Raw genomic sequence first — 111,936 nt, 5'->3', positions numbered from 1 at the left:
GATCGACGAGATGCCGAGATCGCGCAGGATTTGAGCGCCGAGGCCGATCTCGCGCCATTCGTCCTCGCGCACCATTGCCTCCTCATGCGCCTCGCGCTCGCCCATCGGCCGGTTGCGCGCATTGTGCGCCACGCCGACCGAGCCTTCGCGCAGATAGACCAGCACGCCGCGCTCGCTGCCGAATTTGGCGAGCATGTCCTTCAATTCGGACCCCGTGCCGAACACGTCGGCGACGACGTCCTCGGTGTGGAGCCGGACCGGCACGTCGCGGCCGTCGCGAATGTCGCCGAAGACGATGGCGAGGTGGTGCATCGTGTCCCATGGCAGGCGGTAGGTCAGCGCGCGCGCCTTGCCGCCGGGCGTCTCGATCTCGAAATCGGAGATGCGCTCGATCAGCGTTTCCTGGCGCTGGCGATAGGCGATCAGGTCTGCGACGGAGACTTCCTTCAGCCCATGCTGGCGGGCGAAGCCCTGGACCTGCGGGCCGCGCATCACCGTGCCGTCGTCATTGACGAGTTCGCAGATGACGCCGACCGGGGGGAGGCCGGCGAGCTTGCAAAGATCGACGGCGGCCTCGGTGTGGCCGGAGCGCATGAGCACCCCGCCCTCGCGGGCGACGAGCGGGAAGATGTGGCCGGGACGGACGAAATCGGCCGCGCCGACATTGCCGTTGGCGAGATTGCGCGCCGTCAGCGTGCGGTCCTCGGCCGAGATGCCGGTGGTCGTGCCGTGCTTGAAATCGACAGACACCGTGAAGGCCGTCGAGTGCGGTGCGTCATTGTCGGCGACCATCGGGTTCAAATTCAGCCGCTTGGCGTCCTCGCGCGTCATCGGCGTGCAGACGATGCCCGAGGTGTGGCGCACGATGAAGGCCATTTTCTCGGGCGTGCAATGAACGGCGGCGACGATCAGATCGCCCTCGTTCTCGCGGCCGTCATCGTCCATGACGACGACGATCTCGCCACGCTCGAAGGCGCGGATGGCTTCGACGGTCTTTTGCTGGTCGTAAGGCATGGACTGGATGAACCCTGACTAGATGCGGCCCGTCTGGCCGCGATGTCTCAAATAATGATCCGCGATCGCGCAGGCGACCATCGCCTCGCCGATCGGGACGGCGCGGATGCCGACGCAGGGGTCGTGGCGGCCCTTGGTGCGGATGTCGACTTCCTGGCCGTCGACATCGATCGACTGGCGCGTGTTGAGGATCGACGAGGTCGGCTTGACGGCGAAGCGGGCGACGACCGGCTGGCCGGTAGAGATGCCGCCGAGGATGCCGCCGGCCTTGTTGGACAAAAAGCGCGGGCCGTCATTGCCCATGCGCATCTCGTCGGCATTCTCCTCGCCGGTGATGCGGGCGGCGTCGAAACCGTTGCCGATCTCGACGCCCTTGACGGCGTTGATCGACATCAGGCCCGACGCGATCTCCTGGTCGAGCTTGGCGTAGATCGGCGCGCCGAGGCCGGCGGGAACATTATCGGCGACGATCTCGACGATGGCGCCGACGGAGGAGCCGGACTTGCGGATGCCGTCGAGATACTCCTCGAAGACGGGCACGGATTTCGGGTCGGGCGTGAAGAACGGGTTGTTGGCCGACTGAACGAAATCCCAATCCCAGTTGGCGCGGTCGATGTCCTTGACGCCCATCGAGACGAGCGCGCCGCGCACGACCATGCCGGGCACCACCTTTCGCGCGAGCGCGCCCGCGGCGACGCGGGCCGCCGTCTCGCGGGCCGACGAGCGCCCGCCGCCGCGATAGTCGCGCAGGCCGTATTTGACGTCATAGGTGTAGTCGGCATGGCCGGGGCGATACTGCCGGGCGATCTCGCCGTAATCCTTGGAGCGCTGGTCGACATTCTCGATCAGCATCGAGACGGGCGTGCCGGTGGTGACGAGTTCGTCGCCATCTTCCAGCACGCCGGACAGGATCTTCACCTGGTCGGGCTCCTGGCGCTGGGTGACGAAGCGCGACTTGCCGGGGCGGCGGCGGTCGAGATCGGCCTGGATGTCGGAAAGCTGGAACCTGATTCCGGGCGGACAGCCGTCGACCACGCAGCCGAGCGCCGGCCCGTGGCTTTCGCCCCAGGTCGTCACGCGAAAGAGATGCCCGAACGTGTTGTGCGACATGCTGGTCCCTGCCCCGCCGGCCCGTCGAGGGCCGTTTCGCCACCGCTTCTATTGGCGTTTTCGCGGGGGGTCAAACCGCGCGGAGTTTTGACACATTGTTTCGTTTCAAACAGCCTCAAACGAGAATCCGGAGGATTTCATCTGATGCGCAAGATCGCCCTTCTCACCGCCGCCGCCGCGCTCTTCGCCTCGGCAGCCCTCGCCGCCAATGACGAAGGTCCGATCACCGCCATCGACCGCGAGGCGATGACGATCACGCTCGAAAACGGAAACGTCTACAAGCTGCCCGGCGAGTTCGACATCGAGGCGATTTCGGAAGGCATGGACGTGCTGCTCGCCTATGAGGAAATCGAGGGAGAGAAGCAGATCACGGATATGGATGTGGGGAATTAGCTAGAGCCACTCAAGCCCCTCCCCGTCCCACCGCAGGATGCGATCCTGCGGGATGACGAGCGCCGCGGCTTCCGTTGCGCCCATGCCGCCGGCGATGCGGAAGACGGCACGGATGATGCCGCCATGGGTGACGCAGACGGTCGGGGGCGCGATTTCCTCGAAAAAGGGCCGGAAGCGGGACATCAGCCGGTCGTAGCTTTCGGCCGCGACGCCCGGCGGCACGAAATGCCATTTGTCGGCCTCGCGCTCGGCCGTCGCGCCCGGCCTGCCCGCCTCGACCTCTTCGAGGGTCTTGCCCTGCCAGTCGCCGAAATGAACCTCGATCAGGCGCGGATCGGTCAGGTAGCCGCGGCGCGGCAGGCCGGCCCCGGCGCGCACGCGCTCCATCGTCTCGCGGGTCCGTTTCAGCGGGCTGGCGACGAAGCGGAACGAGGCGATGTCGGGCTGTAGTTCGGCCAGCCGCTCGCCATTGCGGTCGGCCTGCGCGCGGCCGAGATCGTTCAGGTCCGTGTCGGCCTGCCCTTGCAGGCGCATGGTGGCGTTCCAGTCGGTCTGGCCGTGCCGGATGAAGTAAATGAGCGTTGCCATGCGTTTGGATTAGCGCGCCCCGTCGCCGGGCCGCAAGTTGCAGGCGGTCATTTGTTGGTGAGAGGCAGTCAGACCGTCGAGATGTCGGGCGCGTCCACCGCCTTCATGCCGACGACGTGATAGCCAGAATCGACGTGCAGCACCTCGCCGGTCATGCCCTTCGACATGTCGGAAAGGAGGTAGACGCCGGTCTGGCCGACTTCCTCGATGGTCACGGTGCGGCGCAGCGGAGCGTTGTACTCGTTCCATTTCAGGATGTAGCGGAAATCGCCGATGCCGGAGGCAGCCAGCGTCTTGATCGGACCGGCCGAGATCGCGTTGACGCGGATGTTCTTCGGGCCGAGATCGACCGCCAGATACTGCACGCTCGCTTCCAGCGCGGCCTTGGCGACGCCCATGACGTTGTAGTTCGGCATCACCTTCTCGGCGCCGTAATAGGTCATGGTCAGGAGCGAGCCGCCCTCGGCCATCAGCTTTTCGGCGCGCTGGGCGACGGCGGTGAGGGAGTAGACCGAGATGTCCATCGTCTTCACGAAATTGCCGTGGGTGGTGTCGACATAGCGGCCGACGAGCTCGTCCTTGTCGGAAAAGCCGATGGCGTGGACGACGAAATCGAGCTTGCCCCATTTGGCTTCGAGGTCGGCGAAGACGGCGTCGATCGTCGCCATGTCGGAGACGTCGCAATGGCCGGCCAGATGCGCGCCGAGTTCGGCGGCGAGCGGCTCGACGCGCTTCTTCAAGGCGTCGCCCTGCCAGGTGAAGGCGAGTTCGGCGCCCTGCTCTGCGCAGGCCTTCGCGATGCCCCAGGCGATCGAGCGATTGTTCGCCACGCCCATGATGAGGCCGCGCTTGCCGGCCATCAATCCATTCCCACCTGCCATGTCATTCCCTCGGCGCAATCACTTTGCCCGAGCCTATCGCATAGAGGGTGTGCGGCATCAAGCCGCGAGACCGCTGGACGGCGCCGGCGATCACGAAGCGCGGCGCGCGCGCATCAGGGCTTCGAGGTCGTCGTCACGGTCGGCCGGCAGCATGACGGAGACATGAACGTAGAGATCGCCATGGCCGCCATGCTTCGTCGGCAGGCCCTTGCCCTTGAGGCGCAGGCGCTTGTCCGAACTCGACCAGGCGGGAATCGCGACCGCGAGCCGCCCGGTCGGCGTTTCCACCGGCAGCCTGGCGCCCAGCACCGCGTCTTCCAGCGGAACGGGCAGGTCGACATGGAGGTCCCGGCCCTCGATGCGATAGAGCGGATGCGGCTTGAAGCGGATCTTGACAAGCGCGTCGCCCGGTTCACCGATGCCGAGCTGTTCGCCCTGCCCTTTCAGGCGGATCGTCTGCCCGTCCTCCAGAAAAGCCGGCAGCTTGACCGCGATCTTGCGCCCGTCGGGGAAGGCGGCAGTGACCTTGGCCGCCGTCGCGGCCTCCTCGATCGACACGTCGAGAACGACCTGAAGATCGCTGCCGCGCGGCTGGCGGCGCGGTCCGGCGCCCGGCTGCGGTCCGGCCTGCGCGCCCCCTTGCCGGAACGCCTGGCCGAAGATGTGGGAGAAGATGTCGTCGCCGGCATCGCCGAACGGATCGCGTCCTCCCGACGAGCGGAACTCGTAGCGCGCCCCGCCGGGGCCGCCAGCGGCCCGCCGGAAGCCGCCGAACGGATCACTGCCGCCGGCCGCGCCCTCGAAACCGGTGAAGCGCGGCTTGCCGGCCGCGTCGATTTCGCCACGGTCGAACTGGCCGCGCTTCTCGTCATCGCCGACGATCTCGTAAGCCTGGCTCGCCTCGGCGAAACGCTCCTGCGCCTTCGGATCGTTGGCGTTCTGGTCCGGATGGTATGTCTTCGCCAGCTTCCGGTAAGCCGCCTTGATGTCCTTGGCCGAGGCGTTCTTGGCAACGCCCAGAACCTGATAGGGATCGCGCATCTTTGCTTGCCCAGCCATTTGCCTGAATTGATGGATGATTCAGGCACAATATGCGCATGGCCGGACAGGAATTCCAGTGCCATTCAGTTCCGCGACAGGGCGGCGACCGGATCGAGGCGGGCGGCCTTGCGGGCCGGGGCAAGGCCGAAGACGAGGCCGGTCGCGAGCGCGCAGGCAAGCGCTATCAACACCGGTTGCGGCTCCAGGATCGCACGCCAGCCATCATCGAGCATCGGCAGACCGACGCTGATGCCAACGCCCAGCGCCGCGCCCAGAAGCCCGCCGGCCATGCAGACCATCACCGCCTCGACGAGGAATTGCGCGGTGATGTCGGCCCGGCGCGCGCCGACCGCCATGCGAATGCCGATCTCGCCGATGCGCTCGGTGACCGAGACCAGCATGATGTTCATGACGCCGATGCCGCCGACGAGAAGCGAAATCGCCGCGATGGTGCCGAGAAGCACGGTGAAGGTGCCTTGCGCCGCCTCGGCCTGTGCGATCGCCGCGCTCATGTTGCGCAGATGAAAATCCTCGCGGCCGTGACGGGCGAGCATCAGGTCGAAGATCTCGTCTTCGGCGGCCTCCAGCGAATGGCCCGGCGCGATCTTGACGAAAAGCTCCTTGAAATGATCCTGCCCGAACAGCCGCGCACCGGCCGTCGTATGCGGCACCCAGATCTGGTCGTCGCGGTCGTGACGCCCGCCGCCGGTGACGATGCCTTTTTCCTCCATCACGCCGATTACCTGGAAGGGTGCGTTGTTGACGAGGACGAAGGCGCCGAGCGGATCGGACCCGTCGCGAAAGAGCGTTTCGGCCGTTCGGGCTCCGATGACAATGACGCTGGCATAGCGTTGCTCATGGTCGGGCGAGAAGAACACGCCGCGCACCGCCGGCCAGTCGCGGACATGCGGGAACTGGCTGCTGGTGCCGAGCGCGGTGACCTGATGGTCGACCCCGCCATAGCGCAGGACGACCGACTGGTCGGTCTCCGGCACCACGCCGGAAACGGCGTCGAGGCGCGACAGGGCGTCGAGGTCGCCGGCGACCAGCGTGCGCACGTCGTCGCCGCCGCCGCGCACGTTTCGCGCCCCGCGCTTCACCTCGATCAGGTCCGTTCCCATCTTGCGGATGTCGTCGAGAACCTGCTCGCGCGCGCCCGCGCCAATCGCCAGCATGGCGATGACCGACGCGACGCCGATGATGATGCCGAGCATGGTCAGGAGCGAGCGCATCCGGTTCTGCACCAGTGCCGCCATCGCCATGCCGACAGCCTCGCCGAGGCCAGAGCCGGGCAAGTTGCCGCTCGGGCCGGACGATGCCGGGACAAGAGGGACTATGGTCCCGGCATCGCCCGCGCCGCCTCGACGCTCGTCGGAGACGATCAGGCCGTCGCGGATGGTGACGACCCGGTCGGCCGAGGCGGCGATCTGCGGATCATGCGTGACGAGAACGATGGTGCGGCCCTCGCGGTGAAGATCGCGCAGGAGCGCCAGCACGGCTTCGCCGCTTTCGGAATCGAGCGCTCCGGTCGGCTCGTCCGCGAGGATGAGGCGCGGCCCGTTCATCAGCGCACGGGCGATGGAGACGCGCTGCTGTTGGCCGCCGGACAGTTCGGCCGGCCGGTGCGCGGCGCGCGCATTCAGGCCAAGCCTGTCGAGCAATTCATGCGCGCGTGCGCGGCGCTCGCCTCCAGGAAGGCCGGCATAGATCGCCGGCATCTCGACATTGCGGACCGCGCTCATGCCCGAAATCAGATGATAGCGCTGGAAGACGAAGCCGAAATGGCGTTGGCGCAGCGCGGCGAGTTCGTCCGGCGACATTGCGCCCGTCTCCCGGCCGGCAATCGCGAACACGCCCGCGCTCGGCCTGTCGAGGCAGCCGATGATGTTCATCAATGTCGACTTGCCCGACCCGGACTGCCCGACGATCGCGACGAATTCGCCGGCATGGATGTCGAGATCGACGTCGCGCAGCACGGTCGTCGCGTTGTCGCCCGCGCCATAGGTTCGCGTCACGCCGCGCAGGCTGACGAGCGGCACCGCAGCCGCCGCGTCGGCGAATTGGTTCGGATGGGACGTGGCGTTCATCGCACGGTGCCGCCAAGCGCCACGGTTTCGCCGACCGACAGGCCGTCGAGCACTGCGGCGCGGATTTCGTCGCGCACGCCGATCCTGACGGCGCGCTCCTGAAGCCGCCCGTCGGCCCCGCGCACCCGCACCTTGTCGTCGCCGCCGGCGCGACCGGCCGCCTCGAGCGCGGCAAGGGGAACCAGGGGAACGCCGGTCGCGCTGTCGAGGACGAAGAAGATCTGCGCCGTCATCTGGCTTCGCAGCCGCCGGTCCGAATTATCGACCTCGAACAAAGCCCGGTAGAAGACGACCTGGTTGTCGACGATTGGCTGCGGCAGGACCTGAAGCAACCGGCCTTCCCAGCGCGCCTCGCCCCCGCCCAGAACCGTGAAATAGGCATCGAGACCGGGCGACAGGCGCGCGACATCGGCCTCCGACACTTCAGCCTCGACCCGCATCCGGTCGAGATCGGCGATCGTCAGGATCAGCGGCGCTTCGTTGTTGGCGTTGAGGGTCTGGCCCTCGCGCGCGGCGATCGACATCACCGTGCCGTCCATCGGCGCGAGGATGCGGGTGTAATCCATATTGGCGCGGGCGGTGTCGAGAACGGCTTCGGCCTGTCTGATCTGCGCCGCAAGGCTCGTCGCGGCGGCTTCGGCAACGGCGAGTTGGGTCTCTGCGGCCTGGAGTTCCGCGCCGGTGACGATGTTGCGGGCGGCAAGGGTTTGCAGCCGGCCGATCGTCGCCGCCGCCGCATCCCGCTCGGCCGTGCGCGCTCCAAGATCGGCGCGCAGCATGTCGACGGACGCTTCCGCCTCTACCAGACGGGCGCGAGCCAGCGTCGGATCGATCTCGGCCAGCAGGTCGCCGCGGCGCACCTGATCCCCCTCGGATACATGGAGAACGTGCAACTGGCCGGAGACCTGCGCGCCGACATCGACCTCGCGCAGCGGCATGAGCTTGCCGGCCGCCGTCACCGTCTGCTCGATGTCGCCGGCCGCGATGTCGGCGGTGGGCAGATCGACCGCCTCCGCGCTTGCAAATTCGAGCCAAGAGCCATGAAATGCGAAGCCGACGGCGGCGAACAGGCCACCGGCCAAGAGCAGATTGCGAACCATTCGAGAACTCATGACGCTCTCTCCTTCATGGTTTGCCGATCGCGCACAGGTCATCGCCGCCATTGCGCGATGCGCGCAACGACCCGCTTCCGGCGCGGCCGACCATGTCTTTTCCAATGTTGGAGACATTCTAGCGCTTGCGCGCCAAACCGAAGCTGAACGAGCCCGGCATTGCCGCGATGCGGGAAGTCAAAGCCGGTCGAAGGCCGTCATCGCCCACATGCCGCCCGAGGCGAGGCACGATTCGCCCTGGTAGAGCGCGATGCCGTCGAAGCTTTCGCGCGTCGCCTCGAAACGGCGGCACAGCGTTCCCTGATCGGTATATTCGCTGATATGCCGCAGCGCGCCGCGCGAACCCGTCTCGGCATTCGCCCAGGCGAGCGCAGCCGGCGCACCGGCCTCAAGGTCGAGCGAGGACACGACATTGCGGATCGTCGTCGCATCGGAGAGTTCGGTCGCGTCCTTGGGCGCCTCGGTCTTGCCGACGGAGCCGGTGACGATGGAGGTGTCCCTGGCGATGTCATCCAGCGTCACGCCGCGCGAGCCGCAGGCGGCAAGGCACAGCGCCATCGTGGCCAGGAAAAACGGCCGCCGTGCCGTCATCGCCATCGCTTGCAACCGGTGCAACAATGCGTCATCTCCCGATGGATCGCCGCGCGTCCAGGGACGCGCAAAGGACGATCCACATTTGTTGTTAGAGCATCGGAAATCCCGAAAACCGGTTTCCACTTTTCGGTCCGATGCTCGAATCATGCGCAGAGGTCTAGAATGTCCGAGACTGGGTTAACAGACAGTGATTTCACGCAGGCGAGCGAACCCTATCGCCTCTTCGCCGACTGGCTAAAAGATGCCGAGAAGAGCGAGATCAACGATCCCACCGCGCTGGCGCTCGCGACGGTGGACGCGGACGGGCTGCCCAATGTGCGCATGGTGCTGCTCAAGGGCTTCGACGCGCAAGGCTTCGTCTTCTACACCAATTTCGAGAGCGCCAAGGGCCGCGAAATCCTCGGCTCGATGAAGGCCGCGATGTGTTTTCACTGGAAGAGCCTTCGCCGGCAGGTGCGCGTGCGCGGGCCGGTCGAGATCGTGACCGACGCCGAGGCGGACGCCTACTATGCGACGCGCCCGCGCGGCAGCCGGATCGGCGCCTGGGCGTCCGCGCAGTCGCGCCCGCTCGAAGGCCGGTTCGCGCTGGAAAAATCCGTCGCCGAATACACGGCAAAATACGCCATAGGCGACATTCCGCGCCCGGCGCACTGGTCGGGCTTTCGCATCAGGCCGGTCGAGATCGAATTCTGGCACGACCGCCCCTTCCGCCTGCACGACCGGGTGCAGTTCAAGCGCGAAGGCGAAGGCTGGGGGAAGACGAGGCTTTATCCGTAGCCAAAGCTTGTGGACGGGATCGAATTCGCAGAAGCACCCCCACTCCGTCGCGCTTCGCGCGCCACCTCTCCCCCTGCCGGGGGGAGAGGTGACCCGAAGGGCCGGAGTGGGGGTGGGATGACGCGAACGGACGCTTTATCTGCCTACTTCTTCCGGCTCATGAAGGCCATGAAGGCGTTGCGGGCTTCTTCCGATTTCAGGCGGTTGCGGAACTGGATGCCTTCTTCCTCGATGCGGGCGATGAGCGGCGCGCGGTCGCCCAGCAGGAAATCGCGGGCGATCTTCAGCGCTTCGGGCGGCTTGGACGCGATGCGTTCAGCGGCTTCGAAGACGGCTGCTTCGAGTTCGGCTTCGGGCACCACGGCATAAATCAGGCCGGCTTCCTTAGCGCGTTCGGCGGAGAAGCCTTCGCCCAGCCCGAGAAGCGCGAAAGCCTGCTGGCGGCCGATGACGGCCGGCGCAAGCAGGCTCGATCCCGCCTCTGGCACGAGGCCGAGATCGACAAAAGGGGTGCGGAATTCGGTGCGCGGGGTGGCAAAGGTCAGGTCGCAATGGAGATTGATCGTGGTGCCGATGCCAACCGCGATGCCGTCGACGCCGGAGACGATCGGCTTTTGCGACTTCGCCAGCGCGAGCAGGAAATCGTAGACCTCGCGGCCGCCCTCCCCGCCCGTCGCGACGGTCATGAAATCGGCGAGGTCGTTGCCCGACGAAAACGCGCCCGGCACGCCGAGGATGACGTGGCAGCGGATGCCCGGATCGGCGTCGCCCGCCGTCAACGCCCCAGCCATCTGCGCATACATCGCCCGCGTGATGGCGTTCTTCTTGTCCGGCCGGTTCATGCGGATGGACTGAATGGCACTGCTGCGCTCGATCTTGATGTGTTCGTTCATTTCCATCTCGCTCAAGCCACCAGCGCCGCGCCGGCTTCGCGAAGGCTGACTGCGCCCTCGACGACCCGGCGGCGGAGCGCTGCCGTCTCCTCGATCAGGTTCTCGGCGTAGAAGCGGCAGAGCGGAATGCGCTTGCCGCTCTCGTCGGCCACCGCGCCGCGCGCGAGATAGGCGCCGCCGGCGGCGAGCGCGAAGAGGCGCAGATAGGGCGTGGCGCCGGCCAGCGCCTCGTCGGTGCGGCCGCCGTCGAGCGCTTCCTGGAGCCAGGCCGTCGCCTCGGACAAATCGTTCAGCGCCGCCTCGCATTTTTCCGCCGTGGCGCCGAACCCTTCGCGATTGGAAAGGCGCACGGCCTCGATGTCGGCATGGAGTTCGTCGATGAAGCGCAAGACATGCTTGCCATCGCCCAGCGGCAGCTTGCGCGTGACGAGGTCGATCGCCTGGATGCCGTTGGTGCCCTCATAGATCGGCGCGATGCGCGCGTCGCGGTAGAGAGCGGCCGCGCCCGTCTCCTCAATAAAACCCATGCCGCCATGGATCTGCAGCCCGACCGAGGCCATCTCGACGCCGATATCGGTCGAGAACGCCTTGGCGACCGGCGTCAGGAGACCGGCGCGGTCGGTCCAGTAGGCAGCATCGTCGCCGCCGGCATGGCTGAGATCGATGGCGTGCGCGCAGGAATAGCAGATGGCGCGCGCAACCTGCGTCAGCGCCTTCATGGTCAGGAGATTGCGCTGCACGTCCGGGTGGTGGACGATCGGCGCCATGCCCTCGCCCGCATGTCCCGGCGCCTTGCCCTGCCGGCGGTCGAGCGCATAGGCGTGTGCCTTCTGGAACGCGGCCTCCGCGACCGCGACGCCTTCGATGCCGACCGCGAGACGGGCATTGTTCATCATGGTGAACATGCAGGCGAGGCCACGATTCTCCTCGCCGACAAGATAGCCGACCGCGCCCTTTTCCTCGCCCTCGACGAAGCCGTCGCCGAAGATCATGGTGCAGGTGGGCGAAGCGTGGATGCCGAGCTTGTGCTCGATCGAGGCGCAGAAGGCGTCGTTGCGCCGGCCGAGCGAGCCGTCCGCATTGACGAGGAATTTCGGCACCAGGAAGAGCGAGATGCCGCGCGTGCCGGCCGGCGCGTCGGGCAGGCGCGCCAGCACCAGATGGACGATGTTGTCGGTGTAGTCGTGCTCGCCATAGGTGATGAAGATCTTCTGGCCGAAGACGCGATAGGTCCCGTCATCGGCGCGCATCGCGCGGGTGCGCATCGCGGCAAGGTCGGAACCGGCTTGCGGCTCGGTCAGGTTCATCGTGCCGGTCCATTCGCCGGTGACCAGCTTTTCGAGCCAAGTTGCCTTGAGTTCGTCCGAGCCGTGCTTCGCGACGGCTTCCGCCGCGCCGGCGGTCAGCGTCGGGCAGAGCGCGAAGGCGATGGAGGCCGAGTTCCACATCTCCATCGCAGCCATGGCGAGCATGGTCGGCAGGCCCTGCCCGCCGAATTCCTCGGGGCCGGACAGACCGTTCCAGCCGCCCTCGATCCAGTGCCGGTAGGCCTCGCGCCAGCCGGGCGGGGTGGTGACCGCCGCATCCTTCCAGACCGCGCCGATCTCATCGCCGACCTTGTAGAGCGGCGCCAGTTCCTCGGAGGCGAATCTGCCCGCCTCGCCCAGGATCGCGTCGACCAGATCGTCGGAAAGATCGCCGAGCCGCCCATCCGCCATCGCGCTGTCGAGCCCCGCGACATGTTTCAACGTGAATGCGATGTCGTCGACGGGCGCGCGATACATGGGCTTTCCTCCGGCTCGAATGCGTGGCAACCATGGCTAGATTTTTTTGACGTTTACGTCAAACTGGAACCCGCCGAAAAATCGCGGCAGGATTGACGGCGGTTCCGCCCCTCACACGTTGCGGCGCTTGCCTTCCATCAGGTCGATCACCGCACGCGCCGCGTCGAGGACGTTGGTGCCCGGCCCGAAGACCGCCGCCACGCCGCTGTCGATGAGGAACTGGTAGTCTTGGCGCGGGATGACGCCGCCGACGACCACGATCACGTCCTCGGCGCCCTTCTTCTTCAGCGCCTCGACGAGTTGGGGGGCCAGCGTCTTGTGGCCGGCGGCAAGCGACGACATGCCGACGACGTGGACCTTTTGCGCCACCGCCAGTTCGGCCGCCTCGCCCGGCGTCTGGAAGAGCGGGCCGGCGATCACGTCGAAGCCGATGTCGCCGAAGGCAGAGGAAATGATCTTTGCACCCCGGTCGTGACCATCCTGACCAAGCTTGGCGACCATCACCTTAGGCGTCTCGCCCAGAACCTTCGCCAGACCGTGCAGCCGCTCGACAAGCGTCTCGTATTCCGGCTCGCCATCATAGGCCGGTCCATAAACGTTGCGCACGACCTGCGGCACGGCCGTGTGGTCGCCGAATGCCTCGCGCAGCGCATCCGAAATCTCGCCGAGCGTGGCGCGGGCGCGGGCGGCCTCGACGGCGGCTTCGAGGATGTTGCCCTCGGCCGTGCGGGCGACGTCGCGCAGCGTGGCGAGCGTCGCCTCCCATTTCTTCGGATCGCGCTGGCGGCGGGTCTTTTCGATGCGGGCGATCTGCGCCTCGCGCACCGCCTTGTTGTCGATGTCGAGAATATCGAGATCGTCTTCCGTTTCGAGCCGGTACTTGTTGACGCCGACGATCACCTCGTCGCCGCGATCGATCGCCGCCTGCTTGCGGGTCGCGGCTTCCTCGATCAGGCGCTTGGGATAGCCGTCATTGACCGCCCTGGTCATGCCGCCCATCGCCTCGATTTCCTCGATCAGCGCCCACGCTTTTTCCGCCAGGTCGTTGGTCAGGCTCTCGACATAGTAGGAGCCGGCGAGCGGATCGACGACCTTCGTCACGCCCGTCTCATGCTGGAGGATCAACTGCGTGTTGCGCGCGATGCGGGCGGAAAACTCCGTCGGCAGCGCGATCGCCTCGTCGAGCGCGTTGGTGTGCAGCGACTGCGTGCCGCCGAGCGCGGCCGATAGTGCCTCGTAGGCGGTGCGGATGACGTTGTTGTAGGGGTCCTGTTCCTGCAACGACACGCCGGATGTCTGGCAGTGCGTGCGCAGCATCAGCGAGGACGCCTTCTTCGGCTCGAACTCCTCCATGATGCGCGTCCAAAGCAAGCGCGCGGCGCGCAGCTTGGCGGCTTCCATGAAGAAGTTCATGCCGATGGCGAAGAAGAAGGACAGCCGCCCCGCGAAGGCATCGACGTCCAGCCCCTTGGCGAGCGCGGCGCGGACATATTCGCGCCCGTCGGCCAGCGTGAAGGCGAGTTCCTGCACCAGCGTCGCGCCCGCTTCCTGCATGTGGTAGCCGGAAATGGAGATCGAATTGAACTTCGGCATCTCCTTCGCGGTGTATTCGATGATGTCCGCGATGATCCGCATCGAGGGCTCGGGCGGATAGATGTAGGTGTTGCGGACCATGAACTCCTTGAGAATGTCGTTCTGGATGGTGCCGGAGAGTTCGGCGCGCGAGACGCCCTGCTCCTCGCCCGCGACGATGAAATTCGCGAGGATCGGGATCACCGCACCGTTCATGGTCATGGAGACGGAAATCTCAGCCAGTGGAATGCCGTCGAAGAGGATCTTCATGTCCTCGACCGAATCGATCGCCACGCCCGCCTTGCCGACGTCGCCCTCGACGCGCGGATGGTCGCTGTCATAGCCGCGATGGGTGGCGAGGTCGAAGGCGACCGACACGCCCTGCTGCCCCGCCGCCAGCGCCTTGCGGTAGAAGGCGTTCGATGCTTCGGCGGTGGAGAAGCCGGCATATTGCCGGATCGTCCAGGGCCGGCCCGTATACATCGTCGCGCGCGGCCCGCGCAGGAAGGGTTTCTGGCCCGGCAGCGAGTGGATGTAGTCGAGGCCGGCGATGTCTTCCGCCGTGTAGACCGGCTTGACCGCGATGCCTTCGGGCGTGTTCCAGACCAGCGTGTCGGGGTCGCGCTTGACTTCCTTCTCGGCGGCCTTGCGCCACGCTTCGAGCTTGGGGTTGGTCATAACCTTACTCGAACTCCAGAATCATCTCGTCCACCGCCAGGCTCGCGCCCGCCTCCACGGCGACCGACTTCACCACGCCGCGACGCTCCGCGCGCAGGACGTTTTCCATCTTCATCGCCTCGACCGTCGCCAGCGGCTGTCCGTCCTCGACGGTGTCGCCCGGCTTGACCGCGATCGAGGTCACCACGCCCGGCATCGGGCAGAGCAGCATCTTGGACGTATCCGGCGGCAGCTTTTCGGGCATCAGGCGCGCCAGCGCGGCGACGCGCGGGGTGCGGACATGGACTTTCTCGTCAATGCCCTTCCAGCGCAGGCGCCACGCCGAATTGACGCGGTCGATCTTCACGCCGACAGGCTCGCCGTCGACGGTGAAGCGCGCGTGGCTCCTGCCCGGCAGCCAGTCGGACCTGACCTCGACCGCCTTTTCGGGACCGAAGGAGACCAGCACCTTGCCGCCTTCCTCGCGCAGGAAGCATTCGAACTCGCTCTCGCCCATCGAGACCACCCAGTCGCGGCCGACGGCGCGGCGATGGTTATCCATGCCGCCGGAAATCAGCACGTCGCGCTTCTGGCTGCGCCAGTTAACGAAGGCGGCGACGGCGGCGAGGACGCGGCCATCGGCGTCATTCGCCGCGACGCCCTGAAAGCCTTCGGGGAACTCCTCGGCGATGAAGGCCGTCGTCAGGCGGCCATCGCGGAAGCGCTCGTGCTCCATCACCGCCGACAGGAACGGCAGATTGTGGCCGATGCCCTCGACCTCGAAATCGTCGAGCGCCGCGCTCATCGCGTCGATGGCCGTCAAACGATCCGGCGCCCATGTACACAGCTTGGCGATCATCGGATCGTAATACATCGAAATCTCGCCGCCTTCGAACACGCCGGTGTCGTTGCGAACGATGGTGCCATCGTCGAGACTGCCTTCGGCCGGCGGACGGTAGCGCGTCAGGCGGCCGATCGAGGGCAGGAAGTTGCGAAACGGGTCTTCGGCATAGAGCCGGCTTTCGATCGCCCAGCCGTTCAGTTCGATGTCGTCCTGCGCCATCCGCAGTTTCTCGCCGGCGGCGACACGGATCATCTCCTCGACGAGGTCGATGCCGGTGATGAGTTCGGTCACCGGATGCTCGACTTGAAGGCGCGTGTTCATTTCGAGGAAGTAGAAATTGCGGTCGCCATCGACGATGAACTCGACGGTGCCGGCCGAGAAATAGCCGACGGCCCTCGCCAGCGCGACCGACTGCTCGCCCATCGCCTTGCGCGTCGCCGCGTCGAGAAACGGCGACGGCGCCTCCTCGATGACCTTCTGATTGCGGCGCTGGATCGAGCATTCGCGCTCGCCGAGATAGAGAACGTTGCCGTGCTGGTCGCCAAGCACCTGGATTTCGATATGGCGCGGCTGGGTAACGAACTTTTCGATGAAGATGCGGTCGTCGCCGAAGGAATTCTTCGCCTCGTTCTTCGACGACTGGAAGCCCTCGCGCGCCTCAGCATCGTTCCAGGCGATGCGCATTCCCTTGCCGCCGCCGCCGGCCGACGCCTTGATCATCACCGGATAGCCGATCGAGGTTGAAATCCTCACCGCCTCGTCCGCGTCGGCGATCAGGCCCATATGGCCTGGCACGGTCGAGACGCCCGCCTCGGCGGCGAGCTTCTTCGACGTGATTTTGTCGCCCATCGCCTCGATGGCCTTCACCGGCGGGCCGATGAAGGCGACGCCTTCCTTCGCCAGCGCCTCGGCAAAAAGCGGATTCTCCGACAGGAAGCCGTAGCCGGGATGCACCGCATCGGCGCCTGTCTTTCGGATCGCGTCGATGAGCTTGTCGACGACGATATAGGACTGGTTGGACGGCGCCGGCCCGATATGCACCGCCTCGTCCGCCATCTTCACATGCAGCGCGTCGCGGTCGGCGTCGGAGTAGACCGCGACCGTCGCGATGCCGAGCTTTTGCGCCGTCTTGATGACCCGGCAGGCGATCTCGCCGCGATTGGCGATGAGGATTTTCTTGAACATAATTTTCGGCTCACATCGCGGGAGAAAAACGGAAGATGGTCATTCGGCGGCCTGCGCGGGCGGCACGGCTTCGGGCGACTTGCGACCCTTGAGCATTCCTTCGACGCTCAAATCCTCGTCGATGGCCGGCCAGTGAACGCCATAGGGCGAAAGCTCGATCTGGTTGCGCTCCTGCTCACTGGCTTGCATCAGGCGGGGATACCACCAGAGCGGCGTAACGAGCCGCACGCCGTCGGCGAGCGTCACCACGAGTTCGTCGTCCGTACAGTGCGCGGCGACGGGCTCGATCAGATCCTCGTCAATTTCCAAAGTGCTCATGCCATCGCTCCAGAAATTCGCCTTGATGCTCTTCGACCACCTTGATGAGAACGTTCAGTTCCTGCGCCGTGCAGCGCTTGTTTCTCGCGATCTCGAGGCTGTTCAGCCAGATTTTCGTTTCCTTACGGTCCTTGCGCACATGGATATGCGGCGGCTCCACCGCATCCAGACTATAGAATAGAAACTTCCATCCCTTCCATTCGAAGACGGTCGGCATCCGCCCGTCCCTAAAGCGGAATCGTATCGTGCTTCTTCCATGGCTGCTCCAGCTTCTTGGAGCGCAGCATGGCGAACGCCCGCGCGATGCGCTTGCGGGAGGAATGCGGCATGATGACCTCGTCGATGAAGCCGCGCTCGGCCGCCTTGAACGGGTTGGCGAAGTTGGTTTCGTATTCCTTCGTCCGCGCGGCGATCTTTTCCGGGTCGCCGAGCTCCGAACGGTAGAGAATCTCGGTCGCGCCCTTGGCGCCCATCACGGCGATCTCGGCGGTCGGCCAGGCATAGTTGACGTCGGCGCCGATATGTTTCGAGGCCATGACGTCATAGGCGCCGCCATAGGCCTTGCGGGTGATCAGCGTCACCATCGGCACGGTGGCCTGGCTGTAGGCGAAGAGCAGCTTGGCGCCGTGCTTGATGACGCCGCCATATTCCTGCGCGGTTCCCGGCAGGAAGCCCGGCACGTCGACCAGCGTCAGGATCGGGATCGAGAAGGCGTCGCAAAAGCGCACGAAGCGCGCGGCCTTGCGCGATGAATCGATGTCGAGGCAGCCGGCGAGCACCATCGGCTGGTTGGCGACGACGCCGACCGTCTGGCCTTCCATGCGCATGAAGCCGGTGACGATGTTGCGGGCGAAGGCTTCCTGGATCTCGAAGAACTCGCTTTCGTCGGCCAGCGCGTGGATCAGTTCCTTCATGTCGTAGGGCTTGTTGGCGCTGTCGGGGATCAGCGTGTCGAGCCGGTCCTCGATGCGCGCCGGGTCGTCGTGGAACGGACGGACCGGCGGCTTCTCGCGATTGTTGAGCGGCAGAAAGTCGAACAGCCGGCGCACTTCCTCCAGCGCGATGACGTCATTGTCGAAGGCGCCGTCGGCGACCGACGATTTTTGCGTGTGCGTGCGCGCGCCGCCGAGTTCCTCGGCGGTGACGATCTCGTTCGTAACCGTCTTCACCACGTCGGGACCGGTGACGAACATGTAGGATGAATCGCGCACCATGAAGATGAAGTCGGTCATGGCGGGCGAATAGACCGCGCCGCCCGCGCATGGCCCCATGATGACGGAAATCTGCGGCACCACGCCCGAAGCGTCGACATTGCGCTTGAAGACGTCGGCATAGCCGCCGAGCGAGGCGACGCCTTCCTGGATGCGCGCGCCGCCTGAATCGTTGAGGCCGATGACCGGGGCGCCGTTGCGCACCGCCATGTCCATGATCTTGCAGATCTTCTGCGCGTGGGTTTCCGACAGCGAGCCGCCGAGGACGGTGAAGTCCTGGGAGAAGACGTAGACGAGCCGGCCGTTGATCGTGCCCCAGCCGGTGACCACGCCGTCGCCGGAGAATTTCTGCTCGGCCATGCCGAAATCGGTCGTCCGGTGGACGACATACATGTCGTATTCCTCGAACGAGCCTTCGTCGAGCAGCACCTCGACGCGCTCGCGCGCGGTCAGCTTGCCCTTGGCGTGCTGCGCATCAATGCGCTTCTGGCCGCCGCCGAGCCGCGCCTGGCCGCGCCGCTCCTCCAACTGTTCGAGAACTGCGCGCATCAGCGGAACTTCCCCTCACATCCGGGCAAGGACATCGCCATCGCAAACTCCTCCCTCAATTCACGGACCCTTCGATTAACGGCGATTTCCCGCCATGGGAAGGGCAGGCTGTGGCAGGACCTCGAAATTCGTCCAGTTGTCGGACCGTCATTGATCGATCCGCGCACAACGCCTTCGCCGCCGCAAATCTGGCGGTTGCGTGCCGATTCGCGCAAATGGCGGGCTTGCCCTGCGCCGAAGCGCGTTGTTTTCTGCACATCCGCTGCGCATAGCCGCCGATGGGCGAACCGGCTATTCACCCTTAGTCTGGTATCAAGTGGAGGTGGACATGTCCGAAGCCGAGATCCTGTTCGAAACGCGCGGCAAGGCCGGCATCGTCACGCTGAACCGCCCGAAGGCGCTCAATGCCGTGACGCGGCTGATGGTCGACCAACTGCACGCGAAGCTGATCGACTGGGCGGGCGATCCGGCAATCGAGACCGTCGTCATCAAGGCGGCGGGCGAAAAGGCGTTTTCGGCCGGCGGCGACATTCGCCAGCTCTATGACTGGGGCCAGCAGAAGAACCCGGCGATCCGCGACTTCTACCGCAAGGAGTACCGGCTCAACACATTCATCAAGACCTATCCGAAACCCTATGTCGCGCTGATCGACGGCATCGTCATGGGCGGCGGCGTCGGCGTCTCCTTCCATGGCAGCCACCGCGTCGGTGGTTCGAAGCTGATGTTCGCCATGCCCGAGACTGGGATCGGCCTCTTCCCCGATGTCGGCGGCACCTGGTTCCTTTCGCGATTGCCGCACCGGATCGGCACCTGGCTGGCGCTGACCGGCGCGCGGCTCGGCCAGGCTGATGCGCTGTGGTGCGGGCTGACGACCAATGCCGTATCGACGGAACATTTCGGCGATGTCGAAACAGCGCTGGCCGCAGGCGGTGCGCTGGACGATGTCCTCGACCCGTTCGCGGTCCGGCCCGAAGGTGCGACTTTGCCCGGCCTCGCGGCAACGATCGAGCACTGCTTCGCCGGCGAGACGGTCGAAACCATTCTCGATGCGCTCGACGGCGATGGCGGGGAATGGGCGGCCAAGCAGGCGGCGATCATCCGCACGAAGTCGCCGACCAGCCTCAAGATCGCGCTGCGCCAGATGCAGGAAGGAGCGAAGGCCGATTTCGAGACCTGCATGAAGATCGAGTTCCGAATCGTCTCCCGCGTCGTCGAGGGACACGAATTCTTCGAGGGCGTGCGCGCGGTAATCATCGACAAGGACAACAAGCCCGACTGGCAGCCCGCCACCCTTGCCGCGGTGAGCGACGCCGATATCGACGCCTATTTCGCGCCATTGCCGGACGAACTCGACCTGACCGGCGTCGATCGCTCGTGAATTTGAGCGCGCGCCGTTGACGCGGCCCGCGCTTGCGACATACCTTGCGGTATGTTCAACCGGAAGGGAGGTCCGGGATGGCGTTTGCGCGCGTCAACGGCGTAGTCCTGCATCACGAAGTCCGCGGCCCGGAAACGGCGCCGGCGCTGGTCTTTTCCAATTCTCTCGGCACCGATTTCCGCATCTGGGACGATGTCGTGGCGCGTCTGGGCGATGCGTTCCGCGTCGTTCTCTACGACAAGCGCGGCCACGGCCTTTCGGAAGCGACGCCCGCGCCATACCGGCTCGACGACCATGTCGGCGACCTGTCCGCGCTGCTCGACCATCTTGGCGTGACGAAGGCGAGCATCGTCGGCCTTTCGGTCGGCGGCATGATCGCGCAGGGGCTCGCCGCCAAGCGCCCCGACCTCGTTTCCGCCCTCGTCCTGATGGACACGGCGCACAAGATCGGCACGCCTGAGATGTGGAACCAGCGCATCGACACGGTGACCGGCAAGGGCATTGGCGCGATGTCGGACGCGATCATGGAGCGCTGGTTCACGCCGTCCTATCGCCGCGCCGACAATGCCGATTTCATCGGCTACACCGCCATGCTGACGCGCACCACGGTCGACGGTTATGCCGGCACCTGCGCGGCCTTGCGCGATGCCGACCTGACGCAGTCCACCGCCGCGCTGACGATGCCGGTGATGTGCATCGTCGGCGATCAGGACGGCTCCACCCCGCCCGACCTCGTGCGCTCGACGGCCGACCTCGTCGCCGGGTCGCGGTTCGAGATCATCGAAGGCGCGGGGCATCTGCCCTGCATCGAGAAGCCGACGGAGACGGCGCGGCTTTTGCAGGAATTTCTGCGCAGGGGTCGCTGACCTCCCAGTCGCCAATTTCACGCAAGGAAGCACCATGACCAAATATGTAAAGGTGACGCACGCGGACGAGATCGCCGTCATCACGCTCGACAATCCGCCCGTCAACGCGCTCAGCCATCATCTGCGCGAGCCGCTTTTCGCCGCGATCGAAGCCGCGCGCGACGATGACGCCGTCAAGGGCATCGTCATCGCCTGCGCAGGCCGCACCTTCATCTCGGGCGCCGACATCACCGAGTTCGGTTCGCCCAAGGCGCTCGCCTCGCCGTCGCTGCCGGAACTGTGCCGCCTGCTCGAAACGCTGCCGAAGCCGGCGGTCGCCGCCATACACGGAACGGCCTTCGGCGGCGGGCTGGAACTCGCCCTTTCGTGCCATTACCGCGTGGCGGTGAAATCGGCCCAGGTCGGCCTGCCCGAAGTCAAGCTCGGCATCCTGCCCGGCTCGGGCGGCACGGTGCGCCTGCCGCGCCTGACGGGGCCCGTCGAAGCGTTGAAGATCATCACCACCGGCAATCCGATCAATGCCGACAAGGCGTTGAAGCTCGGCGTCGTCGACCAGATTGCCGATGGCGATCTGGTCGAGGCGGCCATCGCCTTCGCGCGCTCGAAGATCGGCGAAAAGCTCGTCGCCGTCCGCGATCGTGCGGACAGGATCGAGAATGTCGACATGGCGGAATTCGACGCCGCGGTCGCCGAGGTAAAGAAGAAGGCGCGCGGGCTCGATGCGCCAGTCGCCTGCGCGCAGGCGGTCCGTAACGCGATCACCATGGATTTCGACGCCGCGCTCAAGGCCGAACGCCAGTTCTTCCTCGACCTGGTGCAGGGCGTGCAGTCGCAGGCCCAGCGCCATCTGTTCTTCGCCCAGCGCGAGGCGGCAAAGGTCAAGGGCGTCAATAGTGACGTGAAGCCGCGCCCGGTCGCGCGCGTCGGCGTCATCGGCGCGGGCACGATGGGCGGCGGCATCGCCATGTCCTTCGTCAATGGCGGCATCCCCGTCACGCTTCTGGAGATGAACCGCGAGGCGCTCGACCGCGGCCTCGCCACCATCGCGAAGAACTACGACATTTCCGTCCAGCGCGGCTCGATGACAGCGGAGGCGAAGGACCAGCGCCTTGCCGCCTTCAAGCCGACCACCGACTATGCCGACCTTGCCGAATGCGACCTGATCATCGAGGCCGTGTTCGAGGAGATGTCGGTGAAGAAGGAGGTCTTCGGCAAGCTCGATGAGGTCGCCAAGTCCGGCGCGATCCTTGCCTCCAACACCTCCTATCTCGACGTCGACGAGATCGCCGCGTCCACCTCGCGGCCGCAGGACGTCCTCGGCCTGCACTTCTTCTCGCCCGCCAACGTGATGAAGCTGCTGGAGATCGTGCGCGGCGCAAAGACCGCGCCGGACGTTCTGGCCACCGCGCTTTCCGTGGCCAAGAAGATCGGCAAGGTGCCGGTCGTCGTCGGCGTCTGCCACGGTTTCGTCGGAAACCGGATGCTCTCGGCCCGCTCGGCGGAGAACGAGGACCTTCTGATGGAAGGCGCGACGCCGGCGCAGATCGACAAGGTGTTCACCGATTTCGGCTGGCCGATGGGTCCCTTCGCGATGGGCGACCTTGCCGGCCTCGACATCGGCTGGCGCAACCGCAAGGCGCTCGGCAAGACGGCCGCCATCGCCGATGCGCTGTGCGAACAGGGCCGCTTCGGCCAGAAGACGGGCAAGGGCTTCTATCTCTACGAAGCAGGCTCGCGCACGCCGAAGACGGACCCGGACGTCGAGAAGCTGATCGAGGACAAGGCGCGCGAGAAGGGCGTCAACCGCCGTGGAATCTCGGACGAGGAAATCACCGAGCGCACGCTCTATCCGCTGATCAACGAGGGCGCCTTGATCCTCGAAGAGGAGATCGCCGCGCGGCCGTCCGACATCGACATCGTCTGGACCAATGGATACGGCTTCCCGATCGGCAAGGGTGGACCGATGTTCTATGCCGACACGATCGGGCTGAAAAAGATCGTCGAGCGTCTCGACCACTGGCACGGCAAGACCGGCAAGGACGTGTTCAAGCCGTCCGCGCTCCTGCGCCGCCTCGCCGACGAGGGTGCGGGATTCAACGTGCCGAAAAAGAAGGCGGCATGAACAAGCTCGCCGACGCGCCCTGGAAAGGCATCTATCCGGCGGGTCTCTCGCCGGACGTGCCGCTCGACACCTATCCGGTGCATGAACTGGTGGCGCGTTCGGCGGCGGCCTGGGGCGACAAGGCGGCATTCGTCTTTCGCGGCCGCGATTTCTCGTTCGCCGACCTGAGGCGCGCGGTCGACGCTTTCGCCAACGCGCTCGTGTGTGCAGGTTACAAAAAGGGCGAGCGGATCGCGCTTCTCCTGCCGAACACGCTCTACCACCCGATCGCCTTTTTCGGCGCGCTCAAGGCCGGATTGACCGTCGTGCATCTGTCGCCGCTCGACGGCGAGATCGTGCTCAAGCACAAGATCGCCGACAGCGGCGCGCGCATGATCGCGACGACCGATCTGGGCGGTCTTTCGGTCAAGGCCGAAGCGTTGCGCGAGGCCGGCTTCGTGGGGCGGGTGATCATCGGCAGCGATGCGGCGCTCGACGGCGCCGGGCCGGAATGGGGCGGCATCGAGATCGGCGCCGCCACCGCCCTCCCCGAAGTCCAGGCCGGCGATCTCGCGCTGCTGCAATATACCGGCGGGACGACCGGCCTGCCAAAGGGCGCGATGCTGACGCACGCCAACCTGTCCTCGGCCGTCTCGAGCTACGATACCTGGTTCACCGCCCATGGCCTGATGCGGCCGGGCGAGGACCGGGTGCTGCTCTTCCTGCCGCTCTTCCACATCTATGCGCTCACCGCCGTCATGCTGCGCGGGGTGAAGAACGGGCTGACGCTTCTTCTCCACACACGCTTCGACGCCGAGACGGCGCTGGCCGAAATCGAGGCCGGCGCGACGAGCTTCCCCGGCGTGCCGACCATGTGGATCGCCATCGCCGCGACGCCGGGCTTCGAGACGCGCAACCTGTCCTCGCTGCGCTATTGCGCCTCGGGCGGCGCGCCGCTTCCCGTCGAGATCGCGCGCAAGCTGAAACGCGCCACCGGCCACGACATTCTGGGCGGCTGGGGCATGACCGAGACGTCGCCCGCCGGCACCAACATCCCCGTCAGCCACCCCGACCGGGTCGATTCGATCGGCGTGCCGCTGCCGGGCATCTATGTCGACGTGGTCGCGCTCGACGATCCGCAGCGCGTCGTCGCGCCCGGCGAGACCGGCGAACTGCGCATCTTCGGGCCGAACGTGATGTCCGGCTATTGGGGCCGGCCGCAGGATAATGAGACGATCTTTTCCGATGGCGGGTTCCTGACCGGCGATATCGGCTTCATGGACGATCAGGGGTTCTTCACCATCGTCGACCGCAAGAAGGACATGATCATCTGCGGCGGCTTCAACGTCTATCCGCAGTTGATCGAGCAGGCGGTCTATGCCCATCCCGATGTGGAGGAAGTGCTGGTGATCGGCATTGCCGACGCCTATCGCGGCGAAACGCCGAAAGTGTTCGCCAAACTCCATGATGGCGCGCCGCCATTGACTCTCGAGAGCTTGCGCGCCTTCCTGAAAGGCAAGCTCGGTCCGCACGAACTGCCCGGTGCGCTCGAAATCCGCGACGCCTTGCCCCGCACGCCGGTCGGCAAGCTCTCCAAGCTCGAATTGAAACAGGAGGCGGCCGCCCAGGCTGCCCGACACGGAGGAAATTCATGACAGACGCCGTCATCGTCTCGACCGCCCGCACGCCGATCGGCAAAGCCTATCGCGGCGGCTTCAACGACACGTCCGGGGCGGACCTCGCCGCGCACGCCATCCGCAACGCGCTCGCCCGCGCCAAGGTCGACGGGAGCGAGATCGAGGATGTCATCATGGGCTGCGCCATGCAGGAAGGGACGACCGGCCTTAATGTCGCGCGCCGCGCCGCGCTCGTCGCCGGGCTCCCGGTAACGGCGGCCGGCACCACGATCGACCGCCAGTGTTCGTCGGGAATGCAGTCCATGGCACTGCTCGCCAATGCCATCCGCAACGATGGCGTCCCGGTCGGCATCGCCGGCGGCGTCGAATCCATCTCGCTCGTCCAGAACGACCACCGCAACACCTTCCGCCTCGTCGACAAGTCGCTGACGGGCTCGGTCGGCGACGTCTATCTGCCGATGATCGACACGGCCGAAAATGTCGGCAAGCGCTACGGCATCACCCGCGAGCAACAGGACGAATACGGCCTCGAAAGCCAGCGCCGCGTCGCCGCCGCCCGCGAGGCGGGCAGGTTCAATGACGAGATCGCGCCGATGAAGACGCGCATGGCCGTCGTCGACAAGGAGACCAAGGAAATCTCGCACAGGGACGTCGAGATCGCGCATGACGAAGGCCCGCGCGCCGAGACGACCGCCGAGGGCCTCGCCGGCCTCAAGCCGGTGCGCGAGGGCGGGACGATCACCGCCGGCAATGCCAGCCAGCTTTCCGATGGCGCGTCGGCCCATGTCATGATGAGCGACAAGGAAGCGCAGCGGCGCGGGCTGACCCCGCTCGGCATCATGCGCGGCTTCAACGTCGCCGGCTGCGAGCCCGACGAGATGGGCATCGGCCCCGTCTTCGCCGTGCCGCGCCTGCTCGAGCGCCACGGCCTCACCGTCGACGACATCGGCCTTTGGGAACTGAACGAGGCGTTCGCCGTGCAGGTCATCTATTGCCGCGACAAGCTCGGCATCGACCCGGCCAGGCTCAACGTCAATGGCGGCGCCATCGCGCTCGGCCATCCCTACGGCATGTCGGGCGCCCGCCTTTCCGGCCATGCGCTGATCGAAGGCAAGCGCCGCGGCGTCAAATATGCCGTCGTGACCATGTGCGTGGGCGGCGGCATGGGCGCGGCGGGGCTGTTCGAGATCGTTTGAGGAGACCGAAATGGACCTTCGTTATACATCCGAGGAACTCGCCTTCCGCGACGAGGTGCGCCAGTTCCTGAAGGACAAGCTGCCCGCCGACATCCGCCGGAAGCTGATCGACGGCGAGCATATGGACAAGGACGACCTCGTCACCTGGTCGCGCATCCTCAACGAGAAGGGATGGGCGGTGCCGCACTGGCCGGTCGAACATGGCGGCACGGGCTGGGACCCGATGCGGCAATATATCTACCTCGAAGAAACGCAGAAATGGCCGGCGCCGCAGCCGCTCGCCTTCGGCGTCAACATGGTCGGCCCGGTCATCTACACCTTCGGCAACGAGGCGCAGAAGGCGCACTATTTGCCGCGCATCGCCAATCTCGACGACTGGTGGTGCCAGGGCTTTTCCGAGCCGGGCGCCGGATCCGACCTCGCCTCGCTCAAGACGAAGGCCGTGCGTGACGGCGACCACTATATCGTCAACGGCCAGAAGACCTGGACGACGCTGGCGCAATATGCCGACTGGATCTTCTGCCTCGTGCGCACCGATCCGGACGCCAAGAAGCAGTCGGGCATCTCCTTCCTTCTGATCGACATGAAGACGCCCGGCATCGAGGTTCGCCCCATCGTCACCATCGACGGCGGACGCGAGATCAACGAGGTGTTCCTGACCGACGTCAAGGTGCCGGTCGAAAACCTCGTCGGCGAGGAGAACAAGGGCTGGGACTATGCCAAGTTCCTGCTCGGCAATGAACGCGTCAACATCGCCCGCGTCGGCATGTCAAAGCAGCGGATCGCCCGCATCCGCGAACTGGCTGCGAAGGAGATGTCCGCCGGCCGGCCGCTGATCGAGGACGAGCGGTTCCGCGAAAAGCTCGCCTCCGTCGAGATCGATTTGAAGGCGCTGGAACTCACTCAGCTTCGCGTCGTCGCGGCCGATGCCAAACGCGGCAATACCGGCAAACCGGATCCCGCCTCCTCGATCCTCAAGATCAAGGGCTCGCAAATCCAGCAGGCGACCACGCATCTTCTGATGCAGGTGATGGGTCCGCACGCCATGCCCTACCATTCGGGCGACCTGGACGGGTCCAACGAACTGCCGATCGAACCCGACTACGCCGCCACCGCCGCGCCGGGCTATTTCAACTATCGTAAGGTCTCGATCTATGGCGGCTCGAACGAGATCCAGAAGAACATCATCGCCAAGGCGGTGCTCGGGCTCTAAGGAATACCCAAATGGACTTTGACCTTTCCGACGAGCAATCCATGCTCAAGGACTCCCTCGACCGCCTCTTGAAAGACTCCTACGGCTTCGAGCAGCGCAGGAAATACATGGCGGACCCCGCCGGCTTCAGCGCCGAGATGTGGAACGCCTATGCCGAGATGGGGCTGATGGCCCTGCCCTTTGCCGAGGAAGATGGCGGGCTGGGCGGCACGCCGGTCGAGACCATGATCGTGATGGAATTGCTCGGCCGGGCACTCGCGCTCGAGCCCTATTTCGCCACCGTCATCCTCGGCGGCGGCGCGCTCAAGGCGGCGGCTTCGGCCGACCAGCGGGCCGAACTCGTGCCGCAGATCGCCGAAGGGTCGCTGAAGCTCGCGATGGCGCACACCGAGCGCAATTCGCGCTACGACCTCCACCATGTCGAGACGAAGGCGGTGAAGGACGGCGACGGCTGGCGGCTCACCGGCCAGAAGAGCGTCGTCCTGCATGGCGAGGCGGCCGACAGGATCATCGTCGTCGCCCGCACGTCCGGCGACGTCCGCGACGAGAACGGCATCGGGCTCTTCCTCGTCGATGGGGCGGCCGAGGGGCTGACGCGGCGCGGCTACCCGACGCAGGACGGTTCGCGCGCGGCCGAACTCAGCCTCGACAACGTGCCCGCCGAAGCGCTCGGCGATCCCGCAAACGGCCTGCCCGCCTTGAAGAAAACCGTCGACGGCGCCATCGCGGCCCTGTCGGCCGAATCCATCGGCGTCATGTCGGCGATGCACGAGCTGACAGTCGACTATCTCAAGGTGCGCAAGCAGTTCGGCGTTCCCATCGGCGCGTTCCAGGTGCTTCAGCACGCGGCCGTCGACATGTATGTCGCGATCGAGCAGGCGCGCTCGATCACGCACTACGCAACCATGATGGCCGACAGCGACGACGCGGATGCCCGCGCGCAGGCCATGCACGCCGCCAAGGCCGAGATCGGGCGCGGCGGGCGGGTGTGCGGCGAGAACGCGATCCAGCTCCATGGCGGCGTCGGCATGACGATGGAATATGCGGTCGGCCACTACTTCAAGCGCATGACGATGATCGACACGCAGTTCGGCGACGGCGACTTTCACCTCCGCGCGCTGGCCCGCGGGCAAGGGCTCTTCGAGGCCGCCTGAGCCATTCATGGCCGGTTGCCTCGCGCTGCCGGCCATGCCACATCTGCGGCCCCGACAGGCGCGCGCAGGAGACGAGACATGGAAATCCGCCAGATCACCGAGGACTACTCGGTCGCCCCGCAGATCGGGGTCGAGCATGTGCCGCTGATCGCCGGCGCCGGCTTCAAGAGCATCGTGTGCAACCGTCCCGATAACGAGGATCCCGGCCAGCCTTCGGTCGACATCATCCGCAAGGCGGCCGAGGAAGCCGGGCTCGCCTTCCGCCACTTGCCGGTGATTTCCGGCCAGATGACCGAGGACAACGCCCGCGACCAGGCCGCGCTCCTGAAGGAACTGCCCAAGCCCGTCCTCGCCTATTGCCGTTCCGGCACGCGCTGCGCCAACCTCCATGCCGCGATCCGGCAGATGGGGCTGTAGGTCTCAGGCTTCGTAATCGAAGTCTTCGTCCGGCTCGATATCGGATGGTTGTTGCCGACCATGTCGGATCGCGAGGACCGTGACCACATCGTCGGAATAGTCGTAGTCGAGCACATAGTCGCCGACGATCAGGCGGCGTGCGCCAGGCACAGGCAGTCGAGCGCTTCCCACTCCGATGTCGGGAAAACGGGCGAGGTTCGTGCGCGCCTCCTGCATTCGCAGAACAAATGCTTCGGCGGCGCGCCTGCTGTGCCGGCGCAGATAATGCGCTCCGGCCCTCAGATAAACCGCTGCCTGAGCCGACAGGCGAACTCTAGGCAACGCGCCGTCCGATGAGTTCGCTCACCTCGCGCAGGACCTGATCCATGTCCTCTGTCACTCCTGCCTCGGCTTCGTTACGACCGGCACTGACCGCAAGGATGTCCGCACCCTCGGACGCGAGATAGAGCTTCAGCGCGCGGACGATCACCCAACTGCGGGATCTGTCGCAGGTTTGGGCGATCCCCATGATCTGGGACAGCATGTCTTCCGGAAGCCTGATGGCGATCGGATCGGACAAGGGGGGCTTGGTCATTGAGGTACCTCCAATTTGTAATACAGCGTATCACAAATTGGAGGTATGTCAGCCGACCTCAATAAAGCAGCCGCACCAGGTAAAGCGTGATCACCGGGAAGGCGAGCAGGATGATCGTGCGGATCGCATCGCTCGTCACGAACGGCATGACGCCCTTGTAGGTCTGCATGATCGGCGTCGACCGATCCATGGAATTGATGACGAAGAGGTTCATGCCGACCGGCGGCGTGATCAGCCCGACCTCGACCACGATCAGCACGAGAATGCCGAACCAGAGCGCGAATTCCTCCGGCCCGAGGCCATAGTCGAGCTGCGAGACGATCGGGAAGAAGATCGGGATCGTCAGAAGGATCATGGACAGCGAATCCATGAAGCAGCCGAGCACGATGTAGAAGACCAGAATGCCGATCATCACCATCATCGGGTCGAAGCCCTGGCTGGTGATGAAGGTCGCGGCCGCGACCGGCATCTGCGACAAGGCGAGGAAGGAATTGTAGAAGGCCGCGCCGAAGACGATGAAGAAGATCATCGCGCTGGCCGACGCCGTCATCAGGATGGAATCAACCAGCGTCTTCCTCGTCAGGCCGCCATTGATCCATGCGATGAGCCCGGTTCCGGCCGCACCCACGGCGGCGGCCTCGGTCGGCGTGAACCAGCCCGTATAGATGCCGCCGACAACCGCGATGAAGACGAGAAGGACCGGCCACACCTCGAACAGCGCGCGGAAACGCCGGCCATAGGGCTGGCGCTCGCTCGATCCTGCGGATTCAGGATAGACGCGGACATAGATCGCGATGGCGATCATGTAGCCGATGGCGGCGAGCATACCGGGCACGAAGGCGGCCACGAAAAGCTTGGCGATGTTCTGTTCGGCCAGGATCGCGTAGATGACCAGCACGACCGAGGGCGGGATCAGGATGCCGAGCGTGCCGCCGGCGGCCAGCGTGCCGGTCGCCAGCGCGCCGGAATAGCCGTAGCGCTTGAGCTCGGGAAGCGCGACCTGCGCCATCGTCGCGGCCGTCGCGAGCGACGAGCCGCAGATCGCGCCGAAGCCCGCGCAGGCGCCGATGGCCGACATGGCGACACCGCCCTTGCGGTGGCCGAGCCAGGAATTGGCGGCGTTGAACAGCGACTGCGACATGCCGCCCAGCGAGGCGAACTGGCCCATCAAGAGGAAAAGCGGGATGATCGACAGCGAATAGCTGGAAAAGGTCGAATAGGTCTCGCCCTTGAGGCGCGACAGGATGGGGGTCGGCGAGCCCATGATGAGATAGGTTCCGACGAGCCCGGTCAGCAACATGGCGAGGGCGATGGGAATGCGCAGGAAGATCAGGACGAGCAGGGCCGGGAACGACCACAGGCCGAGTTCGAGATTGCTCAATGGATTGCCCCCTGGCCGGCGCCGAGAATATTGCGGCCGGTCCGCACTTCCTGAAAGCGGACGTAAAGAACGTAGAACGAAACGATGACGGCGACGCAGACCGCCGCCATGGCCGCCGCAAAGCCCCACCAGACCGGGAATTGCAGGATGAAGGTCGTCTCGCGATACCGCACCTTGTCCCACATGCCATGCCAGAGCTGAACCGCGATCAAGGTGATCACCGCCGTCATCAGGAGTTCGGCGACGAAATCGATCACCCGGTTGACGGCCGGCGGAAAAAAGCTGGTGAAGACGTCGACGGTCGCGTGTCCGCGCATCAACTGGCACCAGGGCAGGAATGCGAAGATCGCGAAGGCCGTGCCGGCCTCGACGAGTTCGAAATCGCCCGGCACGGGCTTCAGCCCGAGCGAACTCAGCCCGCGCCCCGTGATCGAGACGACCGTGATGAGCGTGATCGCGACCAGGGCCAGCCCGCCGATGATCGCAAGCCCGCGGGCAAGCCACGTCATGATCGCCGAGAGGTTCATCCTCTCCTCCCTCGAAACACATCGCTCCACGGCAGCAACGCTACAGCCGCGTTTCTCCCGGAGCAATCGACTCCTCGGCGCAAATTGTTATAGGACATAACGTTGGCAATCAAGATGCCCGCGCGACGCGGCACCATGCGCGAAAGCCTGCACCCGCGCGCACGAAAAAGGAAGATGGGGCGGGCGGAAACCGCAGTTCCGCCCTCATTTTCCAGCTACTGGCTGGTGTATTGCTCGATCAGCCCGCGCGCCTCGTCGAGCAGTTCCTGGCCCTCGAGCCCCCTGCCGTCCATCTCGGCCACCCAGTTGTCGATGACCGGCTGTGCGGCCTCCTGCCACTTCGCCGTTTCCTCATCCGACAGTTCGATGATGTTGTTGGACGCCTCGACAGCGAGCTTTCGGCCCGGTGCGTCGTATTCCTGCTGGGTCCGGCCGGCGAAGGCGGAGAGTTCGGCCCCCGAGTTCTCGTCGATGACCGCCTTCAGATCGTCCGGCAGGCTGTCATATTTGGCCTTGTTCATGGCCAGCACGAAGGTCGTCGTATAAAGCGCGTGGTCGCCGCCGAACTCGGTGTGGTTCTTGACGAGTTCCGGCACGCGCAGCGCGGTCGTCACCTCCCAGGGCACCACCGCACCGTCGATGACGCCCTTCGAGAGCGATTCGGGAACCTGCGGGATCGGCATTCCGATCGGCGTCGCGCCGAGTTCGCCCAGAAGAGAGTTGATGACACGGGTCGGGGCGCGCACCTTCATGCCGGCAAGATCCTCCATGGACTCGACCGGCTCCTTGGTGTGCAGGATGCCCGGACCATGAACCCAGGTCGCCAGAATGTGCGTGTCGGCGAATTCGGTATCGCGCAGATGCTTGTCGAAGACGTCCCAATAGGCGCGCGAGGTTGCCTCGGCATTGGTCATCATGAAGGGAAGTTCGAAGACCTCGACGGACGGAAAGCGGCCAGGCGTGTTGCCGGGCAGAGTCCACACGATGTCGACCGTGCCCTCGGCCGCCTGATCGTAAAGCTGCGGCGGCGTACCGCCAAGCTGCATGGCCGGGTAGCGTTCGATCTTGATGCGATCGCCGGAATCGGCCTCGACCTTGTCGGCCCACACGTCGAGGACTTGCATTGGCACGGTGGCCTGTGCGGGCAGGAAGTGGTGCAGCCGCAGCGTCACCTCCTGCGCCAGCACCGACGTCGAACCGGCCAGCCACGTCGCCGAGGCCAGCACGCCGGCGGCAAGCGCCGCCTTGAAACTCTTCATCTGCATCGATTTCCTCCCTGATGATGCGGACCGGCAGTTCTCCCGATATTAGCCGATCCTCGACGCGCGATCCTACATGGATTTATGTAACAATAAAGAGCCGTTCTGCGGAATTTTCGTAACACATCACAGCGGCAGCGCATCCGTCTCCTTCAATGTCTGGAGCACGATCGCCGTCTTCACATGCTGCACGGATTCGTGCGGCAGCAGCACCTCGTTGACGAACTCGGCGAGCGATTTCAGGTCCGGCGTCACGACTTTCAGAAAATAGTCCATCTCGCCGGTCAGCGCATAGGCTTCCTGCACCTGCGGCAGGCGCGCCAAAAGTTCGGAAAAGCGGCGCGCATTGTCCCTATTGTGGGTGGCGAGCGTGACCGAGATGACATTGACGAGCGGGAACCCCAGCCGGTCGCGATCGAGCGTCGCGCGATAGCCCTTGATGAAGCCCGCCTCCTCCAGCCGCTGGCGCCGCCGCGAGCATTGCGAGGCGGACAGATGCACGCGCTCGGAAAGATCGCCGTTCGTCAGCCGCGCATCTTCCTGCAAGAGCGCGAGTATCTTGCGGTCAAAACCGTCGATCTGCTCACCATCACCCATATTTGTCATCACCATGCACGTTTCGCGCACAACATGCCGCGCCGGGGCATCAGAATGCAAGCCGCTTGCGCGGCGGCGATAGTAGGATCGGGCCATCGAATTTCAGGAGGATGAAATGGGTCCTTTCCCGCACGACGCGCCGCCCGCCGAGATCACCCGCACCAACCCCGCCGGCACGGACGGGTTCGAGTTCGTCGAGTTCGCGCATCCAGAGCCCGAAAAGCTGGCCGAACTCTTCACCCGCATGGGCTACGCCAAGGTCGCGACCCACAGGACGAAGAAAATCGACGTCTGGCGGCAGGGCGACATCAACTATGTCGTCAATGCCGAACCCGGTTCGCACGCCATGCGCTTCGTCGACGAACATGGTCCCTGCGCGCCCTCCATGGCGTGGCGCGTGGTCGATGCCAAGCACGCCTTCGACCATGCCGTTTCCAAGGGCGCGACGCCCTATGAAGGCACGGACAAGACGCTCGACGTGCCGGCCATTATCGGCATCGGCGGCTCGCTCCTCTATTTCGTCGAGACCTATGGCGCGCGCGGCTCGGCCTATGAAGCCGAGTTCGACTGGATCGGCGAAAAGAACCCGAAACCCGAAGGCGTCGGCTTCTACTATCTTGACCACCTCACCCACAACGTCTTTCGCGGCAACATGGACAAGTGGTGGGCGTTCTACCGCGACCTGTTCGGCTTCAAGCAAATCCATTTCTTCAACATCGACGGCCGCATCACCGGCCTGATGAGCCGGGCCATCACCAGCCCTTGCGGGAAAATCCGCATTCCGCTCAACGAATCCAAGGACGAGACGAGCCAGATCGAGGAATATCTGCGCAAATACAAGGGCGAAGGTATCCAGCACATCGCGGTCGGCACGGACGGCATCTACGACGCCACCGACAGGCTCGACGCCAACGGCCTGAAATTCATGCCGAAGCCGCCGGAAACATACTACGAGAAAAGCCACGAGCGCGTCGCCGGCCATGACGAGCCGATCGACCGCATGAAGAAGCATGGCATCCTGATCGACGGCGAAGGCGTGGTCGACGGCGGAACGACCAAGATCCTGCTCCAGATTTTTTCCAAGACCGTCATCGGCCCGATCTTCTTCGAATTCATCCAGCGAAAAGGCGACGAAGGTTTTGGCGAAGGCAATTTCCGCGCCTTGTTCGAGAGCATCGAGGAAGACCAGATCCGGCGTGGCGTGATCAAGGTCGAGGCGGCGGAGTAGTTCGGCGGCATCATTCTCCTGCACAGGCGTCATCCCGGAAGTCGCGCGGCGACGAGCGGCTATCCGGGACCCATTCCGTGACATCTACCTCACGGAATAGGTCCCGGCTCTCCGTCTCGCTACGCCCGACTTCGGCCGGGATGACACTTGAGCCTACTACCCCTTCGCCGCTGCAATCACCTTTTTCACCCGCTCCAAATCGCCCACCTCGTTCGCCAAGAGCAACACCAGCCTCGCATTCAGCCGCGCGCTTTCCTCGAGGCTCAAGCCGTCATGGGCGGCCATCAGCGCGGCGTAGAAATCGTCGCCGGCGGTGCCCAGCCTGTCCTTGCCGATATCGATCATGCCATCCCCCTCGCCTGCTCATATGCGGCGACGATCTCTGCCGCCGATGGGTTGTCGAAGCGCGCGGCCAGATGCTGATCCGGTCGGACCAGCCAGACCGTGCCCGCACCGTAGCGCTTCGCGACCAGCCCCTCGGCATCGATCAACGTCGTTGTGTCACCCCGCCGCGACCAGTCAGTGGTGACGAGGATGCGGTCGATCTCCGCCGGCAGACCGTCCGGCACATCCGCCTCCACCGCCATCACCGCGAACCGCCCGCCGAAATGGTCGAGCAGCCAGCCACCTTCAAGGGGCGCATCGGCCATCGCCTGCCCGACGCCCTCACCCGCTCCTTGCAGCGACAGGCCCGCCAGCGAACAGGGCCGCGACAGGCGGCCGGAATTGACCAGCCTGCGCGCGAATTCGTGGTCGCCGGCAAGGTCCAGCACGGCATCGCGGAAGGTGCGCTCCATTTCGCTCTTCGGCGTCATGAAGCCGGTCGCGCGCGCGGAGTTCAAAATGTTGTCGTCGGCGCCGTGAATGCGCTCTTCGTCGTAAGTTGCGATCAGGCTTTCCGGCGCCTCGCCCTTCACCACCATCGCCAGTTTCCAGACGAGGTTGTCGACGTCCTGGATGCCGCCATTGCCGCCGCGCGCGCCGAAGGGCGAGACGATGTGCGCGCTGTCGCCCGCGAACACCACGCGGCCGTGGACGAAGCGATCCAGCCGGCGGCACTGGAAGGTGTAGACCGAAACCCAGTCGAGCGTGAAATCGCGGTGGCCGACGATCGCCTCAATGCGCGGGATGACGTTTTCGGGCCGCTTCTCCATTTCCGGGTCGGCATCCCAGCCGAGTTGCAGGTCGATGCGGTAGATGTCGTCCGGCTGCTTGTGCAACAGCGCCGACTGGCCCTTGTGAAAGGGCGGCTCGAACCAGAACCAGCGCTCCGGCGGAAAATCCGCCTTCATCTCGACGTCCGCAATCAGGAACCGCTCCTCGAAGACACGGCCGGCGAAATCCAGCCCCATCATCGAACGCACCGGAGAGCGCGCGCCGTCGCAGGCGATCAACCAGTCGGTATCGATCTCGTAGATGCCGTCCGGCGTCTCGACCGAAACGCGAACGCCGTCATCGGATGGCTCGACGCCAATGACGCGGTTCTTCCAGCGCAGGTCGATCAGGTCGGGAAACTCCATCGCGCGCTCGACGAGATACTGCTCGACGTAATATTGCTGGAGATTGATGAAGGCCGGCATCTTGTGGCCGGGCTCGGGCAGAAGGTCGAAATTCCAGACCTCGCGGTCGCGGTGGAACAGCCGCCCGACCTTCCACGTCACGCCCTTTTCCACCATGCGCTCCCCGACCCCGAGCCGGTCCATGATCTCCAGCGTCCGCTTCGACCAGCAGATCGCGCGGCTCCCCAGCGATACGACGTCGTTGTCGTCCAGCACCACGCATCCGATGCCGTGCAGCGCGCAGTCGATCGCAGCCGCGAGGCCCACCGGCCCGGCGCCGACAATGACGATCTTGGTGCGCCTGGCGGCTCTACCGGAGAGCTCCGGCGGTTTCACATAGGCAAACGGCTGGTACTGGTAGCGCGGCATCAGGCGAGCCCCATGCGGCCGATCTCGGGATCGCGCTCGAAATCGAGGAAGAACTCGTCGAGCTGCGGCGGCTTGACGTCCGTTCCGGCGAGCATCGCGTGCGCCTGCCCGCGATGGTGGATCTGGTGCTGGAAAAGATGGGCGAGGAGGTCGCAGATGCGCTCGGGGAATTGACCCTTCCGGCCGCGATCCGTGACGACGACGCGCTCCATATCGGCTTCGGCCAGCCGGTCGCAGAACGCGATCAGCCGATCGTCCGCCGCCTGTTGCAGCGGCGCGAGGTCGGATGCGTGGGCGAACACAATCTCGTCGTCATAGACCCGCTCGCCCCGGCCGCCCTCTTCCAGCGCGTCGATGTAGTAGAGGTCGACGAAGTGGTTGTGGGAAAGCGTCGCGGCGATGGAGGGGAAAAACGAGGTGCGGGTTGCCGTGAAGGACGCGCTGTCGAGCTTGGCGCAGGCGCGCAGCAGGACGTGGTTCGACCAGCGATTGTTGCGCGCCATGGCGGAGAAATGTCGTTGCAGGTCCGTCACCGCCATCACCCCTGCAACTGCGCCCACATCGCCTTGTCACGCTCGGCCGTCCAGATGCGCGGCGTGTCGATTCCCAGCGCCTCGTCATAGGCGCGGGCGACGTTGAAGGGCAGGCAGTGCTCGTAGATCGCGTAGTCGCCGAATTTGGGGTCGCAGACTTCGCGGCAGGCGTCCCACGCCTCCTTCAGCGAGCCGCCGCCCTGCGCCACGCGCGCGATGGGACGATAGGTGGACATGACGAAATCGGCGGTGTTGTCGATTGCGTCGTTGACCATGGCGGCCCCCACCAGCGCATCGCCGCGGCCGGGCGCGATGGCGTCGAGGTCGAAGGCGCGGATTTCCTCCAGCGTCATCGGCCAGTCGGAAAAATGCCCGTCGCCGCAATAGCAGGCCGAGTGGTATTCGACGATGTCGCCTGTGAACATCACGTTCTCGTCCGGCACATAGGCGACGATGTCGCCCGCCGTATGGGCGCGGCCGAGGAACATCAGGTCGACACGGCGCTTGCCCATGTGGACCGTCAGCCGGTCGTTGAAGGTCATGGTCGGCCAGGTCAGGCCGGGGATCGATTCATGACCCTGGAAGAGGCGCGGGAAGCGGCCGAATTCGGAATCCCAGTCCTCCTGCCCGCGCTCGACCACCATGGAACGCGCCTTCTCCGACATGAAGATTTCCGACGCGCCATAGGCCGACGCGCCGAGCACCCGCACGGCGTGATAGTGCGACAGCGTCACATATTTGATCGGCTTGTCGGTGACGGTGCGGATCTTCTCGATGACCTTTCCCGCCAGTCGCGGCGTCGCCTGCGCGTCGACGATCATGACCGAATCGTCGCCGATGATGACGCCGGTGTTCGGATCGCCCTCGGCGGTGAAGGCCCACAGGTCGCGGCCGATCTCGGTGAAGGAGACGGCCTTCTCGGCCATGTCGCCGGTGGATGCGAAGTTCTTGGTCATGTGCGCTCCAGTTGCAATTCTGGTCATCTACGCGTCATTCCGACCGAAGCCGCGCGAAGCGCGGCGAAGAGCCGGAACCCATTCCGTTTTCTTGCCAGTCCACGGAAAGGGTCCCGGATACGGTCGCTCGCTGCGCTCGGCCCGTTCCGGGATGACGCCGCGTGCTCAATCGTTCTCCGGCGAATACTTCTCCACCACCTGCTCGATCGCGCCGAAGATCGAATGGCCGGCCTTGTCCTTCATCTCGATCCTCACCGTGTCGCCGAAGCGCATGAAAGGCGTCGTCGCCTTGCCGGTTTCGATCGTTTCGATGGTGCGGATTTCGGCGATGCAGGAATAGCCGACGCCGCCGGCATCGACCGGCCTGCCCGGCCCGCCATCCAGCTTGTTCGACACCGTGCCCGAGCCGATGATCGAGCCGGCGCAAAGCGGGCGCGTCTTCGCCGCATGGGCGATGAGGGTGGGGAAGTCGAACGTCATGTCGATTCCGGCATTCGCCCGCCCGAACGGCTTGCCGTTGTAGTCGACCATCAGCGGCAGCGAGAGCTTGCCGCCGTCCCAGGCGTCGCCGAGTTCGTCGGGCGTCACCGCGACCGGCGAGAAGGCCGAGGAGGGCTTGGACTGGAAGAAGCCGAAGCCCTTGCCGAGTTCGGCCGGAATCAGGCCGCGCAGCGAAACGTCGTTGACCAGCATGACCAGCCGGATCGCCTCGCGCGCCTGGTCGAGGCTGGCGCCCATCGGAACGTCGTCGACGATGATCGCGATCTCGCCTTCCATGTCGATGCCATAGGCTTCGTCGGCCATGACGATCGGATCGCGCGGCCCCAGAAACGCATCCGAGCCGCCCTGATACATCAGCGGGTCGGTCCAGAAGGTGTCCGGCATCTCGGCATTGCGCGCCTTTCGCACGAGTTCGACGTGGTTGACATAGGCCGAGCCGTCCGCCCACTGAAAGGCGCGCGGCAGCGGCGACATCGCATCATGTTCGTGGAAGCGCTCGGTCGGCACCGCGCCATGTTCGAGGCTTTCGGCCAGCGCCTCCAGATGGGGGGCGATGCGGCGCCAGTCGTCGAGCGCAGCCTGCAAGGTCGTGGCGAGGAAGGACGCATCCGTCGAGCGCGTCAGGTCTCGCGACACGAGCACCAGTTTTCCGTCGCGCGTGCCGTTCTTCAGCGTGGCAAGTTTCATGCGGTCTCCATCCCCTTGGCCCGATATGGGCTCGATTGTTGTCGTGCGCCCTTCGAGGCTCGCTTCGCTCGCACCTCAGGATGAGGACCGTTGGTTCTCGAACCCGCCTCGTCACCGGTGCGATCCGCGACTTCCCTCATCCTGAGGTGCGAGCCTGTTCGGCGAGCCTCGAAGGACGCACGCCATCATTGCAGCCGGTGCGCCTTAACTCCAGTCGCCTTCTATGGTGCCGTTGAAGCGCTTCTTCAGGTCGCTCCAGCAGTCGATGTAGTCGTCCTGCAAGGTCTCCAGTCCGAGCCCGTATTTCGTGACGAGTTGCGGAAAGCGCGTCTCGAACATGAAAGCCATGGTGTTTTCCAGCTTCACGGCCTTCAGCTCCGCGCGCGATGCCTTCTCGAAGCCGCCCGCATCCGGCCCATGCGCCAGCATCATGTTGTGAAGGCTCATGCCGCCGGGCACGAACCCCTCCTCCTTGGCGTCGTACTGGCCGCGGATCAGGCCCATGAACTCGGACATGATGTTGCGGTGATACCAGGGTGGGCGGAACGTGTTCTCGGCCACCATCCAGCGCGGCGGGAAGATGACGAAATCGATATTCGCCGTCCCCTCCTCGCCGCTCGGTGCCGTCAGCACGGTGAAGATCGACGGGTCGGGATGGTCGAACAGGATCGCGCCGACCGGCGAGAAGGTCGACAGATCGTATTTGTAGGGCGCGTAATTGCCGTGCCAGGCGACGACGTCGAGCGGCGAATGGCCGATCTCGGTGACGTGGAACTGGCCGCACCATTTGACGACGATGCGGCAGGGCGTCTCCTTGTCCTCGTACCAGGCGACCGGCGTCTTGAAATCGCGCGGATTGGCGAGGCAGTTGGCCCCGATCGGGCCGCGATCGGGCAGCGTGAACTTGGCGCCGTAGTTTTCGCACATATAGCCGCGCGCGGTCTTTCCCATCAGCTCGACCTTGAAGGTCAGGCCGCGCGGCAGGATGCAGATTTCGCCAGGCTCGACCTCGATCGCGCCCATCTCGGTCAAAAAGCGCACGCCGCCCTCCTGCGGCACCACCAGCATCTCGCCGTCAGCGTTGAAGAAGTGGTCGTCCACCATGTCGGCATTGGCGACATAGACATGCGCCGCCATGCCGGCCTGGCCGAGCACGTCGCCGGCCAGCGTCATGGTGCGCATCCCCGAGATGAAATCGGTCTTTTCCGCCGGGATCGGCACCGGGCTCCAGCGGAACTGGCCGAGCGGCAGTTCATGCTCGCCCTTCGATGGCGCAGAGAGCCACAGCGGCAGATCGAACGGCTTGAAACGACGATGATGCTTGACGGACGGGCGGATGCGATAGAGCCAGGAGCGCTCGTTGGTGCCGCGCGGCGCGGTGAAGGGCGAGCCGGACAATTGCTCGGCATAGAGCCCGTAGGCAGGACGCTGCGGCGAGTTCATGCCCTGCGGCAGCGCGCCGGCCAGGCTTTCGGTTTCGAAATCGTTGCCGAAGCCCGGCATGTAGTCGAAGCGGGCCTTCGGCTTCCTGGCCGGCGACGTGTGGCCGAGCCCCTTCATCATCTCGTTCATGGCGACCTCCCGGATTTGACGTTCCGTGAATTTCGTTGCATTCGTAACCATTGAAAATGTAACCATCAACTGTGCCGATGACGCTCGAACTCGAACGCTTCCTCCCCTATCGCCTGAACCGGCTGGCGGATGTCATCAGCCGCGATTTCGCGAAGATCTACCGCGATCGCTACGGCCTCACCCGCCCCGAATGGCGGCTGCTCGCGGCGCTCGGCCAATACGGGACGATGACCGCGACCGCGGTCGGGCAGCATTCGGCGATGCACAAGACCAAGGTGTCACGCGCCGTCTCGGCGCTCGAAAAGCGGCTGTGGCTGAAACGGTCTCCGAGCGAGGAAGACCGCCGCGTCGAGCATCTGACCCTGACGAAGGCTGGCCACGCCGCCTATCGCGAGCTCGTGCCCTTCGCCAAGTCCTTCGAGGAAAACCTCCTCGCCAACATGTCGCCCGCCGACCGCGAAGCCGTCCTGCGCGGCCTTGCCGCGCTGGAACGCGCGGGCGGGGATTGAATTCTCGCCGCAGAAAGTGTACATTTTGACCGGTCAAAATGGACAATTAAGATGAAAACTGTCTCTGCGACTGAGCTCAAGGCGAACGTGTCAGGAATACTTGGAGATGTCGAACGCGGGGAAACGATTGCGATCACCCGCCACGGCAAAACGATCGCACGCCTCGAACCTCCGACATCGCGTCTTGACCGCGAGCGTGCCATCGAAGCGATCCTGGAGATGAAACGTCTAAGCCGAAAGACTGGACTTACGGTAGATGACATCTTGTCCGCGCGTGACGAGGGACGGCGCTAAGTGTCGGCCGTCATCGACAGTTCAGTAGCTGCGAGTTGGGGTATACCGGATGAGAATTCGCCCGCCGCGTTGCGCGCTCTGACGCTTGTCGCCAATGGTGAAATGATCGTTCCCACGCTCTTCTGGCATGAACTGAAAAACGTGTTCCTGATGAACCAGAAGCGCAATCGACTGACAATTGTCGAGACCGACCGCGCCATCAAACTCGTTAAGGCCATCAATCCACTGGTAGCAGACGATCCCGACCACAGCGCCATTTTGGACTTGGCACGCCGCCGCTCGCTGACCGCTTACGATGCTGCATACCTTGAACTTGCGTTACGCTTGTCGCTCCCGCTCGCGACGCTTGACGCCAAGCTTGCGGCAGCGACGATAGCAGAAGGTGTCGACTTGATATCGTGAGCCTCACTCCACCCGGTGCGGATATTCGCGCTTGGGCGGGATGTTGTGGATAACCATCGCAAGCGCGATGAGCACCAGGCAGCCGATCAGGATCACCATGAAGAGTTCGATGCCGTGGAGGCCGCGGCCGAAGCCGAGAATCGGCAGCGCGGCGGCGGGGGAGTGCGTGACGCGCAGGCCGCGCATCAGGACGATGGTGACGCCCACCGCGACGGCCGCCGCCAGCCAATCGCCGGGAAAGGCGAGGAAAGCCGCCTCGCAGACGATCGTTCCGATCAGATAGCCGCCCATGATGTTGACCGGTTGCGACAGGGGACTGGAGGGCTGGCCGAACAGCAATCCGGCCGTCGCGCCCAGCGGCGCGAGCAGCAGCGGCAGGCCGGTCGCCATCGCCATGTAGCCGACGAAGGCCATGCCAAGCGCCGCGCCGATGCCGGCCTTGATGTTGGAGCCGGCATCGACGGGCGGCTCGTGCCGCGTCAGCAATATCCGCACAATCCGCCGCATCGCCTGACCACCCTCACCAGTCCATAACGACCTTGCCGGAATTGCCCGAGCGCATCGCGTCGAAGCCTTCACGATAGTCGTCGATGCCGATGCGGTGGGTGATCAGGCCCGACACGTCGAGCGGCCCCTGCACCAGCGCAATCATCTTGTACCAGGTCTCGAACATCTCGCGGCCGTAGATGCCCTTCAGCGTCAGCATCTTGAAGATAACCTTGTTCCAGTCGATCTCGAAGCCGGTCGGCGCGATGCCCAGAATGGCGATCTTGCCGCCATTGTTCATCGTGTCGATCATGTCGCGGAACGCCGCCGCCGAGCCCGACATTTCGAGCCCGACGTCGAACCCTTCCGTCATGCCCTCCTCGCGCATCACGTCGCGCAGATTTTCCTTCGACGCGTCGACGACGTGGTGGATCTTCATCCTGCGAGCGAGGTCGAGACGCACCGGGTTGATATCGGTGATCACGACCTTCCGCGCGCCGACCGCCTGTGCGACCAGCGCGCCCATGATGCCGATCGGCCCCGCCCCCGTCACCAGCACGTCCTCGCCCACCAGATCGAAGGAGAGCGCGGTGTGGACGGCATTGCCGAGCGGGTCGAAGATCGCGGCGATCTCGTCCGGCACGTCGTCGGGAATCGGCACGACATTGTGCTTGGGCAGCACCAGATATTCCGCGAAGGAGCCCGGCCGGTTGACGCCGACGCCGAGCGTGTTGCGGCACAGATGCCCGCGCCCGGCGCGGCAGTTGCGGCAATGGCCGCACACGATATGCCCCTCGCCCGAGACGCGCTGGCCGACCTTGTATTCGGTGACCGCCGCGCCGAAATCGGCGACCTCGCCGACGAATTCGTGTCCTGTCACCATCGGCACCGGCACGGTCTTCTGCGCCCACTGATCCCAGTTGAAGATGTGGACGTCGGTGCCGCAGATCGCCGACTTCTTCACCTTGATCAGGATGTCGTTCGGCCCGACTTCAGGCAGCGGCACCTCTTCCATCCAGATGCCGGGCTCGGCTCGCGCCTTGACGAGGGCGCGCATCATGTTGGACATCAAACCACTCCCATCTCTTTGCCCACCGCCGCGAACGCCGCCACCGCCCGGTCAACATCCTCGGCCGAGTGCGCCGCCGACATCTGCGTCCTGATCCGCGCCTGGCCCTTAGGCACGACCGGAAACGAGAAGCCGATCACATAAATGCCGTGGTCCATCAGCCGGTCGGCCATGTCCTTGGCCACCTGCGCGTCGCCGAGCATGACGGGGATGATCGCGTGGTCGGCGCCGGCGAGCGTGAAACCGGCCTTTTCCATGCCCGCCCTGAACCGTGCGGCATTGTCGTTCAGGTGCCGGCGCAGCGCGTCGCCGTTCTCGACCATGTCGAAGACCTTGAGCGAGGTCGCGGCGATCACCGGCGCCAGCGTGTTGGAAAAGAGATAGGGTCGCGAGCGCTGGCGCAGCCAGTCGACGATCTCGCGCCTGGCCGACGTGTAGCCGCCCGACGCGCCGCCGAGCGCCTTGCCGAGCGTGCCGGTGACGATGTCTACCCGGCCCTCGACGCCGCAATGCTCGATCGATCCGCGGCCATGTTCGCCGACGAAACCGACCGCATGGCTGTCGTCGACCATCACCATCGCGTCGTATTTTTCGGCAAGGTCGCAGACGCCCTGAAGGTTGGCGATGATGCCGTCCATGGAGAACACGCCGTCCGTCGCGATCAGCCGGAACCGCGCGTCCGCCGCCTCCTTCAGCCGCGCTTCCAGTTCGCCCATGTCGTTGTTGGCGTAGCGGTAGCGCTTCGCCTTCGACAGCCGCACCCCGTCAATGATCGAGGCATGGTTGAGCGCGTCGGAGATGATGGCGTCCTCGTCCGACAGGAGCGTCTCGAACAGGCCCGCATTGGCATCGAAGCAGGAGCCGTAAAGGATCGTGTCCTCGAAGCCGAGAAAGGACGAGATGCGCGCTTCCAGCGCCTTGTGCTCTTCCTGCGTGCCGCAGATGAAACGCACGGAGGCCATGCCGTAGCCGTAGCGGTCGAGCGCTTGCTTGGCCACCTCCCGCAGTTCGGCATTGTCGGCGAGGCCGAGATAGTTGTTGGCGCAGAAGTTCAGCACCTCGCGCCCGTCGGCGGTGATTTCCGCCGACTGCATCGAGGAGATGACGCGCTCGGACTTGTAGAGCCCCTGGGACTTGAGGCCGTCGAGTTCGGTCGAGAGGTGGGTCAGGAAGGTGTTTGTCATCGGCGTCTCCTACGCGCTTGATCCGGCAAACGCCACACCCCTACCTCACATGCCCCTTGCCGTAATGCCTTTCGATCCGCGACTGGATCAGTTCGAAGCAGATCGACATCGCCCAGTAGATCAGCGCGGCGGCGATCAGCATCTCGAACACGGTGAAGTCGCGGCGGCCGATGATTTGCGCGGTGCGCGTCAGTTCCCACACGCCCATCACCGAGACGAGCGAGGAATCCTTCAGCATGGCGATGAACTGGTTGCCGGTCGGCGGCACGATCAGCCGCATCGCCTGCGGAAAGATGATCAGCCGGAAAGTCTGGCGTTCGGTGAAGCCCAGCGCCTTGGCCGCATCGTGCTGGCCATGCGCCACGCCGATGATGCCGGCGCGGAAGATTTCCGCCAGATAGGCGCCATAACACAAGGAGAGCGCGATAATGCCCGACGGCACGGCCGAAAGGGCGAATTGCGGCCCCAGTTGCGGCAGGCCGAGATAGATCAGATAGACCTGCAAGAGCAGCGGCGTGCCGCGGAAAAAGGAGATGTAGAAGGTGGCGATCGCATAGGCCGGCCCCGACTTCGACAATTTGCCGAGCGCGGCGACCAGCGCGATGACAGAGGCGATGACGATCGAGATCAGCGAGACGTAGAGCGTCGTCACCGCGCCCGTCGTGATCATGTAGGACAGGTTCGTTCCGCCGTCGCGCGTGGGTGCGAACCAGACGCCGAGATTGCGGTCGAAACTGGTGACGAAGAGCGCGAAGAGCAGGACGAGTTCGACCCAGACGATCAGCACCTGGACCTTGAACGGGACAAGCCGCAGCAGGATCAGATTGGCCCAGATCGCGCCGCCGAGCAGGATGCCGGTGGCCAGGTGAAGGCCGAAGCCGACCTCCTGCCCCTCGCCCGTCGCCCCGCCGAGCAGCGGCGCGACGAGGCCGCCGGCACGCGTGCCGCCAAGCCCCATCCACACGAGGACCACGACGATCAGGAAAACGATCCCCGCCTCGATCCGCGACGGGCGCGCGCGAGCAAGCCAGCTCTCCGCTGGAAGAGCCGGCTCGTCGTTCATCGTATCGGTTGCCGACATTACTCGACGGTCGTCAGGTCAACCCCGTACCACTTCTCCGACAATTCGGAGAGCGTGCCGTCCTCGTGCAGTTCGGCGACGATCTCGGCGATACGCGCGTTGAACTCCTCGTCGCCCTTGTCGGTCGCGACGGAGAGCGGCTCGTAGAAGGCAGGCTCGCCGACGATGCGCAGCGGATAGCCGTTGTTGATCGCCTCCTGGATGGTCGGCAATGCCGAGAACACCGCGTCGATGCGCACGCCGTCGCCGAGGCGCAGATCGTCGAATGCGTTGGTGTCTGTCTCGTAGGTGCGGATTTCGGCCGCGGTCACCTGATATTCGAACTCGGGCACGCCCTCGGCATCGATCACCAGTTCGCGGTTGAGATAGGCGTCATAGGTGCAGCCGCCGCACGAGCCGATGACCTTGTCGTTCAGTTCGTCGATCGACTGGATGTCCGAATCCGTGTGAACCGCGAAGGCGGCAGGCGTGTAGTAGTAGATCGCCGGGAAATCGAGCACCTGCGCGCGGGCGGTGGTCGGCGTCATCGAACCGACGGACATGTCCCAGCGCCCGGCCCAGCTACCCGCCGTGATCACTTCCCAAGAGGGCGTGACGATTTCCAGCTCGACGCCCATCTTCTCGGCGATCGCCTTGCCGACATCGATGTCGAACCCGTCCATCTCATTGGCGTCGTTGAGGAAGGACTGCGGCGGATATTCGGGATCGCTCGACATGACGAGCTTGCCAGCCGACGTCACCCGGTCAAGCGTCTCGCCGGCGATCACCGGGGAGCCGAGCATCGCCAGAACCGTCGTCAAGGCTGCAATTTTTCCCATTCCCATAGAGTGTTCTCCTTTTTTCTTTTCCGATGTTTCATCTTGTGAAATCGGGCGCCGCGGCGCCCGATCCCCACTTTCCGGCGTCGCCTAGAAGAACGCCTGGAGACCCGTCTGCGCGCGCCCGAGGATCAGCGCATGAACGTCATGCGTGCCCTCATAGGTGTTCACGGTTTCGAGGTTCTGCGCATGGCGCATCACATGGTACTCGACCTGGATGCCGTTGCCGCCGTGCATGTCGCGGGCCTGGCGAGCGATGTCGAGCGCCTTGCCGCAATTGTTGCGCTTGACGATCGAGATCATCTCGGGCGCGAACTTGTGCTCGTCCATCAGCCGGCCGACGCGCAAGCTCCCCTGAAGCCCGAGCGCGATCTCGGTCTGCATGTCGGCGAGCTTCTTCTGGAAAAGCTGCGTGCCGGCGAGCGGCTTGCCGAACTGCTTGCGGTCGAGACCGTATTGCCGGGCGCGGAACCAGCAATCCTCGGCGGCGCCCATCGCCCCCCAGGAAATGCCGTAGCGGGCGCGGTTGAGGCAGCCGAACGGGCCGGAGAGGCCCGAAATGTTCGGCAGCAGGGCGTCCTCGCCGACCTCGACGCCGTCCATGACGATTTCGCCGGTGATCGACGCGCGCAGCGACAGCTTGCCGCCGATCTTCGGCGCGGAAAGGCCCTTCATGCCCTTTTCGAGCACGAAGCCGCGGATCTTGTTGTCATGCGCTTCCGACTTCGCCCAGACGACGAAGACGTCGGCGATCGGCGAGTTGGAAATCCACATCTTGGAGCCCGACAGGCGATAGCCGTCGGCGGTCTTCACCGCGCGCGTCTTCATGCCGTTCGGATCGGATCCGGCATCCGGCTCGGTCAGGCCGAAGCAGCCGATCCATTCGCCCGAGGCAAGCTTGGGCAGGTATTTCTTGCGCTGCTCTTCCGAGCCATAGGCATAGATCGGGTGCATGACGAGCGAGGACTGAACGCTCATCATCGAGCGGTAGCCCGAATCGATGCGCTCGACCTCGCGCGCGACGAGGCCATAGGCCACGTAGCCGGCGCCGACGCCGCCATATTCCTCGGGGATCGTGACGCCCAGGAGACCTGATTCGCCCATCTCGCGGAAGATCGCGGGGTCGGTCTTTTCCTCCAGATACGCCTCCTGCACGCGCGGCGCGAGCTTGTCTGCGGCAAAGGCGGCCGCCGTGTCGCGGATCATCCGCTCGTCTTCGGTCAACTGATCGTCGATCAGGAAAGGATCGTTCCACGCGAAAGCCGCAGACGTGTCCTTGGCTCGAACTTCGATATTCATAATCTCACCGGTCTGGTTGGTTCTTGGCGGGCAACTTAGAACCATTGAACGGGCGGCGAAACAATTTTTCTGCCGCATCCGCAAGACCGATTACAACCGGATGGCGTAGCGGATTCCATCATAGATCGCGGCATGGATGTTGCGCGCCGCGACCGCATCGCCAATCCGCAGGAGATCGAACCGGCCATCCGCATTGATTTGGGGAAAGAGATTGCCCGTTCCATCGGCCAGGCTGCCGTAATCCACAGCGCCGCCATTGCGCGACTGCGCTTTCAACGCATGATAGAGTTCGTCATTGGCCAATGTGCCGTGTTCGACCACGACCTGATCGACGCGCCGCTCCTGCGAAAAGCCCTTCGCATAGTCCGAGCCGAGCGTCGCGACCAGCGCATTCCCCTCGCGCCTGACGGCCACAAGCCGCGTATTGATCGTCACCCGCACATGGCGCTCGTGAAAGGCGCGCATGTAGGGCGCGTGGTTCATGCCGCCCATTTCCGGCGCGAAGAGCCGTTCGGGCGAGACGAGTTCGAGCCTGGCCCCCGCATTGGCGATCATCTCGGCCGCCGACATGCCCTGATGCCCGCCATTGTCGTCGAAAAGAAGCACGTTCTCGGCCGGCTTCGCCGCGCCGGACAGGATGTCCCAGCTCGACACGACCAGTTCGTTGCCCGCATCGAGTGGCGGATTCTGCGGCAGGCCGCCGGTCGCGATCACCACCACATCGGGCTCAAGCGCCAGCACGTCGGCTTCTTCCGCCCAGCAATTGTAGCGGATCGTCACGCCGAGATGGTCGAGTTCGGAAAGCCGCCAGTCGACGATGCCGACGAGTTCCCTGCGACGCGGGTTCTGAACCGCAAGCCCGATCTGGCCCCCTGCTTTCGATGAGGCTTCCAGTATCGTGACCTTGTGTCCGCGCTCGGCCGCGACGCGCGCCGCCTCCAGCCCGGCCGGCCCCGCGCCGACCACGACGACATGCTTCAGTGCGCCGTCCGTCCGCGCGACGACATGCGGGATCTGCGCCTCGCGGCCGGTCGCCGCATTGTGGATGCACAGCGCGCCGCCGCCCTCGTAGATTCGGTCGAGGCAGTAGGTCGCGCCGACGCAGGGGCGGATGCGGTGCTCCGCGCCGGCCTTCACTTTCGCCACGATATGCGGCTCGGCGATGTGCGCGCGCGTCATGCCGACCATGTCGAGCTTGCCTTCCGCGATCGCATGGCGCGCGGTCGCGACATCGGAAATCCGCGCCGCGTGAAAGACCGGGAATTTGGTCGCCGCGCGCACCTCGCCTGCGAAATCGAGATGCGGCGCCGAGCGCATCCCCGTCACCGGGATGACCTCGGTCAGGCCCGCATCGGTATCGATATGGCCGCGGATGATGTTGAGAAAATCGACCTTGCCCGAGCGCGCCAGCATCTGCGCGATCTCGACGCCCTCCGCGCGGGAAAGCCCCGTCTCCATGTCCTCGTCGGCCACCATGCGGATGCCGACGATGAAATCCGGCCCGACCGCCTCGCGCACCGCGTCGAGCACCCGCATCGAAAACCGCATCCGGTTTTCCAGCGAGCCGCCATAGGCATCCTCGCGCCGGTTGGTCGCCGGCGACCAGAACGCGTCCATCAGATGGCCGTAGGCCTCGAACTCGATGCCGTCGAGCCCGGCTTCCTTCATGCGCTGCGCCGCCGAGGCATAATCGGCGACGATGCGCTCGATGTCCCAGTCCTCCGCCTCCTTCGGAAAGGCCCGATGCGCCGCCTCGCGCACCGGCGAGGCCGACAGGACCGGCAGCCAGTCGGCCCGGTTCCAGCCCGTCCGGCGGCCCAGATGCGTCAACTGGATCATGACCTTGCAGTCATGTGCGTGGCAGGCATCCGCCAGTTCGCGCATCCACGGCACGATCTCGTCGCGATAGGCTTCCAGATTGCCGAAGGCGGCCGGACTGTCCCTGCTGACCAGCGCGGAACCCGCCGTCATCGTCAGCGCCATCCCGCCCTTGGCCTTTTCCGCATGGTAGAGCCGGTAGCGCTCCTTCGGCATCCCGTCTTCCGAATAGGCCGGCTCGTGCGCCGTCGACATCACCCGGTTCTTCAAGGTCAGATGCTTGAGACGAAAAGGCTGGAGCAGCGGATCGTTCGACATCGGGTCTCTCTTGCGATGCGGGGATGATCGTCGCATTGTTCGACCGTCCCGACGAACGGAGCAAGCCCATGCGCGCCATCGCCATTGCCATTCCCGCCCTTTTCTCGGTCATGCCGGCTTTCGCGTCGAACTGGTACGAAGGCGACTATCAACGATGCGCCGACGAAGACACCACCGTCGACATCGTCATGTGCGTGGGCGGACTCCATGAAGAATGGGATGCCCGCCTCAATGCCGCCTATCGAACCGCCATAGAGCCGCTCGAAGGCGAGCGCCGCACGCAGTTCCGCGACGTCCAGCGCGCCTGGATCGCCTATCGCGACGCAAACTGCGGCTATTACCGATCCGGCGAAGGCACCATCGCCGCGATCGAAGGCAATGTGTGCATGTTCGCACTCACCCGCGACCGGGCGGAGGAGTTGGAAATGCTGGTGGGGCAATAGGAACGGTCCCTGACCGTTTGCCGGGGCCTCACCAAAATCGGAAGCTCGAAAATCGCATACGTCAGCGACGATCTTCCCGGCCCATCAGCGCGCTCGTGCAGGCATGGCGCGCGGATCGCGAGCGCCATGCAACAGGCGCTGGATCACGACCTCACCGTCGATCACCTCGTAGAAGATCAAATACGGGTAGGGCCGAACATTCACGCAGCGCAGGTTTTCCTGGTCGGTTCGTCGGCCGCCATGTGGATGCGCACCGAGCAATCGCCTCAGTCGACGGAACCTGTCGGCGAAGCCTGCGGCGGCAGACGGTGAGCGTGACCAAAGAAATGCAAGAACTTCCTCGACATCTTGAAGAGCGGCCGGCGCGAGGCGAGTCCTCATCGCGTGTGTTTGTTCAGCACCGCCTCGATCTCCTCGTCGGTGGCGAATTCGCCACGCGCGACTTGGGCGCGCGATACGTCGATCGCCGCCTTTTCCTCATCGGAAAGGACGTAAATACCTTCGCCCTCGCCAACGATGTCCATGATCGTCCGGGCAAGTTCGTCTTGCTCTTGTGGCGACAATCGGCGCGCCGCCGCGACGGCCAGTTCGAGGAGTTGTGTCATAGAGAGATTCTAGCATGTTGGACCAGAATCGCACCAGCCCTCAATACCAGGCATCGTCATTCGCCGCCTTGCGCCGCGCGATGAAGTCCTTCAACGCATCGTCCACCGCGACGTCGAGCGGCGGCGCCTCGAACTCCGCGAGTTGCTTCTTCCACAGCCGGTTGGCGCGGTCCATGGCGTCCTCGCCGCCCGCGTCCTCCCATTTCTCGAACGCCTCGTTGTCGGCGAGGCCCGAATCCCAGAACGCCGTCTCGTAATTCGCCATCGTGTGCGCGCAGCCGAAGAAATGGCTGCCCGGCCCGACCTCGGCGAAGGCGTCGAAGGCGAGCTGGTTGTCGTCGACCACGACGCCGTCGAGATAGGTGTGCAGCGCGCCGCAGAAATCGGCGTCCATGACGAATTTCTCGTAGGACATCGACAGGAGCCCGTCGAGGAAGCCTGCCGAATGGAGAATGAAGTTCGCGCCGCAATGGATGGCGGCGAGCATCGACATCGTGCCCTCGTTCATCGCCTGGCCGTCGGGCAGTTTCGAGGTGGTGAAATTGCCGGAGCACCGGAGAGGGAGGTTCAATCTCCGCGCAAGCTGCCCGATCACCATCGAGCCGATCGCCGGTTCCGGCGTGCCGAAAGTGGGCGAGCCGGAGCGCAGGGACATGGACGACAGGAAATTGCCGAAGATCACCGGCGCGCCGGGCCGTTCCAACTGCGTCAGCGCGCAGCCGGCCATGGTTTCGGCCAGCGATTGCGCGATCGCGCCGGCATTCGTCACCGGTCCCATCGCGCCGCCGAGGATGAAGGGCACGACCACCGCCGCCTGGTTGGCGCGGGCATAGGCGCGCAGCGCGTTGGTCATCGTGCCGTCCCAGACGAGCGGCGAGTTGACGTTGACGTTTCCCAGGATGACGCAGTTCTTCTCGACGAAGTCGCGGCCGAAGACGAGCCGCGCCATGTCGATGGACTCTTCCGCGCGGCTCTCCGCCGTCACCGAGCCCATGAAGGGCCGGTCGGAATAGCGGATATGGGCGTAGACCATGTCGAGATGGCGCTTGTTCACCGGCACGTCGACCGGCTCGCAGATCGTGCCGCCCGAATGATGCAGAAAGGGCGAGGCTTGCGCGAGCTTGATGAAGTTCTCGAAATCCTCCAGCGTGCCGTAGCGCCGGCCGCGCTCGATATCCATCACGAAGGGCGAGCCATAGGCGGGCGAAAAAACGACGTTCCTGCCGCCGATCCGCACCGAATTGTCGGGATTGCGCGCGTGCTGGGTGAATTCGGCCGGCGCGGTCTTCAAGATCTCGCGCAGCATTCCCGGCTCGAACTTGACCAGCACCCCGTCGACCGTCGCCCCGGCCTTGCGCCAGTGGTCGAGCGCGGTTTCGTCGTCGCGGAATTCGATGCCGATCTCGGCGAGGATGCGGTCGGCCGTTGCCTCGATGCGCAGGAGGTTTTCCTCGGACAGAATGTCGTAGGTCGGGATGTTGCGGACGATGTAGGGCCTGCCCGGCCCCGCCTGCCCGCCCGCGCGCGCCTCGCGCCGCGCTTCTCGTCCGCCGCGCTCGCGCCTTTTGCCCTGCACTTCGTCCAGCATGTCGGGCTCCTCTCCCTGCGTAAGCGCACTCTAGGCGCATCAAAGACGCGTCGCCAAGGGCGTGAACCGACCCGAACCTGTCCATAAGCGCCGCCGCGCCCTCGCCTGCCCCTTCGATTCCCGCTAGGTTCGGACTATGCCGATCCGCCAACTCTCCGAAACCATCGTCAACCAGATCGCCGCCGGCGAGGTCATCGAACGGCCCGCCAGCGTGGTGAAGGAACTGGTCGAAAACGCGCTCGATGCGGGCGCGCGCCGGGTCGAGATCGCAACCGCCGGCGGCGGGCTGCAACTGATCCGCGTCACCGATGACGGGTCGGGCATGGACGAAGGCGACCTCGCACTGGCCATCGGCCGGCACTGCACGTCGAAGCTTTCCGACGACATCCACGACATCCGCTCGCTCGGCTTTCGCGGCGAGGCGCTGCCTTCCATCGGCTCGATCGCCAGGCTGACGATCCGCTCGCGCACGCGCGAAGGCGACGGCGCGGAGATCGTCGTCGAGGGCGGCCGCGTGTCGCCGGTGCGGCCCGCCGCTGCCAATCCGGGCACGATGGTCGAGGTGCGCGACCTCTTCTTCGCGACGCCCGCGCGGCTGAAGTTCATGAAGAGCGAACGGGCCGAGACCGCCGCCATTTCCGAGATGGTCAAGCGCATCGCCATCGCCTTCCCCCATGTGCGCTTCACCCTGTCGGGCCCCGACCGCACGACGCTCGACCTCGCCGCCGCGAGCGACGACGCCGCCGGCCAGCGCGAGCGCATCGCGCAGGTGATGGGCCGCGAGTTCTCCGACAATGCGCTCGAAATCCGCGCCGAACGCACCGACGTGCGGCTCTCCGGCCATGCCTCGATCCCGTCCTTCACGCGGGCCAACGCACTCCAGCAATATGTCTATGTCAATGGCCGCCCGGTGCGCGACAAGATGCTCGCCGGCGCCATCCGCGGCGCCTATGCCGACGTGCTGCCGCGCGACCGCCACGCGGTCACCGCCCTCTTCGTCGACATCGAGCCGGCGCTGGTCGACGTCAACGTTCACCCAGCGAAGGCGGATGTCCGCTTTCGCGATCCGGGGCTGGTGCGCGGCCTGATGGTCGGGGCGATCCGCCAGGTGCTCGGCTCCGCCGGCATCCGCGCCTCGACCTCGGCCGCAAGCTCGATGGCCGAAATGTTCCGCGCGCCGCCGCCGCGCCTGTCGCCCGGCTTCGACGCCGCGACTTCATTCCAACGCCCGCTTGACACCGGCTTCGCCGAAGCCGCGCAGAGCGTTTTCGCCGGAACGATCGCCTCCGCGGACCTGCGCGCGGGCCTGCCGGAACCCGCCCTGGAGGCCCTCGCCCAGCCGCTCGGTGCCGCCCGCGCGCAGGTCCACGAGAACTACATCATCGCCCAGACGGACCGCTCGCTGATCATCGTAGACCAGCACGCGGCGCATGAACGGCTCGTCTACGAGGCGCTGAAGACGGCGCTTCATTCGAAGCCGCTGCCTGCGCAGATGCTGCTCCTGCCCGAGATCGTCGACCTGTCCGAAGATGATGCCGCGCGCCTTGCCGGGCAAGCCGAGACGCTCGCCCGCTTCGGCCTTGCCATCGAGCGCTTCGGGCCGGGCGCGATCGCGGTGCGCGAGACCCCTTCGATGCTGGGCGAGATGGACGTGCAGCAGCTTGTCCGCGACCTTGCCGACGAGATCGCCGACAACGACACGGTCGAGACCCTCACCGCCCGCCTCCACCACATCGCCGCCACCATGGCCTGCCATGGGTCGGTGCGCTCGGGCCGGCGCCTGAAGGCGGATGAGATGAACGCGCTCCTGCGCCAGATGGAAGCCACGCCGGGCTCGGCCACCTGCAATCATGGCCGCCCGACCTATGTCGAGTTGAAGCTTGCGGACATCGAGCGGCTTTTTGGGCGCAGATAAGCTTGACCTGACACCGCATTTGTGGCGGAACCACCGGGACCAGAAGGCGCATCCCATGAACCGTTTCGAAGGCCCCGGCGGCAAGGAAGCCCGCATCCGTTATCTCGACGGCGATTTCCAGGTGATGACGCCGGGATCGTTCGTGCGCTGCGCGGTCACGGGCGAGTCCATTCCGCTCGACGAGCTCAAATACTGGAGCGTCGCGCGGCAGGAGCCCTATGCGAATGCCGAAATTTCGCTGAACCGGGAATTGCAGGAAAATCCGGGTTTGAGGGCGCGGGCGAAGACTTAAGCTCGACGCCATCCCGGAAGCCGCATCGGCGCGAAGCACTCACGGAATGGCTTCCGGCTCTCGCCTCGCTGCGCTCGGACTTCGGCCGGAATGACGCCGGTCGAGAGTCACCCTTCCAGCCGGCGCCTGCGCCACGCCTTCAGCGTCTGGTCGATCACCGCGCCGGGCGTCACGTCCGTCTCGAACGCCACCTCGATCTCCACCATTTTTGCCCGGTGATGCAGTTCCTCCAGCGCCTGCGATCCGTGCGCCAGCCGGATCGCGTCCTTGGCTGTCGTGACCAGCACCAGCCCGTCCCTGTCGGCATCCTGCATCAGATCCCGCGCTTCGTCGGCGCTGTAGAAATGATGGTCGGCGAAGCTGCGCGTCACCGCTACGTCGCCGCCCAGTTCACGCACGGTGCGATAGAATTTTTCGGGATTGCCGATGCCTGCAAAGGCGAGGCAGCGCTTGCCGCGAACCGCCTCCAGCGGCAGCGGCCGGGTTTTTGCACGGAAGACCGGGCGGCCGGCGCGCGCCGCGTGGCGCACCACCGTCGACGCCGCGCTGCCCTCGCCCATTTCGAGCAGCGCCGTCACATGCCGCATCTGGTCGACCAGCGACGCGCGCATCGGGCCGCCGGGGATGGTGTGGCCGTTGCCGATGCCGCGTTCGGCGTCGACCACGACGAGCGCGTAGTCGATGTGGATCTGCGCGCTCTGGAAGCCGTCATCCATGATGACGAAGTCGCAGCCCTCGCCGAGCAGCAGTTTCACGCCTTCCGCGCGGTTGGCCGAGACCGCGACCGGCGCATGGGCGGCCAGCAGCAGCGGCTCGTCGCCGACATAGCGTGCGCCGTCATGATGGAGGTTGACCAGATGCGCGCCCGAAACCGAACCGCCATGGCCGCGCGACAGGAAACCGGGTTTCAGCCGCATGGCCTTCGCCTGTTTAGCGAAAGCGATCGCCACCGGCGTCTTGCCGGTGCCGCCGACGGTCAGATTGCCGATGCACAGGACCGGCATGTCGATCTTCCTGCGCGGCGCGGTTTGCAGGCGGTGACGCGCGGCGAGGCCGTAGAGCTTCGACAGCGGCCAGAGCGACCAGGCGCGCCAGTCGGGCTTGTGCCACCAGAAGGGAGGCGCCTCGCTCACCGGTCAGCCCCTGCCGTTCGGCCGCGCGCCGCTCGTCAGCCGCGCCTTGACGACCAACGGCGTGATGAAAGGATCGAGCGCGGCCAGCGTCTTCGAGAGCGCACCGCGCATGTCGGCAACGGCCGTCGCGCCGGCGCGAATCATCTCGCCGCGCGCCGCATCGTTGGTGAGAAGGTAGTTCACCGCGCCAGCCAGCATCGCTTCGTCACGCACGAGCTTGGCGCCGCCGGCCTGGATGAGCGTCTGGTACGCGTCGCGGAAGTTCTGGACGTGCCGGCCCGACAGGACGGCCGTGTCGAGCATCGCCGGCTCGAGCGGGTTCTGGCCGCCCTCGCCCGACAGCGAACGGCCGACGAAGGCGATCTCGGTCAGCCGCAGGTAAAGCCCCATCTCGCCGATCGTGTCGCCGAGATAGATGTCCGTGTCGGGCGCGATCGGCTCGCCCTTCGAGCGTCGCGCCAGCTTCAGCCCCTTGGCCGCGCACATCTGCGCAACCGCGTCGGCGCGGTCGGGATGGCGCGGAACGATGATGGTCGCGATCCGGCCATGTCGCTTCTTCAGCGCCAGATGGACGTTGGCGGCGATCTCCTCCTCGCCCTCATGGGTCGAGACGGCGGCCCAGACCGACCGCGCGCTGACCGCGTCCTTCAGCGACTGGAGCGCGGCAAGGTCGACCGGCGGCGGCACCGTATCAACCTTCAGATTGCCCGATACGGTAACGGGGCGGGCGCCCAGCGCGAGGAAGCGCTCCCCATCCGTCTGCGATTGCGCGACGACATGGGCAAGGTTCTCGAACAGCGCCTCGGCCAGATGCGTGCGCCTGCTCCAGCGTGCGAAGGAACGGTCGGAGAGCCGGCCGTTGACGAGCACCTGCGGCACGCGCCGCGCGCCGAGTTCAAGGATGGTCATCGGCCAGATCTCGGATTCGGCGATGATGGCGAGGTCCGGCTGCCAGTGGTCGAGGAAGCGGTCGACGGCCGGCTTCAGGTCGAGCGGCACATATTGATGGATGATGGTGTCGCCGAGGCGTTCGTCCGCCACGCCGGCGGAGGTCACCGTCCCGGTCGTCAGCACGACATGGATGCCGTCGGCGGCGATCTTCCTGATCAGCGGCACGACGGCCAGCGTCTCGCCGACACTTGCCGCATGAACCCAGATCAGCGGTCCGTCGGGACGGACGATCTGCGTCACGCCATAGCGCTCGCGCCGGCGCTTGCGGTCTTCCTTGCCGCGGCTGGCACGATAGGCGACATACCCGCCGATCAGCGGATAGGCGGCCGCGCCGGCCAGACGGTAGGTGGTCAGAAGCGCGCGCGCCCAGCGTTCGCTCATGCCGCCGCTCCCACGAGACCGTAAGCCCGTGCCGTGACCCGGTTCAACCCCGCCGTCACGTCGCGGCGCGCGCGTTCCATCGCCGTGTCGTCGGCGTCCGTGGGTATGTGGATGGCCTCGCCGATCGCGATGCCGGCCCGGCCGAACGGCAGGTTGATGGCGGTCTTGTCCCAGCTTCTGTCAAGCACCTTGCGGCGGCTCGTCGCCAGCGCGACGGGCAGGATCGGCCGGCCGGAGATGCGCGCCAGCGTGACGATGCCCAGCCCGGCGTCGCGCGGCGTGCCGTGCGGGATGTCGGCAATCATCGCGACGTTGCCGCCCTGATCGAGAAGGCGCTTGAGCTGGATCAGCGCCCGCGCGCCGCCCTTGTCTGTGTCATGGCCCTCGCGTCCGCCCGAGCCGCGCACGATGCCGAAGCCGAGGCGTTCGGCGACCAGCGCGTTCAGTTCGGCATCGCGGCTCTTCGAGAAGAGTGCCGTGAAATGCAGCTCGCGTGGCAGATAGGCCGGTGCGATCAAATGCTGGCCGTGCCACAGGGCCACGATCACCGGCTCAAACGGCCGGATCGCGGCGATCGGATCGTCCGAGCCGGCGGCAACCGGATTGGTCGCCTTGATCGCGCGCAACAGCGCGACGATGCCGGCGGCGAGCGCATTCTTGGCGGCAGGCGTGTCGGCCAGCGGGCCGCGCAGGCTTTGCCATGCCGCCTTCAGCGGCCGGCGACGCGCTGTTGCACCTTCGTCGATCCTGTCGGTATTGCTGATGGTCTTCTTCCCCATCCGGCGGACAAATCAGCTCTGCGGTTCGAGCAGGCGATGCAGATGCACGATGAAATAGCGCATCTGGGCGTTGTCCACGGTTTCCTGCGCCTTGGCGCGCCATGCGGCTTCGGCGGATTTGTAGTCGGGGAAGATTCCGACGACATCAAGGCTCGCCAGATCCTTGAACTGCACGCCCTGCAACGACTTCAATTCGCCGCCGAACACGAGATGCAGGAGTTGTTGGTTGGAGCTTTCTTCGGCCATCGGACAATCGCTTTTTGCTTTTCATGAAACGGGGTCGGGCGCGCGAAGCACCCGGCGGGCAATGCTTAGATCAGTTCGCGGATTTTTGGAACCTACCAGCCAGCCCGCTACCAGCCTTGGGACCAGTCGGGATTGCCCGCCTCTTCGATCATCGCGGTCAAAAGCGCGCCGGACCCTGCGACGAGCGTGCCGTGGCGCGGGCTGGTTCCGGCATAGAGCGGCGCGACGCCCTGCGGCGTCAGCACCTCGCCGCCGGCCCGGCGCAGGATGAGGTCCGCCGCCGCCAGGTCCCAGTCATGCGCGTTCGGCTTGACGAAGGTGGCGTCGATCTCGCCGTCCGCAACCATGGCAATCCGGTAGGCGAGCGAGGGAATGTAGGGCACCTTCACCGTCTGGCCGATGCCGGGCAGAAGCGTCTTCGTCATCGTCTTCGGGCCGGCGACGATCGGCACGTCGCCCGCCTCGCGCACCCTGATCGCCTCCCCGTCCCTCAATGCCGGACCGCTGCGCGTCGCCTCGAAGATCTGTTCCTTCACCGGCGCATCGAGCACGCCGGCGATCGGGCGGCCGTCCTCGACGATCGCGATCGAGACGCACCACATGTCGAGGCCGTTGATGAAACCGCGCGTGCCGTCGATCGGATCGACGACGAAGGTGCGCCGCGCGGAAAGCCGCGACGTGTCGGCCACCGTCTCCTCCGACAGCCAGCCATAGTCCGGCCGCGCCGCCAGAAGTTCGGCCTTCAGGAACCGGTCGACGGCGATGTCGGCTTCGGTGACGGGCGACTGGCCGGTCTTCATCCAGACGTCCGGCGTCTGGCCGAAATAGCGCATGGCGATGCGTCCCGCCTCGCGCGCGGCCTCGCGGATCAGAGCCAGTTCGGCGTGGTCGTCATTCGCCAGCAAGCGTCATTCCTTCGATCAGCAGCGTCGGAGCGGCGGTGCCGAAATTGCGGTCGACATCGTTCGCCGGGACCATGTTCAGGAACATCGTCTTCAGGTTCGACGCGATGGTGACTTCGGAGACCGGATGGGTCAGTTCGCCGTTCTCGATCCAGAAGCCCGAGGCGCCGCGGCTGTATTCGCCGGTCACCATGTTGACGCCCTGGCCGAAAACCTCGGTGACGTAGAAGCCGCGTTTCAGTCCCGCGATCAGGTCCTGCGGCGCGACCGTGCCCGGCTCGATGGCGAAGTTGGTCGAGGTCGGGTTGACCGACGTGCCCGCACGCGAGCCGCGGCCATTGGTGATCAGCCCCAGTTCCCGCGCGGCCGAGGTCGAGAGCAGCCAGTGCTTCAGCACGCCGTCCTCGACCATGGTCAGCACCTCGCCCTCCACGCCCTCGCCGTCGAAGGGCCGCGAGGCCGGCCCGCGCACGCGCAGCGGATCGTCGGTGACGGTGATCGCGGCCGAGGCGACCTTCTCGCCCATCTGGTCGCGCAGGAAGCTCGTCTTGCGCGCAACGGATGCGCCGTTGATGGCGCCGGCCAGATGGCCGGCAATGCCGCGTGCCACGCGCGGATCGAAGATCACGTCGACCGGGCCGGTCCTCGCCTTTTTCGCCCCGAGACGGCGCACAGCCCGTTCGCCCGCCCGCCGGCCGATTTCCTCGGACGCTTCGAGGTCGGCGAAATGCAGCCGCGAGGAAAAGTCGTAGTCGCGCTCCATGGCGGTGCCCTCGCCGGCGATGACGCTCACCGAACGGCCGAAGCGCGTCGCCATGTACTGGCCGAGGAAACCGTCCGAGGTCGCCAGCACCAACCCCCCCATGCCCGCGCTGGCCGAGGCGCCGCCGGAATTGGTCACGCCCGCCACCGCGCGGGCCGCATCCTCCATCGCAAGCGCATCCTCGCGCATCCGCGCCGCGTCGATCTCAGTTCCGTCGAACAGGTCGAGATCGCGGATCGCGCGCGCCAGCCGGTCCTTGTCGGCGAGGCCCTGCACCGGGTCTTCCGGCGAGACCTTCGCCATCGCCACCGCGCGGCTCGCCAGTTCGTCCACATTCGCGCCGGCCGCCGCCGAAACGCTCGCCACGCGCCTGCCGATGAAGACGCGAAGCGCGATGTCGTCGCTTTCGGCGGCTTCCGTGCCTTCCACCTTGCCGAGCCGCACCGTGACGTCGGCCGAGCGCGAGCGCACCGCCACCGCGTCAGCGGCGTCGGCCCCGGCACGCCTTGCCGCCTCGACCAGCGATGCGACGAGGTCCTGCAACCGGGCGGTCTCGATCTGGCTCATGGAATTGTCCTGATTGGTCAAACGGCATTGGCAGGCAGCGTATCCGCCCCATCTATTGTTCGCGCCCGACATGTGCAATGGCTGAGCCGCGTTCGCTTGTCGCCCGGCATGAGGACGCGAACGACGAAAAACCCTTCCAAGGACATGTGACGTGACGCCTTTCCATCTCGCCTTCCCCGTCAGCGATCTCGAAGAAACCCGTGCCTTCTATGCCGACGTGCTCGGCTGCGCGATCGGCCGCTCCTCCGACACTTGGGTCGATTTCGATCTTTTCGGCCACCAGATGTCGGCGCATCTGCGTCCCGGCGCCGGCAAGGCCGCGCGCGACGGCAAGGTCGGAGGCATCGTCGTGCCGATCCCGCATTTCGGCGTCGTCCTCGAAATGGCCGAATGGACGGCGCTTGCCGAACGCCTCGAAGCCCGCTCCGACGTCGAATGGATCGAAAAGCCGCAGGTCCGCTTCAAGGGCGAGCCCGGCGAACAGGCGACGCTCTTCATCTGCGACCCCTCCGGAAATGCGCTCGAATTCAAGGGTTTCAGGTCGATGGACAAGGTCTTCGCCCATTGACGACCCGGCCGGCCGACGAAATCCTTCCCGACGCCCGACCCCCGGCCGGAGAGGGCAAGTTCGTCACCGGTTCGACCATGCGCCATGTCGTGACGATGACGGTGACCGGCTCGATCGGGCTGATCGCCGTCTTCTTCGTCGACGCGCTCAATCTCTTCTACATCTCGATGCTCGGCGTGCAGGAGCTTGCCGCGGCCATCGGCTTCGCCTCGACGCTGATGTTCTTCACCATCTCGGTGGCCATCGGCTTCACCATCGCCACCTCCGCCGTCGTCTCCCGCGCGCTCGGGCGCGGCGACCGCGATGAGGCCGCCCGCATGGGCGGCGCCTCCATCGTCTACATGGCGGCGACAACCATCCTGATCGCCGCCGCGATGTGGCCGTTCCTCCACCAACTCGTCGGGTTGCTCGGGGCGCGCGGCGAGACGCAGGAGATGGCGACCCGCTTCCTCCAGATCGTCATCCCCTCCATGCCCATGGTTGCCGTCGGCATGGCGACGACGGGCATCATGCGCGGCGTCGGCGATGCGCGGCGCGCCATGTATGTCACGCTCGCCGGCGGCATCGCGGCGGCCATCCTCGATCCGATCTTCATCTTCGGCTTCGGGCTCGGCCTCGAAGGCGCGGCGATCTCGACCGTCATCTCGCGCGCGATCCTGCTCGGCGTCGGCCTTTACGGCGCGCACAGGGTCCATCGGCTGATGAAACTGCCGGATCTCGCCGGCTTCAAGACGGCGCTGCGCCCGTTCTTCGGCATCGGCGTGCCCGCGCTTCTGACGCAGATCGCGACGCCGGTCGGCAATGCCTATGTCACCATCGAGATCGCATCCTTCGGCGACGAGGCCGTCGCCGGCTGGGCCATCATCGGCCGCATCCTGCCCGTGGCCTTCGGCGTCATCTTCGCCCTGTCGGGCGCGATCGGGCCGATCCTCGGCCAGAATTACGGCGCGCGCCGCTATGACCGGCTCAACGATGCGCTGCGCGACGCCCTTCTCTTCACCTTGCTCTACGTGCTCGCCGTCTGGGCGCTGCTCGCCATTTTCGCCGGCCCGATCGCCGGCCTCTTCGGAGCCACCGGCGAAGCGCGCGAACTCGTCATCTTCTTCTGCCTGTTCGCGGCCGGCTCGTTCCTCTTCAACGGCGCGCTCTTCGTCGCCAACGCCGCCTTCAACAATCTGGGCTATCCGACCTATTCCACGCTCCTCAACTGGGGCCGCTCGACGCTCGGCGTCATCCCGTTCGTCTGGCTCGGCGCGCAGTATTTCGGGGCCAAGGGTGTCATTGGCGGCTGGGCGGTCGGCGCCGTCGTCTTCGGCATCGCCGCCGTCCTTCTCGCCTTCCGCACCGTGCGCGGCATCGGCCCGCGCATGATGGCCGGCGAGCCCGTCCCCGCACTGCCCCCGGCGGCGAACTCGGCGTTTTCGACGGGGAAGGCATCGACGTTGCAGTAGGTTTTTTTCCGAAGGGGGTCGGTTCAAGAAAACCTACTTCGCCGCCTGCGCCTCGACCGCGGCATTGATGGACCGCTTCAACTCGTCGCGGATGGATTCGGTCGCCGCCATCACCTGCTCCATCTTCATGAAGTCGAGCACGCGAAACTCCGAGACCGGCGGACGGATCAGGATCTGCGGCTGGCAGCGCGTCAGGTTGAGCGCGATGATCGACTGCATCATGATCTGGCTGGTGCCGAAAAGAAGATCGATCGAATCCGGCCCTTTCGGCGTCTCCTTGGTCGGATAGCCGACCACATCGACCGCGATCACGATGTCTGCGGCGTCCTGCACCAGGTCGAACGGCACCGGATCGTAGAACCCGCCGTCGATCAGAAGCCGGCCATCGCGCCGCACCGGCCGGAACACCGCCGGCAGCGCCGCCGAGGCGGCAAGCGCGGAGCGCAAATCGCCTGTGTCCAGAACGGCGAGATCATGGGCGAAGAAGTCCGTTCCCGTCACCTTGAGCGGAATCTGCAACTGCTCGAAGGTCTCGGGGATTTCGCCGGGCAGGAAGGAACGCAGGATGCGTTCGAGGTTGAACTGGCCGAACCTGATGCCGCCCTCCAGCATCTCGGCGAGCGATTGCGGGCGCGAGCGCCAGAGACGGCTCGCCACCTCCGCGCGCTTGCCGAGCACCGCGCGGCCATAGTCGCGAATGTCGGTTCCCTTCATCCCCGCCGCCATGCCGGCGCCCATGATCGCGCCGATCGACGAGCCGGCGATCATGGTCGGACGGATGCCCAGTTCGTCCAGCGTCTCGATGACATGGATATGCGCCAGACCCCGCGCGCCGCCGCCGCCCAGCGCCAGCGCGAATGTCGGCCCGCTCGGAGCGGTGGGCCGGGCCGTCTCTTTCTCGATCAAGGTCGGTACGACCGCGTTCATGGGCATTCTCGAATGCGGGGCTCAGTTCGAACTGTCGGTCTCGCCTTCGCCGGCCGCCGCGTCGTTGCCGGTGTCGGTTTCCCTGGCTCCGGGGCCGATCACCAGAAGCGATGGCTCGGCGGAAAGCAAGCGTTGCGCCGAAGCCCTTACCTCGTCAAGCGTTACCGATTCGATCTGATCGACGCGGGTCTCGATATAGTCGATGCCGAGATCGTCGCGCTGCAATTCCAGAAGCGTGCGGGCGATCGAGGCGGACGAGTCCAGATTGTTGATCGCATAGGCGCCGATCACATAGGTCTTGGCCTTGGCCAGTTCTTCCTCCGTCGGCCCCTCGGCGATGAACTTCGCCACCTCTTGCCTGATCACGTCGAGCGCCTGCGTGACCTGATCGGCGCGCGTGGAGGTCGAGATGGCAAGCGAATTGGAATATTCGCGACCCTGAAGCCACGAGCCGATGCCATAGGTCAGTCCGCGCGTCTCGCGCACTTCGTTGAACAGCCGCGAGGAGAACGTGCCGCCGCCGAAGATGTGGTTCATCAGATACGCGGCGAAGAATTCGGGATCGTCACGCTCGATGCCGGGATAGACGAGTTGGAGCGTGCTTTGCGGCAGCGCGAACTCGTAGAGCACCTCCTCGCCGAGCTTCGGCTCGACGCGGGCGATGTCCTTCAGTCGCGCCTCGTCGGGAAGGTCGCCGAAAATGCGGTCGAGGTCGGCCTTCAGGGTTTCCGCGTCGATGGCGCCGACGACGGCGACGTGAAGGTTCGACTTCGCCAGAAGATCGCCATGCGCGGCGCGCAGGTCGTCGGGCGTGACCACGGTGATCGTCTCTTCCGTTCCCTCGCGCTCGAGCGCGTAAGGGTGGTCGCCATAGAGCGTGCGCGAGAACTGGCGCATTCCCTGACGCTGCGGATCGCGCGAACTGGCGCGGATGCCGGTCAGGATCTGCTGGCGCATCCGCTCGACCGGGGTCTCGTCGAAGCGCGGTTCGTTGACGGCGAGCGCCAGAAGGCGAAGCGCCTCGTCCTTGTTGTCGGACAGGAGCCGCATCGAGCCGTAGAGCGCGTCGGTCGTGGCGTTGAACGACATTTCGGCGCCGGCATTGTCGAGCGCCTCCTGATAGTCGTTCGATTCCAGATCGCCCGCGCCCTCGTCGAACAGGGCGCTCATCAGGTTGACGAGGCCGCCCTTGCCGTCCGGGTCCTGGGTCGCGCCGCCCTCAAAGGCGAAATTGATGGCGATCATGGGGATCGTGTAGTCCTCGACGAGCCAGGCCGTCACGCCCGAATCCGAACGCACCTCCTGGATGTCGACGGCGGCCGCGGCCGGCCAGGCGACGGTGAGTGCGATTGCGGTCGCGCCGAGGGTCCGGACGATCGTGCCGGTGAACGTCTTTAGGTTGAACGGGAAGCTCACGAGCGGCCCTCCTCTTGCGGCAGAAGATAGCCCGTCACCGAGCGGTTCTGGTCGAGATAGCGCGCGGCGGCGGCCTTGATCGCATCGGCCTCGACGGCGCGGATGCGCTCGGGCCATGCCTCGACATCCGCGACGGTCGAGCCCGTCGTCAGTGCCGCGCCATACATGTTGGCCATGCCCGACTGGTCGTCGCGCGCGAAGATGATGGAGCGCAGATAGCGGTTCTTCGCCGCCTCCAGTTCCTCGGCGGTGACGCCCTCTTCGGCGATTTTCCTGATCTCGGCATCCGCGGCCGCCTCGACGTCTTCCAGCGTCGCCTCGCCGCGCGGCGCGCCATAGACGCCGAACACCGTCGCGTCGAGCGAGGTGCCGCGGAAATAGGAGCCGGCCGACGAGGCGATGCCCTGTTCGACCACCAGCGACTGGTAAAGCCGCGAGCGGATGCCGCCGCCCAGGATCTCGGAGAGAAGGTCGAGCACCTCGGCCTCGCCGTCCTCGGCCGTCGAATAGGACGGCACCACCCACGATTTGGAATAGCCCGGCACGGTCACGCGCTCGTCGCGATAGGTCACCGTGCGCGCGGTGCGCTGCGGGGGCTCCTCGGTGCGCGCGCGCGCCCCGAGCTCCGGATTGGCCGGAATGGCACCGTAATGCTCGGTCGCCAGTTCCCGCACCTCCTCCACATCGACGTCGCCCGCGACGACCAGAACGGCATTGTTGGGCGCGTAGTAGCGCTGGTAGAATTCGAGCGCGTCGGCGCGGTTCAGTTTCTCGATCTCGTGCATCCAGCCGATGATCGGCACGCCGTAGCCATGGTTCTGGTAGAGCGTGGCATTGACGGATTCGCTCAGGATGGAATTGGGCTGCGTCTCGATGCGCGAATTGCGTTCCTCGATCACCACCTCCCGCTCGGGATCGACGACGGCGTCGGTCAGCACGAGGCCGGTCATCCGGTCGGCCTCGAATTCCATCATGGTTTCGAGATGCTCGGGAGCGATCTGCTGGAAATAGGCGGTGTAATCGTAGGACGTAAAGGCGTTCTCGCGCCCACCCACTTCGGCGATCCGGGTCGAGAACTCGCCTTGCGGATATTTATCCGTGCCCTTGAACATCAGATGTTCGAGGAAGTGGGCGATGCCGGACTTGCCCGGCTCCTCGTCGGCGGAGCCGACCTTGAACCAAAGCATGTGAGTGACCACGGGCGCACGGCGATCGGGGATCACCACCACTTCGAGCCCGTTGTCGAGCGTGAAGTCGGCGATCTCGTTTTCGACCGGCGTTGCGTTCCGGTCCTGCGCGGACGCTGCGCCCGACAGGAGCGCGAGGCCGATCGCGGTTCCTGCCAGACCTCTCGCCATTGCGGCGGGCATCAGATGCATTCGCTTGTCCTCGGTTTGATCTGCGTTGGACGACAGATAGCGCGTTCATTCCCGGCGAAGAACCGGCGCGCCGATTAATTCTTCGTCATGTCTGGACAGCGAGCGAGGCCGAAATCAGGCGGCGACGCAAAAGGCGACGCTCGTGTCGCCATAATCGCGCCGGTCGTCGAGCGTGAAGCCGGCCGGCGGCTGGAACGGCGTCGCCGCCGCTTCCTCGACGAGGCAGAGCGCACCGGGCTTCAGCCACCCGCCGTCGCGCGCGGCGGCAAGCGCCAGTTCGCCGAGCCCCTTGCCATAGGGCGGGTCGGCAAAGACGAGGTCGAAAGGCTGGAGTGTTCCAGCCTCGCCCAGCTTCGTTGCGTCGCGCCGGAAGATTTTCGTGCGGCCAGACAGGCCGAACGCCTCGACATTGGTGCGGATCAGCCCGCGCCCTTCCGCCGATTCCTCGATGAAGACGCCAAAGGACGCACCGCGCGACAGGGCTTCGAGGCCCAGCGCGCCCGTACCGGCGAAAAGGTCGAGCACGCGCGCACCGTCGAGATGGCCCCTGTGACGATGCGCGATCACGTTGAAGACGGCCTCGCGCGCACGGTCGGTCGTCGGGCGGATCGCTTTCGTCTTCGGTGTCGCCAGAGGCCGGCCGCGAAAAGCGCCGCCGACGATCCTCATCGCTGCCGATCTCCGCGGTTGCCCGGCCTGTTGCCACCGGGCCGTCCGCCCCGGTCGTCCCGGCGCGGGCCTTTCGGGCCATCGGCCGGCTTCGGGCGCGGCTTGCCGGCATAGCGCCTGCCCTCGGTCTCCTCGGCGCGTCTGGCGGCCTTCTTCGGCCCCACCGCCTTGGCGCCCGGCGCCATCCACACATTGGCCGAACGCGAGCGCGGCGGCTCGAACTTCTTTTCGCTCGCCTCGCCGCGTCCCTTGCCTCCGAAGCCCGCCCCCTTGTCCTTGCCCCCTTTCGGACCGCCGCGCCCGCCGGGCTTCGAGGTCTGCAAGCGCCCGAGCGCATCCTCGCGCCGCTCGTCCTTGTCGCGCTTGCGCGGCGCGGCCTTGCGCATTTCGTCCTCGCTGACGCGCTGCGCCACCGGCTTGTTGGAGAATTCCTTGACCACCGGCGCGTCGAAATCGGCGCCGGATTCGGCGATCAGCTTGTCGCCGAGCTGGTCGCGTAGGTGCCGTCCGCGCAGTTCCTGGATCTCGCCTTCGGCGAGTTCGCCAAGCTGGAACGGCCCGTAGGAAACGCGAATCAGGCGCGTGACCTCGAGGCCGAGCGCTCCCATCACGTTCTTGACCTCGCGATTCTTGCCTTCGCGCAGGCCGACCGAAATCCAGGCATTGGTGCCCTGCTCGCGCTCCAGCACCGCCTCGATCGCGCCGTAGAACACGCCGTCAACCGCGATGCCGTCCTTCAGCGCCTCCAGCTTGTCCGGCTCGACCTTGCCGTGAACGCGCACGCGATAGCGGCGCAGCCAGCCGGTCGCCGGCAGTTCCAGCGTGCGCGCCAGGCCGCCATCATTGGTCAGCAGCAGCAGCCCCTCGGTGTTGATGTCGAGGCGCCCGACAGTCAGAAGACGCGGCAGGCCCTTCGGCAAGACGTCGAAGACGGTCTGCCGGCCTTCCGGGTCCTTGTTGGTGGTCACCACGCCGGACGGCTTGTGGAACAGGAAGAGCCGCGTGCGCTCGATCGCCGGAATCGGCGCGCCGTCGACCTCGATGCGGTCCTTTCCGGTGACGTTCAGGGCCGGACTGTCGAGCACCTTGCCGTTCACCGATACACGTCCGGCGGCGATCATGTCCTCGGCATCGCGGCGCGAGGCGACGCCGGCGCGTGCCAGCCGCTTGGCGATCCGCTCCTCGCCGCGCGCGGCTTCGGCCACATTGTCCGGGCGATTCTCCTCGCCCCTGTGATGAGACTTGCGGTCGCCATCGCGCTTCACGAAAGGCTTGCGCTCGCCGTCCGGGCGTTTTGCGTAAGGCTTGCGGTCCCCGTCACGCTTCACGAACGGCTTCTTCTCGCCATCCCGTGGCGCATAGGGCTTGCGCTCTGCGTCGCGCTTCTGAAACGGCTTGCGGTCGCCGTCCTCGCGCTTGGCAAAAGGCTTCTTGTCGCCATCGAAGCGCCGCTTCGGCCGATCCTCGCCCGATCCCGCGCCTTCGCGCTTGACGAACGGCTTGCCGCGCGCACCCTGCGGGCGCTCGCCGTTGCGGTCCGCATACGGTTTGCGGTTGCCCGTCCGGTCGCCGGTGCGGCCCTTGTTCTTATTGTCGTCGGTCATGTGGCCTTTGCCTTTCAGCGCGGGTAACTATCAGAGCGTTTTCAGCTCTGCGAGTGAAATGTCTCAGAACCAGTCCCAATCGGCGCGGCCGGACTTCATGGCACTGGCCTTCGGCGAAGCCGAGGCCGCCGCCGCGCGCGGCGAAGTGCCAATCGGCGCCGTCATCGTGCGCGGCACGACGGTCGTCGCCAGTGCGGGCAACCGCACGCGCGAACTCAACGACCCCACCGCCCATGCCGAAATGCTCGTCATTCGCGAAGCCTGCGCCGCGCTCGACCAGGAACGGCTGACCGGCCTCGATCTCTACGTCACGCTGGAGCCATGCGCCATGTGCGCGGCGGCGATTTCCTTCGCGCGCATCCGGCGGCTCTATTTCGGCGCGGAAGACGAAAAAGGCGGCGCCGTCGTCAACGGGCCGCGCTTTTATTCCTCACCCACCTGTCACCACGCGCCCGAAACCTATTCGGGCTTTTCGGAGCAGAAATCCGCCACGCTGCTGCGCAGCTTTTTCAGGGCCCAGCGCGGATAGCCGATCACAGACCGGGGATCATGTCGCGCCAGGTCACCTTGCCCTGCGCCTGCCGGGCAGCGCGTTCCTTGCGCCATTCGTCCTCGCCGACATCACCGACCGGTGCGGTCGCTGCGGGCTGGCGATACTGGGTCGGCGGCTCGGAAAGGAAGCGCCTCTGGTTCGGATCCCGGGATTGCGACTGGGCGAGCCGGCGGTTGAACTCCTCGCGCTGGCTGGCCCGATCGATGTCGTTCATCGCAATGCCCTTCGAACTGTCCCAGTCCGTCGTGCTGCCGGCGGTCCGCGCTCCGCGCAGGCCGGAATTGTACGAAATGTCGTCCTGGTTCAGCGTCGCTTCCTCGCGAACGCGGGCAAGCCGCGCCTCGGGGGATTCCGGCCAGGCTTCGCCACTTGCGGCGCTCTGCTGCGGTTGGGGAAGAACGGCCGTGGAAGCCGGGCGCACGAGATCGCCACGCGGCTGATAGTTGATCGATTCGCGACGCTCGGACTGTAGCGACAGAATGCCGGTCACGTCCTCGAGCAGTTGCTGGTCGGAGGGCGTGCCGGTGCCGTAGGTCGGTCCCATGCAGCCGGCGAGCGTCAAGGCCGAAGCAATGGCCAGTCCGGCCGGCAGCATCCGGTTCGCCGTCAGTCTTGCATTGCTCATCTTACCCTCTTCCGTCGTGGCTGCAGCCCCAGCGCGCCTTCGCCCGCAAACGCGGCGACAACAAGGCGTCCAATCTCGGGGTGCCTGTATCGCATGGCACGCCGCGCCACGCAACGGCAGCCCCGCTCTTGCCAACACACTTCGCCGTCAGCGGCGCAACCGCTTGTTGCAGGAACGGAATGCGGTCTACATTCAATCCGTTGGGGGCAAAAGCAGCAGCGTCGCGCCAGCCGGCGCGACCGGGAGGATGAGCCGACCCGGCCGTGGCAACGGCTTTGCCTTCAGCAAGGAGAGTGCCGCTATGTGGATTCCACTATGCGTCACCCTGGAAATAAGAAGAACCCGGACAAGCTGGTCAATGCGCGTCCGGGTCCAACTTCTTAAAAATCTAGGAAAGGAGGCCCGTTACCGCCGGGTCTCCACTCCAGACCCGAATATAGCGCCGCAGCGCCCCGTCATCAATCCAGTCGGCCGAGCGCCCGCAATTCCTGCAATGCCGCCGCATCGCGGGCCGACACGTCGGGGAAGTCGGGGTCCTGGCCGACATCGTCGGTGAAACGCCAGGAGCGCGCGCATTTCTCGCCCGACGCCCGCTTGAACACGGCGCCGACGCCCTTGACGTCGTCCAGCGCGAACGCGCCATCCGGCGCCGGACCGTCGACGATTTCGATGCCGCTGGTGATCGAGATTTCGGCCATGTCGCGGTCGGCGATCGCCGCGAGCAGGTCCGCATCGGCGATGTAGACGACCGGCGCGGCTTCAAGCGAGGAGCCGATCGTCTTGTTCTTGCGCTCGATTTCGAGCGCGCCGGTGACGACGCGGCGGACCTGGCGCACTTTGCGCCATTTTTCCGCCAGCGCCGCATCGCGCCATTCGGCGGGGACCGCGTCGAACTGCTGGAGATGCACCGACACCGCGTCCTTGTAGCGCTCCAGCCAGGCTTCCTCGCAGGTGAAGGGCAGCATTGGCGCGAGCCACTTCACCAGATTGTCGAACAGCTTGCGCACCACCACGATCGCCGCCTTGCGCCGCGTGCTCGAGGGTGCGTCGCAATAGAGCGTGTCCTTGCGGATGTCGAAGTAGAAGGCCGACAGTTCGACCACCATGAAGTCGATCAGCGCGCGGGTGATGCGCTTGAAGTCGAACGCATCGTAGCCTTTGCGCACGACCTCGTCGAGTTCGGCGATCCGGTGCAGCATCAGCCGTTCGAGTTCGGGCATGTCGGCGAACGCGACCTCCTCGCCTTCGTCATGGGCGAGCGTGCCGAGCATCCAGCGGATCGTGTTGCGCAGCTTGCGGTAGGCGTCGATATTGGTCTGCAATACGTTCTTGCCGAGCCGCTGGTCTTCCCAATAGTCGGTCGTCATCACCCAAAGCCGCAGAATGTCGGCGCCGGATTTGGACATCACGTCCTGTGGCGTGACGGTATTGCCCAATGATTTCGACATCTTGCGGCCGTCTTCGTCCATGGTGAATCCATGCGTGACGACGGTGTCGTAAGGCGCGCGGCCGCGCGTTCCGCAGCTTTCGAGAAGCGAGGAATGGAACCAGCCGCGATGCTGGTCGGAGCCTTCGAGATACACGTCGGCCGGCCATTTCAGGTCCGGGCGGTCCTCCAGCGTGAAGGTGTGGGTCGATCCCGAGTCGAACCAGACGTCGAGAATGTCGGTGACCATCGTCCAGTTCTCGTTCGCGTGCGAGCCGAGAAAGCGCTCGCGCGCGCCTTCGGCGAACCACGCATCCGCGCCCTCGGCTTCGAACGCGTCGAGGATGCGCTGGTTGACCTCATCGTCGATCAGCACCTCGCCATTCTCGTCGGCGAAGACGCAGATCGGCACGCCCCATGCCCTTTGCCGGGAAAGCACCCAGTCCGGGCGGTCCTCGATCATGGCGCGCAGCCGCGTCTGGCCCGCCGCCGGCACGAAGCGCGTGTCGTCGATGGCCTTCAGCGCGCGCGAACGAAGCGTGGTGCCGTCGCCCAGTTCCTTGTCCATATGGACGAACCATTGCGGCGTGTTGCGGAAGATCACCGGCTTTTTCGAGCGCCAGGAATGCGGATAGGAATGCTTCAGCCGGCCGCGCGCAAAGAGCATGTTCGCGGCGATCAGCGCCTCCATGACCGCCTTGTTGGCGTCGCCCTTCTTGCCGTTGTCGTCGATCACCCGCGCCGCACCGCCCTCGCGATCCGGCCCGAAGCCCGGCGCGTCCTTGGTGAAGAGGCCGGCGTCGTCGACGGTGAATGGGATGCGCGTCTCGATTCGGCAGCTTTTGAGCTTTGAGCCTGAATTCATCCACGCTTCAAAATCCTCGCGGCCATGGCCGGGCGCGGTATGCACGAAGCCGGTGCCGGCATCTTCGGTGACGTGGTCGCCAGCGAGCATGGGAACGTCAAAGTCATAGCCACCACCGAGCCCCTTTAGAGGGTGTTCGAGCGTGATTGCAGCAAGTTCATCGGCTTCCACGGCGCGCAGACGTTTAAATTCAAGTTTCGCTTTGCCGAACGATTCTTCAGCGCACGCGTCTGCGAAGATCAGTGTTTCGCCTGCCTGCGGGCCGAACTCGTTCTTAGACTCGATGACTTCATACAGCCCGTATGCAATATGAGGCGAATAGCACACAGCTCTATTGCCCGGGATCGTCCAAGGCGTGGTAGTCCAGATGACGATATGAGAACCTCGCAGATCGCTCGTATTTGCACCGACCAAACGCGTCGGTTCGCCGTCATTGTCCACTCGGATCAAATGGGGTGACACCGGAAACTTCACCCAAACCGTATCGCTCTCATAATCCTGGTACTCGACCTCGGCCTCCGCCAGCGCGGTGCGCTCGACCACGCTCCACATCACCGGCTTCGATCCGCGATAAAGCTGGCCAGAACTCGCGAACTTCAGCAATTCCCCGGCGATCCGCGCCTCGGCGTGGAAATTCATCGTCGTGTAGGGATTGTCGAAATCGCCCTCGACGCCGAGGCGCTTGAACTCCTCGGCCTGCACGTCGATCCATTTCTGCGCGAATTCGCGGCATTCTCGGCGGAACTCGTTGACCGGCACCTGGTCCTTGTCGAGCCCCTTGGCGCGATACTGCTCCTCGATCTTCCACTCGATCGGCAGGCCGTGGCAGTCCCAACCCGGCACGTAGTTGGAATCGTAGCCGCGCATCTGGAACGAGCGGGTGATCACGTCCTTCAGGATCTTGTTCAGCGCATGGCCGATATGGATGTTGCCGTTGGCATAGGGCGGGCCGTCGTGAAGCACGAAGAGCGGACGACCCTCGGCCTCCTTCCGCAGCTTCTTGTAAAGCCCCACCTCCTGCCAGCGCGCCACGATCTGCGGCTCTTTTTCCGGCAGGCCCGCGCGCATCGGAAACTCCGTCTGCGGCAGGTAAAGCGTCTTCGAATAGTCGATCTTCTCGGCAGCGTCGGTCATCGTCATGGCCCTGTGGCGAACGGCAAGGTTCGCGCGTCAATCAATGTCGGTAAGGGGAGCGCGCGCAAAGAGGCGGCGCGGCAAACGGCAGCAACCCGGACCGTCCGGCAGCCATCAGGCCACCCGGACAGCCGGGCCAATAATTCGTATCGTCCGCGCGATCATGGTCGGCAATTCAGACATCGACCGCGCTTTTAGCGGAGGCGCGCACGGGAATAAAGGGGTTTCCTGTGGTTGGATGCGTCGGATCGAATGTGCATAATCCCATCACCAAAGCACATGGGGCTGTCATGCGAACCAATCTCGAAATCGACGACGAGTTGATGCGACAGGCCATGGAGGCAACCGGACTCGAGACTAAGAAGGCGACGATCGAGGAAGCACTCCGGCAGATCGTGTTGAATCATGGCCAGCGACAGGCGCTCTTAGACCTCAAGGGCCTTGGCTGGGAAGGCGATTTGGACGCGATGCGCGAGATGCGCGACCCCGACAGTCAATAATCGTTCGGGCGCTCCCCCTCTCCGCCTCACTGCGTTCGGCACCTCTCCCCCGCTGCGCAGGGGCGAGGAAACGCTGCCGAAGCGCCGAGGCTCAACCAGTCCGGGTTCCTCGCCCCCTTCGGGCGAGAGGTGTCGAGGCGAAGCCGAGACGGAGAGGGGGCCTCCAGCCGGACTCGCCTTCCCCGAAATTCTCAGAGTGAAAAATCGAACCGATACGTCGCCGACACGCCGATCGTGAACTGGTTCTCGTCGCCGCGCTCGCGCACCAGGCTCGAATCGGCCGCCGGACCAACCAATCGGGAATACTCACCGAAGAGGCTCGTCTCGACCTTGTCCGTCACGTCCCACTTGATCGCCGCGCCGACGCCGACGGAGCGGAAGCCGCCTTCGGGCGTATAGGGTGCGAGACCGGAGGCCAGCGATTCGGATGCCGAGACGCCGTAATAGGCGTCGAAATAGTCGCTCGACGCCATCGAGACGCGCGGGCCGGCGGAAATCTGCACGGTGGGCGACAGGTTCATGAAGGCGTCGGCGGAAAGGTCCGCGACGATGCCGTCATGCGCGCGGATGCCGTGGCGCACCTCGCCGCGAACACGCAGCCAGTCGGTTGGATAGACCTCCGCGAAGCCGCCCAGTTCAACGCCGAAGCGGACCGGGTCAAGGCCGACGAGATCGTCCGAATCACCGCCATCGCGCTTGAAGATCAGCTTGCCGGTCGGGCCGGCGCGGAAACTGCCGGTATCGATCAGGCCGATGGAGATGTTGTCGTTGCGCGAGGAAAAGCGGCGCTCGGTGCCCTGGCGGCCGAAGGAGACGATCGGCTGCGCGAGGAAGCGATATTTGTCGTCGCCTTCATATTCGGGAACCGACAGCGCCGCGACGCCGAGCGTCAGGCTCCAGTCGCCGGAAAACCAGCCCGACTGCGCGAATGAGGGTGTGGCCAGCATGGTCGAGACCGAAAGAACGGCACCGGCAACTGCAAATTTCGACATTCCTGCATCTCCTCGACACGCGCATCACGCGAACTCATCGCCCATGCCCGCAACGAGGCATCTTCACAAGTAAACAAATGTTTAGAGCGCAGCGAAGTGGAGCGCGGCGTCGAGTTCACTGAGCGGCTGTGCCTTTTCCATCACGGCGCGCGCCTCGGCCTCGTCGCGCTTCATCTGCCGGGTCAGCGCGTCGAGACCGTCGAATTTTTCCTCGCCGCGCAGTCGGGCGAAAAAGCCGACCCGGCAGGTCTCGCCGTAGAGGTCGCCGGAAAAGTCGAACAGGAATGTCTCGAGCAGGGGCGCGCCGTCCTCGGTGACGGTCGGCCGGCGGCCGAAGCTGGCGACCCCGTCATGCAACGATCCGCCCGCGCGCCGCATCCGCACGGCATAGATGCCATGGGCGAGATGGGTGTCCGGCGAAAGCATCATGTTCGCGGTGGGGTAGCGGAGCGTGCGTCCGAGCTTTTCTCCGCCGACGATTTCCGCTTCGACGGCAAAACGGTAGCCGAGTTGCCCGGCGGCCTCGGCCACCTCGCCCTCGGCGAGCAAATCGCGAATGCGGCTCGACGAGACGATCTCCGCTCCTTCGTCGCGAAAGGCATCGACCAGCGTGACGCCAAAGCCGTGGCGTCCGCCCGCCTCCATCAGGAAGGCCGGGCCGCCGGAGCGCGCCTTGCCGAAGTGGAAATCGAAGCCGGTCACCGCATGGGCGATGCCGAGCCGCTCGACGAGGATCGTGGCGACGAACTCTTCAGCCGTCAGACCGGCGAAATCGAGGTCGAATGTCTGTTCGACCATGCCGTCGAAGCCGCAGGCGTCCAGCAGCCGCGCCTTCATCGCCGAGGAGGTCAGGCGAAAGAGCGGAATATCGGGCCGGAAGAGCGTGCGCGGATGCGGATCGAAGGTCAGCACCAGCGCCGGCGCGCCGAGCCGCCGCGCCTCTTCCAGCGCCCGGTCGAGAACGGCGCGGTGGCCGCGATGAACGCCATCGAAATTGCCGATCGCCACCACTGCGCCGCGCAAGCGTTCAGGCAGCGCATCGCTTCCGCAGATGTGAGCGAAATCGCCGGCCATGCGCTCAACGAAGACGTGGGATGGAGGCCACGGGCGCATAGCCGTGACTGTCGAGAAAGGTCGCGAGCCGCGCCACGTCCGGCGCGCCGTCGGCATCGTATTCGCGGGCGTGGATGCCGGCGGTGACGAACAAAATGTCGATGTCGTTCGAAACCGCGCCCTTGACGTCGGTCAGGACGCCGTCGCCGATCGCCAGCACGTCGGCCGGCTTCACCTGCCGGCCGAGCGCATGGGTCGCGAGAATCAGCGCTGCGGCATAGATCGGCTGGTGCGGCTTGCCGGCGACGAAGGAGCGGCCGCCGAGCTGCGCATAGTCGCGGGCGAGCGCGCCGGCGCACCAGACAAGCTTGTCGCCGCGTTCCACCACGATGTCGGGATTGGCGCAGATGAAGGGCAGGTCGCGCGAGCGGAAACGACGCAGCATTTCCGCATAATCCTCGGGCGTCTCGGTGTCGTCGTCGAACATGCCGGTGCAGACGACACCCGACGCCTCCTGCTCCTCGACCAGTTCGACGTCGAGCCCGTCATAAAGCGACAGGTCGCGGTCGAGGCCGAGATGGAAGATGCGGCGCGGCCCTTCGGCGATCAGGTCCCGCGTCACGTCGCCGGAAGTGACCAGATAGTCCCAGCAGTCGCGCGGAACGCCGATCGCGGCGAGTTGGTCTTCCACATCGTCGCGCACGCGCGGAGAATTGGTGATGAGGATGACGATCTTGCCCTTCTGGCGCGCGCGCTTCAGCGCCGCGCAGGCATCGGGAAAGGGGTCGACGCCGTTATGGACCACGCCCCAGACGTCGCTCAGGATGACGGAATAGCCGTCCGCGAGGTCGTCCAGCGTGTCGATGAGGTTGGGCATTTCAGGCTCGTCGGCGCGATTGAGGGTCGATCCGCATCTAGACGAAGGCCGCGCCCGAGTCATCCCGTTTCGTCGCTGCGCCCGTCATCTTCGAGCGCGATCCCGTACCGCTCGACGAGTTCGGGCTGGATCAGCCGGGCGTGAAGGGCCAGCAGCAGAAGCTGCGCATCCATCCCTTCGCCCGCCTCCAGCGCCTTTTCCACCCGCGCCTCGACCGCTTGCAGCCGCGCATCGCCGTGAATGCCTTCGAATGCGTTGGCGCCCATCACGGCATATCCGAACATGTCGGCCACCACCGGGTAGGCTTCCGGCACCTCGTCGATGCCGTGGTCCTTCATCAGGTTGACGATGGTCATCTTGACGCCTTCGGGCACCAGCGCGGGATGAAGGTCGACGCCGCGCAGAGCCGCGTCGAGCTGGCGCAGGTCGTAGGAACGGCCGAACATTCCGAAAAAACCGAAGGAGGATCGTCTACGTGTGGCCAGCTTCTTGACTCCGGTTGGCGGCGGGCCTATCTCACCGGCCAGTTGGCACTCACCAGATGGGAGTGCTAACGAAGTCCGGTTCTCCGGACGGAGGGAACCCCTACCATCATCCGTATCGAGGATCAAAGTCACATGACACAGTCGACGTTCCGCCCGCTTCACGACCGCGTGGTTGTCCGCCGGGTCGATTCCGAGGAAAAGACCAAGGGCGGCATCATCATCCCGGACACCGCCAAGGAGAAGCCGCAGGAAGGCGAGATCATCGCCGTCGGCTCGGGCGCCCGCGACGAAGCCGGCAAGCTCGTTCCGCTGGACGTCAAGCAGGGCGACCGCGTGCTTTTCGGCAAGTGGTCCGGCACCGAAGTCAAGCTCAACGGCGAAGACCTTCTGATCATGAAGGAAGCCGACATCATGGGCATCATCGGCTGATCGCCGGCCCCGCCCACCCATCCACTCATTCAATGGACCATTAGGTCCGGGAGCAGAGACAAATGGCTGCAAAAGAAGTCAAGTTTTCCCGCGATGCCCGCGAGCGCATGTTGCGCGGCGTCGACATTCTCGCCAATGCGGTGAAGGTCACGCTGGGTCCGAAGGGCCGCAACGTCGTCATCGACAAGTCGTTCGGCGCGCCGCGCATCACCAAGGACGGCGTCACCGTCGCCAAGGAAATCGAACTGGAAGACAAGTTCGAGAACATGGGCGCCCAGATGGTGCGCGAAGTGGCCTCGAAGACCAACGACATCGCCGGCGACGGCACCACGACCGCGACGGTTCTCGCCCAGTCGATCGTCCAGGAAGGCGCCAAGGCCGTTGCCGCCGGCATGAACCCGATGGACCTGAAGCGCGGCATCGACCTCGCCGTCTCGGAAGTCGTCAAGAACCTCGTCGGCTCGGCTGCCAAGATCAACACCTCGGCTGAAGTCGCCCAGGTCGGCACCATCTCGGCCAATGGCGAGAAGGAGATCGGCGAGATGATCGCCGAGGCCATGCAGAAGGTCGGCAACGAAGGCGTCATCACCGTCGAGGAAGCCAAGACCGCCGAGACCGAACTCGAAGTCGTCGAAGGTATGCAGTTCGACCGCGGCTACCTGTCGCCCTATTTCGTGACCAACCCGGAAAAGATGGTCGCCGAGCTCGAGGACGCCTACATCCTCCTGCACGAGAAGAAGCTGTCGAACCTTCAGGCGCTGCTGCCAGTTCTCGAAGCCATCGTCCAGTCGTCCAAGCCCCTCGTCATCATCTCGGAAGACGTCGAAGGCGAGGCGCTTGCCACGCTCGTCGTCAACAAGCTGCGCGGTGGCCTCAAGATCGCTGCCGTCAAGGCGCCCGGCTTCGGTGACCGCCGCAAGGCCATGCTCGAGGACATCGCCGTCCTCACCGGCGGCCAGGTGATCTCTGAAGACCTCGGCATCAAGCTCGAGAATGTCGGCCTCGACATGCTCGGCCGCGCCAAGAAGGTGTCCATCACCAAGGAAAACACGACGATCGTCGACGGTGCCGGCCAGAAGTCGGAAATCGAAGGCCGCGTCGCGCAGATCAAGGCGCAGATCGAAGAGACCTCTTCGGACTACGACCGCGAGAAGTTGCAGGAGCGTCTTGCCAAGCTCGCAGGCGGCGTCGCCGTCATCCGCGTCGGCGGCTCGACGGAAGTCGAAGTCAAGGAGAAGAAGGACCGCGTCGACGACGCCCTCAACGCGACCCGCGCGGCCGTCGAGGAAGGCATCGTTCCGGGCGGCGGCACCGCTCTGCTCCGCGCCTCCAAGACGATCACCGCCAAGGGCGAGAACGCCGACCAGGAAGCCGGCATCAACATCGTGCGCCGCGCGTTGCAGGCTCCGGCCCGCCAGATCGCGACCAATGCCGGAGCGGAAGCCTCGATCGTCGCCGGCAAGATCTTCGACAACGGCTCGGAGACCTACGGCTACAACGCCCAGACCGGCGAATATGGCGACATGATCCAGATGGGCATCGTCGATCCGGTCAAGGTCGTGCGCACCGCGCTCCAGGACGCCGCTTCGGTGGCCGGCCTTCTCGTGACCACCGAGGCGATGATCGCCGAGGCTCCGAAGAAGGAAGCGGCCGGCGGTATGCCGGGTGGAATGCCCGGCGGCATGGGCGGCATGGGCGGCATGGACTTCTAGGAAGTCCAAAAAGCTCGCTGCAAAGCATCAGGAAAGGGCGTCCCTCGCGGGGCGCCCTTTTCGTTTTCGTGATCGCGCTTCTGCAACCAAAGGTCACAACCGGCGTTCATCTGGCGCCCGACAATTCGTCGGCGGTCCCAAGGAGATGACGATGGTGAACAAGGATCAGATCAAGGGTGCGGCCAAGCAGGCGGCCGGTGCCGTCAAGGAAGCTGCCGGCAAGGCGACGGGCTCGAAAGAGACCGAACTGAAAGGCAAGGCCCAGAAGACCGAAGGCAAGGTTCAAAAAGGCGTCGGCGACGTCAAGAACAAGATTTAGTCTCGGGACCACCTGAGCGAAATGCGGGCGGCTTCGGGCCGCCCTTTTTCTCCCGGCTCTTGCCAGCGACGGACCGGCAGGGCACCAAGCCCGCCATGATCCGCCACCGCTTTCATCGATGACCGGCGAACTCGCCGCCCTGTGGGGCCTCGCCGTCTCGGCCTTCACCTCCGCCACGCTTTTGCCCGGCACGTCGGAAGCCGTGCTCGCGGCCCTGTACGCCTCCCGCGCCGCCGATCCGCTCGCCCTCCTCTTCGTCGCCAGCCTCGCCAATACCGCCGGCTCCGCCGTCAACTGGCTCCTCGGACGCTTCGTGACCCGGTTCCGCAACCGAAGCTGGTTCCCCGCCTCGCCGGCCCAGATCGCGCGGGCCGAAAGCTGGTATGCGCGCTACGGCCTGTGGTCGCTGCTCCTCTCCTGGGTTCCCGTCATCGGCGATCCGCTGACCGTCGTCGCCGGCATCCTGCGCGTTCCCTTCGTGGCCTTCATCGTCATCGTCGGAATCGCCAAGACCGCGCGCTACGCCTTCGTCCTCGGCCTCGCCTCGTTCCTTTGAACTCGCCCGCCGATGCCCCATATGCCAACCAGTTCAGGGAGCACCGCATGACGAACATCCGCACCGAGACCGACACGTTCGGCCCGATCGACGTGCCCGCAGACCGCTACTGGGGCGCGCAGACGCAGCGCTCCATCGAGAATTTCCGCATCGGCACCGAGAAGATGCCCCTGCCGCTCGTCCACGCGCTCGGCCTCGTCAAGCGCGCGGCGGCCGACACGAATCTTGCCCTCGGCATTCTCGACGCGGAACGCGCGGGCAGGATCGTCGAGGCCGCCCAGGAAGTCGTCGACGGCAGGCTCGACGACAATTTCCCGCTCGTCGTCTGGCAGACCGGCTCGGGCACCCAGTCCAACATGAACGCCAACGAGGTGATCGCCAATCGCGCCATCGAACTGATGGGCGGACAGATGGGTTCCAAGACGCCCATCCATCCCAACGACCACGTCAATATGAGCCAGTCGTCCAACGACACGTTTCCGACCGCGATCCACATCGCCATCGTGCGCGAGGCCCATGCAACGCTCCTGCCCGGCCTCGACCATTTGATCGCCGCCTTGCAGGAAAAGGCCGCCGCCTTTTCCGACATCATCAAGATCGGCCGCACCCATACGCAGGACGCGACGCCGCTCACCCTCGGCCAGGAATTTTCCGGCTACGTCGCCGCCCTCGTCACCGGGCGCCGCCGCATCGTCGAGAGCCTGCACGACGTTCACGCGCTGGCGCAGGGCGGCACCGCCGTCGGCACCGGCCTCAATTCCCCCGCCGGCTTCGACCAGGGTTTTGCCGCCCGCGTGGCGGAACTCACCGGCCTGCCCTTCCGCACGGCGGAGAACAAGTTCGAGGCGCTGGCGAGCCACGGCGCGGCCGTCCATTTCCATGGCGCGCTTTCCGCGCTCGCCGCAGACCTTTTCAAGATCGCCAACGACATCCGCTTCCTCGGCTCCGGCCCGCGCTCCGGCCTCGGCGAACTCCTTTTGCCCGAAAACGAGCCCGGCTCGTCGATCATGCCCGGCAAGGTCAACCCGACCCAGGCCGAGGCGCTGACCATGGTCGCGACGCAGATCATGGGCAACCAGACCATCGTCACGATGGCCGCCAGCCAGGGCCATTTCGAGCTCAACGTCTTCAAGCCCGTCATCGCCAACGCCGTCCTGCAATCCGTTCGCCTCGCCGGCGATTCGATGCGCTCCTTCGCCGACAACTGCATCGCCGGCATCGAGGCCAACGAGGAACGCATTTCCGAACTCGTCCAGCAATCGCTGATGCTGGTGACCGCGCTCGCGCCCACGATCGGCTACGACAATGCCGCCAAGATCGCCAAGACCGCGCACAGGAACGGCTCGACCCTGCGCGAGGAAGCCATCGCCAGCGGCCATGTCAGCGCCGAGGACTATGATCGCATCGTCCGGCCGGAGAACATGATTCATCCGGGGTGAGTGCAGATGGGAAGATTCTCTCGAAGAGCCCCCTGTGAACACCATAGCCCACATCGTTCACCAATACTGAACGCAGCGTCGCGCACCAGACATCTCGCGCAATCACCTCACCACGAGTAAATACCGGCGATCAATCCTCCTCCCAGGGAATCATACCGCCATGTCCAACGACGCCGTTCTTCTCGTCGCCCGCATCCTTCTGGTTGCGCTCTTCCTCATTTCCGGTTTCGGAATGCTCACCGCGCCGGGCGGCTTTGCCGGCTATATGGGCTCGCTCGGCCTGCCCGCGCCGATGCTGATCACCTGGCTCATCATCGCGCTCAAGGTTCTCGGCGGCATCGCCATCATCGTCGGCTTCAAGACGCGCTACGTCGCCTATGCCTTCGCGCTCTTCTGCGTCGCCACCGCCCTTCTCGGCCACATGGATTTCGCCGACCAGAACCAGTTCAACAACTTCTTCAAGAACCTCGCCATGGCCGGCGGCTTCCTCGCCCTTTCGGTCTCGGGCCCCGGCTCGGTCTCCGTCGCCGCCCGCGCGTAAGCTACAGCGATCTCCAGTCGACAAAGGCGGGCTCCGGCCCGCCTTTTTTGCGTCACCCCGCCGCTGCCGTCGTTTCCTCGCCCCCTCCGGGGGAGAGGTGGCTCGGGCGAAGCCCGAGACGGAGAGGGGGAGCGCCGCCGCCCGCTGTTGGCCCCCGACACTTGCCGCCCTCGTTCCTATCGGTTACGACACGGCGCGCCCGTTCCGGGCGCATTTCCAATCATCGCAGGCGGATTTTCGACATGAGCAGCAAGGCGGAAAAAATGAAGGCGCGGCTTCCGCGGGGCTTCGTCGACCGCCATGCCGACGACATCCGCGCCGTCGACGCCATGACCGCGAAAATCCGCGAGGTCTACGAGCTCTACGGCTTCGATCCGGTCGAGCAGCCGATGATTGAATACACCGACGCGCTCGGCAAGTTCCTGCCCGACCAGGACCGGCCGAACGAGGGCGTCTTCTCCTTCCAGGACGATGACGAACAGTGGCTGTCGCTGCGCTACGACCTCACCGCCCCCCTCGCCCGCTTCGTCGCCGAAAACTTCGAGCGCCTGCCCAAGCCCTACCGCTCCTACCGCTCCGGCTGGGTCTTCCGCAACGAAAAGCCCGGCCCGGGACGGTTCCGGCAGTTCATGCAGTTCGACGCGGATATCGTCGGCACCCCCGGCGTCGCGGCGGATGCCGAGATGGCGATGATGATGGCGGACACGCTCGAAGCCGTCGGCATCAAGCGCGGGGATTACGTGATCCGATATAGCGATAGACGGATTTGGGACGGGTTGCTAGAGACGATTGGGCTTTCATCAGAACGAAATGCCGGCCGTAGACTTACGGTCCTCCGTGCTATCGATAAACTTGATCGTCTCGGCCTAGAAGGCGTTGAAGAACTGCTCGGAAGTGGTCGAAAGGACCCAAGTGGCGACTTCACCGTGGGCGCTGGACTCAAGGACGAACAGCTCTCGGCGGTAATGAGTCTCCTCCATGGCAGCGAAATGGACAGGATGGCCTATGTCGATAAAGTCGCTTTTCACGGCGAAGGTGGGAAGCCTCCATTCCATTTCAAATTGGCTTACAGCGATGATTCCGTTTTTATGAATAATTTGCGCGCGATACGGGATAGATTCTCAATCAACGAGACATTTTCCGAAGGGCTTCGAAGCATTGAAGATATCGAGTACCTCGTAAGAGCTAATGGGTACGCCGCTAATAGAATTCGCATCGATGGAACAGTCGTCCGCGGCCTCGAATACTACACCGGCCCGGTCTACGAAGCCGAACTCACCTTCGACGTCACCAATGAAGACGGCCAGGTCGTTCGCTTCGGCTCTGTCGCCGGCGGTGGGCGCTACGACGGGCTCGTCTCGCGCTTTCGCGGCGAGCCGGTGCCGGCAACGGGCTTTTCCATCGGCGTCTCGCGCCTCGTCACGGCACTGAAGAACCTCGGCAAGCTCGATGCCGCCGACGTCCTCGCGCCCGTCGTCGTCCTCGTCATGGACAAGGACACCGAATCCCTCGGCCGCTATCAGAAGATGGTCGCAGACCTGCGTGCGGCGGGCATCCGCTCCGAAATGTATCTCGGCGGCGCGGGCATGAAGGCGCAGATGAAATATGCCGACCGGCGCGGCGCGCCCTGCGTCGTCATCCAGGGCGGCGACGAGCGCGCGGCGGGCGAAGTGCAGATCAAGGACCTGATCGCCGGCGCCAAGGCCGCCGAAGGCATCACCGACAACACCGAATGGCGCGAAAGCCGCCCGGCTCAGTTCTCCGTGAGGGAGAGCGGGCTGGTGGAGGCGGTGCGCAAGGTGCTCGACGCCCAGAAGGCGGATCGGGGTTGACCTCCCGCATCCCCCAGATCGCCGACGACATCCGCGCCATCTTCGCCGCGCGCGGGGCGGGCATGGTCGACGTCGCGATCCTGCAACCGGCCGACCCCTTCCTCGACATGGCCGGCGAGGACTTGCGCCGCCGCATTTTCCTCACCGAGAACGAGACCGGTGCCGCACTTTGCCTGCGGCCCGAATTCACCATTCCCGTCTGCATCGACCACATCGCGTCGAAGGCCGGAACGCCGCGCCGCTATGCCTATCTCGGCGAGGTGTTTCGCCAGCGCCGCGAGGGCGGCAGCGAGTTCTTCCAGGCCGGCATCGAGGATCTGGGCGAGACCGATATCGCGCGCGCCGACGCCCGCTCGATCGCCGACGCGCACGCGCTTCTGGCTGGCGTCCTGCCCGACGCCGAACTGACCATCACAATCGGCGACCAGCGCATCTTCGAGGCAGTGCTGGCCGCGCTCGGCCTGCCGCGCGGCTGGCAGAAGCGCCTCGCCCGCGCCTTCGGTTCGAAGGACATGATGAACGCAGCGCTCGACGACCTCGCCAATCCGTCGCGCAAGCTGACCCTCGACGAGCCCGTCGCCTCGCTCGTCGCCGAGGGGGACCGCGACGCGCTGGCGGCTCACGTCGCCGGACTGATGGCCGAAACCGGACTTGCCGAGAGCGCCGGTCGCACGTCCACCGAGATCGCCAACCGACTGATCGAAAAGGCCGAACTGCGCTCCGTGCGCCTCTCCGACGAAGCGCTCGGCGCGCTCAAGACCTTCCTCGCCATCCACGCGCCGCTGCGCCAGGCCGGCAATGCGCTGCGCGATTTCGCCGGCGATGCCGGCATTTCGCTCGGCGCCGCGCTCGACATCTTCTCCGCCCGCTCCCGTTCGATTTCCGAACTCGGCCTGGCCGAGGATGCGATCCACTATGATGCCGGATTCGGCCGCCCGCTCGACTACTATACCGGCCTCGTCTACGAAATTTCCACTGGTGGCCGCGACCGGCCGCTCGCCGGAGGCGGCCGCTACGACCGGCTCTTGACCTTGCTCGGCGCGAAGTCGCCGATTCCGGGCGTAGGGTTCTCCGTCTGGCTCGACCGGATCGAAGCCTTGAAGGGAGAGGCATGATGACCGTCACGCTCGCGCTTCCCTCCAAGGGCCGGCTCAAGGACGCCGCGCTCGAAAAACTCGCCGCCGCCAACCTCAAGGTCGCGACACCGGATGACGAGCGCCGCTACCGCGCCCGTATCGACGGGCGGGACGACATCGAGGTCGCGTTTCTCTCCGCGTCGGAGATTTCGCGCGAGCTCGCGCAAGGCTCCATCGACCTTGGCATTACCGGCGAAGACCTTGTTTGCGAAGGGGTTTCCGACTGGCAGGATCGAGCGGCAATCGGCGCGCGGCTGGGCTTCGGGCGGGCAGATGTCGTGGTCGCGGTGCCCGATGCCTGGCTGGACGTCGAGACGATGGCGGATCTCGAGGACGTCGCGGCCGAATTTCGCCAGCGCCATGGGCGGCGGCTGCGGATCGCCACCAAATACTGGCGGCTGACGCAGCAATTCTTCTCGCGCACCCACGGCATCCAGGTCTACCGGATCGTCGAGAGCCTGGGGGCCACCGAAGGCGCGCCGGCGGCGGGATCGGCCGACATCATCGTCGACATCACCACCACCGGATCGACGCTGAAAGCCAATCATCTCAAGGTGTTGGCCGATGGCGTCATCCTGAAATCCGAAGCCTGCCTGTTCTCTTCGATCAAGGACCGCACCGCCTCGGATCAGGTCGTCGTCGACGAGATCGTGGCCGCCGTCGCCGCCCTATAGGGACGGCAGGACGAGGCAGGCGCGCAGGCCGCCGGAGGGCGAGGCGGCCAGTTCCAGCGAGCCGCCGTAAAGCTCGGCGATGTCGCGGACGATGGACAGGCCGAGTCCCGAACCGATCGGCCGCTCGTCGAGACGAATGCCGCGCCCGAGCGCCTGCTCTCGCTCATGCGGTTCGAGACCCGGCCCGTCATCGTCGATGCAAATCAGGATATCCCCGTTCACTTTTTTCGCGCTGATTTCGACCCCGCTGACGGCATATTTGCAGGAATTATCGATGAGATTGCCCAAAATCTCCTCCAGATCCTGACTGTCTCCGGCGAATTTCAGGCCATTTTCGGCCGAAACCGGCAGGTCGAGATTCTTATCCGCATAGATGCGGCTCATCGCCAGCGTCAGGTCGCCGATCACCGGCTCGACCTCGGTCGAAACACCGGCAATGTTGCGGCTCGCCGCCGAACGGGCGCGCCGCAGATGATGAGCGACGAGGCGTTCCATCGTGCGCACGCAATCGGCGGCGACATCCGCGTCGGGCCGGCCGGCGATGTCGTTGGCGAGAACGGCAAGCGGCGTCTTCAGGCCATGGGCGAGGTTGCCGACATGGTTGCGGGCGCGCTCCACGACGGCGCGGTTGTGTTCGAGGAGCGAATTGGTTTCCGTCACCATCGGCTGGAGTTCGACATGCTCGGCGTCCGGCAGGCGCTGGGCGCGGCCCTCGCGAATGTCCGCGATCTGGCGGCGCAGCGCATCGAGCGGGCGAAGGCCGAAGAAGATCTGCAACAGCACGGCGAGGATCAGCCCGACGCCGAGGACGGCGAGCGAAACCGCGAGCGGCGGGACGATGTCGCCCAGCGCATTTTCGATCTCGGCTTCCGGGCCGGCGACGATGACGCGCAGATTGACGCCGCCGCCGGGCGCCGTGAAATCGCGGTAGAGGGCGTGCAGCAGCTTGCCGCGCGGACCATCCAGGCCCTCGATATGGCCCGTCCCGCCGACCTCGCCGACGCTCGTGCCCAGATCGGCATCCCAGAGCGAGGCGCTTTTCAGGAGCACCGCGTCCGCGCTGGCGATCTGCCAGTACCAGCCGGAATAGAGCTGCTGGTATTGCGGCTCGGACACCATCGCGCCCGGCTGCAACGTCCCGGCCTGATCGAACGAAACGGCGCTCATGATGGAGAGGATCTGCGCGTTCAGCCGCTCGTCGAAATTGCGTTCGACGAAATCGCGCAACAGCGATGCGATGATCATGCCGGCGACGAGCAGTGCGCCTGCGATCCAGATGGAAGCCCCCGCCAGAAGGCGCAGTCGAAGCGACTTACGCACGTTCGGTTTCGCTTTCGCTGGAGGCGGACAGGACATAGCCGCGGCCGCGCATGGTGCGGATCATGTCGGTTCCGATCTTGCGCCGCAGACGGCCGATGATGACTTCCATCGAGTTGAAGTCGCGGTCCGTGTCGCGATCATAGACATGTTCGGACAATTCGGTGCGCGAGATGGCGCGGTCCTGATGATGGATCATGTAGGACAGGATCTGCGCCTCGAAGGCGGTCAGCTTCAACGGCAGACCGTCCAGGGTGAAGGAGGTGGTCTGGGTATCGTATTCAAGCGCACCGCAGGCGATGATCGACTGGGCGTGGCCGGCGGCGCGGCGGATCAGGCTGCGGGCGCGCACGATCACCTCCTCCATGCGGAACGGCTTGACGACGTAATCGTCAGCACCGGCGCGGAAGCCCGAAACCTTCTCGGCCCATTCGTCGCGCGCCGTCAGGATCAGGACCGGCGTCGTGACACCCTGCCCGCGCCAGGATTGCAGGATCGAGATGCCGTCCTTCGAGGGCAGGCCGAGATCGAGGACGACCACGTCGAAGGGCTCGGTCGCACCCAGATGCTCGATATCGATGCCGTCATGCGCCACCGTGGGCACGAAGCCGGCTTCGCGAAACGCGGCATCGAGTTGCTGGCTGAGTCTGGCGTCGTCTTCGGCAAGGAGCGCTTTCATCGAACGAAATTCCTATTGTTGATCAGGGACGGGCTTTTGCGCGTCGACGAGACCGCGTCCATCGACCTCGATGAAGGCCGCCGTATACGCATCGACCCTGATCCGCAGGACATTGCCTGCCGGCGTTATGAGCCGGAGCTCATAGTAAAGATCGGGACTGTTCCCCGCCACGACTTCGGCTGCGACGACCTCGCCGAAATACCGCTCGCCGACGGCTGCGATAATGTCCGGCAAAGGCAGGACTTCGTCGCGCCCCTGCGCAAAGGCAGGGACGGCGAGCATGAATGCGAGGATCAGTGCGATCAGCGCAGATTTCGTCTTTCCGAAGTCCATGAGGCATCTCTTATAGATATCGATTGAACCGAAGTTGAACCGCGCCGTTTGGCTGGCATTCAAACTTGATCGTCCACTATGATTGCCAGACGCACAGATCGAAACAAGGAGACGAGGATGAGGCACAAGAGCACGTTCGTTTCGGCCGCACTCATCGCCGCCTTGATCGCCGCCGCGCCGGCGTCGGCACAGACGGCGATCGGCGACCTCAACGCCAGCCGGGAAATCACGATCGAAGGTCGCGTCACCGACGTGTTCGGCAACAAGTTCGTCCTGGAGGACGATTCGGGCCGCGTGCTGGTGGAGACCGGTCCGGCCTGGTGGCGAAGCACGGAAGTTTCGGTCGACGAAAATCTGACCGTGATCGGCGAGCCCGGCGCCTCGCGCACATTCGATGCCTTCAAAATACGACATGGCGACGGACGCGAGATCGTCATCCGCGAGCCCAACATGCCGCCGCCCTGGGCTGGTCAAGAATCGCGTGAGGGTCGAGCCGTCGACGACGACACCGATCGCCGCCTCCAACGCCGGGCAGATACAGACGACCAGCGCCAGATCGACGCGGCCCTGTCCAGGGGCATCGACCTGAAGAAAATCACCGAGGATGCCGGCTATGTGTTCGGCTACGATGTCGACCGCAAGAAGAACCACTACGAGGTCGAAGCCTACAGCGCCGACGGCGTCGAGGTCGAACTGCATATCGACTTCACCGGAAACATCCGCCGCATCGCCATGGACGATCCGACCTACGATCAGGCCGGATTGCGGCAGATCGTCGAGAATGCCGGCTATCAATGGCGCGGGGATGTCGACCGCAAGAAGAAGCACTACGAAGTCGAGGCGGTGAACAGGTACGGCGAGCGCGTCGAGCTTCACGTCGATTATTCCGGCGAAATCTACAAGGAAAAATGGGACTGACCCATTCGCCGACACCTATCGGTACCGGCCGGGCGACACTGACCGATGCCCTTCGATCGTCCTCAGACTCTCCAGGGGGGCGAAACCCTGAGCAGGGGCACAGGGGAAAAAGGCGGGCCGACGCAGCCCGCCTTTTTTCGCGTCCGCTATCCGGGAAGGTCTGCAAGCGGATTGACGAAAGCGATGCCCAAGGGCCGGAAATGGCGCTCGTTGGCCGTCAACACGACCATGCCGTGAACCGACGCGGTCGCCGCAATCGCAACGTCCTCAAAGCCCGGCGCGGCACCCGCCGACTGTGCGATATCGAGCAGACGGCCGATTTCGCCTGCCACGACGAGATCGACGGGCAGGATGCGCGACGACCAAAAATGCGAGAGTTCCCGCCACCAATCGTCGAGCATGGCTGCCTTGCGCGTCGCGCCCTGCCGTCTCGCCCTGGCAATTCCGTCGAGAATTTCCGCGACGGTGACGACCGACAGATACAGCGCATCGCCATGCGCCTCGATCCAAGCTGCAAGCGCCTCGTCATCACCAGTGCGATGGCGGGTCGGGGAGACGCGACTGACGATGTTGGTGTCGATAAGGTAGAGCGTCAAAACGGATCGTCACCGAACGCGCGGGCGGGCTTGCGTTCGATTGTCGGCAGGTCGTAGTCCTCGAGCGGCGAATTCGTCAGAAACCAGCCCAGCGACGGAACGTGCCGAAGACGCTCATAGTCCTGATAGGAAAGGATGACCGCCTCCCGCCGGCCATGGCGGGTGATGATCGCCGGTTCACCGGCGACGACCTCATCGAGCACATGCGACAAGGTCGCCTTGGCCTGGCGCAATTGAATTTCCTTCATGCACGAGGCTCCTGAATCTGTAACTACAGTAGTCATTTTATCATTCGGGCGCGGTACGTCAAACCCGAAGGTGCGCCCAGACCGGCCGATAGCCAGCGCGCAGGGTGGCCATGGTCGAGGGCGGGGTGATTACGGCTGCCGGCGCGTTGGGTTCGCACGTCTCGACATAGCCGTCGAAGGTCCAGCGCAGCCAACGGCCTTTTCGGCGGACGAGCGCGTCGCCGTCCACCTCGATCATCGCCGCGTCGGGCAGATCATCAGGCCGGAGCGCGACCGGCGCGCCGCGGGCCGACAGGCGGCGCTCGGCATGGAGCTTTTCGTCCATCTGCGGCGCGGAGACCGACGACAGGCCATTGCCAGCGGCAAAGGCGGACTGGAAGGCGCGGGCATCGTTGCGGCGGCAGAAGAAGCAGGGGCGATGGCCGGCAGCGAGCGCGGTCACCTCGTCGACGAAGAAGAGTTCCGTCCAGCCCGCGCCGCCATTCGGCCCGTTGCGGCCCCAGACCTCCCGTCGCCTGTCCTTCCAGTCGCAGGTGCAGACGATCCAGGCCCGTGTCGTCCAGCGCCGGCCGGCAAGGCGCCTGGTTTCGGGCTCGTGCAGGATGCCGCGATTGCCGGTGAACAGGCCGCGCACCGGAACGGCATGGAGGGCGCCGAACGGGTCGACACGATTTTGCAGCGGCATTTCGATCCCTTGGCAGAGCTTTGCGGCGCATGGTACCCGCCGGAAAGAAATCGGCAAATCGGGCAGGCAGGCAGATGCGCGTACTCGTCATCCGGAATTTCGACGGCACCGGGCTCGGTCAGTTGCGCACCGCTCTCGACGAGGCCGGCGCAATGATCGACATGCGCGCACTGCATCACGGCGACGCGCTGCCGGATCAGGTCGACGGTCACGACGCGCTGGTCGTTCTTGGCGGCGGCCAGAGCGCGCTCGCCGACGACGACTATCCTTACCTGCCGAATCTCGTCGATTTCATCCGCGACTTCACCGCCAGCGGCCGGGCGGTGCTCGGCGTCTGCCTCGGGGCACAGCTTCTGGCCCGTGCGCATGGCGCGCAGAACCTGATCGGCGGAGCACGCGAATTCGGCTGGCATGAGGTGACGCTGACGCCGGAAGGCAAGGAGGACCCGGTGCTGGGTGCCCTGCCCGGCCGCTTTGCGATCTTCCAATGGCACGACGACCACTACATGCTGCCGCGCGGCGCATCGCGCCTTGCCGGAAACCTCGTCGCGCACAACCAGGCCTTCCGCATCGGCACGCGCGCCTATGGCATCCAGTTCCATTTCGAGGCGGACCGGGCGCTCGTCGCCGAATGGAGCGAGCGATTCGCCGGATGGATCGCCGAACGCGAGCCCGATTGGGGCAGCCGCCACAAAGTGGAGGCCGATCGCTTCGGTCCGGCCGCCGATGCAGCCGGGCTGACGCTCGCCAGGGCCTGGGTTTCAACGATTGCGCGCCGGTGAGTTGCAGAAATGCAACTGACGATAAATAGGCGTGGCAAAGCCTTGGACCGTCTGGCTTTCGCCCGATTGGACGCCTAGATCACGGTCGGATCAGACGGAAATTCCGCCCAAACGCGCTCTTTTCGAAACCGCCGCGAAGGAAATCGCGGGGAACGAAATCTGGCGTCGCGGATTCTGCTGATGAAACCGATTTGTAACGGACCCCGTTGTAAGAGTTGCAGGACACAACCGAGATGAACCCCGTGCGCACCACCTTGATCACCCTCTCCATGCTTTCAGCAATCGTGTTCTGGGGCGCCGGCATCTACACGGCCGACGCAGCCGGAGACTTCGTCGTCGTCGACGGCTACGGCGTTGTCGCCGAGTAAGGATTTCGCGCCTGAGCGGCCTGCCGGTTCCCGGCAAATCCCGTCCTAGCCAACCACTTCCAGAAACCGCTTGTCGCGACCCTCGATCGCCAGCGCCGTCAACCGGCCGCTGGCGAAAGCATATGTGTCGAGATTGACGCGGTTGACCCGAATTTCCGGCTCGTGATGCGGCGTGTGGCCGTGGACGATGAGCCTGGGATGCAAGCCTGGATAATCATGGAATTCGCGCCTGATCCAGATCAGGTCATGCGGGTCCTGGGCATCGAGCGGCACGCCGGGCCGAATGCCGGCATGGCAGAAGAAGAAATCGCCAAAGCCTGCTGACAGCTTGAGATCGTTCAGAAAGGCGACATGTTCGCGCGGCACGGCCGCCAGGAGTGCGTCGCGGCTGCGGCGGATGGCGGCGTCGCCCGAATAATCGATCTCGACACCATAGGACCGCGCGGTCGTCTCGCCTTCGAAGCCGGCGAATTGCCGCCATGTGGCGGCATCGGCCAGGAATTCGGCGAGAACCTTGTCGTGATTGCCTAAAAGCGCGACGTGGCGGGGGTTTGCGGCGACGCGGCGGGCGATCATGTCGATCGCGCCGGCACTGTCGGGACCGCGGTCGATATAGTCGCCCAGATAGACGACCCGCCAGTCGCCCGGCCTGTCGCGAACGATCTCGCCCTCGATCAGGGCCAGCATCCGCCCAAGCAGATCGGCGCGGCCATGGACGTCGCCGATGGCGTAAAGGCGCATCCCCTCCGGGGCTGCCGCGTCCTCATAGCGGACGCCCGCCGCCATTTCAGCGCCGTCCCGCTCCGGTGCCGAAGGGATCGTGCGGCGCGTAGAGCAGATCCTTCGACACGTCCTTGATGTCGCGCTTGCCGCACAGCGCCAGCGTCGTGTCGAGCTCCTTGCGGATGATGTCGAGCGCGAGGGCGACGCCTTTCTTGCCGCCGGCTCCGAGACCGTAGAGGAAGGGGCGGCCGATATAGACGCCCTTTGCGCCCAGGCACAGCGCCTTCAGCACGTCCTGGCCGGAGCGGATGCCGCCGTCCAGATGCACCTCGATCCGGTCGCCGACCGCATCGACGATGTCGGACAGGACCGAAATCGAGGACGGCGCCCCGTCGAGCTGGCGGCCGCCATGATTCGAGACGATGATGGCGTCCGCGCCCGTGCGCGTGGCCATTTCTGCATCCTCGGGATCGAGAATGCCCTTGATGATCAGCTTGCCGCCCCAGCGGTCCTTGATCCAGGCGACATCGTCCCAGGACAGGCGCGGGTCGAACTGTTCATGCGTCCATTTGGCCAGCGAGGACAGATCGTCCGCGCCCTTGGCGTGGCCGGCGATGTTGCGGAAGGTGCGCCGCTTCGTTCCGAGCATCTGCAACGCCCATTGCGGCCGCGTGGCGACCTGCCAGACATGTTTGGGCGTGAATTTGGGCGGCGTCGACAGGCCGTTGCGCAGATCCTTGTGGCGCTGGCCGAGGATCTGGAGATCGGCGGTCAGGACAAGCGCCGAACAGCCGGCGGCCTTGGCCCGGTCGATCAGGTTGAACACGAAATCGCGGTCGCGCATGACGTAGAGCTGGAACCAGAAGGGCCGGCTCGTCGCCTCGGCCACATCCTCGATCGAACAGATGCTCATGGTGGACAGGGTGAAGGGCACGCCGGCCTCTTCGGCGGCCTGTGCGGCGAGAATCTCGCCGTCTGCGTGCTGCATCCCGGTCAGGCCGGTCGGCGCCAGCGCCACCGGCATCGCCACCTTCTCGCCGATCATCGTGCTTTCGAGCGAGCGGTTGGTCATGTCGACCAGAACCCGCTGGCGCAGCTTGATCCTGGCGAAATCCTCCTCGTTGGCGCGGTAGCTGCCTTCCGTCCACGAGCCCGAATCCGCATAATCGAAGAACATCTTCGGGACACGCCGACGCGCGCGCCGCTTCAGATCGTCGATGGTGAGTATCGCGCCCATGCCTTGTCTCGCTCCCTTTGCATCGTGCCGGTCCCGACATAGCAGGAAGGCGGGTTGCCTAGGAAGGCCATTCTCGACGGCTCGCCTTTTGCAGCGCGGACGCTCGACCCGGGCGCGTCTTGCTGTATGAATGGAAGAGTTTTGGAGGACGAAGCTTCATGTCAGGACCCGTCATGCCGACGCCCGACCGGGCGACCATGTCGCGCCGCGCCGAGATCGTCGCCGACATGCGCATCATCGTGCCGGGCGAAGGCGTGGTGGATGCCGAACACGCCATGCGCGCCTTCGAGAGCGACGGGCTGACCGCCTATCGGCAATTGCCGCTGGTCGTGGTTCTGCCGGAGACGACGGCGCAGGTTTCGCGCATCCTGAAATATTGCAGCGAGCGCAACATCCGCGTCGTGCCGCGCGGCTCGGGCACCTCGCTTTCGGGCGGCGCGCTGCCGCTGGAAGACGCCGTGCTGCTCGTCATGAGCCGGTTCAACCGCATCCTCGACATCGACTTTCCAAACCGCACGGTGACCGCGCAGCCGGGCGTGACCAATCTCGGCATCACCAGAGCCGTCGAGGATGAAGGGTTCTACTACGCGCCCGACCCCTCCTCGCAGATCGCCTGCTCGATCGGCGGCAATGTCGCGGAGAATTCCGGCGGCGTGCATTGCCTGAAATACGGGCTGACGGCGAACAATGTGCTCGGCCTCGAAATGGTGCTGATCGACGGCGAGGTGATCCGGCTCGGCGGCAAGCATCTCGACGCGGAGGGCTACGACCTCATCGGCCTGATGACGGGCTCGGAAGGGCTGCTCGGCGTCGTGACCGAAGTGACGGTGCGCATCTTGCAAAAGCCGGAAGCGGCGCGGGCGATGCTGGTCGGCTTTCCCTCCTCCGAACAGGCGGGACAGTGCGTTGCCGACATCATCGGCGCGGGCATCATTCCAGGCGGCATGGAGATGATGGACCGGCCGGCGATCCACGCCGCCGAAGCCTTCGTTCATGCCGGCTACCCGCTCGACGTCGAGGCGCTTTTGATCGTCGAACTCGATGGGCCTGTGGCCGAAATCGACCACCTGATCGGCGCGGTGGAGCGGCTGGCGGCGCAGAACGGCGCGACGACGAGCCGGGTTTCGACATCGGGCGCCGAGCGCGCGACCTTCTGGGCAGGGCGCAAGGCGGCATTTCCGGCAGTGGGACGCATTTCGCCGGACTATTACTGCATGGACGGGACCATCCCGCGCAAGGAACTGCCGACCGTGCTGGCGCGGATGCGGGAACTGTCGGTGAAATACGGACTGGAAGTCGCCAATGTCTTCCATGCGGGCGACGGCAACCTCCACCCGCTGATCCTCTACGACGCCAACAAGCCGGGCGAACTCGACCGCGCCGAAGCGTTCGGCTCGGACATATTGCGGCTGTGCGTCGAGGTCGGCGGCGTGCTGACCGGGGAGCATGGCGTGGGCGTCGAGAAGCGCGACCTGATGCCGGAAATGTTCACCGACATCGACCTCAACCAGCAGATCCGGGTGAAATGCGCGTTCGACCCGGAACATCTCCTAAACCCCGGAAAGGTGTTTCCACAACTGCACCGATGCGCGGAAATGGGCCGGATGCATATCAGTCGCGGACAGGTGGCGTTTCCGGACATTCCGAGGTTTTGATGGGGCGGGATTTACAGGATGAGCGGTCCTCGACTGCCCGCCGCGCGCCGGCGGCGATTGCCCGCGCGCGGGATTTGCGTCGCGGCGACAATATTGCCGAGGCCGTTCTCTGGACCGAACTGAAGGCAAAGAAGCTTGGCGGGCATAAGTTCATACGCCAGATGCCATGCGGGCCGTATTTCGCCGATTTTGCCTGCCGAAATGCCAGACTGATCGTTGAGGTCGACGGCAGCCAGCATGTGGATTCCAACTATGACAGACGGCGAGATCGGTTCATGCGGGCGGAAGGGTACGCGGTGCTGCGGTTGTGGAACGTGGATGTGCTGAAGCATCGGGCTAGCGTGTGCGAAACGATACTGGCGGCGGTCGAGGGGCGACTTGGGGAAATGGACAATCACGAAGTTCGGTACGTGCAGGCGGTGCGGAGGTGAGTTCCGCTGGATCGAAATGGATTGATGTCGTGGGTTTCGGGAAGGTCACGGCCCCCTCTCCGTCTCGGGCTTCGCCCGAGCCACCTCTCCCCCGCAAAGCGAGGGCGAGGAAAGCTGCCGTGATGCCGGCGCTACTCCAGCTTGGGTTTCCTCGCCCCCTTCGGGGGAGAGGTGGCTCGGGCGAAGCCCGAGACGGAGAGGGGGCGGCGCTTCGGCTACCGAATGAGGCGGGGGTTTGCTCATGACCACCTTCACCCCCTCCTCCGCAGCCGAAACGCTCGATGTCGTGCAATGGGCGATTTCCGAAGAGGCGCCGCTGGAAATCATCGGACATGGATCGAAACGCGGGATCGGGCGGCCGGCGCAGGCGGAGCATGGGATCGATCTTTCGGGGCTGACGGGCGTGACGCTCTACGAGCCGGAGGAACTGGTGCTTTCGGCGCGGGCGGGGACGCCGATCGGCGAGGTCGAGGCGCTGTTGAAAGAACACCGGCAGGAGTTCGCGTTCGAGCCGATGGATTACGGGCCGCTGCTCGGCAACGAGCCCGGCCGGGGGACGGTGGGCGGGGCGCTGGCGGCGAACCTTTCGGGGCCGCGGCGGCTGAAATCGGGCGCGGCGCGGGATCATGTTCTGGGCGTCCATGCGGTTTCGGGGCGCGGCGAGGCGTTCAAGTCCGGCGGGCGGGTGGTCAAGAACGTGACCGGCTACGACCTTTCCAAGGGGCTGGCGGGTTCGTGGGGCACGCTGGCCGTCGTCACGGACCTCACCTTCAAGGTGCTGCCGGCGGCCGAGACAGAAAAGACCTTCGTCATTCGCGGGCTCGATGACGGGCCGGCGGCGTTCGCCATGGCGGCGGGTATGGGATCGAGCGCAGAGGTGTCGTCGGCCGCGCATCTGCCGCCGAACGTGACCGGGCGAGTGCTGGACGGGGGGCTGAAGGGGCCGGCTTCGACGCTTCTACGCCTCGAAGGCTTCGGGCCGTCGGTCGAGTATCGGCTTGCGACGCTGACGGGTCTGCTTGCCCCGCAGGGCAGGATCGAGATTCTGGACGAGGCGCAGTCGCGTCAGGTGTGGCGGGAAATCCGCGATTGCCTGCCCTATGCCGACGGCACGGACCGCCCAGTCTGGCGGATTTCGATGGCGCCGAGCCAGGGGTGGAAGATGGTCGCCGAATTGCGGCTCCATGCCGGTGCGGACGTCTTTTACGACTGGCAGGGCGGGCTGATCTGGGCGCGGATGGAGGCAGAGCCGGAGGCCGAGGGGCTGCGCGCCCTGATCGCGCATTTCGGCGGCGGCCATGCGACGCTGGTGCGCGCGAGCGGGCCGGTGCGCGCGGGGAGCCAAGTGTTCCATCCGCAGGCGGGGGCGCTGGACGCTTTGGCGCGGCGGCTGAAGGACCAGTTCGATCCGAAGGGGATATTGAACCCCGGCAGGATGGGATAACATGCGGCTTTTCAGGAGCGGGCGATGAAGGTCGAGGACATTCTCAGCAGCGATCCGGATATCGTGTCCGGCGCGGCCGTGTTCAAGGGCACACGCGTGCCTGTGTCGGCGTTGTTCGAATATCTGGAGGCCGGTGACTCGCTCGTCGCGTTTCTCAATGATTTTCCGACGGTCGAGAGGTATCAGGCTGAGGCGGCCATCCGTCTGGCGGCGGACGATCTGGCCAGCCTGGTCGAAAAGAGCGCGGCTTGAGCGCCATCATCGATGAGGGCGTTCCGGTCCGACTGGTCAAGGCGCTCGGCGAACTGGGTTGCCCGGTGCAGCGATTTCCCAGAGGCTGGAAGGGATTGCAGAACGGTCGATTGATCGATCGAATTCGCGGCCAAGGATTGTCCTGCCTGATAACCTGCGACAAGAACCTTTCCTATCAGCAGAACATCACGCAGACCGGTCTCGCCCTGGTCGTGCTACCGCGGCAGCGATTTGAGGATCTGGGTCCATTTCTCCGTGAGATCGCCGAAGCGGTCGGCCGCGCGCAACCCGGCGATCTGATCGTGGTCGGGGAGAACCAGACTGTCAGGGGACGTTAAGACGAATGCAGACGAATTTCTCCCTCGCGCAGCTCGCCGATCCGCATGTGGCGGAATCGGAAAAGATCCTGCGGGCCTGCGTCCATTGCGGGTTCTGCACGGCGACCTGTCCGACCTATGTCGAGCTCGGCAACGAACTCGACAGTCCGCGCGGGCGCATCTACCTGATCAAGGACATGCTGGAAAACGACCGGCCGGCCGACGAGACGGTGGTGACGCATGTCGACCGCTGTCTCTCCTGCCTCTCCTGCATGACGACCTGTCCGTCCGGCGTCCACTACATGCATCTCGTCGACCATGCGCGGGCGCATATCGAGAAGACCTATAAGAGGCCCTTGATGGACCGGCTGGTGCGCGGGCTGCTCGCCGCCACCCTGCCCTATCCCGACCGGATGCGCACGAGCCTGAGGCTGGCCGGCATCGGCCGCGCCTTTGCCGGGCTTTTTCGCGCCGTGCCCGGTCTGAAGCCCATCGCCGCGATGCTGGCGCTTGCACCGAAAAGCGTTCCGCCCGCGTCGGATATGTCGATGCCGGCGACGCATCCGGCCATCGCGGAACGGCGCGGGCGCGTCGCGATCCTGACGGGCTGCGCGCAATCGGTGCTCGACCCCGGCATCAACGAGGCGACAGTCCGGCTTTTGACGCGGCTCGGCATCGAGGTGGTGGTGCCGCAAGGCGAAGGGTGCTGCGGGGCGCTGACGCATCACATGGGGCGCGAGGAACAGGCGCTCGACTTCGCGCGGGCGAATGTCGATGCGTGGACCCGCGAGATCGACCGGGGCGGCCTCGATGCCATCGTCATCACGGCATCGGGCTGCGGAACGACGATCAAGGATTACGGCTTCATGCTGCGGCTCGATGCTGCCTATGCGGACAAGGCGGAGCGGGTGTCGGCGCTGGCGAAGGACGTGACGGAATATCTCGCCGGACTGGACCTGCCGGCTGCGACAGTGAGGCCGGGACTCACCGTCGCCTATCACTCCGCCTGTTCGATGCAGCATGGGCAGAAGATCACGAGCCTGCCCAAGGCGCTGTTGCAGGCGGCGGGGTTCGTCGTGCGCGAGCCGCGCGAGGCGCATCTATGCTGCGGGTCGGCGGGAACGTACAACATCCTGCAGCCGGAGATCTCCGCCAGGCTTCGGGATCGCAAGGTGGCGAATATCGAGGCGACGGGGGCCGACCTCGTCGCGACCGGCAATATCGGCTGCATGACGCAGATCGCGTCGGGGTCAAAGCTGCCGATCGTGCATACGGTGGCGCTGCTCGACTGGGCGTATGGCGGGCCGAAGCCGGCGGGGGTGCCGCAGGCGCGGAAGATGGAAGCCGCTGAATGAAAAGCGAAAGGGCAGCGCGACGAATCGCACTGCCCTTCAAGCGACGGTTCTGATTGTTCTTGCCGTCGCCGCGGTCACCGTCCCCCGATGCCCGCTTTCCCCTCTCCGGGAATTTATGAAACCACGACCCTTGTACCGACTTTGACGCGTTCGTAAAGGTCGGTGACGTCTTCGTTGCGCATCCGGATGCAACCCGACGAGACCGCCTGGCCGATGGTCCAGGGCGCATTGGTGCCGTGGATGCGGTAGAGCGTCGAGCCGAGATAGAGCGCGCGGGCGCCAAGCGGATTTTCAGGCCCGCCGGGCATGTGCGCGGGCAGGATGCGGCCCTTGGCGCGTTCGCGCGCGATCATGGCCGCCGGCGGCGTCCAGCCCGGCCATTCGGCCTTGCGGGTGATGGTTTCCGAACCGCGCCAGGAAAAGCCTTCCTTGCCGACGCCGACGCCATAGCGCCGCGCGGTGCCGCCTTCCTGCACAAGATAGAGGAACTTGGCGCCGGTATCGATGACGATGGTGCCGGGCTTCTCGCGTCCCGTATAGGCGACTTCCTGCGGCAGGAAGATCGGGTCCATCTGTGGCGCGGCGCCGCGCGGTGCGGCGGGCGCCATCGCGGTCGTGTGAACCGGATCGGGGGCCAGGACAGTCGGGCGCGTGCGGATGATGGGCGCGGGCCCGACGGCCATGCGCGCGCCGGGCGCGATTTGGCGCCGGACGCTGCGCTCGCGGATCGGAGCCCCCTGCGGGGCGCGCTGCAACTGCATGACCCAGGGAGCCGAAAGATCGGGACTGACGACCAGCGGCGGACGCTCGACATAACGGTCCTGCGCCACGGCCGAGGCCGGCAAAAGCACGGCCAAGGCCGCGCAAAGGAGAATGGATTTCATGGACGGTCTCACCTGAACTGACTGTCGTCTCACCGGGCATTGTCAGGAGCGGCCGCCACGAAAACGTGAATCCGCTTTCATAAAATGCCGTTCTTCGCGTAAAGCTTGAGTTGTGGTTACCGGCCGGTTCATGGCGGTGGTGAATGCGGCGTTAACGAGGAAAAACAAGATGATGGCGGCAGATATTGCTGGGCTGATCGAGGGCGAGGACGGCCGGTTGCGCTGTGCGTGGCACGGCAATCTGCCGGATTACCAGACCTATCACGACACCGAATGGGGACGGCCGGTGACGGCCGACATCAGGCTGTTCGAAAAGCTGTGCCTCGAAGGATTCCAATCGGGATTGTCGTGGCTGACGATCCTGCGCAAGCGCGAGAATTTCCGCGAGGCGTTCGACGGATTCGATTTCCGCGTTCTGGCGGCAAGGCCCGACAGCGAGATCGATCGGCATCTGCAAAATGCCGGCATCATCCGCCATCGCGGCAAGATCGCCTCGGTCTACAACAATGCGCGCCGCGCGGTGGACCTTTGCGACGAGCACGGCTCGCTGGCGGCATTCTTCTGGTCGTTCGAGCCGCAGCCGCATGAGCGGCCGGCGGTCTTCGATTTCGATGCGCTCAGGGCCAACCCGAAGACGGAGGTGTCGACGCGCCTATCGAAAATTCTCAAGAAAAAGGGCTGGAGCTTCGTCGGGCCGACGACGGTCTATGCGTTCATGCAGGCGATGGGGCTGGTCAACGACCATATCGAGGGCTGCATCTGCCGCGCCGAGGTGGAGCGCGAGCGGCAGGAACTGAAGCGGCCCATTACGGCGAATTAATCCGGCGGACAATTCGCCGTAAGGTTGCGGCAGGCACAGTCTCGTGCAGGGACAACGCATACGAGGATTTGCCATGAAGAAGACCATCGCCGCCGTGCTAATCACCAGCTTCGCCGCTTCGACCGCCGCCTTCGCGCAGGACGCGGCACAAGGCGACCAGTCGCCGCGCCAGATGATGCGCGAGTTGCGCAAGGAAATCCGTGCCGACGGCGTCGACCGGGAACGCTTCGCCGCCTTCGTCACGGAACGCACTGAAGCCCGCTTCGACCGGCTCGACGCCGATGGCGACGGGCAGATTTCGCGCGAGGAGTTCCTCGCCGGCATCGACAACCGCGTCGAGCGCCAATTCGCGCGAATGGACCGCAACGAGGACGGGATGCTGACCCGGGAGGATCGTCCGTTCCGCGGCGCAATGCGCGGCGAGCGCGGCAACCGGACCGGCAAGGCCGAGCGCGCGGCGCCTGCCGAACAGACGGACGAAGCGCCCGCCGAGTGAGTTCGGCGCCGGCCCGCTCTTGACCGCGGGCCGGCCCCTGCGCCATCTGGTTCGCCATGCGCGCCAACTACAAGATGCAACGGCTCTTCGTCGAGGGCGGCCTTTCCGAAAACGGGACGGTCGCCCTTTCGGCGCAGCAGAGCCACTACCTCACCCATGTCATGCGGATGCGCGAGCGCGGCGACGTGCTCGTCTTCAACGGACGCGACGGCGAGTGGCGGGCCGTCATCGCCACGGTTTCGAAAAAGAGCGTGACGCTGGCGCTCGCCGAGCAGACGCTCCCGCAACCGGCAACGCCCGACCTCGTCTACTGCTTCGCGCCGATCAAGGCCGGGCGGCTGGACTACATGATTCAAAAGGCCGTCGAGATGGGCGCGGGCGTGCTGCAACCGGTCATCACGCAGCACACGCAGATGGCCAAGATCGGCACGGAGCGCCTTCAGGCGAATGCGATCGAAGCGGCCGAGCAATGCGGCGTGCTGGCAGTGCCGCAGGTTCGCGCGCCGGTGAAGCTGGACAGGTTGCTGGCGGAGTGGGACGGAAGCCGGGCGCTGATCTTCTGCGACGAGAGCGCGGCGGGGGACAACCCGGTGGATGCGCTGATCGGATTGAAGGGGCGGAGACTGGCGCTGATCGTCGGGCCGGAGGGCGGGTTTTCCGAAGACGAGCGTCGCCAGTTGCGGGCGCTCGATTTCGTCACGGCGATTCCACTGGGGCCTCGGATATTGCGGGCGGATACGGCGGCGGTGGCGGCGCTGGCGGTGATCCAGGCGACGATCGGGGATTGGTGAGGGCCTCATCAACCCGCATTGACGCAGCGGTCAGGATTTTTCGCTTGATCGGGGATGGCATTTGCGGCCAACAGACCCACATCCTTTCGCAAGCTTCGGGACCGGGGACACTTCATGGCACGCGACACGACCGATTTCCGGCCGATCGAAGAAAAATCGGAGCTCGTCGCTCACCTCGCCGAAGGCTGCAAGCCCAAGGACAAGTGGCGGATCGGGACCGAGCACGAGAAGTTTCCCTTCTATGTCGACGGCCATTCGCCGGTTCCCTATGGCGGCGACAAGGGGATCAGGGCGCTGCTCGAAGGGATGCAGAAGACGCTTGGCTGGGACCCGATCGTCGATGCCGGGCACATCATCGGGCTCGTCGAGCCGACCGGACAGGGCGCCATCTCGCTCGAGCCGGGCGGGCAGTTCGAACTGTCCGGCGCGCCGCTGGAAACCATCCACCAGACCTGCCGCGAGGGCAATGCGCATCTGGCGCAGCTTCGCCAGATCGCCGAACCGCTCGGCATCCGCTTCCTCGGCCTCGGCGGCAGCCCGAAATGGACGCTGGCCGAAACGCCGCGTATGCCCAAATCGCGCTACGACATCATGACCGCCTACATGCCCAAGGTCGGCAGCCACGGCCTCGACATGATGTACAGGACCTGCACCATCCAGGTGAATCTCGACTTCGCGTCCGAAGAGGACATGCGGCGCAAGATGCAGGTTTCGCTGAAATTGCAGCCGCTTTCCACGGCTCTTTTCGCCAATTCGCCGTTTACCGAGGGAAAGCCGAACGGCCTGCAAAGCTGGCGCGGCGAGATCTGGCGCGACACGGACAATGCGCGCGCCGGAATGCTGGAAATGTGCTTTGCCCGCGATTTCGGCTTTGCCGATTACGTCGAATGGGCGCTCGACGTGCCGATGTATTTCCTGATCCGCGAGGGGCGCTATTTCGACGTCACCCATGTCACTTTCCGCGAGTTGATGGACGGCGCGCTGAGAGACGAAATCCCCGATGGCCTGCCGACGATGGGCGACTGGGCGAACCATCTTTCCACGCTGTTTCCCGACGTGCGGCTGAAGCGCTTTCTCGAAATGCGCGGGGCCGATGGCGGGCCGTGGCGGCGCATCTGCGCGCTGCCGGCCTTCTGGGTCGGGCTGCTCTATGACGACGCGGCGCTGGACGCGGCCGAGGAACTGACAGCCGATTGGACATATCAGGAATGTCTTGCGCAGCGCGACGCGGTGCCGCGCGAGGGGCTGACGGCCCCTTTCCGCAACCACACGCTGCGCGAGATCGGCCGCGAGGTGCTGGCGATTTCGCGGATGGGTCTGACCAATCGGGCGCGCAGGAATCGCGAAGGCTATGACGAGACGGGCTTCCTCGCGCCGCTGGACGAAGTGATCGCGCGCGGCACGACGAGCGCGGAGGAGATGGTGCGGGCGTATCATACGCGCTGGGGCGGGTCGATCGAGCCGGCGTTTATGGAGTTTGCGTACTGAATCCTGGAGCGGGAAACCCCTCATCGGTAGAAGGATGGGTCGCGCTTGTGTCGTTCGCCGGTTCAGCTAGTCTTTCCGAAACAACCTCGGGAGGACGACATGCTGCCGCTCTACGACATGATGATGAAGGCGCAGAACGGGCGCACGGCCGATCTTCTCGCGCGGCAGGTGAACCTGACGCGCCAGCAGGGGGAACTCGCGCTGGAGACATTGCTTCCCGCCTTCTCCGAGGCGCTGAAGCGCAACACGGCCGACCCGTTCGGCTTTTCGCAGTTCATGACCGCGATGGGCGGCGGGCAATATGCGAAATATTTCGAGGACGCGGCACGCGCCTTCACGCCCGAGGGCATCTCGGCGGGCAATGATGCGCTGGGCCAGATCTTCGGCTCCAAGGAACTGTCGCGCGCGGTCGCCGCGCAAGCCGCTCAGGCGACGGGGATCGCCCAGGAAGCCTATCGCCAGATGATGCCCTCGCTTGCCGCCATGATGATGGGCGGCTTCTTCAAGCAGGCGACCGGACAGATGCCCGGCGCAGGCTCCAATCCGTTCATCGATGCGTTCCAGAAGATGATGCCGCAGGCACAGCCCGCCAATGCCGGCATGTTCGACAATCCCTATGCAAAGATGATGCAGGACATGTTCGCGCCGAAGCCGGCCGAAAAGCCGAAGGCAGCGCCCGACCCCTATGCCCACAACCCGTTCATGAAGATGTTCGAGGAGATGGTGCAATTCGGCCAGCCGGAGGCGAAGACCGCGCGCGAGCAGGTCAACGACGCGCAGATATTTCCGTTCGAGAACTTTTTCGGCGAGATGTTCGAGACCGGCCGAAAACAGCAGGACGACTACCAGAAGGCGATGACGAAGCTGGTGGACGACTTCTTCGCGCAGGGGCGAGCGAGCCGTTAAAAAAGCCCGGTCTCGCGAGAGACCGGGCAGGTTGCAGGCAGCCGAAGGGATCGGCGGGGAGTGGGAGCGCCCGCAATTGGTGCTTATCAGGCCGGCCCGACAGGACGCGTCAGCAGACCTGTCGGGCGAAACGTTCTTCCTCGCGCCGGCGGCGCAGGGAAGCGAGGGTCGCCGTCGGGTCGGCGACGATGCCGGTGCGCGCGGCCTGGTGGAGGTCGGTGCGCAACAGGCCGATATCGGCGAGGTGGTGGTCCGACAATTCCGCCAGATTGCCGATATGGCGGCGATTGAAGAACGCGCGGAAGACAGCCTTGAACCCGTTCGTCACGCGCGACGCCACATCCGTGCGCGTCCGAGCGGCACCGGCATATGCGGTCTGGTGATCGAGGGCGGTCATGACTGGTCTCCTTTTTCGCTCAGATGGACCGATGCAAGCAGATTGGCCTTGGCGACGACGGCGCGCCACCCGATTCCGGTTGCCTGTGCCGCGTCGTCGAAGCCTCTCCGACGCGTGCAAATTGCGTCGCTTCGATTGATTAGTCGAACGAATGTTTCTAATGTTTAGCATCAACGATCATGATGGATTGATCCGATGCCCGCCGCACCCCTCGACCTCGACCAGCTTCAGACCTTCATCACCATCGCCGACATCGGCTCGTTCACCCGTGCCGCGGAGGAAGTCCACCGTACGCAATCGGCCGTTTCCATGCAGATGCGCAGACTGGAAGAGCGCGTCGGCAAGCAGCTCTTCGAAAAGGACGGACGCACCAACCGGCTGACCGAGGACGGCGAGCGGCTGCTGGCCTATGCGCGGCGGCTGATCCGGCTCAACCGCGAGACGCTGGCCGCCTTCGACGACCATTCGCTCGAAGGCCACATCAAGATCGGCACGCCGGACGACTATGCCGACCGCTTCCTGCCCGAGATCATGGCGCGGTTCCTGCGCTCCAATCCGCGCGTCGAGCTTTCGGTCGTGTGCGAACCGACGGCCAACCTCGTCGAACAGATCAGGCGCGGGCAGCTCGACATCGCGCTCGTCACCCATGACGACGACAAGGGCCGCTCGGAAGTGGTGCGGCGCGAGCCGCTGCTCTGGGTCGGGTCGATGAACCATGAGGTGCATCAGGAAGACATCCTGCCGCTGGCGCTCGGCCGGCCAAGCTGCCTGTGGCGGCGCACGGCCTGCGACGTGCTCGACCAGATGAACCGCGACTACCGCATCATCTTCACGAGCTGGTCGGCGACGGTCATCATGGCAGCGGTGCTGTCGGGCCTCGCCGTCTCGGTGCTGCCCGAATGCGCGCTGCGCCCCGGCATGAGAATTCTCGGCGAGGCGGACGGTTTCGGCGCCCTGCCCGACTGCCGGATCGGCATATTGCGCGGACATTCCAGCCAGCCGCACATCGTCGACGCGCTGGCGCGGCACATTTCCGAAAGCCTCGACAACATCTCGGTCGTGCCGCCGGCGAACGAGGATGCCGGCCATTTCGACTTCGCCGGCGTCGCCTATGGGCGCGGCAAGCGGCTGCGGCCTAGCCAGATGCTCCCCGGTTGGTAGAACTAGCGGCATGTCAGACCTTCTCGCCACCGATTCGAAGACCAATGCGGCCGAATATTCCGTCTCGGAAATCTCCGGCGCGCTGAAGCGCGTCGTCGAGGACACGTTCGGAAACGTGCGCGTGCGCGGCGAGATTTCGGGCTATCGCGGACCGCATTCGTCGGGCCACGCCTATTTCTCGCTCAAGGACGACCGGGCGCGGATCGAGGCGGTGATCTGGAAAGGCACGTTCTCGAAGCTGAAATTCCGGCCCGAAGAGGGCATGGAGGTGATCGCTTCGGGCAAGCTGACCACCTATCCCGGCTCGTCGAAATACCAGATCGTCATCGACAATATCGAGCCGGCGGGCGCCGGCGCGCTGATGGCGCTGCTGGAGGAGCGCAAGCGCAGGCTGGGGGCCGAGGGCCTGTTCGAGACGACGCGCAAACGCCCATTGCCCTTCATGCCGAAGACGATCGGCGTCGTCACCTCGCCGACCGGAGCGGTGATCCGCGACATCATCCACCGCATCGCGGACCGGTTTCCGGTGCATGTGATCGTCTGGCCGGTGCGGGTTCAGGGCGAGACGACCGGGGCGGAAGTCTCGAACGCGGTGGCGGGGTTCAACGCGCTGCCCGAGGGCATCGGGCGGCCGGACCTTCTGATCGTCGCGCGCGGCGGCGGCAGCCTCGAGGACCTGTGGGGCTTCAATGACGAGGCGGTGGTGCGCGCGGTGGCGGCATCGACCATTCCAGTGATCTCGGCCGTCGGCCACGAAACGGACTGGACGCTGATCGACCTCGTCGCCGACCGCCGCGCGCCCACCCCGACGGGCGCGGCCGAAATGGCGGTGCCGGTGAAGGCCGAACTCGAAGCCAATGTTTCGCGGCTGTCGGCGCGGGTGAAGGGCGCGGTTTCGCGCTGCACGCAACGAAAGCGCGATGCGCTGCGGGCGACATCGCGCGCGCTGCCCTCGGCCGACGCGCTGCTCGCTTTGCCGCGCCGGCGCTTCGACGAGGCAGCGAGCCGGCTGCAACGCGCGCTGATCGCCAACACCGAGGCCAAGAAACAGAAATTCCGCGGACTGCGCCTGTCGCCGGCGGTCCTGTCGCGGCGGCTCGGCGATGCGAGGCTGCGCAGCGAACGCGCCGCGGGGCGGCTGCCGGGATGCTTTTCGGCGATGGTCACCAACCGGCGCAACCGGCTCGCCCGCGATGCGGCGCGGGTGACGCCCAACGCCTTGAAGCGGCGTATCGAGATGGCCAGGCAGCGGCTGGAAACGTTCGAGCGCCGGCAGCGGCAGACCATCGAACGCGCGCTCGAGCGTCGCCGCCAACGCTTCGAGCAAGCGGCACGGCTGGCCGGTTCTCTTTCCTATACGCGCATTCTGGAGCGCGGCTTTGCGGTGATTCTGGATGCCGACAATCAACTCGTCAAGCGCGCGGCGGACATCGCGACCGGCGATGCGCTGGCGCTCCGGTTTGCCGATGGCGAGGTGAACGCGATCGCGGCCGGCGAAGCGGCGGCACGGCCAAAGCCGACGAAGCCGAAGACGCCGGCCGGCGGCCAGGGCACGCTTTTTTAGCTATTCGTCGGAGAACCGGTCCTGGTCGCAGGGCCGGCCGGTGCGGAACTGCTCCGACAGGCATTCACCGCGGTCGAAGCCCTCGCCTGCCGTGGTGACCGCGCGCGCCATGCCGCCCGCGCCGCAGGCGGAAAGCAGGAGCGCGGCGGCGAGAGGGACCGCGATATTCCGAGTTCTTCGAAGATCGTCCAAGCCAGACATGCGCTGCTCCACGATTGGTCATCGAGCAGATGGGGCGCAGGGACGCGCGCGGCAACGGGCTGAAAGGACGGCAGGAAAAAAATGGTACGGTTGGCTGGGGTCGAACCAGCGACCTCCGGATCCACAATCCGGCGCTCTAACCAACTGAGCTACAACCGCACATCCAATCGGCGCACGACCAACTGACTGGGCAGGCTATTACGGTCATTCAGGCCCGATTTCAAGCGGGAATGCGGGGCGAATGCGCAAAAAGACCTGTCGGAGGGGAAGCTGCGCGATGCCAGTCCGAGGCATCCCCTGGAACAGGAAAAAGGCCGGGGGGAGGAACCCGGCCTTTCCATTTTCCGGTTGCCGCCGGGAGGAGGTGGCGGCTCCGGTGCCCGGCTGCGGAAGGGAGGAGGTTTCCGCGGGCCGGGGAACTTGGGTTAATAATGCGTCAAGCGGCTTCGAGTTCCTTCACGGACTTCTCGAAAGCGTCCTTCATCGGCTTCATGACCTCTTCGGTCGCCTTGGTGGAGGCGGCCTGGAAGTCGCGCGCCTGTTCCATGGCGAGTTCCATCGACTTGCGCATGAAGGCCGCCTGGAGTTCGACGACCTCGGAAATCGACTTCGCCTGCATCAGCGCCTCAAGATGGGCGAAGCCCAGTTCGGCATTGGTGCGCATCGCCGACAGCGACTTCTTCGACATTTCCGTGCCGGCCTGCTTGGCGGTCTCGAAGGTCGTTTCCATCGACTTCTGGGCGTATTCGGCGTTCGAGCGCAGCTTGTCGTATGCCTGCTTGGACTGTTCCATGCCGTTTTCGGCGAAGGCGCGGAACTGGTCGGTCGCCTTGGAGGCGTCGAATGCAGCGGCTTCCATGGCCTCTGCGGTCTTAGCAGCAGTCTTGGTCATGCACTGTCCCTTTCCAGGTTGGTGCGGCCATGGTCCGTCGCCTCAGGCCGCCGGTTTGTTCCAAGTCCCATACAGTGAATTTTTGTGCAATGCAACAATTATCGCGCTGCATCGCGGCGCAAAACTGCCTGCGGATTAACCACGTCGCCAATCGAACGGGCCCTGCAACGTGCCGATTGTGGACGAAGGCACGATCCGCTTTTATTAACGAAGGGTTAAGCGGGGCGAATCCCGCAGGAACACGAACGGAGCGCGAGCCCGCTAGCACAGGAACCCGATGACGGCCGAGACCTATTCCTTCATCGACATCGCCATTCTTGGCGGCGTGCGCGAACGGTTCGCCCGCGGCGACACGCTCGTGCTTCTGTCAGCCGACCTCGACAGGGTGATCTGGGCGAACGGGCCCGGCGCGGCGCTGTTCGGCCATGGCGACATCGAAAGCGCGATGGACAGTCCGGCCGGGCTTTCGGTGCAAGCCAGACGGCAGATCGCCTCCCTTTCCGGCTTTCCGCGGATCGGCGCGGAGCGCGCGGTCTCGTTGCGTCTTGCGCAAGGCATGGCGAGCCGCATGACCACCTTCCAGGCGGCGCAGATCCGGCTGCCGCGCGGCGAACTCGCGATCCTGCTCGCCATCCCGGCGGGTCTGCGCGGCGCTGCGCGGATGGAGGCTGCGATCTCCGGCATCGCCGATGCCGGCTACGCCGCCGCGCTCGTCGGACCGGACGGCGCCGTGACCGCCGCTACAGCCGGTTTCGAGCGGCTTGACCTCGGGCGCACGGCGCTGTGGACGCTGGTGCAGGACGTTTCGCGCGAGCATGACCGGCTGGTGAAGAAGCGCGTCACGGTCGAAGGCGGGACGCTGCCGGTCGGCTTCGCGCGGCTGACCGACGACCCGGCGCTTCACCTTCTCCTGACCTCCAACGAGGTCGAGGCCGACGAGGGCGATTTACCGGCAGCGCCGGAACCGGTGTCGGTGCCAGTGAACGCCGATGTGGCGGAAGGGGAGCCGGAAGAACTTGCGCTGGAGGCGGTCGCAACAGCGATCGACGAGAGCGATGCGGTGGCTCCCCAGGCCGATGTCCCTCCCCCGGTGGATGTTTTTGGCCCGGCCGCCGAACCTGCGAGCGCGCCCCCCGCCCTGCCGACGCAGCCGGTCCGCTTCGTCTGGCGCACCGATGCGAACGGCCGGTTCGCGCAGGTCTCCCCCGAATTCATCGATGCGGTGGGGGCGAATGCCGCCGATGTGATCGGCCGCTCCTTCCGCGATGTGGCGACGGTGTTCGGATTCGATCTCGACGAGGAAATCAGCGCCCTTCTCGACCGCCGCGACACCTGGTCGGGGCGCACGGTGTTGTGGCCTGTCGAGGGCCATGCGCTGAAAGTGCCGGTCGATCTGGCCGCCCTGCCCGTCTACGACCGCGAGCGCATGTTCGAGGGTTTCCGCGGGTTCGGCGTCGCGCGGATGGCCGATGCGGTCGCGGACCCGGACCGGATCGGACTGGCGCTCACGAGCCCGAACGCGCCGGAACCCGTCATCGACCCGGCGGACCCGTTCCTGGGCGAGACGCCGGCGCTCGCCGACGCGCAGGAATTCGGCCGACGCGCCCGCGACAAGGTCGTGCGGCTCGACGAGTTGCGACAGCAAACGGGCGGCAAGAGCCTGTCTTCGGGCGACCGCCGGACCTTCCAGGAAATCGGCACCAAGCTGAAGAAGGACCTCGGCGAGGAGGCGACGCCGGCGGCGGCGGTGGAACGGGAAACCGGGGATGCGGCGGAGACCGAAAGGCAGGCGCAGGAACGCGCGCGCTTTGCGGATGCCGCCACGTCCGAAGCGGAAATCGACATGTCCGACAATGTCGTGCGACTGATCGACGCAAAGCCGGCCGAGCCCGAGGACCAACCGGCCGAAGTTGCGGCTGAGACAAAAGACGAGCCTCCCGCGCCGGCCAGCATCCACTTTCTGCCTTCCGCCTTCGCGCCGCGCGCGAGCTTCGATTTCATGACCCGCACGCGCGAGGAAAACGACGTCGAGGACCGGCTCATCGACCATCTTCCGGTCGCGACGCTGATCCATTCGGGCGAGACGCTGCACCTGGCAAACCACGCCTTTTTCGACCTGACCGGTTTCGGCTCGCTGGCAGAATTTGCCGAGTCCGGCGGGCTCGACACGCTGTTCGAGGATTGCGACGAGACGGAGAAGGGCATCCTGACGCTGAAGCGCGCGGACGGCGCGGAGTTGCCGGTTCGGGCGCATCTGCATTCGATTCCCTGGCATGGCGGCAAGGCCCTGATGCTGACGCTTTTGCCGCAGCCACAGGCCGAGCCGGCCCCCTCGCCCCAGTCTACCGAAGACGGCGGCGCGGAACTGCGCGCGCGTCTTTCCGAATTCCAGACCATCATCGACACGGCGACGGACGGCGTGATCCTGATCGACAACGGCTTTGCCATTCGATCGATCTCGCAGCCGGCGGAAGCGCTGTTCGGCTTCGATTCCGGTGCGATCGAGGGCCGTCCGTTCCGGGAACTCTTCGCCATCGAAAGCCAGCGCACGGCACAGGACTATGTCGAGCGGATCGCGCGCAACGGCGTCGCCTCGGTGATGAATGACGGGCGCGAGGTGATCGGCCGCGAGGCGGAAGGCGGGTTCATCCCACTTTTCATGACCATCGGCCGGCTGCCGCGGGATGGCGGATTTTGCGCCGTGCTGCGCGACATCACCCACTGGAAGCGGGCCGAGGAGGAACTGACGCAGGCGCGCGCCGAGGCCGAGCGCGCGTCCTCGCAGAAAAGCGAATTCCTCGCCCGCATCAGTCACGAAATCCGCACGCCGCTGAACGCGATCATCGGATTCTCGGAACTCATCATCAATGAGAGCTTCGGCCCGATCGGCACCGAGCGCTATCGCGACTATCTGCGCGACATCAGCCGCTCGGGAAATCACGTCCTCGACCTCGTCAACGACCTTCTCGACATCTCCAAGATCGAGGCGGGCGAGCAGGAGATGAATTACGAGGCGGTGTCGCTGAACGCCGTGCTCGGCGAGGCGGTCGCGATGATGCAGCCGCAAGCGAACCGCGAGCGCGTCATCATCCGCTCCTCCTTCGCCTCGCGCCTGCCGGACGCGATCGCCGATCTGCGCTCTATCAAGCAGATCGCGCTCAACCTCCTGTCGAACGCCGTGCGCTACACGCCGGCGGGCGGACAGGTGATCCTGTCGACCGCGCTCGAACCCGATGGCGGCATCGCAATCCGCGTGCGCGATACCGGCATCGGCATGACCGCGTCCGAGATCGACCAGGCGCTGAAGCCGTTCAAGCGGGTCAATGCGCTGAAGCGCAGCCATCGCGAGGGAACCGGGCTCGGCTTGCCGCTGACCAAGGCGATGGTGGAGGCCAACCGGGCGCGCTTTGCGATCAGCTCCAAACCCGGAGAAGGCACGCTGGTCGAGATCGACTTTCCGCCGACCCGGGTGCTGGCGGACTAGCGCCTTAGTTTAGAATCTTTCTAACCTATTGATCGCCCTTGCGAAATAACTTGACTAACCCGCTCCGATTTAACAAAGACTGGCCACTGGGACGCGTGTGGAGAGCCTGCGTCCCAGGCAATCCTTTATTCGGAGGACCACCCAGATGAACCTTCAGTCGATGCTGCCGCGCAAGGCGGCCTTCGCCGCCGC

112 protein-coding genes and 1 tRNA gene (1 of these 113 only partly in view) are annotated in these 111,936 nt (G+C 65.3%); 47 read left to right on the top strand and 66 right to left on the bottom strand.

Annotated features, from left to right (window positions below; translation table 11 throughout):
- Positions 1–1,014: the 5' portion of a 3,4-dihydroxy-2-butanone-4-phosphate synthase gene (gene ribB / locus PZ895_RS15675; RefSeq protein WP_275839933.1), read on the bottom strand. Its footprint begins 87 nt before the window's first position; 1,014 of the gene's 1,101 nt are visible here — the first part of the coding sequence; it begins with the start codon at positions 1,012–1,014; the stop codon falls past the left edge of the window.
- An 18-nt stretch (positions 1,015–1,032) separates the two neighbouring features.
- The gene (gene aroC, locus PZ895_RS15670; RefSeq protein WP_275839932.1) at positions 1,033–2,124 is read right to left on the bottom strand and encodes a chorismate synthase; all 1,092 of its coding nucleotides are present in this window, start codon (positions 2,122–2,124) and stop codon (positions 1,033–1,035) included.
- A 144-nt stretch (positions 2,125–2,268) separates the two neighbouring features.
- Here aroC and PZ895_RS15665 point away from each other — a divergent pair, with 144 nt between their 5' ends.
- Complete coding sequence (locus tag PZ895_RS15665) at positions 2,269–2,517, top strand: DUF1344 domain-containing protein (protein ID WP_275839931.1); 249 nt, start codon at positions 2,269–2,271, stop codon at positions 2,515–2,517.
- Here the strand turns inward: PZ895_RS15665 and PZ895_RS15660 are convergent, their stop codons facing one another.
- The 6 genes from PZ895_RS15660 to PZ895_RS15635 form a co-directional block, all read right to left on the bottom strand.
- Entirely contained in the window at positions 2,518–3,105 is a 588-nt protein-coding gene (locus PZ895_RS15660) for a histidine phosphatase family protein (protein WP_275839930.1), read from the bottom strand.
- Positions 3,106–3,173: 68 nt separating this feature from the next.
- Complete coding sequence (fabI, locus tag PZ895_RS15655; RefSeq protein WP_275839929.1) at positions 3,174–3,986, bottom strand: enoyl-ACP reductase FabI; 813 nt, start codon at positions 3,984–3,986, stop codon at positions 3,174–3,176.
- Positions 3,987–4,076: 90 nt separating this feature from the next.
- The gene (locus PZ895_RS15650) at positions 4,077–5,027 is read right to left on the bottom strand and encodes a DnaJ C-terminal domain-containing protein (RefSeq protein WP_275840079.1); all 951 of its coding nucleotides are present in this window, start codon (positions 5,025–5,027) and stop codon (positions 4,077–4,079) included.
- An 83-nt stretch (positions 5,028–5,110) separates the two neighbouring features.
- Positions 5,111–7,114 carry a MacB family efflux pump subunit gene (locus PZ895_RS15645; protein ID WP_275839928.1) on the bottom strand — a complete coding sequence of 668 codons (2,004 nt, stop codon included), beginning with the start codon at positions 7,112–7,114 and terminating at the stop codon, positions 5,111–5,113.
- Positions 7,111–8,226: an efflux RND transporter periplasmic adaptor subunit gene (locus tag PZ895_RS15640; RefSeq protein WP_275839927.1), complete on the bottom strand. Its 1,116-nt coding sequence runs from the start codon at positions 8,224–8,226 to the stop codon at positions 7,111–7,113. Before PZ895_RS15640 ends, PZ895_RS15645 begins: the two co-directional genes overlap by 4 nt.
- A 177-nt stretch (positions 8,227–8,403) precedes the next feature.
- On the bottom strand, positions 8,404–8,823 hold the full coding sequence (locus tag PZ895_RS15635; RefSeq protein WP_275839926.1) for an RT0821/Lpp0805 family surface protein: 420 nt from the start codon (positions 8,821–8,823) through the stop codon (positions 8,404–8,406).
- 159 nt (positions 8,824–8,982) lie between these two features.
- On the opposite strand from PZ895_RS15635, the gene pdxH reads away from it, so the two are divergent.
- Entirely contained in the window at positions 8,983–9,597 is a 615-nt protein-coding gene (gene pdxH / locus PZ895_RS15630) for a pyridoxamine 5'-phosphate oxidase (protein WP_275839925.1), read from the top strand.
- Between the two features lie 143 nt (positions 9,598–9,740).
- On the opposite strand, the gene PZ895_RS15625 is transcribed toward pdxH, so the two are convergent.
- The 7 genes from PZ895_RS15625 to PZ895_RS15595 form a co-directional block, all read right to left on the bottom strand.
- Positions 9,741–10,490, bottom strand: a complete 750-nt coding sequence (locus PZ895_RS15625; protein WP_275839924.1) for a crotonase/enoyl-CoA hydratase family protein — start codon at positions 10,488–10,490, stop codon at positions 9,741–9,743.
- An 11-nt stretch (positions 10,491–10,501) separates the two neighbouring features.
- Positions 10,502–12,274 (bottom strand): acyl-CoA dehydrogenase, encoded by a 1,773-nt coding sequence (locus PZ895_RS15620; RefSeq protein WP_275839923.1) that lies wholly within the window; start codon positions 12,272–12,274, stop codon positions 10,502–10,504.
- Positions 12,275–12,385: 111 nt separating this feature from the next.
- Complete coding sequence (gene scpA, locus PZ895_RS15615) at positions 12,386–14,524, bottom strand: methylmalonyl-CoA mutase (RefSeq protein WP_275839922.1); 2,139 nt, start codon at positions 14,522–14,524, stop codon at positions 12,386–12,388.
- A gap of 4 nt (positions 14,525–14,528) precedes the next feature.
- A complete protein-coding gene (locus PZ895_RS15610) occupies positions 14,529–16,532 on the bottom strand; it encodes an acetyl/propionyl/methylcrotonyl-CoA carboxylase subunit alpha (RefSeq protein ID WP_275839921.1) in 2,004 nt (667 codons plus the stop codon).
- Between the two features lie 39 nt (positions 16,533–16,571).
- Positions 16,572–16,850: a DUF2442 domain-containing protein gene (locus PZ895_RS15605; RefSeq protein WP_275839920.1), complete on the bottom strand. Its 279-nt coding sequence runs from the start codon at positions 16,848–16,850 to the stop codon at positions 16,572–16,574.
- Positions 16,831–17,067 carry a DUF4160 domain-containing protein gene (locus tag PZ895_RS15600; RefSeq protein ID WP_275839919.1) on the bottom strand — a complete coding sequence of 79 codons (237 nt, stop codon included), beginning with the start codon at positions 17,065–17,067 and terminating at the stop codon, positions 16,831–16,833. Before PZ895_RS15600 ends, PZ895_RS15605 begins: the two co-directional genes overlap by 20 nt.
- Before the next feature lie 10 nt (positions 17,068–17,077).
- The gene (locus PZ895_RS15595) at positions 17,078–18,610 is read right to left on the bottom strand and encodes an acyl-CoA carboxylase subunit beta (protein WP_275839918.1); all 1,533 of its coding nucleotides are present in this window, start codon (positions 18,608–18,610) and stop codon (positions 17,078–17,080) included.
- A 328-nt stretch (positions 18,611–18,938) separates the two neighbouring features.
- On the opposite strand from PZ895_RS15595, the gene PZ895_RS15590 reads away from it, so the two are divergent.
- The 8 genes from PZ895_RS15590 (at position 18,939) to PZ895_RS15555 (ending at position 28,572) form a co-directional block, all read left to right on the top strand.
- Complete coding sequence (locus PZ895_RS15590; RefSeq protein ID WP_275839917.1) at positions 18,939–19,988, top strand: enoyl-CoA hydratase/isomerase family protein; 1,050 nt, start codon at positions 18,939–18,941, stop codon at positions 19,986–19,988.
- 77 nt (positions 19,989–20,065) lie between these two features.
- Complete coding sequence (pcaD, locus tag PZ895_RS15585; protein WP_275839916.1) at positions 20,066–20,854, top strand: 3-oxoadipate enol-lactonase; 789 nt, start codon at positions 20,066–20,068, stop codon at positions 20,852–20,854.
- 34 nt (positions 20,855–20,888) lie between these two features.
- The gene (locus tag PZ895_RS15580; RefSeq protein ID WP_275839915.1) at positions 20,889–22,976 is read left to right on the top strand and encodes a 3-hydroxyacyl-CoA dehydrogenase NAD-binding domain-containing protein; all 2,088 of its coding nucleotides are present in this window, start codon (positions 20,889–20,891) and stop codon (positions 22,974–22,976) included.
- Positions 22,973–24,610, top strand: coding sequence for an AMP-binding protein (locus tag PZ895_RS15575; protein WP_275839914.1), 1,638 nt, complete (start codon positions 22,973–22,975; stop codon positions 24,608–24,610). Before PZ895_RS15580 ends, PZ895_RS15575 begins: the two co-directional genes overlap by 4 nt.
- Positions 24,607–25,788, top strand: coding sequence for an acetyl-CoA C-acyltransferase (locus tag PZ895_RS15570; RefSeq protein ID WP_275839913.1), 1,182 nt, complete (start codon positions 24,607–24,609; stop codon positions 25,786–25,788). The genes PZ895_RS15575 and PZ895_RS15570 overlap by 4 nt, the downstream gene beginning before the upstream one ends.
- Positions 25,789–25,798: 10 nt before the next feature.
- Entirely contained in the window at positions 25,799–27,001 is a 1,203-nt protein-coding gene (pimC, locus tag PZ895_RS15565; protein WP_275839912.1) for a pimeloyl-CoA dehydrogenase large subunit, read from the top strand.
- Positions 27,002–27,012: 11 nt separating this feature from the next.
- Complete coding sequence (locus PZ895_RS15560) at positions 27,013–28,155, top strand: acyl-CoA dehydrogenase family protein (RefSeq protein ID WP_275839911.1); 1,143 nt, start codon at positions 27,013–27,015, stop codon at positions 28,153–28,155.
- Positions 28,156–28,233: 78 nt separating this feature from the next.
- Positions 28,234–28,572 (top strand): TIGR01244 family sulfur transferase, encoded by a 339-nt coding sequence (locus PZ895_RS15555; RefSeq protein ID WP_275839910.1) that lies wholly within the window; start codon positions 28,234–28,236, stop codon positions 28,570–28,572.
- Positions 28,573–28,575: 3 nt separating this feature from the next.
- On the opposite strand, the gene PZ895_RS15550 is transcribed toward PZ895_RS15555, so the two are convergent.
- From PZ895_RS15550 to PZ895_RS15525, 6 genes are all read right to left on the bottom strand, one after another.
- Entirely contained in the window at positions 28,576–28,893 is a 318-nt protein-coding gene (locus tag PZ895_RS15550) for a type II toxin-antitoxin system RelE/ParE family toxin (RefSeq protein WP_275839909.1), read from the bottom strand.
- A complete protein-coding gene (locus PZ895_RS15545; RefSeq protein WP_275839908.1) occupies positions 28,886–29,146 on the bottom strand; it encodes a CopG family transcriptional regulator in 261 nt (86 codons plus the stop codon). Before PZ895_RS15545 ends, PZ895_RS15550 begins: the two co-directional genes overlap by 8 nt.
- Before the next feature lie 58 nt (positions 29,147–29,204).
- Positions 29,205–30,527 carry a TRAP transporter large permease gene (locus PZ895_RS15540; RefSeq protein WP_275839907.1) on the bottom strand — a complete coding sequence of 441 codons (1,323 nt, stop codon included), beginning with the start codon at positions 30,525–30,527 and terminating at the stop codon, positions 29,205–29,207.
- Positions 30,524–31,054: a TRAP transporter small permease gene (locus PZ895_RS15535; protein ID WP_275839906.1), complete on the bottom strand. Its 531-nt coding sequence runs from the start codon at positions 31,052–31,054 to the stop codon at positions 30,524–30,526. Before PZ895_RS15535 ends, PZ895_RS15540 begins: the two co-directional genes overlap by 4 nt.
- Positions 31,055–31,269: 215 nt before the next feature.
- The gene (locus PZ895_RS15530; RefSeq protein ID WP_275840078.1) at positions 31,270–32,313 is read right to left on the bottom strand and encodes a TRAP transporter substrate-binding protein; all 1,044 of its coding nucleotides are present in this window, start codon (positions 32,311–32,313) and stop codon (positions 31,270–31,272) included.
- Positions 32,314–32,439: 126 nt separating this feature from the next.
- Positions 32,440–32,925, bottom strand: coding sequence for an Lrp/AsnC family transcriptional regulator (locus PZ895_RS15525; RefSeq protein WP_275839905.1), 486 nt, complete (start codon positions 32,923–32,925; stop codon positions 32,440–32,442).
- A 100-nt stretch (positions 32,926–33,025) separates the two neighbouring features.
- On the opposite strand from PZ895_RS15525, the gene hppD reads away from it, so the two are divergent.
- Complete coding sequence (gene hppD / locus PZ895_RS15520; protein ID WP_275839904.1) at positions 33,026–34,138, top strand: 4-hydroxyphenylpyruvate dioxygenase; 1,113 nt, start codon at positions 33,026–33,028, stop codon at positions 34,136–34,138.
- A 156-nt stretch (positions 34,139–34,294) separates the two neighbouring features.
- Here hppD and PZ895_RS15515 read toward each other — a convergent pair whose 3' ends face one another.
- The 6 genes from PZ895_RS15515 to hmgA form a co-directional block, all read right to left on the bottom strand.
- A complete protein-coding gene (locus tag PZ895_RS15515; protein WP_275839903.1) occupies positions 34,295–34,483 on the bottom strand; it encodes a DUF2783 domain-containing protein in 189 nt (62 codons plus the stop codon).
- Positions 34,480–36,066, bottom strand: a complete 1,587-nt coding sequence (locus PZ895_RS15510; protein WP_275839902.1) for an FAD-dependent oxidoreductase — start codon at positions 36,064–36,066, stop codon at positions 34,480–34,482. The genes PZ895_RS15515 and PZ895_RS15510 overlap by 4 nt, the downstream gene beginning before the upstream one ends.
- Positions 36,066–36,605: a DinB family protein gene (locus PZ895_RS15505; protein WP_275839901.1), complete on the bottom strand. Its 540-nt coding sequence runs from the start codon at positions 36,603–36,605 to the stop codon at positions 36,066–36,068. The genes PZ895_RS15510 and PZ895_RS15505 overlap by 1 nt, the downstream gene beginning before the upstream one ends.
- Positions 36,605–37,555 carry an MBL fold metallo-hydrolase gene (locus PZ895_RS15500; RefSeq protein WP_275839900.1) on the bottom strand — a complete coding sequence of 317 codons (951 nt, stop codon included), beginning with the start codon at positions 37,553–37,555 and terminating at the stop codon, positions 36,605–36,607. The genes PZ895_RS15505 and PZ895_RS15500 overlap by 1 nt, the downstream gene beginning before the upstream one ends.
- 165 nt (positions 37,556–37,720) lie before the next feature.
- Positions 37,721–38,743: a fumarylacetoacetate hydrolase family protein gene (locus PZ895_RS15495; RefSeq protein WP_275839899.1), complete on the bottom strand. Its 1,023-nt coding sequence runs from the start codon at positions 38,741–38,743 to the stop codon at positions 37,721–37,723.
- 204 nt (positions 38,744–38,947) lie between these two features.
- Positions 38,948–40,306, bottom strand: coding sequence for a homogentisate 1,2-dioxygenase (hmgA, locus tag PZ895_RS15490; RefSeq protein WP_275840077.1), 1,359 nt, complete (start codon positions 40,304–40,306; stop codon positions 38,948–38,950).
- A gap of 86 nt (positions 40,307–40,392) precedes the next feature.
- On the opposite strand from hmgA, the gene PZ895_RS15485 reads away from it, so the two are divergent.
- Together PZ895_RS15485 and PZ895_RS15480 are read left to right on the top strand one after the other, a co-directional pair.
- Entirely contained in the window at positions 40,393–40,824 is a 432-nt protein-coding gene (locus PZ895_RS15485) for a MarR family transcriptional regulator (protein ID WP_275839898.1), read from the top strand.
- Positions 40,825–41,118: 294 nt separating this feature from the next.
- Positions 41,119–41,520: a type II toxin-antitoxin system VapC family toxin gene (locus PZ895_RS15480; protein WP_275839897.1), complete on the top strand. Its 402-nt coding sequence runs from the start codon at positions 41,119–41,121 to the stop codon at positions 41,518–41,520.
- A 3-nt stretch (positions 41,521–41,523) separates the two neighbouring features.
- Here PZ895_RS15480 and PZ895_RS15475 read toward each other — a convergent pair whose 3' ends face one another.
- The 7 genes from PZ895_RS15475 to PZ895_RS15445 all read right to left on the bottom strand — a co-directional run bounded on the left by PZ895_RS15475 (position 41,524) and on the right by PZ895_RS15445 (position 49,593).
- Positions 41,524–42,027: an HPP family protein gene (locus PZ895_RS15475; RefSeq protein WP_275839896.1), complete on the bottom strand. Its 504-nt coding sequence runs from the start codon at positions 42,025–42,027 to the stop codon at positions 41,524–41,526.
- A 13-nt stretch (positions 42,028–42,040) separates the two neighbouring features.
- The gene (tdh, locus tag PZ895_RS15470; RefSeq protein ID WP_275839895.1) at positions 42,041–43,075 is read right to left on the bottom strand and encodes an L-threonine 3-dehydrogenase; all 1,035 of its coding nucleotides are present in this window, start codon (positions 43,073–43,075) and stop codon (positions 42,041–42,043) included.
- Positions 43,075–44,259 (bottom strand): glycine C-acetyltransferase, encoded by a 1,185-nt coding sequence (locus tag PZ895_RS15465; RefSeq protein ID WP_275839894.1) that lies wholly within the window; start codon positions 44,257–44,259, stop codon positions 43,075–43,077. The genes tdh and PZ895_RS15465 overlap by 1 nt, the downstream gene beginning before the upstream one ends.
- A 40-nt stretch (positions 44,260–44,299) precedes the next feature.
- Complete coding sequence (locus tag PZ895_RS15460; RefSeq protein ID WP_275839893.1) at positions 44,300–45,340, bottom strand: amino acid ABC transporter permease; 1,041 nt, start codon at positions 45,338–45,340, stop codon at positions 44,300–44,302.
- A complete protein-coding gene (locus tag PZ895_RS15455) occupies positions 45,340–46,164 on the bottom strand; it encodes a transporter substrate-binding domain-containing protein (protein WP_275839892.1) in 825 nt (274 codons plus the stop codon). Before PZ895_RS15455 ends, PZ895_RS15460 begins: the two co-directional genes overlap by 1 nt.
- An 84-nt stretch (positions 46,165–46,248) precedes the next feature.
- Positions 46,249–47,457: an acyl-CoA dehydrogenase gene (locus tag PZ895_RS15450; RefSeq protein WP_275839891.1), complete on the bottom strand. Its 1,209-nt coding sequence runs from the start codon at positions 47,455–47,457 to the stop codon at positions 46,249–46,251.
- A gap of 90 nt (positions 47,458–47,547) precedes the next feature.
- Positions 47,548–49,593 (bottom strand): NADH:flavin oxidoreductase, encoded by a 2,046-nt coding sequence (locus PZ895_RS15445; protein ID WP_275839890.1) that lies wholly within the window; start codon positions 49,591–49,593, stop codon positions 47,548–47,550.
- Positions 49,594–49,616: 23 nt separating this feature from the next.
- On the opposite strand from PZ895_RS15445, the gene PZ895_RS15440 reads away from it, so the two are divergent.
- Positions 49,617–50,036, top strand: coding sequence for a lysozyme inhibitor LprI family protein (locus PZ895_RS15440; RefSeq protein ID WP_275839889.1), 420 nt, complete (start codon positions 49,617–49,619; stop codon positions 50,034–50,036).
- A gap of 126 nt (positions 50,037–50,162) precedes the next feature.
- A complete protein-coding gene (locus PZ895_RS15435; RefSeq protein ID WP_275839888.1) occupies positions 50,163–50,348 on the top strand; it encodes a hypothetical protein in 186 nt (61 codons plus the stop codon).
- Between the two features lie 65 nt (positions 50,349–50,413).
- On the opposite strand, the gene PZ895_RS15430 is transcribed toward PZ895_RS15435, so the two are convergent.
- Complete coding sequence (locus PZ895_RS15430) at positions 50,414–50,641, bottom strand: hypothetical protein (RefSeq protein ID WP_275839887.1); 228 nt, start codon at positions 50,639–50,641, stop codon at positions 50,414–50,416.
- Between the two features lie 40 nt (positions 50,642–50,681).
- Positions 50,682–52,229 carry a trimethylamine methyltransferase family protein gene (locus PZ895_RS15425; RefSeq protein ID WP_275839886.1) on the bottom strand — a complete coding sequence of 516 codons (1,548 nt, stop codon included), beginning with the start codon at positions 52,227–52,229 and terminating at the stop codon, positions 50,682–50,684.
- Between the two features lie 136 nt (positions 52,230–52,365).
- Between PZ895_RS15425 and mutL the strand changes: the two genes are divergently transcribed.
- Together mutL and PZ895_RS15415 are read left to right on the top strand one after the other, a co-directional pair.
- On the top strand, positions 52,366–54,144 hold the full coding sequence (gene mutL, locus PZ895_RS15420) for a DNA mismatch repair endonuclease MutL (RefSeq protein WP_275839885.1): 1,779 nt from the start codon (positions 52,366–52,368) through the stop codon (positions 54,142–54,144).
- A 55-nt stretch (positions 54,145–54,199) separates the two neighbouring features.
- Positions 54,200–54,436 carry a DUF2093 domain-containing protein gene (locus tag PZ895_RS15415; protein WP_275839110.1) on the top strand — a complete coding sequence of 79 codons (237 nt, stop codon included), beginning with the start codon at positions 54,200–54,202 and terminating at the stop codon, positions 54,434–54,436.
- Positions 54,437–54,543: 107 nt separating this feature from the next.
- Here PZ895_RS15415 and lpxK read toward each other — a convergent pair whose 3' ends face one another.
- The 6 genes from lpxK to PZ895_RS15385 form a co-directional block, all read right to left on the bottom strand.
- Entirely contained in the window at positions 54,544–55,569 is a 1,026-nt protein-coding gene (lpxK, locus tag PZ895_RS15410; RefSeq protein WP_275839884.1) for a tetraacyldisaccharide 4'-kinase, read from the bottom strand.
- A 3-nt stretch (positions 55,570–55,572) separates the two neighbouring features.
- A complete protein-coding gene (waaA, locus tag PZ895_RS15405; protein ID WP_275839883.1) occupies positions 55,573–56,901 on the bottom strand; it encodes a lipid IV(A) 3-deoxy-D-manno-octulosonic acid transferase in 1,329 nt (442 codons plus the stop codon).
- Positions 56,898–57,680 carry a lysophospholipid acyltransferase family protein gene (locus tag PZ895_RS15400; protein ID WP_275839882.1) on the bottom strand — a complete coding sequence of 261 codons (783 nt, stop codon included), beginning with the start codon at positions 57,678–57,680 and terminating at the stop codon, positions 56,898–56,900. Before PZ895_RS15400 ends, waaA begins: the two co-directional genes overlap by 4 nt.
- Before the next feature lie 12 nt (positions 57,681–57,692).
- Positions 57,693–57,926: a DUF4170 domain-containing protein gene (locus tag PZ895_RS15395; protein WP_275839881.1), complete on the bottom strand. Its 234-nt coding sequence runs from the start codon at positions 57,924–57,926 to the stop codon at positions 57,693–57,695.
- 107 nt (positions 57,927–58,033) lie between these two features.
- Entirely contained in the window at positions 58,034–58,831 is a 798-nt protein-coding gene (locus PZ895_RS15390; RefSeq protein WP_275839880.1) for a 3'(2'),5'-bisphosphate nucleotidase CysQ, read from the bottom strand.
- Entirely contained in the window at positions 58,818–60,158 is a 1,341-nt protein-coding gene (locus tag PZ895_RS15385) for a TldD/PmbA family protein (RefSeq protein WP_275839879.1), read from the bottom strand. The genes PZ895_RS15390 and PZ895_RS15385 overlap by 14 nt, the downstream gene beginning before the upstream one ends.
- Before the next feature lie 151 nt (positions 60,159–60,309).
- Between PZ895_RS15385 and PZ895_RS15380 the strand changes: the two genes are divergently transcribed.
- Both PZ895_RS15380 and PZ895_RS15375 read left to right on the top strand, forming a co-directional pair.
- Positions 60,310–60,726: a VOC family protein gene (locus PZ895_RS15380; RefSeq protein ID WP_275837117.1), complete on the top strand. Its 417-nt coding sequence runs from the start codon at positions 60,310–60,312 to the stop codon at positions 60,724–60,726.
- Complete coding sequence (locus PZ895_RS15375) at positions 60,723–62,177, top strand: MATE family efflux transporter (protein ID WP_345803533.1); 1,455 nt, start codon at positions 60,723–60,725, stop codon at positions 62,175–62,177. The genes PZ895_RS15380 and PZ895_RS15375 overlap by 4 nt, the downstream gene beginning before the upstream one ends.
- A 33-nt stretch (positions 62,178–62,210) precedes the next feature.
- Here PZ895_RS15375 and PZ895_RS15370 read toward each other — a convergent pair whose 3' ends face one another.
- The 5 genes from PZ895_RS15370 to PZ895_RS15350 form a co-directional block, all read right to left on the bottom strand.
- Positions 62,211–63,104 carry a patatin-like phospholipase family protein gene (locus PZ895_RS15370; protein WP_275839878.1) on the bottom strand — a complete coding sequence of 298 codons (894 nt, stop codon included), beginning with the start codon at positions 63,102–63,104 and terminating at the stop codon, positions 62,211–62,213.
- Positions 63,105–63,125: 21 nt separating this feature from the next.
- Positions 63,126–64,520, bottom strand: coding sequence for a pitrilysin family protein (locus PZ895_RS15365; RefSeq protein WP_275839877.1), 1,395 nt, complete (start codon positions 64,518–64,520; stop codon positions 63,126–63,128).
- Positions 64,517–65,899, bottom strand: coding sequence for a pitrilysin family protein (locus tag PZ895_RS15360; protein WP_275839876.1), 1,383 nt, complete (start codon positions 65,897–65,899; stop codon positions 64,517–64,519). Before PZ895_RS15360 ends, PZ895_RS15365 begins: the two co-directional genes overlap by 4 nt.
- Before the next feature lie 114 nt (positions 65,900–66,013).
- Entirely contained in the window at positions 66,014–66,568 is a 555-nt protein-coding gene (gene rsmD, locus PZ895_RS15355; protein WP_275839875.1) for a 16S rRNA (guanine(966)-N(2))-methyltransferase RsmD, read from the bottom strand.
- Positions 66,565–68,172: a pseudouridine synthase gene (locus PZ895_RS15350; RefSeq protein ID WP_275839874.1), complete on the bottom strand. Its 1,608-nt coding sequence runs from the start codon at positions 68,170–68,172 to the stop codon at positions 66,565–66,567. Before PZ895_RS15350 ends, rsmD begins: the two co-directional genes overlap by 4 nt.
- A 58-nt stretch (positions 68,173–68,230) precedes the next feature.
- Here PZ895_RS15350 and PZ895_RS15345 point away from each other — a divergent pair, with 58 nt between their 5' ends.
- Positions 68,231–68,701 carry a nucleoside deaminase gene (locus PZ895_RS15345; RefSeq protein WP_275839873.1) on the top strand — a complete coding sequence of 157 codons (471 nt, stop codon included), beginning with the start codon at positions 68,231–68,233 and terminating at the stop codon, positions 68,699–68,701.
- A 4-nt stretch (positions 68,702–68,705) separates the two neighbouring features.
- Here the strand turns inward: PZ895_RS15345 and PZ895_RS15340 are convergent, their stop codons facing one another.
- Both PZ895_RS15340 and ileS read right to left on the bottom strand, forming a co-directional pair.
- Complete coding sequence (locus tag PZ895_RS15340) at positions 68,706–69,350, bottom strand: hypothetical protein (RefSeq protein WP_275839872.1); 645 nt, start codon at positions 69,348–69,350, stop codon at positions 68,706–68,708.
- A gap of 458 nt (positions 69,351–69,808) precedes the next feature.
- A complete protein-coding gene (gene ileS / locus PZ895_RS15335; RefSeq protein ID WP_275839871.1) occupies positions 69,809–72,775 on the bottom strand; it encodes an isoleucine--tRNA ligase in 2,967 nt (988 codons plus the stop codon).
- A gap of 290 nt (positions 72,776–73,065) precedes the next feature.
- Between ileS and PZ895_RS15330 the strand changes: the two genes are divergently transcribed.
- The gene (locus PZ895_RS15330) at positions 73,066–73,275 is read left to right on the top strand and encodes a type II toxin-antitoxin system VapB family antitoxin (protein WP_275839870.1); all 210 of its coding nucleotides are present in this window, start codon (positions 73,066–73,068) and stop codon (positions 73,273–73,275) included.
- Between the two features lie 191 nt (positions 73,276–73,466).
- Here the strand turns inward: PZ895_RS15330 and PZ895_RS15325 are convergent, their stop codons facing one another.
- The 4 genes from PZ895_RS15325 to PZ895_RS15310 all read right to left on the bottom strand — a co-directional run bounded on the left by PZ895_RS15325 (position 73,467) and on the right by PZ895_RS15310 (position 76,643).
- The gene (locus PZ895_RS15325) at positions 73,467–74,267 is read right to left on the bottom strand and encodes a MipA/OmpV family protein (RefSeq protein WP_275839869.1); all 801 of its coding nucleotides are present in this window, start codon (positions 74,265–74,267) and stop codon (positions 73,467–73,469) included.
- A gap of 81 nt (positions 74,268–74,348) precedes the next feature.
- Positions 74,349–75,341, bottom strand: coding sequence for a bifunctional riboflavin kinase/FAD synthetase (locus tag PZ895_RS15320; protein ID WP_275839868.1), 993 nt, complete (start codon positions 75,339–75,341; stop codon positions 74,349–74,351).
- A gap of 4 nt (positions 75,342–75,345) precedes the next feature.
- Entirely contained in the window at positions 75,346–76,197 is an 852-nt protein-coding gene (locus PZ895_RS15315; protein WP_275839867.1) for a TIGR01459 family HAD-type hydrolase, read from the bottom strand.
- A 59-nt stretch (positions 76,198–76,256) separates the two neighbouring features.
- Entirely contained in the window at positions 76,257–76,643 is a 387-nt protein-coding gene (locus tag PZ895_RS15310) for a hypothetical protein (RefSeq protein ID WP_275839866.1), read from the bottom strand.
- A gap of 171 nt (positions 76,644–76,814) precedes the next feature.
- Between PZ895_RS15310 and groES the strand changes: the two genes are divergently transcribed.
- From groES to hisG, 9 genes are all read left to right on the top strand, one after another.
- A complete protein-coding gene (groES, locus tag PZ895_RS15305) occupies positions 76,815–77,111 on the top strand; it encodes a co-chaperone GroES (RefSeq protein WP_275839865.1) in 297 nt (98 codons plus the stop codon).
- A gap of 62 nt (positions 77,112–77,173) precedes the next feature.
- Positions 77,174–78,823, top strand: coding sequence for a chaperonin GroEL (gene groL / locus PZ895_RS15300; protein ID WP_275839864.1), 1,650 nt, complete (start codon positions 77,174–77,176; stop codon positions 78,821–78,823).
- 151 nt (positions 78,824–78,974) lie between these two features.
- Positions 78,975–79,142, top strand: coding sequence for a CsbD family protein (locus PZ895_RS15295; RefSeq protein ID WP_275839863.1), 168 nt, complete (start codon positions 78,975–78,977; stop codon positions 79,140–79,142).
- Positions 79,143–79,260: 118 nt separating this feature from the next.
- Entirely contained in the window at positions 79,261–79,698 is a 438-nt protein-coding gene (locus tag PZ895_RS15290; RefSeq protein WP_275839862.1) for a YqaA family protein, read from the top strand.
- Between the two features lie 47 nt (positions 79,699–79,745).
- Complete coding sequence (gene fumC, locus PZ895_RS15285) at positions 79,746–81,137, top strand: class II fumarate hydratase (protein ID WP_275839861.1); 1,392 nt, start codon at positions 79,746–79,748, stop codon at positions 81,135–81,137.
- 160 nt (positions 81,138–81,297) lie between these two features.
- A complete protein-coding gene (locus PZ895_RS15280) occupies positions 81,298–81,678 on the top strand; it encodes a DoxX family protein (RefSeq protein WP_024588978.1) in 381 nt (126 codons plus the stop codon).
- A gap of 242 nt (positions 81,679–81,920) precedes the next feature.
- Entirely contained in the window at positions 81,921–83,510 is a 1,590-nt protein-coding gene (gene hisS / locus PZ895_RS15275; RefSeq protein ID WP_275839860.1) for a histidine--tRNA ligase, read from the top strand.
- Positions 83,507–84,625 carry an ATP phosphoribosyltransferase regulatory subunit gene (locus PZ895_RS15270; RefSeq protein ID WP_275839859.1) on the top strand — a complete coding sequence of 373 codons (1,119 nt, stop codon included), beginning with the start codon at positions 83,507–83,509 and terminating at the stop codon, positions 84,623–84,625. The genes hisS and PZ895_RS15270 overlap by 4 nt, the downstream gene beginning before the upstream one ends.
- Complete coding sequence (gene hisG / locus PZ895_RS15265) at positions 84,625–85,320, top strand: ATP phosphoribosyltransferase (protein ID WP_275840075.1); 696 nt, start codon at positions 84,625–84,627, stop codon at positions 85,318–85,320. The genes PZ895_RS15270 and hisG overlap by 1 nt, the downstream gene beginning before the upstream one ends.
- Here the strand turns inward: hisG and PZ895_RS15260 are convergent.
- Genes PZ895_RS15260 through PZ895_RS15250 form a run of 3 tightly spaced genes read right to left on the bottom strand, consistent with a single transcriptional unit; the run spans position 85,315 to position 87,649 of the window.
- Positions 85,315–86,640, bottom strand: coding sequence for an ATP-binding protein (locus PZ895_RS15260; RefSeq protein ID WP_275839858.1), 1,326 nt, complete (start codon positions 86,638–86,640; stop codon positions 85,315–85,317). The genes hisG and PZ895_RS15260 overlap by 6 nt on opposite strands.
- Positions 86,633–87,316: a response regulator transcription factor gene (locus PZ895_RS15255; protein ID WP_275839857.1), complete on the bottom strand. Its 684-nt coding sequence runs from the start codon at positions 87,314–87,316 to the stop codon at positions 86,633–86,635. Before PZ895_RS15255 ends, PZ895_RS15260 begins: the two co-directional genes overlap by 8 nt.
- Positions 87,317–87,328: 12 nt before the next feature.
- Positions 87,329–87,649, bottom strand: a complete 321-nt coding sequence (locus PZ895_RS15250) for a hypothetical protein (RefSeq protein WP_275839856.1) — start codon at positions 87,647–87,649, stop codon at positions 87,329–87,331.
- 117 nt (positions 87,650–87,766) lie between these two features.
- Here PZ895_RS15250 and PZ895_RS15245 point away from each other — a divergent pair, with 117 nt between their 5' ends.
- Positions 87,767–88,567: a hypothetical protein gene (locus PZ895_RS15245; RefSeq protein ID WP_275839855.1), complete on the top strand. Its 801-nt coding sequence runs from the start codon at positions 87,767–87,769 to the stop codon at positions 88,565–88,567.
- Between the two features lie 146 nt (positions 88,568–88,713).
- Here the strand turns inward: PZ895_RS15245 and PZ895_RS15240 are convergent, their stop codons facing one another.
- From PZ895_RS15240 to PZ895_RS15230, 3 genes are read right to left on the bottom strand one after another with little or no spacing between them, the layout of a single operon-like run.
- Positions 88,714–89,163, bottom strand: coding sequence for a PIN domain-containing protein (locus PZ895_RS15240; RefSeq protein ID WP_275839854.1), 450 nt, complete (start codon positions 89,161–89,163; stop codon positions 88,714–88,716).
- Positions 89,160–89,411, bottom strand: a complete 252-nt coding sequence (locus PZ895_RS15235) for a type II toxin-antitoxin system Phd/YefM family antitoxin (protein ID WP_275839853.1) — start codon at positions 89,409–89,411, stop codon at positions 89,160–89,162. The genes PZ895_RS15240 and PZ895_RS15235 overlap by 4 nt, the downstream gene beginning before the upstream one ends.
- Positions 89,412–89,469: 58 nt before the next feature.
- Positions 89,470–90,096 (bottom strand): hypothetical protein, encoded by a 627-nt coding sequence (locus tag PZ895_RS15230; protein WP_275839852.1) that lies wholly within the window; start codon positions 90,094–90,096, stop codon positions 89,470–89,472.
- A 74-nt stretch (positions 90,097–90,170) separates the two neighbouring features.
- Between PZ895_RS15230 and PZ895_RS15225 the strand changes: the two genes are divergently transcribed.
- Together PZ895_RS15225 and PZ895_RS15220 are read left to right on the top strand one after the other, a co-directional pair.
- Positions 90,171–90,878 carry a type 1 glutamine amidotransferase gene (locus PZ895_RS15225; protein ID WP_275839851.1) on the top strand — a complete coding sequence of 236 codons (708 nt, stop codon included), beginning with the start codon at positions 90,171–90,173 and terminating at the stop codon, positions 90,876–90,878.
- Positions 90,879–91,111: 233 nt separating this feature from the next.
- Positions 91,112–91,246: a hypothetical protein gene (locus PZ895_RS15220; protein ID WP_275839850.1), complete on the top strand. Its 135-nt coding sequence runs from the start codon at positions 91,112–91,114 to the stop codon at positions 91,244–91,246.
- A 45-nt stretch (positions 91,247–91,291) separates the two neighbouring features.
- On the opposite strand, the gene PZ895_RS15215 is transcribed toward PZ895_RS15220, so the two are convergent.
- Together PZ895_RS15215 and PZ895_RS15210 are read right to left on the bottom strand one after the other, a co-directional pair.
- The gene (locus tag PZ895_RS15215; RefSeq protein ID WP_275839849.1) at positions 91,292–92,032 is read right to left on the bottom strand and encodes a metallophosphoesterase; all 741 of its coding nucleotides are present in this window, start codon (positions 92,030–92,032) and stop codon (positions 91,292–91,294) included.
- Between the two features lies 1 nt (position 92,033).
- Complete coding sequence (locus tag PZ895_RS15210; protein WP_275839848.1) at positions 92,034–93,206, bottom strand: alpha-hydroxy acid oxidase; 1,173 nt, start codon at positions 93,204–93,206, stop codon at positions 92,034–92,036.
- Positions 93,207–93,364: 158 nt separating this feature from the next.
- Between PZ895_RS15210 and PZ895_RS15205 the strand changes: the two genes are divergently transcribed.
- The 6 genes from PZ895_RS15205 to glcF all read left to right on the top strand — a co-directional run bounded on the left by PZ895_RS15205 (position 93,365) and on the right by glcF (position 98,660).
- The gene (locus tag PZ895_RS15205) at positions 93,365–94,861 is read left to right on the top strand and encodes an FAD-linked oxidase C-terminal domain-containing protein (RefSeq protein ID WP_275839847.1); all 1,497 of its coding nucleotides are present in this window, start codon (positions 93,365–93,367) and stop codon (positions 94,859–94,861) included.
- Positions 94,861–95,292 (top strand): DUF559 domain-containing protein, encoded by a 432-nt coding sequence (locus PZ895_RS15200; protein WP_275839846.1) that lies wholly within the window; start codon positions 94,861–94,863, stop codon positions 95,290–95,292. The genes PZ895_RS15205 and PZ895_RS15200 overlap by 1 nt, the downstream gene beginning before the upstream one ends.
- Positions 95,293–95,533: 241 nt before the next feature.
- Positions 95,534–96,736, top strand: a complete 1,203-nt coding sequence (locus tag PZ895_RS15195; protein WP_275839845.1) for an FAD-binding protein — start codon at positions 95,534–95,536, stop codon at positions 96,734–96,736.
- A 24-nt stretch (positions 96,737–96,760) separates the two neighbouring features.
- Entirely contained in the window at positions 96,761–96,988 is a 228-nt protein-coding gene (locus PZ895_RS15190; protein ID WP_275839844.1) for a DUF433 domain-containing protein, read from the top strand.
- Entirely contained in the window at positions 96,985–97,326 is a 342-nt protein-coding gene (locus PZ895_RS15185; RefSeq protein WP_275839843.1) for a hypothetical protein, read from the top strand. The genes PZ895_RS15190 and PZ895_RS15185 overlap by 4 nt, the downstream gene beginning before the upstream one ends.
- 5 nt (positions 97,327–97,331) lie before the next feature.
- Positions 97,332–98,660 (top strand): glycolate oxidase subunit GlcF, encoded by a 1,329-nt coding sequence (gene glcF / locus PZ895_RS15180; protein WP_275839842.1) that lies wholly within the window; start codon positions 97,332–97,334, stop codon positions 98,658–98,660.
- Between the two features lie 113 nt (positions 98,661–98,773).
- On the opposite strand, the gene PZ895_RS15175 is transcribed toward glcF, so the two are convergent.
- Positions 98,774–99,544, bottom strand: coding sequence for a L,D-transpeptidase (locus PZ895_RS15175; RefSeq protein ID WP_275839841.1), 771 nt, complete (start codon positions 99,542–99,544; stop codon positions 98,774–98,776).
- Between the two features lie 172 nt (positions 99,545–99,716).
- Between PZ895_RS15175 and PZ895_RS15170 the strand changes: the two genes are divergently transcribed.
- From PZ895_RS15170 to PZ895_RS15150, 5 genes are all read left to right on the top strand, one after another.
- Complete coding sequence (locus PZ895_RS15170) at positions 99,717–100,364, top strand: DNA-3-methyladenine glycosylase I (RefSeq protein WP_275840074.1); 648 nt, start codon at positions 99,717–99,719, stop codon at positions 100,362–100,364.
- 73 nt (positions 100,365–100,437) lie between these two features.
- Positions 100,438–100,860 (top strand): hypothetical protein, encoded by a 423-nt coding sequence (locus PZ895_RS15165; RefSeq protein WP_275839840.1) that lies wholly within the window; start codon positions 100,438–100,440, stop codon positions 100,858–100,860.
- Positions 100,861–100,916: 56 nt separating this feature from the next.
- Entirely contained in the window at positions 100,917–101,651 is a 735-nt protein-coding gene (locus tag PZ895_RS15160) for a 16S rRNA (uracil(1498)-N(3))-methyltransferase (protein WP_275839839.1), read from the top strand.
- A gap of 114 nt (positions 101,652–101,765) precedes the next feature.
- Positions 101,766–103,139: a glutamate--cysteine ligase gene (locus PZ895_RS15155; RefSeq protein ID WP_275839838.1), complete on the top strand. Its 1,374-nt coding sequence runs from the start codon at positions 101,766–101,768 to the stop codon at positions 103,137–103,139.
- 99 nt (positions 103,140–103,238) lie between these two features.
- Positions 103,239–104,045, top strand: coding sequence for a DUF937 domain-containing protein (locus PZ895_RS15150; protein WP_275839837.1), 807 nt, complete (start codon positions 103,239–103,241; stop codon positions 104,043–104,045).
- A 109-nt stretch (positions 104,046–104,154) separates the two neighbouring features.
- Here PZ895_RS15150 and PZ895_RS15145 read toward each other — a convergent pair whose 3' ends face one another.
- On the bottom strand, positions 104,155–104,442 hold the full coding sequence (locus PZ895_RS15145; RefSeq protein ID WP_275839836.1) for a DUF1127 domain-containing protein: 288 nt from the start codon (positions 104,440–104,442) through the stop codon (positions 104,155–104,157).
- A 195-nt stretch (positions 104,443–104,637) separates the two neighbouring features.
- Here PZ895_RS15145 and PZ895_RS15140 point away from each other — a divergent pair, with 195 nt between their 5' ends.
- A complete protein-coding gene (locus tag PZ895_RS15140) occupies positions 104,638–105,603 on the top strand; it encodes a LysR substrate-binding domain-containing protein (RefSeq protein ID WP_275839835.1) in 966 nt (321 codons plus the stop codon).
- Positions 105,604–105,613: 10 nt separating this feature from the next.
- Positions 105,614–107,167: an exodeoxyribonuclease VII large subunit gene (xseA, locus tag PZ895_RS15135; protein WP_275839834.1), complete on the top strand. Its 1,554-nt coding sequence runs from the start codon at positions 105,614–105,616 to the stop codon at positions 107,165–107,167.
- On the opposite strand, the gene PZ895_RS15130 is transcribed toward xseA, so the two are convergent.
- The 3 genes from PZ895_RS15130 to PZ895_RS15120 all read right to left on the bottom strand — a co-directional run bounded on the left by PZ895_RS15130 (position 107,168) and on the right by PZ895_RS15120 (position 108,260).
- Complete coding sequence (locus PZ895_RS15130) at positions 107,168–107,368, bottom strand: hypothetical protein (protein WP_275839833.1); 201 nt, start codon at positions 107,366–107,368, stop codon at positions 107,168–107,170. It lies immediately after the preceding gene.
- Positions 107,369–107,450: 82 nt separating this feature from the next.
- A tRNA-His gene (locus tag PZ895_RS15125) sits at positions 107,451–107,527 on the bottom strand.
- A 277-nt stretch (positions 107,528–107,804) separates the two neighbouring features.
- Entirely contained in the window at positions 107,805–108,260 is a 456-nt protein-coding gene (locus tag PZ895_RS15120; protein WP_275839832.1) for a phasin, read from the bottom strand.
- Positions 108,261–108,537: 277 nt separating this feature from the next.
- Between PZ895_RS15120 and PZ895_RS15115 the strand changes: the two genes are divergently transcribed.
- Complete coding sequence (locus PZ895_RS15115) at positions 108,538–111,744, top strand: ATP-binding protein (RefSeq protein WP_275839831.1); 3,207 nt, start codon at positions 108,538–108,540, stop codon at positions 111,742–111,744.
- Positions 111,745–111,936: the final 192 nt, after the last annotated feature.

This window comes from Mesorhizobium sp. YIM 152430 (genome assembly GCF_029210365.1).
In the GTDB taxonomy this organism is placed as follows: Bacteria; Pseudomonadota; Alphaproteobacteria; order Rhizobiales; family Rhizobiaceae; genus Aliihoeflea.
This window is presented reverse-complemented; position numbering and strand designations above follow the sequence as displayed.

Bases quoted from the DNA above. Each gene is read 5' to 3' on its own strand.
- PZ895_RS15465 (WP_275839894.1), bottom strand. From the start codon at position 44,259: ATGACAAACACCTTCCTGACCCACCTCTCGACCGAACTCGACGGCCTC.
- fabI (WP_275839929.1), bottom strand. From the start codon at position 3,986: ATGGCAGGTGGGAATGGATTGATGGCCGGCAAGCGCGGCCTCATCATG.
- PZ895_RS15280 (WP_024588978.1), top strand. From the start codon at position 81,298: ATGTCCAACGACGCCGTTCTTCTCGTCGCCCGCATCCTTCTGGTTGCG.
- tdh (WP_275839895.1), bottom strand. From the start codon at position 43,075: ATGTCCAACATGATGCGCGCCCTCGTCAAGGCGCGAGCCGAGCCCGGC.
- PZ895_RS15210 (WP_275839848.1), bottom strand. From the start codon at position 93,206: ATGGGCGCGATACTCACCATCGACGATCTGAAGCGGCGCGCGCGTCGG.
- PZ895_RS15635 (WP_275839926.1), bottom strand. From the start codon at position 8,823: ATGGCGATGACGGCACGGCGGCCGTTTTTCCTGGCCACGATGGCGCTG.
- PZ895_RS15510 (WP_275839902.1), bottom strand. From the start codon at position 36,066: ATGCCGCGCTACCAGTACCAGCCGTTTGCCTATGTGAAACCGCCGGAG.
- PZ895_RS15160 (WP_275839839.1), top strand. From the start codon at position 100,917: ATGCGCGCCAACTACAAGATGCAACGGCTCTTCGTCGAGGGCGGCCTT.
- PZ895_RS15220 (WP_275839850.1), top strand. From the start codon at position 91,112: ATGAACCCCGTGCGCACCACCTTGATCACCCTCTCCATGCTTTCAGCA.
- PZ895_RS15330 (WP_275839870.1), top strand. From the start codon at position 73,066: ATGCGAACCAATCTCGAAATCGACGACGAGTTGATGCGACAGGCCATG.
- PZ895_RS15315 (WP_275839867.1), bottom strand. From the start codon at position 76,197: ATGCCCAACCTCATCGACACGCTGGACGACCTCGCGGACGGCTATTCC.
- PZ895_RS15400 (WP_275839882.1), bottom strand. From the start codon at position 57,680: ATGGGGAAGAAGACCATCAGCAATACCGACAGGATCGACGAAGGTGCA.
- pimC (WP_275839912.1), top strand. From the start codon at position 25,799: ATGGACCTTCGTTATACATCCGAGGAACTCGCCTTCCGCGACGAGGTG.
- PZ895_RS15660 (WP_275839930.1), bottom strand. From the start codon at position 3,105: ATGGCAACGCTCATTTACTTCATCCGGCACGGCCAGACCGACTGGAAC.
- PZ895_RS15310 (WP_275839866.1), bottom strand. From the start codon at position 76,643: ATGTTCGGCCGTTCCTACGACCTGCGCCAGCTCGACGCGGCTCTGCGC.
- PZ895_RS15130 (WP_275839833.1), bottom strand. From the start codon at position 107,368: ATGTCTGGCTTGGACGATCTTCGAAGAACTCGGAATATCGCGGTCCCT.
- PZ895_RS15665 (WP_275839931.1), top strand. From the start codon at position 2,269: ATGCGCAAGATCGCCCTTCTCACCGCCGCCGCCGCGCTCTTCGCCTCG.
- PZ895_RS15535 (WP_275839906.1), bottom strand. From the start codon at position 31,054: ATGAACCTCTCGGCGATCATGACGTGGCTTGCCCGCGGGCTTGCGATC.
- fumC (WP_275839861.1), top strand. From the start codon at position 79,746: ATGACGAACATCCGCACCGAGACCGACACGTTCGGCCCGATCGACGTG.
- PZ895_RS15575 (WP_275839914.1), top strand. From the start codon at position 22,973: ATGAACAAGCTCGCCGACGCGCCCTGGAAAGGCATCTATCCGGCGGGT.
- PZ895_RS15485 (WP_275839898.1), top strand. From the start codon at position 40,393: ATGACGCTCGAACTCGAACGCTTCCTCCCCTATCGCCTGAACCGGCTG.
- PZ895_RS15140 (WP_275839835.1), top strand. From the start codon at position 104,638: ATGCCCGCCGCACCCCTCGACCTCGACCAGCTTCAGACCTTCATCACC.
- PZ895_RS15165 (WP_275839840.1), top strand. From the start codon at position 100,438: ATGAAGAAGACCATCGCCGCCGTGCTAATCACCAGCTTCGCCGCTTCG.
- PZ895_RS15430 (WP_275839887.1), bottom strand. From the start codon at position 50,641: ATGACACAACTCCTCGAACTGGCCGTCGCGGCGGCGCGCCGATTGTCG.
- PZ895_RS15170 (WP_275840074.1), top strand. From the start codon at position 99,717: ATGGCGGCAGATATTGCTGGGCTGATCGAGGGCGAGGACGGCCGGTTG.
- rsmD (WP_275839875.1), bottom strand. From the start codon at position 66,568: ATGAGGATCGTCGGCGGCGCTTTTCGCGGCCGGCCTCTGGCGACACCG.
- PZ895_RS15435 (WP_275839888.1), top strand. From the start codon at position 50,163: ATGCAACAGGCGCTGGATCACGACCTCACCGTCGATCACCTCGTAGAA.
- PZ895_RS15425 (WP_275839886.1), bottom strand. From the start codon at position 52,229: ATGCTGGACGAAGTGCAGGGCAAAAGGCGCGAGCGCGGCGGACGAGAA.
- hmgA (WP_275840077.1), bottom strand. From the start codon at position 40,306: ATGATGAAGGGGCTCGGCCACACGTCGCCGGCCAGGAAGCCGAAGGCC.
- PZ895_RS15115 (WP_275839831.1), top strand. From the start codon at position 108,538: ATGACGGCCGAGACCTATTCCTTCATCGACATCGCCATTCTTGGCGGC.
- hisG (WP_275840075.1), top strand. From the start codon at position 84,625: ATGACCGTCACGCTCGCGCTTCCCTCCAAGGGCCGGCTCAAGGACGCC.
- PZ895_RS15580 (WP_275839915.1), top strand. From the start codon at position 20,889: ATGACCAAATATGTAAAGGTGACGCACGCGGACGAGATCGCCGTCATC.
- scpA (WP_275839922.1), bottom strand. From the start codon at position 14,524: ATGACCAACCCCAAGCTCGAAGCGTGGCGCAAGGCCGCCGAGAAGGAA.
- PZ895_RS15290 (WP_275839862.1), top strand. From the start codon at position 79,261: ATGACCGGCGAACTCGCCGCCCTGTGGGGCCTCGCCGTCTCGGCCTTC.
- PZ895_RS15215 (WP_275839849.1), bottom strand. From the start codon at position 92,032: ATGGCGGCGGGCGTCCGCTATGAGGACGCGGCAGCCCCGGAGGGGATG.
- hisS (WP_275839860.1), top strand. From the start codon at position 81,921: ATGAGCAGCAAGGCGGAAAAAATGAAGGCGCGGCTTCCGCGGGGCTTC.
- PZ895_RS15325 (WP_275839869.1), bottom strand. From the start codon at position 74,267: ATGTCGAAATTTGCAGTTGCCGGTGCCGTTCTTTCGGTCTCGACCATG.
- PZ895_RS15155 (WP_275839838.1), top strand. From the start codon at position 101,766: ATGGCACGCGACACGACCGATTTCCGGCCGATCGAAGAAAAATCGGAG.
- PZ895_RS15495 (WP_275839899.1), bottom strand. From the start codon at position 38,743: ATGAAACTTGCCACGCTGAAGAACGGCACGCGCGACGGAAAACTGGTG.
- aroC (WP_275839932.1), bottom strand. From the start codon at position 2,124: ATGTCGCACAACACGTTCGGGCATCTCTTTCGCGTGACGACCTGGGGC.
- PZ895_RS15525 (WP_275839905.1), bottom strand. From the start codon at position 32,925: ATGGTGATGACAAATATGGGTGATGGTGAGCAGATCGACGGTTTTGAC.
- PZ895_RS15650 (WP_275840079.1), bottom strand. From the start codon at position 5,027: ATGCGCGATCCCTATCAGGTTCTGGGCGTTGCCAAGAACGCCTCGGCC.
- PZ895_RS15445 (WP_275839890.1), bottom strand. From the start codon at position 49,593: ATGTCGAACGATCCGCTGCTCCAGCCTTTTCGTCTCAAGCATCTGACC.
- PZ895_RS15625 (WP_275839924.1), bottom strand. From the start codon at position 10,490: ATGAACGAACACATCAAGATCGAGCGCAGCAGTGCCATTCAGTCCATC.
- PZ895_RS15350 (WP_275839874.1), bottom strand. From the start codon at position 68,172: ATGACCGACGACAATAAGAACAAGGGCCGCACCGGCGACCGGACGGGC.
- PZ895_RS15250 (WP_275839856.1), bottom strand. From the start codon at position 87,649: ATGGACTTCGGAAAGACGAAATCTGCGCTGATCGCACTGATCCTCGCA.
- PZ895_RS15245 (WP_275839855.1), top strand. From the start codon at position 87,767: ATGAGGCACAAGAGCACGTTCGTTTCGGCCGCACTCATCGCCGCCTTG.
- groES (WP_275839865.1), top strand. From the start codon at position 76,815: ATGACACAGTCGACGTTCCGCCCGCTTCACGACCGCGTGGTTGTCCGC.
- PZ895_RS15200 (WP_275839846.1), top strand. From the start codon at position 94,861: ATGGGGCGGGATTTACAGGATGAGCGGTCCTCGACTGCCCGCCGCGCG.
- groL (WP_275839864.1), top strand. From the start codon at position 77,174: ATGGCTGCAAAAGAAGTCAAGTTTTCCCGCGATGCCCGCGAGCGCATG.
- waaA (WP_275839883.1), bottom strand. From the start codon at position 56,901: ATGAGCGAACGCTGGGCGCGCGCGCTTCTGACCACCTACCGTCTGGCC.
- PZ895_RS15515 (WP_275839903.1), bottom strand. From the start codon at position 34,483: ATGATCGATATCGGCAAGGACAGGCTGGGCACCGCCGGCGACGATTTC.
- PZ895_RS15605 (WP_275839920.1), bottom strand. From the start codon at position 16,850: ATGAGCACTTTGGAAATTGACGAGGATCTGATCGAGCCCGTCGCCGCG.
- PZ895_RS15440 (WP_275839889.1), top strand. From the start codon at position 49,617: ATGATCGTCGCATTGTTCGACCGTCCCGACGAACGGAGCAAGCCCATG.
- PZ895_RS15145 (WP_275839836.1), bottom strand. From the start codon at position 104,442: ATGACCGCCCTCGATCACCAGACCGCATATGCCGGTGCCGCTCGGACG.
- PZ895_RS15415 (WP_275839110.1), top strand. From the start codon at position 54,200: ATGAACCGTTTCGAAGGCCCCGGCGGCAAGGAAGCCCGCATCCGTTAT.
- PZ895_RS15385 (WP_275839879.1), bottom strand. From the start codon at position 60,158: ATGAGCCAGATCGAGACCGCCCGGTTGCAGGACCTCGTCGCATCGCTG.
- PZ895_RS15570 (WP_275839913.1), top strand. From the start codon at position 24,607: ATGACAGACGCCGTCATCGTCTCGACCGCCCGCACGCCGATCGGCAAA.
- PZ895_RS15455 (WP_275839892.1), bottom strand. From the start codon at position 46,164: ATGGGAATGGGAAAAATTGCAGCCTTGACGACGGTTCTGGCGATGCTC.
- PZ895_RS15150 (WP_275839837.1), top strand. From the start codon at position 103,239: ATGCTGCCGCTCTACGACATGATGATGAAGGCGCAGAACGGGCGCACG.
- PZ895_RS15345 (WP_275839873.1), top strand. From the start codon at position 68,231: ATGTCTCAGAACCAGTCCCAATCGGCGCGGCCGGACTTCATGGCACTG.
- PZ895_RS15230 (WP_275839852.1), bottom strand. From the start codon at position 90,096: ATGCCGCTGCAAAATCGTGTCGACCCGTTCGGCGCCCTCCATGCCGTT.
- PZ895_RS15190 (WP_275839844.1), top strand. From the start codon at position 96,761: ATGAAGGTCGAGGACATTCTCAGCAGCGATCCGGATATCGTGTCCGGC.
- ileS (WP_275839871.1), bottom strand. From the start codon at position 72,775: ATGACCGACGCTGCCGAGAAGATCGACTATTCGAAGACGCTTTACCTG.
- PZ895_RS15340 (WP_275839872.1), bottom strand. From the start codon at position 69,350: ATGAGCAATGCAAGACTGACGGCGAACCGGATGCTGCCGGCCGGACTG.
- PZ895_RS15395 (WP_275839881.1), bottom strand. From the start codon at position 57,926: ATGGCCGAAGAAAGCTCCAACCAACAACTCCTGCATCTCGTGTTCGGC.
- PZ895_RS15590 (WP_275839917.1), top strand. From the start codon at position 18,939: ATGTCCGAAGCCGAGATCCTGTTCGAAACGCGCGGCAAGGCCGGCATC.
- PZ895_RS15560 (WP_275839911.1), top strand. From the start codon at position 27,013: ATGGACTTTGACCTTTCCGACGAGCAATCCATGCTCAAGGACTCCCTC.
- PZ895_RS15205 (WP_275839847.1), top strand. From the start codon at position 93,365: ATGTCAGGACCCGTCATGCCGACGCCCGACCGGGCGACCATGTCGCGC.
- PZ895_RS15595 (WP_275839918.1), bottom strand. From the start codon at position 18,610: ATGCGCGCAGTTCTCGAACAGTTGGAGGAGCGGCGCGGCCAGGCGCGG.
- PZ895_RS15600 (WP_275839919.1), bottom strand. From the start codon at position 17,067: ATGCCGACCGTCTTCGAATGGAAGGGATGGAAGTTTCTATTCTATAGT.
- PZ895_RS15120 (WP_275839832.1), bottom strand. From the start codon at position 108,260: ATGACCAAGACTGCTGCTAAGACCGCAGAGGCCATGGAAGCCGCTGCA.
- PZ895_RS15620 (WP_275839923.1), bottom strand. From the start codon at position 12,274: ATGTATCGCGCGCCCGTCGACGACATCGCATTCACGTTGAAACATGTC.
- PZ895_RS15370 (WP_275839878.1), bottom strand. From the start codon at position 63,104: ATGAACGCGGTCGTACCGACCTTGATCGAGAAAGAGACGGCCCGGCCC.
- PZ895_RS15505 (WP_275839901.1), bottom strand. From the start codon at position 36,605: ATGGCGGTGACGGACCTGCAACGACATTTCTCCGCCATGGCGCGCAAC.
- PZ895_RS15360 (WP_275839876.1), bottom strand. From the start codon at position 65,899: ATGCATCTGATGCCCGCCGCAATGGCGAGAGGTCTGGCAGGAACCGCG.
- pcaD (WP_275839916.1), top strand. From the start codon at position 20,066: ATGGCGTTTGCGCGCGTCAACGGCGTAGTCCTGCATCACGAAGTCCGC.
- PZ895_RS15235 (WP_275839853.1), bottom strand. From the start codon at position 89,411: ATGAAGGAAATTCAATTGCGCCAGGCCAAGGCGACCTTGTCGCATGTG.
- PZ895_RS15645 (WP_275839928.1), bottom strand. From the start codon at position 7,114: ATGAACGCCACGTCCCATCCGAACCAATTCGCCGACGCGGCGGCTGCG.
- PZ895_RS15295 (WP_275839863.1), top strand. From the start codon at position 78,975: ATGGTGAACAAGGATCAGATCAAGGGTGCGGCCAAGCAGGCGGCCGGT.
- glcF (WP_275839842.1), top strand. From the start codon at position 97,332: ATGCAGACGAATTTCTCCCTCGCGCAGCTCGCCGATCCGCATGTGGCG.
- PZ895_RS15610 (WP_275839921.1), bottom strand. From the start codon at position 16,532: ATGTTCAAGAAAATCCTCATCGCCAATCGCGGCGAGATCGCCTGCCGG.
- PZ895_RS15555 (WP_275839910.1), top strand. From the start codon at position 28,234: ATGGAAATCCGCCAGATCACCGAGGACTACTCGGTCGCCCCGCAGATC.
- PZ895_RS15225 (WP_275839851.1), top strand. From the start codon at position 90,171: ATGCGCGTACTCGTCATCCGGAATTTCGACGGCACCGGGCTCGGTCAG.
- pdxH (WP_275839925.1), top strand. From the start codon at position 8,983: ATGTCCGAGACTGGGTTAACAGACAGTGATTTCACGCAGGCGAGCGAA.
- PZ895_RS15255 (WP_275839857.1), bottom strand. From the start codon at position 87,316: ATGAAAGCGCTCCTTGCCGAAGACGACGCCAGACTCAGCCAGCAACTC.
- PZ895_RS15530 (WP_275840078.1), bottom strand. From the start codon at position 32,313: ATGAAGAGTTTCAAGGCGGCGCTTGCCGCCGGCGTGCTGGCCTCGGCG.
- PZ895_RS15195 (WP_275839845.1), top strand. From the start codon at position 95,534: ATGACCACCTTCACCCCCTCCTCCGCAGCCGAAACGCTCGATGTCGTG.
- PZ895_RS15320 (WP_275839868.1), bottom strand. From the start codon at position 75,341: ATGGCCGGCGATTTCGCTCACATCTGCGGAAGCGATGCGCTGCCTGAA.
- mutL (WP_275839885.1), top strand. From the start codon at position 52,366: ATGCCGATCCGCCAACTCTCCGAAACCATCGTCAACCAGATCGCCGCC.
- xseA (WP_275839834.1), top strand. From the start codon at position 105,614: ATGTCAGACCTTCTCGCCACCGATTCGAAGACCAATGCGGCCGAATAT.
- PZ895_RS15175 (WP_275839841.1), bottom strand. From the start codon at position 99,544: ATGAAATCCATTCTCCTTTGCGCGGCCTTGGCCGTGCTTTTGCCGGCC.
- PZ895_RS15545 (WP_275839908.1), bottom strand. From the start codon at position 29,146: ATGACCAAGCCCCCCTTGTCCGATCCGATCGCCATCAGGCTTCCGGAA.
- PZ895_RS15640 (WP_275839927.1), bottom strand. From the start codon at position 8,226: ATGAGTTCTCGAATGGTTCGCAATCTGCTCTTGGCCGGTGGCCTGTTC.
- hppD (WP_275839904.1), top strand. From the start codon at position 33,026: ATGGGTCCTTTCCCGCACGACGCGCCGCCCGCCGAGATCACCCGCACC.
- PZ895_RS15475 (WP_275839896.1), bottom strand. From the start codon at position 42,027: ATGCGGCGGATTGTGCGGATATTGCTGACGCGGCACGAGCCGCCCGTC.
- PZ895_RS15460 (WP_275839893.1), bottom strand. From the start codon at position 45,340: ATGTCGGCAACCGATACGATGAACGACGAGCCGGCTCTTCCAGCGGAG.
- PZ895_RS15500 (WP_275839900.1), bottom strand. From the start codon at position 37,555: ATGACCAAGAACTTCGCATCCACCGGCGACATGGCCGAGAAGGCCGTC.
- PZ895_RS15450 (WP_275839891.1), bottom strand. From the start codon at position 47,457: ATGAATATCGAAGTTCGAGCCAAGGACACGTCTGCGGCTTTCGCGTGG.